96 protein-coding genes and 6 tRNA genes (1 of these 102 running past the window's edge) are annotated in these 92,972 nt (G+C 66.1%); 15 read left to right on the top strand and 87 right to left on the bottom strand.

Features of this window, described 5'->3' with window-relative positions; genetic code table 11:
* Positions 1-513 (top strand): transposase (locus tag AC07OZ_RS12225; RefSeq protein ID WP_495467348.1); only part of this gene is annotated, 513 nt, incomplete at its 5' end.
* Between the two features lie 112 nt (positions 514-625).
* Here the strand turns inward: AC07OZ_RS12225 and AC07OZ_RS12220 are convergent.
* On the bottom strand, positions 626-2,947 hold the full coding sequence (locus tag AC07OZ_RS12220) for an NADP-dependent malic enzyme (RefSeq protein ID WP_495467347.1): 2,322 nt from the start codon (positions 2,945-2,947) through the stop codon (positions 626-628).
* A gap of 336 nt (positions 2,948-3,283) precedes the next feature.
* Between AC07OZ_RS12220 and pstS the strand changes: the two genes are divergently transcribed.
* On the top strand, positions 3,284-4,384 hold the full coding sequence (pstS, locus tag AC07OZ_RS12215; protein ID WP_495467346.1) for a phosphate ABC transporter substrate-binding protein PstS: 1,101 nt from the start codon (positions 3,284-3,286) through the stop codon (positions 4,382-4,384).
* 91 nt (positions 4,385-4,475) lie between these two features.
* On the opposite strand, the gene AC07OZ_RS12210 is transcribed toward pstS, so the two are convergent.
* The 9 genes from AC07OZ_RS12210 to def all read right to left on the bottom strand — a co-directional run bounded on the left by AC07OZ_RS12210 (position 4,476) and on the right by def (position 12,873).
* Entirely contained in the window at positions 4,476-6,035 is a 1,560-nt protein-coding gene (locus AC07OZ_RS12210) for a M48 family metallopeptidase (RefSeq protein ID WP_495467345.1), read from the bottom strand.
* A 141-nt stretch (positions 6,036-6,176) separates the two neighbouring features.
* Entirely contained in the window at positions 6,177-7,370 is a 1,194-nt protein-coding gene (locus tag AC07OZ_RS12205) for a phosphoglycerate kinase (RefSeq protein ID WP_495467344.1), read from the bottom strand.
* Positions 7,371-7,579: 209 nt separating this feature from the next.
* Positions 7,580-7,909, bottom strand: a complete 330-nt coding sequence (locus tag AC07OZ_RS12200; protein WP_431101433.1) for an AzlD domain-containing protein — start codon at positions 7,907-7,909, stop codon at positions 7,580-7,582.
* Entirely contained in the window at positions 7,906-8,673 is a 768-nt protein-coding gene (locus AC07OZ_RS12195) for an AzlC family ABC transporter permease (protein ID WP_495467343.1), read from the bottom strand. The genes AC07OZ_RS12200 and AC07OZ_RS12195 overlap by 4 nt, the downstream gene beginning before the upstream one ends.
* 159 nt (positions 8,674-8,832) lie before the next feature.
* Positions 8,833-9,612 (bottom strand): head GIN domain-containing protein, encoded by a 780-nt coding sequence (locus AC07OZ_RS12190; RefSeq protein WP_495467342.1) that lies wholly within the window; start codon positions 9,610-9,612, stop codon positions 8,833-8,835.
* A 177-nt stretch (positions 9,613-9,789) separates the two neighbouring features.
* Entirely contained in the window at positions 9,790-10,224 is a 435-nt protein-coding gene (locus AC07OZ_RS12185) for a hypothetical protein (protein ID WP_495467341.1), read from the bottom strand.
* 181 nt (positions 10,225-10,405) lie between these two features.
* A complete protein-coding gene (htpX, locus tag AC07OZ_RS12180; protein WP_495467340.1) occupies positions 10,406-11,251 on the bottom strand; it encodes a zinc metalloprotease HtpX in 846 nt (281 codons plus the stop codon).
* A gap of 141 nt (positions 11,252-11,392) precedes the next feature.
* Positions 11,393-12,349: a methionyl-tRNA formyltransferase gene (gene fmt, locus AC07OZ_RS12175; protein ID WP_495467379.1), complete on the bottom strand. Its 957-nt coding sequence runs from the start codon at positions 12,347-12,349 to the stop codon at positions 11,393-11,395.
* Between the two features lie 11 nt (positions 12,350-12,360).
* Entirely contained in the window at positions 12,361-12,873 is a 513-nt protein-coding gene (gene def / locus AC07OZ_RS12170; protein WP_495137177.1) for a peptide deformylase, read from the bottom strand.
* Positions 12,874-13,100: 227 nt separating this feature from the next.
* On the opposite strand from def, the gene AC07OZ_RS12165 reads away from it, so the two are divergent.
* The 3 genes from AC07OZ_RS12165 (at position 13,101) to AC07OZ_RS12155 (ending at position 15,999) form a co-directional block, all read left to right on the top strand.
* On the top strand, positions 13,101-14,261 hold the full coding sequence (locus tag AC07OZ_RS12165; RefSeq protein ID WP_495467339.1) for a LysM peptidoglycan-binding domain-containing protein: 1,161 nt from the start codon (positions 13,101-13,103) through the stop codon (positions 14,259-14,261).
* Positions 14,262-14,304: 43 nt separating this feature from the next.
* On the top strand, positions 14,305-15,435 hold the full coding sequence (gene dprA, locus AC07OZ_RS12160; protein ID WP_495467338.1) for a DNA-processing protein DprA: 1,131 nt from the start codon (positions 14,305-14,307) through the stop codon (positions 15,433-15,435).
* 111 nt (positions 15,436-15,546) lie between these two features.
* Complete coding sequence (locus AC07OZ_RS12155) at positions 15,547-15,999, top strand: Smg family protein (protein ID WP_067278738.1); 453 nt, start codon at positions 15,547-15,549, stop codon at positions 15,997-15,999.
* A gap of 90 nt (positions 16,000-16,089) precedes the next feature.
* On the opposite strand, the gene AC07OZ_RS12150 is transcribed toward AC07OZ_RS12155, so the two are convergent.
* From AC07OZ_RS12150 to yajC, 4 genes are all read right to left on the bottom strand, one after another.
* Positions 16,090-18,477: a DUF1631 family protein gene (locus AC07OZ_RS12150; protein ID WP_495467337.1), complete on the bottom strand. Its 2,388-nt coding sequence runs from the start codon at positions 18,475-18,477 to the stop codon at positions 16,090-16,092.
* 33 nt (positions 18,478-18,510) lie between these two features.
* The gene (gene secF / locus AC07OZ_RS12145; protein ID WP_495467336.1) at positions 18,511-19,545 is read right to left on the bottom strand and encodes a protein translocase subunit SecF; all 1,035 of its coding nucleotides are present in this window, start codon (positions 19,543-19,545) and stop codon (positions 18,511-18,513) included.
* 36 nt (positions 19,546-19,581) lie between these two features.
* Positions 19,582-21,489, bottom strand: a complete 1,908-nt coding sequence (gene secD / locus AC07OZ_RS12140) for a protein translocase subunit SecD (RefSeq protein ID WP_495467335.1) — start codon at positions 21,487-21,489, stop codon at positions 19,582-19,584.
* Positions 21,490-21,643: 154 nt separating this feature from the next.
* On the bottom strand, positions 21,644-21,973 hold the full coding sequence (yajC, locus tag AC07OZ_RS12135) for a preprotein translocase subunit YajC (protein ID WP_067278751.1): 330 nt from the start codon (positions 21,971-21,973) through the stop codon (positions 21,644-21,646).
* A 216-nt stretch (positions 21,974-22,189) separates the two neighbouring features.
* On the opposite strand from yajC, the gene AC07OZ_RS12130 reads away from it, so the two are divergent.
* Entirely contained in the window at positions 22,190-22,855 is a 666-nt protein-coding gene (locus AC07OZ_RS12130; RefSeq protein WP_495467334.1) for a GntR family transcriptional regulator, read from the top strand.
* Between the two features lie 168 nt (positions 22,856-23,023).
* On the opposite strand, the gene AC07OZ_RS12125 is transcribed toward AC07OZ_RS12130, so the two are convergent.
* Positions 23,024-23,626 carry a hypothetical protein gene (locus tag AC07OZ_RS12125; RefSeq protein ID WP_495467333.1) on the bottom strand — a complete coding sequence of 201 codons (603 nt, stop codon included), beginning with the start codon at positions 23,624-23,626 and terminating at the stop codon, positions 23,024-23,026.
* 122 nt (positions 23,627-23,748) lie between these two features.
* Positions 23,749-24,612 carry a DMT family transporter gene (locus tag AC07OZ_RS12120; protein WP_495467332.1) on the bottom strand — a complete coding sequence of 288 codons (864 nt, stop codon included), beginning with the start codon at positions 24,610-24,612 and terminating at the stop codon, positions 23,749-23,751.
* Between the two features lie 246 nt (positions 24,613-24,858).
* On the opposite strand from AC07OZ_RS12120, the gene AC07OZ_RS12115 reads away from it, so the two are divergent.
* Entirely contained in the window at positions 24,859-25,755 is an 897-nt protein-coding gene (locus tag AC07OZ_RS12115) for a LysR family transcriptional regulator (RefSeq protein WP_495467331.1), read from the top strand.
* Positions 25,752-27,293, top strand: a complete 1,542-nt coding sequence (locus AC07OZ_RS12110) for an ABC transporter permease/substrate-binding protein (RefSeq protein WP_495467330.1) — start codon at positions 25,752-25,754, stop codon at positions 27,291-27,293. Before AC07OZ_RS12115 ends, AC07OZ_RS12110 begins: the two co-directional genes overlap by 4 nt.
* A 32-nt stretch (positions 27,294-27,325) precedes the next feature.
* On the opposite strand, the gene AC07OZ_RS12105 is transcribed toward AC07OZ_RS12110, so the two are convergent.
* The 5 genes from AC07OZ_RS12105 to AC07OZ_RS12085 all read right to left on the bottom strand — a co-directional run bounded on the left by AC07OZ_RS12105 (position 27,326) and on the right by AC07OZ_RS12085 (position 33,001).
* Positions 27,326-28,444: an HDOD domain-containing protein gene (locus AC07OZ_RS12105; protein ID WP_495467329.1), complete on the bottom strand. Its 1,119-nt coding sequence runs from the start codon at positions 28,442-28,444 to the stop codon at positions 27,326-27,328.
* A 123-nt stretch (positions 28,445-28,567) separates the two neighbouring features.
* Positions 28,568-29,299 carry an ABC transporter ATP-binding protein gene (locus AC07OZ_RS12100; RefSeq protein ID WP_495467328.1) on the bottom strand — a complete coding sequence of 244 codons (732 nt, stop codon included), beginning with the start codon at positions 29,297-29,299 and terminating at the stop codon, positions 28,568-28,570.
* 1 nt (position 29,300) lies between these two features.
* The gene (locus AC07OZ_RS12095) at positions 29,301-31,136 is read right to left on the bottom strand and encodes a branched-chain amino acid ABC transporter ATP-binding protein/permease (protein WP_495467327.1); all 1,836 of its coding nucleotides are present in this window, start codon (positions 31,134-31,136) and stop codon (positions 29,301-29,303) included.
* A 25-nt stretch (positions 31,137-31,161) separates the two neighbouring features.
* Positions 31,162-32,196, bottom strand: a complete 1,035-nt coding sequence (locus AC07OZ_RS12090) for a branched-chain amino acid ABC transporter permease (RefSeq protein ID WP_495467326.1) — start codon at positions 32,194-32,196, stop codon at positions 31,162-31,164.
* Positions 32,197-32,443: 247 nt separating this feature from the next.
* A complete protein-coding gene (locus tag AC07OZ_RS12085; protein WP_495467325.1) occupies positions 32,444-33,001 on the bottom strand; it encodes a GAF domain-containing protein in 558 nt (185 codons plus the stop codon).
* Between the two features lie 315 nt (positions 33,002-33,316).
* Between AC07OZ_RS12085 and AC07OZ_RS12080 the strand changes: the two genes are divergently transcribed.
* Positions 33,317-33,553 (top strand): hypothetical protein, encoded by a 237-nt coding sequence (locus AC07OZ_RS12080; RefSeq protein ID WP_067278790.1) that lies wholly within the window; start codon positions 33,317-33,319, stop codon positions 33,551-33,553.
* Positions 33,554-33,590: 37 nt separating this feature from the next.
* Here the strand turns inward: AC07OZ_RS12080 and AC07OZ_RS12075 are convergent, their stop codons facing one another.
* A complete protein-coding gene (locus tag AC07OZ_RS12075) occupies positions 33,591-34,151 on the bottom strand; it encodes a thymidine kinase (protein ID WP_067278796.1) in 561 nt (186 codons plus the stop codon).
* A 201-nt stretch (positions 34,152-34,352) separates the two neighbouring features.
* On the opposite strand from AC07OZ_RS12075, the gene AC07OZ_RS12070 reads away from it, so the two are divergent.
* The 4 genes from AC07OZ_RS12070 (at position 34,353) to selD (ending at position 37,273) form a co-directional block, all read left to right on the top strand.
* Positions 34,353-34,556 (top strand): hypothetical protein, encoded by a 204-nt coding sequence (locus AC07OZ_RS12070; RefSeq protein ID WP_082938792.1) that lies wholly within the window; start codon positions 34,353-34,355, stop codon positions 34,554-34,556.
* A gap of 128 nt (positions 34,557-34,684) precedes the next feature.
* A complete protein-coding gene (locus tag AC07OZ_RS12065; protein ID WP_495467324.1) occupies positions 34,685-35,560 on the top strand; it encodes a ProQ/FINO family protein in 876 nt (291 codons plus the stop codon).
* A gap of 8 nt (positions 35,561-35,568) precedes the next feature.
* On the top strand, positions 35,569-36,171 hold the full coding sequence (locus tag AC07OZ_RS12060; RefSeq protein ID WP_495467323.1) for a tRNA-uridine aminocarboxypropyltransferase: 603 nt from the start codon (positions 35,569-35,571) through the stop codon (positions 36,169-36,171).
* 25 nt (positions 36,172-36,196) lie between these two features.
* Positions 36,197-37,273 (top strand): selenide, water dikinase SelD, encoded by a 1,077-nt coding sequence (gene selD, locus AC07OZ_RS12055; protein ID WP_495467322.1) that lies wholly within the window; start codon positions 36,197-36,199, stop codon positions 37,271-37,273.
* A 56-nt stretch (positions 37,274-37,329) separates the two neighbouring features.
* Here the strand turns inward: selD and AC07OZ_RS12050 are convergent.
* From AC07OZ_RS12050 to rpsL, 37 genes are all read right to left on the bottom strand, one after another.
* A tRNA-Met gene (locus tag AC07OZ_RS12050) sits at positions 37,330-37,406 on the bottom strand.
* 119 nt (positions 37,407-37,525) lie between these two features.
* Positions 37,526-37,602 (bottom strand) — tRNA-Met (locus tag AC07OZ_RS12045).
* A 67-nt stretch (positions 37,603-37,669) separates the two neighbouring features.
* The gene (gene dsbD / locus AC07OZ_RS12040) at positions 37,670-39,571 is read right to left on the bottom strand and encodes a protein-disulfide reductase DsbD (RefSeq protein WP_495467321.1); all 1,902 of its coding nucleotides are present in this window, start codon (positions 39,569-39,571) and stop codon (positions 37,670-37,672) included.
* Between the two features lie 177 nt (positions 39,572-39,748).
* Positions 39,749-40,138 (bottom strand): 50S ribosomal protein L17, encoded by a 390-nt coding sequence (rplQ, locus tag AC07OZ_RS12035; protein ID WP_495467320.1) that lies wholly within the window; start codon positions 40,136-40,138, stop codon positions 39,749-39,751.
* Between the two features lie 92 nt (positions 40,139-40,230).
* Positions 40,231-41,223, bottom strand: coding sequence for a DNA-directed RNA polymerase subunit alpha (locus AC07OZ_RS12030; RefSeq protein ID WP_067278809.1), 993 nt, complete (start codon positions 41,221-41,223; stop codon positions 40,231-40,233).
* 141 nt (positions 41,224-41,364) lie between these two features.
* The gene (rpsD, locus tag AC07OZ_RS12025; protein WP_495050924.1) at positions 41,365-41,988 is read right to left on the bottom strand and encodes a 30S ribosomal protein S4; all 624 of its coding nucleotides are present in this window, start codon (positions 41,986-41,988) and stop codon (positions 41,365-41,367) included.
* Between the two features lie 262 nt (positions 41,989-42,250).
* The gene (rpsK, locus tag AC07OZ_RS12020; protein ID WP_088404621.1) at positions 42,251-42,655 is read right to left on the bottom strand and encodes a 30S ribosomal protein S11; all 405 of its coding nucleotides are present in this window, start codon (positions 42,653-42,655) and stop codon (positions 42,251-42,253) included.
* Positions 42,656-42,681: 26 nt separating this feature from the next.
* Complete coding sequence (rpsM, locus tag AC07OZ_RS12015) at positions 42,682-43,047, bottom strand: 30S ribosomal protein S13 (RefSeq protein WP_421035259.1); 366 nt, start codon at positions 43,045-43,047, stop codon at positions 42,682-42,684.
* Between the two features lie 37 nt (positions 43,048-43,084).
* The gene (gene rpmJ / locus AC07OZ_RS12010) at positions 43,085-43,198 is read right to left on the bottom strand and encodes a 50S ribosomal protein L36 (RefSeq protein WP_058933616.1); all 114 of its coding nucleotides are present in this window, start codon (positions 43,196-43,198) and stop codon (positions 43,085-43,087) included.
* A 62-nt stretch (positions 43,199-43,260) separates the two neighbouring features.
* A complete protein-coding gene (gene infA / locus AC07OZ_RS12005) occupies positions 43,261-43,479 on the bottom strand; it encodes a translation initiation factor IF-1 (RefSeq protein WP_088404619.1) in 219 nt (72 codons plus the stop codon).
* Between the two features lie 51 nt (positions 43,480-43,530).
* Positions 43,531-44,841 carry a preprotein translocase subunit SecY gene (gene secY / locus AC07OZ_RS12000; protein WP_067278819.1) on the bottom strand — a complete coding sequence of 437 codons (1,311 nt, stop codon included), beginning with the start codon at positions 44,839-44,841 and terminating at the stop codon, positions 43,531-43,533.
* A gap of 26 nt (positions 44,842-44,867) precedes the next feature.
* Positions 44,868-45,299 carry a 50S ribosomal protein L15 gene (gene rplO / locus AC07OZ_RS11995; protein WP_431264845.1) on the bottom strand — a complete coding sequence of 144 codons (432 nt, stop codon included), beginning with the start codon at positions 45,297-45,299 and terminating at the stop codon, positions 44,868-44,870.
* A 25-nt stretch (positions 45,300-45,324) separates the two neighbouring features.
* Complete coding sequence (gene rpmD, locus AC07OZ_RS11990) at positions 45,325-45,507, bottom strand: 50S ribosomal protein L30 (protein ID WP_067278823.1); 183 nt, start codon at positions 45,505-45,507, stop codon at positions 45,325-45,327.
* Between the two features lie 16 nt (positions 45,508-45,523).
* On the bottom strand, positions 45,524-46,042 hold the full coding sequence (gene rpsE, locus AC07OZ_RS11985; protein ID WP_067278825.1) for a 30S ribosomal protein S5: 519 nt from the start codon (positions 46,040-46,042) through the stop codon (positions 45,524-45,526).
* An 18-nt stretch (positions 46,043-46,060) separates the two neighbouring features.
* On the bottom strand, positions 46,061-46,420 hold the full coding sequence (gene rplR / locus AC07OZ_RS11980; protein WP_067278827.1) for a 50S ribosomal protein L18: 360 nt from the start codon (positions 46,418-46,420) through the stop codon (positions 46,061-46,063).
* Between the two features lie 11 nt (positions 46,421-46,431).
* A complete protein-coding gene (gene rplF / locus AC07OZ_RS11975) occupies positions 46,432-46,965 on the bottom strand; it encodes a 50S ribosomal protein L6 (RefSeq protein WP_495467319.1) in 534 nt (177 codons plus the stop codon).
* Between the two features lie 18 nt (positions 46,966-46,983).
* A complete protein-coding gene (rpsH, locus tag AC07OZ_RS11970) occupies positions 46,984-47,379 on the bottom strand; it encodes a 30S ribosomal protein S8 (protein ID WP_058933609.1) in 396 nt (131 codons plus the stop codon).
* Positions 47,380-47,402: 23 nt separating this feature from the next.
* Positions 47,403-47,708 carry a 30S ribosomal protein S14 gene (gene rpsN, locus AC07OZ_RS11965; RefSeq protein WP_067065192.1) on the bottom strand — a complete coding sequence of 102 codons (306 nt, stop codon included), beginning with the start codon at positions 47,706-47,708 and terminating at the stop codon, positions 47,403-47,405.
* Between the two features lie 8 nt (positions 47,709-47,716).
* Positions 47,717-48,256, bottom strand: coding sequence for a 50S ribosomal protein L5 (gene rplE, locus AC07OZ_RS11960; RefSeq protein WP_495467318.1), 540 nt, complete (start codon positions 48,254-48,256; stop codon positions 47,717-47,719).
* A gap of 10 nt (positions 48,257-48,266) precedes the next feature.
* Positions 48,267-48,584, bottom strand: coding sequence for a 50S ribosomal protein L24 (rplX, locus tag AC07OZ_RS11955; protein WP_067278835.1), 318 nt, complete (start codon positions 48,582-48,584; stop codon positions 48,267-48,269).
* A 25-nt stretch (positions 48,585-48,609) separates the two neighbouring features.
* Entirely contained in the window at positions 48,610-48,978 is a 369-nt protein-coding gene (gene rplN / locus AC07OZ_RS11950; protein ID WP_058933605.1) for a 50S ribosomal protein L14, read from the bottom strand.
* 259 nt (positions 48,979-49,237) lie between these two features.
* Entirely contained in the window at positions 49,238-49,747 is a 510-nt protein-coding gene (locus tag AC07OZ_RS11945) for a peroxiredoxin (RefSeq protein ID WP_495467317.1), read from the bottom strand.
* Between the two features lie 160 nt (positions 49,748-49,907).
* Positions 49,908-50,177, bottom strand: coding sequence for a 30S ribosomal protein S17 (rpsQ, locus tag AC07OZ_RS11940; protein ID WP_067278841.1), 270 nt, complete (start codon positions 50,175-50,177; stop codon positions 49,908-49,910).
* The gene (rpmC, locus tag AC07OZ_RS11935) at positions 50,174-50,371 is read right to left on the bottom strand and encodes a 50S ribosomal protein L29 (protein WP_088404614.1); all 198 of its coding nucleotides are present in this window, start codon (positions 50,369-50,371) and stop codon (positions 50,174-50,176) included. Before rpmC ends, rpsQ begins: the two co-directional genes overlap by 4 nt.
* Positions 50,372-50,385: 14 nt before the next feature.
* Positions 50,386-50,802, bottom strand: coding sequence for a 50S ribosomal protein L16 (gene rplP / locus AC07OZ_RS11930; protein WP_297524278.1), 417 nt, complete (start codon positions 50,800-50,802; stop codon positions 50,386-50,388).
* 12 nt (positions 50,803-50,814) lie between these two features.
* Complete coding sequence (gene rpsC / locus AC07OZ_RS11925; RefSeq protein WP_067278851.1) at positions 50,815-51,624, bottom strand: 30S ribosomal protein S3; 810 nt, start codon at positions 51,622-51,624, stop codon at positions 50,815-50,817.
* A 15-nt stretch (positions 51,625-51,639) separates the two neighbouring features.
* The gene (gene rplV, locus AC07OZ_RS11920) at positions 51,640-51,969 is read right to left on the bottom strand and encodes a 50S ribosomal protein L22 (protein ID WP_067283213.1); all 330 of its coding nucleotides are present in this window, start codon (positions 51,967-51,969) and stop codon (positions 51,640-51,642) included.
* A gap of 11 nt (positions 51,970-51,980) precedes the next feature.
* A complete protein-coding gene (rpsS, locus tag AC07OZ_RS11915) occupies positions 51,981-52,259 on the bottom strand; it encodes a 30S ribosomal protein S19 (RefSeq protein ID WP_058933599.1) in 279 nt (92 codons plus the stop codon).
* A gap of 13 nt (positions 52,260-52,272) precedes the next feature.
* Positions 52,273-53,097: a 50S ribosomal protein L2 gene (rplB, locus tag AC07OZ_RS11910; RefSeq protein WP_067278854.1), complete on the bottom strand. Its 825-nt coding sequence runs from the start codon at positions 53,095-53,097 to the stop codon at positions 52,273-52,275.
* Complete coding sequence (gene rplW / locus AC07OZ_RS11905) at positions 53,097-53,411, bottom strand: 50S ribosomal protein L23 (RefSeq protein ID WP_495467316.1); 315 nt, start codon at positions 53,409-53,411, stop codon at positions 53,097-53,099. The genes rplB and rplW overlap by 1 nt, the downstream gene beginning before the upstream one ends.
* On the bottom strand, positions 53,408-54,028 hold the full coding sequence (rplD, locus tag AC07OZ_RS11900) for a 50S ribosomal protein L4 (RefSeq protein ID WP_431259526.1): 621 nt from the start codon (positions 54,026-54,028) through the stop codon (positions 53,408-53,410). Before rplD ends, rplW begins: the two co-directional genes overlap by 4 nt.
* Positions 54,028-54,699 (bottom strand): 50S ribosomal protein L3, encoded by a 672-nt coding sequence (gene rplC / locus AC07OZ_RS11895; protein ID WP_495467378.1) that lies wholly within the window; start codon positions 54,697-54,699, stop codon positions 54,028-54,030. The genes rplD and rplC overlap by 1 nt, the downstream gene beginning before the upstream one ends.
* Positions 54,700-55,007: 308 nt before the next feature.
* On the bottom strand, positions 55,008-55,322 hold the full coding sequence (rpsJ, locus tag AC07OZ_RS11890) for a 30S ribosomal protein S10 (protein WP_067278868.1): 315 nt from the start codon (positions 55,320-55,322) through the stop codon (positions 55,008-55,010).
* Between the two features lie 134 nt (positions 55,323-55,456).
* Entirely contained in the window at positions 55,457-56,647 is a 1,191-nt protein-coding gene (gene tuf / locus AC07OZ_RS11885; RefSeq protein WP_377158110.1) for an elongation factor Tu, read from the bottom strand.
* Between the two features lie 159 nt (positions 56,648-56,806).
* Positions 56,807-58,909 (bottom strand): elongation factor G, encoded by a 2,103-nt coding sequence (fusA, locus tag AC07OZ_RS11880; protein WP_495467315.1) that lies wholly within the window; start codon positions 58,907-58,909, stop codon positions 56,807-56,809.
* 69 nt (positions 58,910-58,978) lie between these two features.
* On the bottom strand, positions 58,979-59,449 hold the full coding sequence (gene rpsG / locus AC07OZ_RS11875; protein WP_067070490.1) for a 30S ribosomal protein S7: 471 nt from the start codon (positions 59,447-59,449) through the stop codon (positions 58,979-58,981).
* 160 nt (positions 59,450-59,609) lie between these two features.
* Positions 59,610-59,984: a 30S ribosomal protein S12 gene (gene rpsL / locus AC07OZ_RS11870; protein ID WP_067278874.1), complete on the bottom strand. Its 375-nt coding sequence runs from the start codon at positions 59,982-59,984 to the stop codon at positions 59,610-59,612.
* 234 nt (positions 59,985-60,218) lie between these two features.
* Here rpsL and AC07OZ_RS11865 point away from each other — a divergent pair, with 234 nt between their 5' ends.
* Complete coding sequence (locus tag AC07OZ_RS11865) at positions 60,219-60,722, top strand: PIN domain-containing protein (RefSeq protein ID WP_495467314.1); 504 nt, start codon at positions 60,219-60,221, stop codon at positions 60,720-60,722.
* An 87-nt stretch (positions 60,723-60,809) separates the two neighbouring features.
* Here AC07OZ_RS11865 and rpoC read toward each other — a convergent pair whose 3' ends face one another.
* The 13 genes from rpoC to AC07OZ_RS11800 form a co-directional block, all read right to left on the bottom strand.
* Complete coding sequence (gene rpoC, locus AC07OZ_RS11860) at positions 60,810-65,027, bottom strand: DNA-directed RNA polymerase subunit beta' (RefSeq protein WP_495467313.1); 4,218 nt, start codon at positions 65,025-65,027, stop codon at positions 60,810-60,812.
* Positions 65,028-65,045: 18 nt separating this feature from the next.
* The gene (gene rpoB / locus AC07OZ_RS11855; RefSeq protein ID WP_495467312.1) at positions 65,046-69,167 is read right to left on the bottom strand and encodes a DNA-directed RNA polymerase subunit beta; all 4,122 of its coding nucleotides are present in this window, start codon (positions 69,165-69,167) and stop codon (positions 65,046-65,048) included.
* 380 nt (positions 69,168-69,547) lie between these two features.
* Positions 69,548-69,928, bottom strand: coding sequence for a 50S ribosomal protein L7/L12 (gene rplL, locus AC07OZ_RS11850; protein WP_067278882.1), 381 nt, complete (start codon positions 69,926-69,928; stop codon positions 69,548-69,550).
* 49 nt (positions 69,929-69,977) lie between these two features.
* A complete protein-coding gene (gene rplJ, locus AC07OZ_RS11845) occupies positions 69,978-70,505 on the bottom strand; it encodes a 50S ribosomal protein L10 (RefSeq protein ID WP_088409119.1) in 528 nt (175 codons plus the stop codon).
* A gap of 289 nt (positions 70,506-70,794) precedes the next feature.
* Positions 70,795-71,502 carry a 50S ribosomal protein L1 gene (rplA, locus tag AC07OZ_RS11840; RefSeq protein ID WP_495467311.1) on the bottom strand — a complete coding sequence of 236 codons (708 nt, stop codon included), beginning with the start codon at positions 71,500-71,502 and terminating at the stop codon, positions 70,795-70,797.
* A 1-nt stretch (position 71,503) separates the two neighbouring features.
* Positions 71,504-71,935, bottom strand: coding sequence for a 50S ribosomal protein L11 (gene rplK / locus AC07OZ_RS11835; RefSeq protein ID WP_067278896.1), 432 nt, complete (start codon positions 71,933-71,935; stop codon positions 71,504-71,506).
* A 211-nt stretch (positions 71,936-72,146) separates the two neighbouring features.
* The gene (gene nusG / locus AC07OZ_RS11830; RefSeq protein ID WP_067278900.1) at positions 72,147-72,731 is read right to left on the bottom strand and encodes a transcription termination/antitermination protein NusG; all 585 of its coding nucleotides are present in this window, start codon (positions 72,729-72,731) and stop codon (positions 72,147-72,149) included.
* Between the two features lie 22 nt (positions 72,732-72,753).
* Complete coding sequence (secE, locus tag AC07OZ_RS11825) at positions 72,754-73,137, bottom strand: preprotein translocase subunit SecE (RefSeq protein ID WP_067278903.1); 384 nt, start codon at positions 73,135-73,137, stop codon at positions 72,754-72,756.
* Positions 73,138-73,283: 146 nt separating this feature from the next.
* Positions 73,284-73,359, bottom strand: a tRNA-Trp gene (locus AC07OZ_RS11820).
* Between the two features lie 17 nt (positions 73,360-73,376).
* Entirely contained in the window at positions 73,377-74,567 is a 1,191-nt protein-coding gene (gene tuf, locus AC07OZ_RS11815) for an elongation factor Tu (protein ID WP_067278870.1), read from the bottom strand.
* Positions 74,568-74,616: 49 nt separating this feature from the next.
* A tRNA-Thr gene (locus AC07OZ_RS11810) sits at positions 74,617-74,691 on the bottom strand.
* A 71-nt stretch (positions 74,692-74,762) separates the two neighbouring features.
* Positions 74,763-74,836 (bottom strand) — tRNA-Gly (locus AC07OZ_RS11805).
* Between the two features lie 82 nt (positions 74,837-74,918).
* Positions 74,919-75,004 (bottom strand) — tRNA-Tyr (locus tag AC07OZ_RS11800).
* Positions 75,005-75,491: 487 nt separating this feature from the next.
* On the opposite strand from AC07OZ_RS11800, the gene AC07OZ_RS11795 reads away from it, so the two are divergent.
* Positions 75,492-78,131 (top strand): TonB-dependent receptor, encoded by a 2,640-nt coding sequence (locus AC07OZ_RS11795; RefSeq protein WP_495467310.1) that lies wholly within the window; start codon positions 75,492-75,494, stop codon positions 78,129-78,131.
* A gap of 125 nt (positions 78,132-78,256) precedes the next feature.
* Here AC07OZ_RS11795 and AC07OZ_RS11790 read toward each other — a convergent pair whose 3' ends face one another.
* From AC07OZ_RS11790 to trpE, 15 genes are all read right to left on the bottom strand, one after another.
* Entirely contained in the window at positions 78,257-78,967 is a 711-nt protein-coding gene (locus tag AC07OZ_RS11790) for a DUF6445 family protein (RefSeq protein ID WP_495467309.1), read from the bottom strand.
* Positions 78,968-78,995: 28 nt separating this feature from the next.
* Complete coding sequence (locus tag AC07OZ_RS11785) at positions 78,996-80,069, bottom strand: acyltransferase family protein (protein WP_495467308.1); 1,074 nt, start codon at positions 80,067-80,069, stop codon at positions 78,996-78,998.
* A 19-nt stretch (positions 80,070-80,088) separates the two neighbouring features.
* Positions 80,089-80,991, bottom strand: a complete 903-nt coding sequence (locus AC07OZ_RS11780) for a glycoside hydrolase family 16 protein (protein WP_495467307.1) — start codon at positions 80,989-80,991, stop codon at positions 80,089-80,091.
* On the bottom strand, positions 80,988-82,328 hold the full coding sequence (locus tag AC07OZ_RS11775; protein ID WP_495467306.1) for an MFS transporter: 1,341 nt from the start codon (positions 82,326-82,328) through the stop codon (positions 80,988-80,990). Before AC07OZ_RS11775 ends, AC07OZ_RS11780 begins: the two co-directional genes overlap by 4 nt.
* Before the next feature lie 52 nt (positions 82,329-82,380).
* Positions 82,381-83,862, bottom strand: coding sequence for a beta-N-acetylhexosaminidase (nagZ, locus tag AC07OZ_RS11770; protein ID WP_495467305.1), 1,482 nt, complete (start codon positions 83,860-83,862; stop codon positions 82,381-82,383).
* Positions 83,863-83,929: 67 nt separating this feature from the next.
* A complete protein-coding gene (locus tag AC07OZ_RS11765) occupies positions 83,930-84,940 on the bottom strand; it encodes an SIS domain-containing protein (protein ID WP_495467377.1) in 1,011 nt (336 codons plus the stop codon).
* A complete protein-coding gene (gene nagA / locus AC07OZ_RS11760) occupies positions 84,930-86,069 on the bottom strand; it encodes an N-acetylglucosamine-6-phosphate deacetylase (RefSeq protein ID WP_495467304.1) in 1,140 nt (379 codons plus the stop codon). The genes AC07OZ_RS11765 and nagA overlap by 11 nt, the downstream gene beginning before the upstream one ends.
* On the bottom strand, positions 86,066-86,809 hold the full coding sequence (locus AC07OZ_RS11755; protein ID WP_495467303.1) for a GntR family transcriptional regulator: 744 nt from the start codon (positions 86,807-86,809) through the stop codon (positions 86,066-86,068). The genes nagA and AC07OZ_RS11755 overlap by 4 nt, the downstream gene beginning before the upstream one ends.
* Positions 86,810-86,823: 14 nt before the next feature.
* Positions 86,824-87,768, bottom strand: coding sequence for a glucosamine kinase nucleotide-binding domain-containing protein (locus tag AC07OZ_RS11750; RefSeq protein WP_495467302.1), 945 nt, complete (start codon positions 87,766-87,768; stop codon positions 86,824-86,826).
* Between the two features lie 216 nt (positions 87,769-87,984).
* The gene (locus AC07OZ_RS11745) at positions 87,985-88,686 is read right to left on the bottom strand and encodes a uracil-DNA glycosylase (protein WP_495467301.1); all 702 of its coding nucleotides are present in this window, start codon (positions 88,684-88,686) and stop codon (positions 87,985-87,987) included.
* Positions 88,686-89,477, bottom strand: coding sequence for an indole-3-glycerol phosphate synthase TrpC (gene trpC / locus AC07OZ_RS11740; RefSeq protein WP_495467300.1), 792 nt, complete (start codon positions 89,475-89,477; stop codon positions 88,686-88,688). Before trpC ends, AC07OZ_RS11745 begins: the two co-directional genes overlap by 1 nt.
* Before the next feature lie 81 nt (positions 89,478-89,558).
* Positions 89,559-90,599 carry an anthranilate phosphoribosyltransferase gene (gene trpD, locus AC07OZ_RS11735; protein WP_495467299.1) on the bottom strand — a complete coding sequence of 347 codons (1,041 nt, stop codon included), beginning with the start codon at positions 90,597-90,599 and terminating at the stop codon, positions 89,559-89,561.
* A 13-nt stretch (positions 90,600-90,612) separates the two neighbouring features.
* Positions 90,613-91,680, bottom strand: coding sequence for a low-specificity L-threonine aldolase (gene ltaE, locus AC07OZ_RS11730; RefSeq protein WP_495467298.1), 1,068 nt, complete (start codon positions 91,678-91,680; stop codon positions 90,613-90,615).
* Positions 91,677-92,261, bottom strand: coding sequence for an anthranilate synthase component II (locus AC07OZ_RS11725; protein WP_495467297.1), 585 nt, complete (start codon positions 92,259-92,261; stop codon positions 91,677-91,679). The genes ltaE and AC07OZ_RS11725 overlap by 4 nt, the downstream gene beginning before the upstream one ends.
* 27 nt (positions 92,262-92,288) lie before the next feature.
* Positions 92,289-92,972 carry the final stretch of an anthranilate synthase component I gene (gene trpE / locus AC07OZ_RS11720; RefSeq protein WP_495467296.1) on the bottom strand. It continues 801 nt past the right edge of the window, so the window shows 684 of its 1,485 coding nt (coding positions 802-1,485); its start codon lies off the right edge, out of view — the gene reads right to left on this strand; the stop codon is at positions 92,289-92,291.

Here is a 92,972-nt window from a genome sequence, read left to right as displayed (position 1 = left end):
CGGCATGTCGCATCGTTGGTCAGCGATGCGCAACTGATCGACCGGCAACTTGACGAGTTGCTGGGCAGCATCGATGCACGCATCAGCGCGGTCATCGCCAACGACGAGAACCTCAGCTGCAAGTGCGCCAACCTGCGGACCATCACCGGCATTGGCCTGCAAGGCGCGGCCATGTTGGCCGCGCTGTTCACCCGCATCACATTCCGAAACGCTGGCGCTGTCGTGGCCTACAGCGGTCTGGACCCACGCCCGTGCGACTCCGGCTCGATGACCGGGAGGCGACGTCTGTCCAAGCGAGGAGACCCGCTCCTGCGTCGTCAGATGTACTTGGCCGCCTTCGCGGCCACACGAAGCAAGGCGCTCGGGCCTGTCTACCGGGCACTCAAAACCAAGGGCTTCAAGCCGACTCAGGCCATGGTCATCCTGGCTCGCAAGCTGCTGCGCATCGCGTGGTCCCTCTGGAACAGTGGGCAACGATTCAATCCAGCGATGCTCTCGTCCCTTGGAGCTTGAAAGGAACCATAGAACCTCAGACAGTCTGCGCCCAGTCAGTCATGGAAGCGCGCTCCGCGCGCCTCGCTCCATCCTCCTCGCCGGGGGTGGCCATGCCACCTTCCCGCAAGGTTCACACCTTCGCCGCCGCCTTCACGTCCGCCACGGCCAGCGCCGTCATGTTGACGATGCGGCGCACCGTCGCCGACGGGGTGAGGATGTGCACCGGGCGCTTGGCACCCAGCAGGATCGGGCCCACGGTGACACCTTGACCGCCAACCACCTTCAGCACGTTGAACAGGATGTTCGCGGCATCCAGCGTTGGGAGCACCAGCAGATTGGCCGATCCGGACAAGGTCGATTCCGGCAGGAAGTTGTTGCGGACGTCTTCCGACAACGCCGCGTCGCCGTGCATCTCGCCGTCGCATTCGATGGTCGGATACGCAGCGGCGAAGAGGTCGCGGGCGCGGCGCATCTTGACCGCCGACGCGCGCTTGCTGCTGCCGAACATCGAGTGCGACAGGAAGGCCACCTTCGGCGGCAGGCCGAAGCGCTGCAGTTCCTCGGCGGCCTGCCAGGCGATGTCGGCGAGCTGCTCGGCGGTCGGGTCCTCGTTGACGAAGGTGTCGGCGATGAAGAGCGTGCGCTGCTCCAGCATCAGCGCGTTCATCGTCGCGAAGTTGGAGACCTCCGGCTTCAGGCCGATCAGGTTCTGGATGTGCTCCAGGTGCGAGTCGAAGCGGCCGACCGTGCCGCAGATCATCGCGTCGGCGTCGCCGAGCTGGATCGCGAGCGCGCCGATCGTCGTGTTGGAGCGGCGCACCGCCGACTTGGCCATCTCCGGCGTGAAGCCGTTGCGACCCATGACCTGGTGGTAGGCCTCCCAGTACTGGCGGAAGCGGTGGTCGTTCTCCGGGTCGATGACGAGGGCGTCCTCGCCCAGCTTGATCCGCAGACCGGCGCGCTTCAGGCGCATCGCGATGACTTCGGGGCGACCGATCAGCGTGGGCTTGGCCAGGCCTTCGTCGAGCGCCACCTGCACCGCGCGCAGCACGCGTTCATCCTCGCCCTCGGCGTAGATGACGCGGGCCGGATGGGCCTTCGCCTCGGCGAAGACCGGGCGCATGAACATGCCGGTCTGGTAGACGAAGCGCGAGAGTTGCTCGCGGTAAGCGGCCATGTCCTTGATCGGACGCGTGGCGACGCCGGACTCCTCGGCGGCCTTGGCCACCGCCGGCGCGATGCGCAGGATCAGCCGGCTGTCGAAGGGCTTGGGGATGATGTAGTCGGGACCGAAAGCCAGGTCTTGCCCCGCGTAGGCGGCGGCGACTTCCGGCGGGGTCTCGGCCTTGGCCAGCTCGGCGATCTCGCGCACGCAGGCGAGCTTCATCGCTTCGGTGATCTTGGTCGCGCCGCAGTCCAGCGCGCCGCGGAAGATGTAGGGGAAGCACAGGACGTTGTTGACCTGGTTCGGATAGTCCGAGCGGCCCGTGGCCACGATGCAGTCGGGGCGCGCTTCCTTCGCGAGCTCGGGGCGGATCTCCGGCTCCGGATTGGCCAGCGCCAGGATGATGGGTTGGCGCGCCATCGTCTTGACCATCTCGGCGGTCAGCACGCCGGCGGCCGAGCAGCCCAGGAACACGTCAGCGTCCTTGACGACGTCGGCCAGCGTGCGCGCCGAGGTGATCTGGCAGTAGCGCTGCTTGGACTCGTCGAGCTTGGCGGCGTCGGCGCGCTCGCTCTGGATCACGCCCTTGGAGTCGACGGCGAAGACGTTCTCACGCTTCACGCCCAGGCCGACCATCACGTCCAGGCAGGCGATGGCGGCGGCACCGGCACCCGACACCGCGACCTTCACCGCGCCGATGTCCTTGCCCACGAGCTCCAGGCCGTTCAGCAGCGCCGCGCTCGAGATGATCGCGGTGCCGTGCTGGTCGTCGTGGAAGACGGGGATGTTCATGCGCGCGCTCAACTGCTTCTCGATGTAGAAGCACTCGGGCGCCTTGATGTCCTCGAGGTTGACGCCGCCCAGGGTGGGCTCCATCGCCGCGATGATCTCGACGAGCTTGTCGGGATCGCGCTCGGCCAGCTCGATGTCGAAGACGTCGATGCCGGCGAATTTCTTGAACAGGCAGCCCTTGCCTTCCATCACCGGCTTGGCGGCCAGCGGGCCGATGTCGCCCAGGCCCAGCACCGCGGTGCCGTTGGTGATGACGCCGACCAGGTTGCCCCGCGAGGTGAAGTCCGCGGCCAGCGACGGGTCGCGCTCGATGTCCAGGCAGGGATAGGCGACGCCCGGCGAGTAGGCCAGCGACAGGTCGCGCTGGTTGGCGAGCGGCTTGGTCGGCGTGACGGCGATCTTGCCGCGCGTCGGGAAGCGGTGGTAGTCCCGCGCCGCCTCGCGCAGTGCGGCCTCGGTCGGGCTCAGGTCGAGGTCGTCGTTCTTGTCGGTCATGCAAATCTCCGTCGCGATGAATGAGGCCCGGCGCCCTGTCGGCAGCGGTTTTCGTGGCGCGACAGCGCGCCTTCGTAACCGCCCGGTAATGAGGCCTGGGGGGCGCAAAGCTTAATCCTCCGGCTCCGGCGGCGCGATGAATTCAGCTTTAACTCCCATGCAAAGATGGCAATCGCCGATGCGCGCGGTGCGACCCGCATCGGGATTTGCCCGCAAGTTGGAGCAACCTCACTAGATCCGCCCGCAAGTGCCGCCACCCGGGCGTCCATCACAGCGTGCGAAGAACGTGCTCACTAGAATGCGCCCCGCTGTCGTCTACCTCTTCCGAGTCCCGCCGTGCCCGCCTCCTTTCCCGTCTCGTTCCCCGCCTTGCCCCGTCGCGCGCTGCTGCGCCTGACCGCCGCCCTCCCCGTCACCCTCGCCTTCGGTGCACCGCAGGCCCTGTTGGCACAGACCACAGCGCTGGCGGGCGCCGGCGCTTCGTTCCCCTCGCTGGTTTATGGCCGCTGGGCCACGGCCTATGAGAAGACCAAGGGTCAGGCCGTGCGCTACAAGCCGACCGGCTCCGGAGACGGCGTCAAGCAGATCACCGCGCGCGACGTGGCCTTCGGTGGCAGCGACTCGCCGCTGGCCGCGGAGGAACTGGCCAAGCGCAAGCTCGTCCAGATCCCGATGCTGGTGGGCGGCATCGTGCCGGTGGTCAATCTGCCGGGCGTGCCGGAGGGTCGTCTGCAGCTCACCGGCGACCTGCTCGCCGAGCTGATGATGGGCCACGTCGCGAAATGGAACGATGGGCGCATCGCCGCGTTGAATCCGGGCGTCGCGCTGCCGGCGCTGCCGGTCAAGCGCATCGTGCGGGCCGACAAGTCGGGCACGACCGAGGGCTACACGCGCTACCTGGCCGCGGTGTCGCCAGCCTTCGCGAAAGACATCGGCGTGAACGCGCAGCCGAAGTGGCCTGGCGAAGTCGAGGCCGCCGAAGGCAACGACGGCATGGCCAAGGCGCTGAAGGCGGCGCCCGGCACCATCGCGTATGTGAGCTACGACCGTGTGCAGCGCGACAAGCTCAACGGCGTGCGCCTGCGCAATGCCGCCGGCCAGTGGGTGGCGGCGGGCGAGACCGGCTTCAAGTCCGCGATCGCCAACAGCGACCTCTCGCGCAAAGGCGACGACCTGGCCTCGCTGATGGACCGCGACGGCGCGGAGAGCTGGCCCATCACGATGACCAGCTTCATCCTGATCGACGCGACACCCGCGACCGGCAGCGGCGCGGCGCCGGTGATGAGTTTCCTGTACTGGTGCTTCATGCACGGCGACGACCTGACGCGCGGCACCGGCTTCGCGCCGCTGCCCGTCGCGCTGCAATCCAAGCTGGCCGCCCGCTTCGCCGCCGTCAAGCCGGCCGACGGGAAGCTGCCCGCCTACCTGGGGATCTGAAGGCGCCCAACCAGCTCGGTGCATTCTCTCTCCCTCTCCCGCTTGCGGGAGAGGGCGGGGGTGAGGGCCAGCGGCCGATGCCGTACGCCATTCATCCCTTCAAACGCGGCGTCGCATCGACCCGCGCCTGCAGGTCGGGCGGCAGGCCTTCGGTCATGTAGCTGAGCCGTGCGCTCCATTCACGACCGGCGGGCCACAGCAGGTCCGCCGTGGCCTGCACCTGATCGAGAACGTCGTCTTCGGTGAGGGACCGGGCACGCAGGCCTTCCGGGTCGATGCGCATCACCAGGCACAGCATCGTGCCGCCTTCCGTCTCCGGCAGCGGCGCCTCGAACGCCCAGGCCTGGCCGATGAGCGGGTTCGCTGCCAACGCGTGCGTCAACGCATCTTGTTGCCACGGGGTCAGGGCATGCGGCTGCACCCGCCCCTTCTGAAGCGCCTCGCCCGCTTCCCACAGCCGGCGCTGGCGTAGGCGGCGCGCTGCCGCGTCGCGACGCGGCGCCTCGACCGACAAGGTCGGCCACTGCGTACGGTCGGTGCCCGCCAAGGCCGCATGGCCCATCGCCCATCGCAGGCGCTGCGACTCGCCCGCCCAGGGCGAATGCTCGCGGCACTGCGCCTCCCAGGACGACCCCAGCCAGCGCGCGCCGGCGCTCTCCTCGCCGCCGGCAGGCGTCAGGCCCAGGCCCGAAGGATCGCAACCCAGCGCTGCCAGCCGCGCCGCATGGGTCGGATGACTGCCGCGCGGCTGCCGGTGTTGCAGCAGCTCCGCGACTTCGGCCGTCGTCGCGGGCTCGCGTGTCAGCGCGCGAGGCGCCCATTCCACCCAATCGACCGGCGGCTCGACATCGAGCGCCAGGCGCTCGCGGACCATGTCCTCGAAGGTCCGGGCCTGACGGGCGGAAGCGCGCTCGATCAACAGCAACGCCCGGCCCAGCGCCTGCGGTGAGGCGAGACGCGCCGCGAGCGCATCGGCCTCGAATTCGCAGCGACGGGCATGCGCCTCGCTGGCGCGGCGGAACCAGGGCAGGAACATCGCCGCGAAGTTGCGGCCGGCGCGCTCCCAAGGACTGGACGACTCGACGTCGTCGTCCGTCGTCAGGCCTTCGACCCGGGCCCAGCTCGACCACGCCGCTCGCGTGCGGTAGACCCAATGGCCGAGCCGGCCGTGGCGGCGCGAGAAGTGTCCGAGTTCATGGGCGATCACGGCTTCCGCGGCCGCCTCGTCCAACAGGCGCAGCAGTGGCAGCCCGAGCACCAGCACGCGGCGGGTCGGTCGCAGCGACAGGCCGCGGTGGCGTTCCAGCGCGCCGGCATTGATCGACGCATCGAGCGCGATCTCATGGACCCGGGGCGCCTGCAGCGCATCGGTCAGGGCATCGACCTTGGCGTACAGCGCGGGGGCCTGCTCCCGGCGCAGCGTCTTCACCGACAGCCGCCAGTCGGGCTGCACCAGCCAGGCCAGCAGCACGAAGCCCAGCCCACCCCAGACCAGGACGGTGTTGCTGGCCCCGTAGAACATGATCGGGATCGCCATCGCCACGGCGCACGGCAGCAGCAACAGCAACTGGAAAAAGGCGGACGCGGCCACGGCGGCCCCGGCCACGACCCAGGTCGGCGGCGCCCGGTCCGCCGCGATGTGTTCGTTCATCAGTTCCTCCCTGATCCGCGGCGCGTCACGCGCTCCGGCGAGCCCTCGTCATGGTCGACCGCTCCACAGGCGATCGCTCTCATGAAAAGCGAAAGGGCGCCGCAGCGCCCTTTCCCTGTCGTCGGGCCGCGGCCCGTCGCATCAACCCTTCGCGCGCTTGGCCAGGATCTCGAACGCCGGCAGCGTCTTGCCTTCCAGCACTTCGAGGAAGGCGCCGCCGCCAGTGGAGATGTAGCCCACCTGGTCTTCGATGCCGTACTTGGCGATCGCTGCCAGCGTGTCGCCGCCGCCGGCGATCGAGAACGCGTCCGACGCCGCGATGGCGCGCGCGATGGTCTCGGTGCCGTGGGCGAAGGCGTCGAACTCGAACACGCCGACTGGGCCGTTCCACACGATCGTGCCGGCCGCCTTGAGCTGCTCGGCCAGTTGCGCCGCCGTCTTCGGGCCGATGTCCAGGATCAGGTCGTCGTCGGCGACGTCGGTCGCGGCCTTCACCGTGGCCGGCGCATCGGCGGCGAAGGTCTTGGCCGTCACCACGTCCACCGGGATCGGCACCGCGGCGCCGCGCGCCTTCATGGCCTCGATCACGGCCTTGGCCTCGCCGACCAGGTCGGGCTCGGCCAGCGACTTGCCGATCTTCAGGCCGGCCGCCAGCAGGAAGGTGTTGGCGATGCCGCCGCCGACGATCAGGCCGTCGACGTTCGCCGACAGCGACTTCAGGATGGTCAGCTTGGTCGACACCTTGGAGCCGGCCACGATCGCCACCAGCGGACGCTTCGGATTGGCCAGGGCCTTGGTGATGGCGTCGATCTCGGCGGCCAGCAGCGGGCCGGCGCAGGCGATCTTCGCGAACTGCGCGATGCCGTAGGTCGAGGCCTCCGCGCGGTGCGCGGTGCCGAAGGCGTCGTGGACGAAGATGTCGCACAGCGCGGCCATCTTCTTCGACAGTTCCTCGCTGTTCTTCTTCTCGCCCTTGTTGACGCGGCAGTTCTCGAGCAGCACGACCTGGCCCGGCTTCACGTCGACGCCGTCGACCCAGTGAGCGACCAGCGGCACGTCACGGCCGAGCAGCTCGCCCATCCGCTTCGCCACCGGCGCCAGCGAATCCTCGGGCTTGAACTCGCCTTCGGTCGGACGGCCCAGGTGCGAGGTGACCATCACCGCGGCACCGGCCTTCAGCGCCATCTCGATCGCGGGGATCGAGGCGCGGACGCGGGTGTCTTCGGTGATCTCGCCCGCATCATTGAGCGGCACGTTCAGGTCGGCGCGGATGAACACGCGCTGGTCGGCCACCTTGCCGGCGGCGATCAGATCGGCAAAACGCAGGACGTTCATGGGATGAGCTTCGAGTAGTTGGAAAGCGGTGCGCCGGGAGTCCCGCGCGCGGCAGAAACGCAGCGCGCGAAGCCCGGCAAATCGGGCCGCAGCTTAACAGCCGCGTGACGGCGACCTGTGTCCGAGCGGGTTACGGAACGCCGCTGAAACCGGCGACCGCGGGCCCCGCCCGCCTTGGCCGCCCATGAGCCGGCAAATCGCCGGCCCGCTCACCAGCCCAGGCCGATCCTCAGTGTCAGCATCACCGCGGTGCCGCTGACGATGGTCCCGAGGATGCCGCGCTTCCAGAAGAAGTAGGCCGTGCCGACCGCGGCCGCATAGAGCCGCGCGTCCTTCCAGGTGTGGATCAGCTCGCCTTGCGTCATGACGATCTCCGGCACGATCACCGCCGCGAGCGCCGCCAGCGGCGCGTAGCGCAGACCGTCGCGGACCCACTGCGGCAGCGGGATCTCGCGGTCCGGGATCATGAAGAAACTGCGCGTGACCATCGTGATCACCGCCATGCCGAGGATGCCGAGCACCGCCTCCCACACGCTCATGCGGACCTCCCGGAAGACGAACCCGACGGGCCGGATGACCCCGACGTCGGCGACGCCGGCGGCAGCCACTTCTCCATCAACAGTCCGACGGCGACCGCCGCGGCGATCGCCACCAGGATGTTGAGCCGCAGCGGCAGCGCATACGCCGCCACCGCCGCGCAGCCGGCGACCACGCCCGAGATCCAGGTGTTGCGGTCCTTCAGCAGCGAGTAGCTCAAGCCCAGCAGTGCCAGCACGCCGGCGAAGCCCAGGCCCCAGTTCGTCGGGATGCGGTCGGCGAGCAGGATGCCGGCGATGGCCGGGATCTGCCACGCGAACCAGTTGGTCGCCACGCCGCCCCAGAAGTAGGGGAGCTGCTGATCCGGATCCGGCTTGAGGTCGGGGAAGCGCTTGAGGAAGGCGACGTAGTTGAGGTCGGCCGCGAAATAGCCGATGACCAGCCGCTGCGCGCGCGGCAGCGGCTCGAAGTACAGGCGCCACTGGGCGCTGAAGATGACAAAGCGCAGGTTGACGCAGAAGGCCGTGGCCCACAGCACCCACAGCGGGGCGCCGCTGGCGAGCAGCGGCAGCGCGGCCAGCTGCGAGCTGCCGGCGAAGACCGTCAGGCTCATCAGCAGCGACAGGCCGACGCCGAGGCCGCTCTTGACCATGGCCACGCCGGTCACCAGCCCCCAGGCCGAGATGCCCAGCGTGATGCCGAGCATTTCCTTCGCGCCACGCTTGAATTCGGGGTGGCGCACCAGCGCCGAGAGTCCTTCCGCCATGGGCGCGATTGTCGTCTGCGCGGTGCGGAAACGAATCGCCCCTCGCCCGCTCGCGCGGTGAGGGGCGTCCACACAGCGCCCGGCGTGCCTCCTTCAGGCGACCCCGGGAACGCGCGCGCCGGATCGGGCCAACGCCGTCCGGCGGCCCGCGTCAGGCACTCACTTCAGCTTGCGCACCGAGCCGGAGCCGGCGTTGGACATGCTGATCTCCGGGCTGCCGACGTAACCGACATCGCCCGAACCGGCGATGCGCACGTCCAGCTTGCGGGTCGGCGCCACGGTGACATCGCCGCTGCCGGAGATGCTGACCTTGGCCTCGTCGACGACCAGTTCGCGCGTCTTGACGTCGCCGCTGCCGGCCACCGTCACCGACAGCGCATTGGCCTTGCCGTTGAACAGCATGTCGCCGCTGCCCGCGACGCGCAGCGTCACGTGGTCGGCCTCCAGGCCCTGCACGCGCAGGTCGCCGCTGCCGGCGATGCTGGCGTCCAGGTTGCCGGTCTTCATCGCCTCGACGCGGATGTCGCCCGACCCCGAGATCGACAGGCCGCGCAGCTGGCGCATGTCCAGCGTGATGGTCGGCGTGCCCCGGGCGTTCAGGCTGAAGCCGCGCTTGGGCGAGATCTCCAGCGTGCGGCCCTTGCTGCCGTCGACGATCTTGGTCTCGATGTAGCTGAACAGGTTGCGGTCGGTCTTAACCTCGACCTTGTCTACCGAGCCCTGGCGCACGAAGACCTTGAAGTCGCCCGACAGCGCCACCGCGTCGAACGCCCCGACATCGCGGGCGTCGGTGGCGACCTCGCCGTTGCCCTCGATGCGCTGCGAGCTGCCGAAGCTCAGCGACCAGGCATGCGCGGTACCGACGGCGCCCACGGACGCCAGGCTCAGCGCGGTGATGGCAAACAGGCGGCGGGTGGCGCGGAAGGACGTTGTGGTCATGGACGATCTCCTGATCTTTCGGATGATCGTATCTTCGTCGTGTCGACCCGGTCCCGCGACCGGGCGATGACGAACTGCACCATCCAGGGGATCAACTGCGTGATCGACCGATGTTCCGATGCCGTGAAACGCCGGCGGCGTCGGGCGTCGGGCGTCAGACGGCCGGCGCGCGATCGCTCAGTGGCCGCCCTTGTCGGCGGACTTGCCCGCCGGCTTGTCGGAGGTCTTGTCCGCGGCCTTCTCGCCGACCTGCCCCTTGGCGGAGCGCGGCGAGTCCTCCTCGTCGTCGGAGGCGGCGGCGCCCGGGCGGCTCGCCTGCGGATTCGCGACCAGCGGGCGGGTGCCCTCGAGCTTGTTCTCGCGCATGTACTCGTCCATCTCCCGCCAGCCATCGTAGACCGCGGCCTTCTGGGCCTTGGGATTCAGGGCGTAGCAGTCCTCGATGGCGCGCAGCGCGTTGCGGCAGGCGCCGCCGATGGCCTTGCCCTCGGCCTGCTTGGCCGCCGCGACCTTGGCGGGATCCTCGATGCCGAGCTGATCGCAGCCGGCCAGCAGCGCGGCGGCGCCGAGCAGCGCCGCCATGACGGTCAGGGAACGGAAAGAGGCCTTCATGCTGTCCTTTTCGGCCGCCGGGGACGGGCGCCTGAATGAGGCGTACCAGCGGTATCGGGCCATTGTGCCGTCGCCGCCACCCCTGCCGATCCAATGAAAAACACCGCCCGGAGGCGGTGTTTCGAGCTTCCAGCGCCCAGGATCGCCGCGGGCGGCCTGGCGTCTAGAGGGGCGCTGACGCTCAGCGGCGGGCCATCGCCATCAGGCGCTCGATGCGTTCCTCGGTCGACGGGTGGGTGCTGAACAGACCGCGGATGCCGCCGCCCGACAGCGGATTCATGATCATCATCTGCGCCGTTTCCGGATGACGCTCGGTGGTCTCCAGCGGGATGCCCTGGGCGTAGCGATGGATCTTGTCCAGCGCCGAGGCCAAGGCCTGCGGGTCGCCGGAGATCTCGGCGCCACCGCGGTCCGCCTCGAACTCGCGGGCGCGGCTGATCGCCATCTGGATCAGCGAGGCCGCGATCGGCGCCAGGATCGCCACCAGCAGGCCGACGATCGGGTTGGCCGGGCGGCCTTCGCTGTCGCGCGGGCTGAAGAACATGGCGAAGTTCGCCAGCATCGAGATCGCGCCGGCCATCGTCGCGCTGACCGTCGAGATCAGGATGTCGCGGTGCTTCACGTGCGCCAGCTCGTGCGCCATCACGCCGCGCAGTTCGCGCTCGGACAGCACGCGCAGGATACCGGTGGTCGCCGCGACGGCGGCGTGCTCCGGATTGCGGCCGGTGGCGAACGCATTGGGGGCGTTCTCCTCGATCAGGTAGACCTTGGGCATCGGCAGCTGCGCGCGCGCGGCCAGCTCCTTGACCATGTTGTAGAACTGCGGCGCGCTGCGTTCATCGACCTCCTGGGCGTTGTACATCTTCAGCACCAGCTTGTCGGAGAACCAGTAGCTGAAGAAATTCATGCCCACCGCGACGACCAGCGCGATCAGCATGCCCGTCTGGCCACCCAGCAGGGAGCCGATCGCCATGAACAGCGCGGTGATGGCGGCCATCAGGATGGCGGTCTTCATCAGGTTGAACATGCAATCACTCCTCGAAAACTGCGGCCGTGGCCGCGAACGGAAACTCACCCGGACGGTACACCGTCCCGATGTCCCACGTGACGCCAAGGCGGCCAGCTTCAAGCCGGCACCGGTCCGGTTTGTCCGACGGTTCAGTCAGGGTTAAGCGAAGCGGGCGCCGGCCGCGAGCGGCCGCGCCTGAAGGAAGGCGGCCGCCGGCAGGCGCTTGCCGCCGGCGCGCTGGAGTTCAGTCAGCCGGACGCTGCCGGCGCCGCAGGCGACGATCGGACCTTCGGGCGAGACCGCCAGCACCTGCCCCGGCTCGCCGAGCGCGCCTTGCGCCTCGACGACCTCGGCGCGCCAGACCTTCACCGCCTCGCCATCGAGTTGCGCGACGCCGCCCGGAAACGGATCGAACGCGCGCAGCCGGCGCGCGATCTGCGCGGCATCGTCGGTCCAGAGGATCTGGCTCTCGGCCTTCTCGATCTTGTGGGCGTAGGTGACGCCCGCCTCGGGCTGCTTCACCGGATGGAAGCCGCCGCAGGCGGCGAGCTCCAAGGCCTCGACGATCAACCGGCCGCCGAGCGTCGCCAGCTTGTCGTGCAGCGTCGCGGTCGTGTCCGCCGCGGCGATCGGCAGGCGCTCGAGCAGCAGCATGTCGCCGGTGTCCAGGCCCTCGTCCATCTGCATGATGGTGATGCCGGTCTCGGCGTCGCCGGCCTCGATGGCGCGGTGGATCGGCGCGGCGCCGCGCCAGCGCGGCAGGATCGAGCCGTGGATGTTCAGGCAGCCCAGCCGCGGCAGTTCCAGCACCCACTTCGGCAGGATCAGGCCGTAGGCAGCAACGATGAGCACGTCGGGGCGTGCGTCGAGCAGCGCCTGCCGCCCGGCCTCGGCCTCGTCGGGGAACTTGCCGTCCAGCCGCAGGCTGCGCGGCTGCGCCACGGCGATGCCGCGCGCCACCGCCAGCTGCTTCACCGGCGACGCCTGCAGCTTCATGCCGCGCCCGGCGGGACGGTCCGGCTGGCTCAGCACCAGCGGCACCTCGAACCCCGCGTCCAGCAGCGCCTGCAGCGCCACGGCGGCGAATTCGGGAGTGCCCGCGAAGGCGACGCGCAGTGCCGTTGCCATCAGTGCTTCGCGTCCTCGCGGGCCTTCTTCACCAGCTTGGTCTTGATGCGCTCGCGCTTGAGCGGGCTCAGGTACTCGACGAACACCTTGCCGGCGAGATGGTCCATCTCATGCTGCACGCAGACGGCCAGCAGGCCTTCGGCATCGAACTGGAAGGTGTGGCCGTCGCGGTCCAGCGCCTGCACGGTGACCTTCTTGTGGCGCATCACCTTGTCGTAGATGGTGGGCACGGAGAGGCAGCCCTCCTCGCCTTCGATCATCTCCTCGCTGCGCGCGACGAGCTCCGGATTGATCAGCACCAGCGGCTGGTTGCGCTCCTCGGAGACGTCCATCACCAGCAGGCGCTCGTGCACGTCCACCTGGGTCGCGGCCAGGCCCACGCCGTCGGCGTCGTACATCGTCTCCAGCATGTCGTCGGCCAGCGCGCGCAGGCGGTCGTCGACCGCGGCGATGGGCTTGGCCACCGTGTGCAGACGCGGATCGGGGTATCGAAGAATGGAAAGTTTCGCCATGATGAGGACGCGGGGCGCGGTGCGCGGCTGTGGACAGCGCACAACGCCGGTTTGTAAGGGCTTGCAAGGGAGGGCGGGCCGGTTCATTGCCGGACCCCCTGAACCGGGGCAGAATCGCCGCCAGCGAGACGGTTGATTTTCGCCGATTTGGCGGTCAGTCTGGCCCTCGTCACAAAAGCGCCACTGGCCACGAGGGGCCTTCGATCTCGGCGCGCGGAGAACAAGTAATGACGCAAAGGCGGCCGCTGGGCTTGACGATGATTTCTGCAGCCCTGCTGGCGGGCACCTTTGCCGCCGCGCCGTCGTTCGCGGCGGGGGACTTCCCCATCACCCAAGGACAACGCCAGACCGCGCAGCAGGTCGCACAGGCCGGCGTGCCCCTGTCGGAACTGGCGCCCAACGCGCCCGACACGTACACCGTCAAGGCGGGCGACACGCTCTGGGCCATCTCGGGCATCTTCCTGAAGAGCCCGTGGCGCTGGCCCGAGCTCTGGGGCATGAACACCGAGCAGATCCGCAACCCCCACCTGATCTACCCGGGTCAGGTCTTGATGCTGATCAAGGCCGACGGCCGCGCCCGCCTCCAGCTGGGCCGGGACGTGGGCGCCGGCGGCCCTGGCGGCACGGTGAAGCTGTCGCCGCGCGTGCGGTCCGAATCGCTGTACGACGGCTCCATCGCCGCCATCCCGCAACACCTGATCGAGCCCTTCCTCAACGAGGCGGTGGTGCTCAACAGCAATGATCTGGAAGCCGCGCCGCGGATCGTCTCGGCGCAGGAGAACCGCGTCTGGATGAGCAAGGGCGACCTGGCCTATGCCCGCGGCAACCTGCCCCCTGACGTGAACGCCTTCCGCGTCTTCCGCGAGCCGCGCGCGCTACGCGACCCGGTCACCAAGGAAGTGCTGGGCTACGAAGCCGTCTACGTCGGCACCGCCGACCTGACCCGCGCCGGCAGCGGCGGCGGCACGAAGAACGAAGTCCCGTCGACGCTGACCCTGACGCTGAACCGCATCGAGGCGCAGCCGGGCGACCGCCTGGCCCCGGTGCCGGAACGCGGCTACACGAGCTACGTCCCCCACGCGCCGCAGGGCCCCGTCGACGGCTCCATCATCTCGGTCTATGGCGACGCCATCACCGCCGGGCAGAACCAGATCGTGGCGCTGAACAAGGGCCGGCAGGACGGGCTCGAGCGCGGTCATGTGCTGGCGCTGTGGCACACGGGTCGCGTCGTGCGCGACCCGACCACGCCGCGCCGCGAAGAGATCCGGCTGCCCGACGAACGTCACGGCCAGCTCTTCGTCTTCCAGGTGTTCGACCGCGTGTCGTACGCGCTGATCCTGTCGGTCCAGGAACCGGTCGTCGCGGGCGACCGCTTCACCCAGCCGTAAACACGGCGGCTCTCCGGACCGGGTCGCCCTCTGAACCGCACGGATGAGCCCTGACGAACTGCGCGACTGGCTGCACCTGCTCTCCTGCGTCTCACGCGGGGGCGCTCGGCGGCTGCTGGCCCGCCACGGCTCACCGGGCGCGGTGCTGAAGTCCGGCCGCGCTGGCTGGGGGGCCGCTGTCTCTCCCGAGGAAGCCACGCTGCTGGCCAAGGGGCCCGACCACCTCGACCGGCTGGTCCGACGCACCGAAGACTGGCTGTCCAGCGGCGAACGCCGCGCTATCCTGCTGCTCGGCGCGCCCGACTACCCCCTCCCTCTCCTGCACACGGCGGATCCGCCGCTGATGCTCTATCTGGACGGCCGGCGCGAACTGCTCGGCGAGCGCTGCGTCGCCGTCGTCGGCAGCCGTCGTCCGAGCCCCCAAGGCGACGAGAACGCACGGTACTTCGCCGCCGGGCTGGGCGAAGCGGGGTTCTGCGTCGTCTCCGGCCTGGCCCAGGGCATCGACGGTGCCGCCCACGAGGCCGCGCTGAACACACGCGGCAGCACGATCGCGGTCCTCGGCACCGGGCCGGACCAGGTGTATCCGCTGGATCATGCGGACCTCTCCCGCCATGTCGCGCGGCGCGGGCTGCTGGTGAGCGAGTACTTTGTCGGCACGCCCCCGATGGCGCCGAATTTCCCTCAGCGCAACCGCATCATCGCGGGACTGTCGGAGGGCTGCCTGGTGGTCGAGGCGGCCATGAAGTCCGGGTCCCTGATCACCGCGCGGCAGGCATCCGAGGCCGGCCGGGAAGTCTTCGCCGTCCCGGGCCCCATCCATGCGCCGCAATCCAAGGGCTGCCACCATCTGCTCAAGCAGGGCGCCTGCCTGGTGCAGGAGCTGGATGACCTGCTCAACGAATTGCCCGCTGGCGGCCTGCCCCGGACCGCGCCGCTCGATCTTGAGCCCGAGTCCGACAGCGGACCGGAACCCGCGCCCGTGGAGGCGGAGGCCAACGACGACCATCCGCTCCTGCGCGCGATCGGGCGCGACACGGTCTCGCTCGAACAGCTGTCGCAGCGCAGCGGCTGGGCGCAGGACGAACTCAATGCAACCCTGCTGGACCTGGAGTTGGACGGGCGCGTCGCGCGCCTGCCTGGCGCCCTCTTCCGGCGACGTCGGACGGTGTGAATCCCGATTCCGTCAAGGACGTGTTCCAGCGCCCTGGAAAGGGAAATTCGACGTTCTGGACCGTTCATTTCGGCGGGAAGGGCTTTCGGAGCGTCGGTTATAGTCCTCGCCATGTTTGACGTCCTCGTCTACCTGTACGAAACCTATTGGCGGCCCGACGCCTGCCCGGATCACGCACAACTGACCCGGAAACTGTCGGCGGTCGGGTTCGAGGACGACGAGATCCGCGACGCCCTGTCGTGGCTGGACGGCTTGGCCGGCGCTGCCGAATCCCATCACGGCGAGCCCGGCGAACGCAGCATGCGCGTCTACACGCGCGATGAGCAGGAACATCTGGGCGAGAGCTCGATGGGCTTCATCAGCTTCCTGGCGTCGGCCGGTGTGCTGCCGACCGCCATGCGCGAGATGGTGATCGATCGCGCCATGGCCATCCCTGGCGGCCCGCTCGACCTCGAAGACCTGAAGATCATCGTGCTGATGGTGTTCTGGAGCCTGGGCGAAGAGCCCGATGCGTTGATCCTCGACGAACTGTTCGTCGCGCCGGAAGAGCGCCTGATCCACTGATCCGCCGGCTTCCCAGGCGGCGCACAAGGCAGAACCGGCCCCGCATCGCGGCGCCGGTTTTTTCATGGGCGAGTGGAATGCCGGCCGGCCTCAGGCGAGCAGGCGGGTGGGATCGACTTCGAGCTTCGCGAGCGCGTTGCGCGTCGCCTTCACGGTGAGCGACTCGTCCTGCGCCGGCAGCATCAGGCCTGCCTGCAGGAACGCGGCCAGCCGGCTCACCTGGAACAGCACGCCCCGCCCTTGCGGCGAGACGAACAGGATCAGGTGGTGCCGCAGCCCGCGCCAGACCAGTTGGACCGGCTCGACGCGGCCGCGGTAGTCGAGCATGTACCAGCTGCCGACCTGCAGTTCGCGCGCCCACGCCAGCATCGCCGTCGACGGGGCCGCGCCGCCCTCGGCGACCACTTCCAGCCCTTCGCACTCGTGGCTGGACAAGTCGCGCACCAGCGTCTCGTTGATCTCGCCGGCCTCGGGCGACGGGAGCATCGCTTCCAGCGTCTCGAGCTGGCTCATCAGGTCGTCCAGGCGCTCGCGCGGGATCGCCGCGGTCTTGGCGGTGAACGCGGCGGCCAGCGCGTTGTTCAGCGACCGGATGTGTTCGTCCTGGCGCTCATGCGTCAGGCCCGCATGGCCCATGCCGTCGCGCAAGGTCTTCAACAGCGGCGGCAGGCGGCGGATCACCTCGGCCCGGTCCTCGCGCGAGACCTTCGCGCTCGCCGACCAGATCAGGTCGGCCGCCGCGCGCTTCATCGCCTTGGTCTGCTCGGCCTGGGGCCCGTAGCGGACGCCGGTCACCGCCAGCACGTCCGCCCAGACCTGGAAGAGGAAGTCGCGCACGCCGTCCTGCACCGGGACCTCGGAGAGCATCTTGCGCAGCTCGATCGTGTACTGGATCGCCAGCGTCTCGCGCTGCTCGACCTGCTGCGCGAGCGACACACCCTTCTTCGAGACCTCGTTCTCCTGCTCGAAGTAGTGATCGAGGAACTTTTCGAACTCGGTCAGCACCGTCTGGAAGACGCGTCTGCCCGTGTCCGGGTAAGCCTCGACGACCTGCACCACGCGCTTGATCTCGCGCTCGAGCGCGTCGCCGATCTCGGCGGTCGACGTGCTGAAGCCCATCACGCACGAGCCCATCCGGTCGATCAGGCGGCGTGCGGGATGGTCGTCGGTGGCGAAGAAGTCAGGCTCGCCGACCGCCACGCGCAACACCGGCATCTGCAGCCGCGCGAACCAGACGCGGATCGCCGGCGGGATGCGCTCTTCCTGGAGGATGGCCTGGAACAGCAGCGCGACCAGCTCGATCGTGGCGCGCTCGGCCGGCGTGTCGGCGGCGTTCTTCAGGACCTGCTTCAGCGCCTGGTTGCGATGGCGGATCTCGTCGAGCGCCTGTGGCGCCGTCAGTTGCTGATCGACCGTCGCGACCTTGTCCGCGCGACGCTGCACGGCTTCCTGCGCATGATTGATCGCGGCGCTCAGTCGTGGCGAGCCGGTGCGCGTCGGGGGGCCGCCGGCATACCCGGACATCGTGCCCGGACCGGCCGGCGCGGCGGGCAGACCGCTGCGCGTCGCCGGACCCGCCGCCGGCATGCCTGAACGTGTCGATGTCGACCCCTGGGCTTGCGGCTGCGCCAGCTCCGGCACATGCCGTGCGAGCACGCGCTGCAACTGCGCCATCACCTGCTGCGCCGACTGGCTGGCCGGCGTCGCCGCCGGACCCGCCGGCTGAACGCCGACCTGACCGGCTTGCGGCGCGATGCCGCCGTGCGCATGACCCGGCCCCTGGGCCGGTCCCAGCGGCGCGGCCTGCGTCATCCCCCCCGCCGGCGCGTTGCGGCGGATGAAGGGGCGCAGGTCCACCTCGGGCATGACGCCCTGCTGGATCAGCCAGTGGTTGGCCTCGTGGTAGGCCTCGTTCAGCAGTTGGGAGAACTCATGGTGCAGCCAGCGCTGCAGCATCTGCCAGACGGAGCTGCTCAGTCCGGCCTCGAACCAGGCGTCGAGCACCAGCCGCGCCAGCACCTGCGCGCGCAGCAGGTCCTGCTGCGGGAGGTCCTCAACGCGCTCCAGCGACTGCATCCGGTTGCGCAGGTCGCTGAATTCCCAGCTGGCCTTGTCCATCATCGCCAGCGCCAGGCGCGAGGCGATGATCTCGCGCTCGATCGTGTCGTCGCTGACGAGGGTCAGGTTCTGCGGGCGCGACGACAGCGAGGCCGACCGCGAATCGCCCGCGCCGTGGTGGTACGCGTGCCGCAGCGACTTGCCCAGCCGCGCATGCCACGGCGTGGACGCGCGCTGCCACGCCTCGAAGGCGTCGCGGCGGGCCATCTGCAGCGAGTGCTCGGCCGGCTGCGCGAGCTGGTCCTGCACCGCCGTGGTCAGGATCGCCACCATGGCGGGCAGCCCTCGCAGCAGCACCTCCGTGTGGACGCGCCGCGCTTGCGAAGCCAGGGCCTGGGATCTTGCGTCGGCGGCGGTCATCGAGCTCGAGTTTGAGGAGTGCGGATGACTCTACTACACCACCGCGCCCGCGTTGGGGTCATCCGGGTCGCCGGCCTTGGCGGGACCCGCCTTGACCAGGTCCTCGCGCTTCACGCCCAGCCACATCGCGATCGCCGCGGCCACGAAGACCGACGAGTAGATGCCGAACAGGATGCCGATCGTCAGCGCCACCGCGAAGTAGTGCAGCGTCGGGCCGCCGAACAGCAGCATCGACAGCACCATCATCTGCGTCGAACCGTGCGTGATGATGGTCCGGCTGATCGTGGACGTGATCGCGTGGTCGATGACCTCGTGCGTGTTGAGCTTGCGGTACTTCCGGAAGGCCTCGCGGATCCGGTCGAAGATGACCACCGACTCGTTCACCGAGTAGCCCAGCACCGCCAGGATCGCCGCCAGCACCGCCAGCGAGAACTCCCACTGGAAGTAGGCGAAGAAGCCCAGGATGATCACCACGTCGTGCAGGTTGGCGATGATGCCGGCCACGGCGAACTTCCACTCGAAGCGGAACGCCAGGTACAGCATGATGCCGATCACGGTGAAGCCCAGCGCGTAGGCGGCGTCGTGCGCCAGCTCGGCCCCGACCGACGGGCCGACCACCTCGCTGCGGGTCAGCTTCAGCGGCTCGGCGGTGCCGACCGCGCAGGCCTGACGCGTCACGGCCTCGCCCTGCGGCGTGACCTCCTGGTGCGAGACGACGTTGCCGTTCTCCGACTTGCAGAGTTCGGTGAACACGCGGCTGACCAGCACGTCCTGCTTGACGTCGGGCTTGACCGGCAGCCGGATCATCACGTCGCGAGAGGTGCCGAAGTTGGTCACCTGGATCTCGCCGAAGCCCATCTGCTCGACGGTGTGACGCGTCTTGTTGATGTCGGCGGCCTGGGCGTACTGCACCTCGACCACCGTGCCGCCGGTGAACTCGATCGAGAAGTGCAGGCCCTTCGTGAGCAGGAAGAAGACCGCGGCGACGAAGGTGAGGAAGGACACGGCGTTGAGGATCAACGCGTGTTTCATGAACGGGATGTCCCGTTTGATTCGGAAGAATTCCATGGCGTTGTGCGCTCGCTGAGGGGGCCGCAGCCGTTGTTACTTGGCCTCGACGGCGTCGGCCGTCGATTCGGTCGGGGCCGTGGTCGCGCCAGGCTTCCAGACGGTGCCGATGGACACGGACTTCAGCCGCTTGCGGCCGCCGTACCAGAGGTTGACCAGCGCGCGCGAGAACATCACCGACGAGATCATCGAGGTGATGATGCCCAGGCAGTGCACCACGGCGAAGCCCTTGATCGGCCCCGAGCCGAAGGCCAGCAGTGCCAGGCCCGCGATCAGCGTCGTCACGTTGGAGTCCAGGATGGTCGCCCAGGCGCGTTCGTAGCCGGCGTGGATCGCCTGCTGCGGCGCGAGCCCGGCGCGCAGTTCCTCGCGCACCCGCTCGTTGATCAGCACGTTGGCGTCGATGGCCATGCCCAGCACCAGCGCGATCGCCGCGATGCCCGGCAGGCTCAGCGTGGCCTGCAGCATCGACAGCACCGCCAGCAGCAGCAGCAGGTTGAAACCCAGCGCCACCGCGGAGAACACGCCGAACATCATGTAGTACAGGCACATGAAGATCGCCACCGCGACGAAGCCCCAGGTCACCGACGCGATGCCCTTGTCGATGTTGTCCTTGCCCAGCGACGGGCCGATGGTGCGTTCCTCGATGATCTCCATCGGCGCGGCCAGCGAGCCGGCGCGCAGCAGCAGCGCGGTGTCGCTGGCTTCCTGCGTGGTCATGGCGCCGCCGGTGATCGAGAAGCTGTTGCCCAGCTCGCCGCGGATGACCGGCGCGGTCACGACCTGACCCTTGCCCTTCTCGAACAGCAGGATCGCCAGGCGCTTGCCGATGTTCTCGCGCGAGACGTCCTTGATGACGCGGGCGCCCTTGGCGTCCATCTTCAGCGTCACGGAGGGCTGGTGGTTCTCGTCGAAGCTCGGCTGCGCGTCGTTCAGGTTGTCGCCGGTGACGACGACCTGGCGCTTCACGATGATCGGCGTGACGCCGTCCTTCTCGGTGAAGCGCTCCGTGCCGAAGGGCACGGGTCCGGTGCCCGCCAGCGCGGCCGTGGCCTCGGCGCTGTCGTCCACCATGCGCATCTCCAGCGTCGCGGTGCGGCCGATGATGTCCTTGGCCTTGGCCGTGTCCTGCACGCCCGGCAGCTGGACGACGACGCGGTCGCGGCCCTGCTGCAGGATCACCGGCTCGGCGACGCCCAGCTCGTTGACGCGGTTGTGCAGCGTGGTGATGTTCTGCTTGATCGCGGCGTCCTGGACGGCGATCACCGCCTTGGGCGTCAGCGAGCCGGTCAGGCGCAGCTCGGTGCCGGCGCCGGACGGCGTCCACGCGAAGTCGGGCACCTGGTCGCGCAGCAGGTTCTGCGCCTGGGTGCGCGTGGCCTCGTCGCGGAAGTTGATGGCGACGTCGTTGCCCTCGCGGGTGACGCCGGCATGGCGGATCGTCTTGTCGCGCAGCATCGTGCGGACGTCGGAGGCCATGGATTCGGCCTTCTTCGTCAGCGCCGACTTCATGTCGACCTGCATCAGGAAGTGCACGCCGCCGCGCAGGTCCAGGCCCAGGTACATCGGGAACGCGTGCAGCGCGGTCAACCAGGCCGGCGAGCGCGACACCAGGTTCAACGCGACGATGTAGGTCGGATCGTTCGTCTCGCTGCCGTTCAGGGCCTTGGCGATCGCGTCCTTGGCCTTGATCTGGGCGTCGGTGTCATGGAAGCGCGCGCGGATGGAGCCGCCTTCCAGATGCACGAAGTCGGGCGTGACGCCGACCTGCGTGATCGCCTGCTCGACGCGCTGGCGGACCGCGTCGTCGATCTTGACGACGACCTTGGCGCTGGACACCTGCACCGCCGGCGCTTCGCCGAACAGGTTGGGCAGCGTGTAGATCAGGCCGACCAGCAGTGCCACGACGAGCAGCACGTACTTCCACAGCGGATAACGGTTCATGAGGAGATCCTCTGCAAACCAGGCGCCGCGTCGGCCGATGCGGGCATCGGCCCGGCGGGCGCCTCTGAAAACCGACCCGGCGCGTGCGTCGCACGGGCCGGGTCGTCAGGGAGCGGTCACGCGAAGCGCGGCCGCCCCGGGTCGGGGTTTCGAATTATTTCGAGACGGTGCCCTTGGGCAGGACCTGCACGACGGACGTGCGCTGGACCTGGATCTCGACGCCGGAGGCGATCTCGACGGTCAGGTACTGCTCGCCGATCTTGACGACCTTGCCGAGCATGCCGCCGCCGGTGATGACCTCGTCGCCCTTGGCCAGGGCCTCGACCATCGTCTTGTGCTCCTTCTGGCGCTTCATCTGGGGACGGATCATCACGAAGTACATGACGACGAAGACGGCCACCAGGGGCAGCATCTGCAGGAAGCCGCCCGTGGGGTCGGACGAGGCAGCAGGCGCGGCCTGGGCGAAAGCGTTGGAGATAAACACGTCGATATCCTCAGGAATTGCGTTGGCGCCGGCGCGGGGCCGGAGCGCCGCCGGACACGAGGTCCTGGCGTACGGAAGAACCGGTGATTGTATGCGGCCCATCCGGCCGGCCCGGCACCCGCCGGACGCGGATTTAACTGGGGTTGACCTGCGCAAACTCAATCGCGTCCGGACCAGGGATTCCCCGCATGTCAGACCCTGCGATGATCCGCGCCCATGACTTCAGACACCGTGGAGCTGCAGGACGTCGACAAGCGCCGCCAGGCGGACCAGGCCTACGACGCGATCGAGACGCTGATCGCGACCTTGCAGCTGCGCCCGGGCGCGCCGGTGGTGGAGTCGGAGTTGATCGCCAGGATCGGTCTGGGCCGGACGCCGACGCGCGAAGCGCTGATGCGGCTGGTCGCCAGCGGGCTGATCGCGCAGCAGCCGCGGCGCGGCCTGCTGGTCAGCGACATGCCGCTGGCGGAACACCTGGACCTGCTGGAAGCGCGCCGGCCGCTGGAGCGGCTGATCGCGTGCTGCTCCGCCCGCCGGGCGTCACCGGCGCAACGCTCGGAGCTGCTCGCCTGCGCGGCCCTCATGGCGGAGGCCGCGGAGCGGCACGACCTCGAGGCCTACATGCGGGTGGACCAGGCGCTGGACCGGGTCAACCACACGGCCTGCCGCAACCGCTACGCGGTGGCGGCGGTGCTGCCCATGATCATCCAGTGCCGGCGCTTCTGGTACGCATACCGCCACCTGGGCGATGTCGCCCTCGGCGCGCGCGCGCATCAGCGCCTCGCGGAGGCGATCGCGGGCGGGAACGGAGACGCGGCCGCGGCCGCCTCGGACGTCTTGATGGACCACCTGCGCGCCTTCACGCAGCAGGTGATCGCTTGAAGTTCCGGAGCCTCACCGGCTCGCTGATCGAGGCGTCCGTCGAAGACGCGAGGGGTGGAGGCTCGCCGGAATCCGCTGCCGCGGTCGGCGGCAATGGAGCCGGAGACCGCCTCGCCCGCTTGCTGAGCTGACCAGGACCGCGGCGCACGGCAGTTCTGCCCGGAGCGCTCATCGGAAACGCACCCGCGCGACGCTGATCTGCGTCGTGCCGTCCGGCAGCGGCTTCACCGAGACGACGCGGAAGTTCTTCGGCAGGCCGACCTTGTAGAGCTGACCGCCCGCATCGGGCTTGTCGTCGTCGCAGGTCAATGCGCCGCCGTCCTTCGGCTTGCCGCGCGGCGCGTCGGCGGCACCGCAATCCAGCAGGGTGCCGTATCGCGGCAACGCGCGCCGGTAGAACCTGCCGATGCGATCGACATCGTCCCGGCTCTGGAACTTCCCCGCCGCCAATTGCATGCCGAACAGACCGCCCCACAGGCTCATCTGCACGCTCGACTTGTCCTCGTCACGGTCCTTGTAAGGCACGGCGCCGGGATAGAGCGGCGTGTCGAGTTCGGCGCCGTCGGTCTTCGCATCGACGGTGATGCCGGCGCTGAAGCCCTCTGATGCAGGCGGTGGCGGGGCCGGCTGTGCGCAGGCGCCCAGCGCCAGCGTGATGGCCCCGACCAGCAGGGCCGCACGAGACGTTCGCGCGGACGGGCAAGAAGCAACGGACGAGGTCGGCGGAGAAGACAGCGGAGAAGGCTGTGAAGAGATCGGCGACTGGATCACGGGACGCTCCCTGGTTCGACGTGCGAGGCACTGTACGAACCGGTACAGCGGGCGGCGCCCGCGCGGCGACCAGCTGCATCTCCAGAGGGACAGGCCGCAGGGATCGCGGAGCAGCCGCGTCCTCAGGCACGGCGACGCAAGGTCCACAGCGCAGCGGCGATCAGGCCGACGCCGACCATCTGGGAGGGACTCAGCGCCCGGCCGTAGACCGCCCAGTCGACGAGCACGGCCGTGCCGGGATAGACGAACTGCAACACCGCGATGCGTCCGGTGCCGAGCCGCGCCATGCCGGCGTACAGCACGACATAGGCCAGCCCGGTGTGCAGCACGCCGAGTCCCGCCAGCCAGCCCCAGGCGGCGCCGAACGCCGGCAGCCCCTGCATCAACGGCCACGGCAGCAGCACGACTGCGCCCACGACGCACTGCCCCGCCGACAGCGCGAACGAACCGGCACGTTCCGCCTCGCGCTTGGCGATGAAGCTCGCCGCCGCATAACTCAACGACCCGAACAGGCACATCCCCACGCCGAGCGCATAGCCCGGCAGTTGCAGGGCGCCGCCGGCCGCGCCGGCGGGCGCGAACACTTCATCCGCGATGCCGGTGGCCAGCGCGAGACCACACAACGCGATGGCGGCGGCCGACCATTGCGCGCGGGTCACGCGCTCCCGCAGCCAGAACGCCCCCATCGCCATCAACCAGAAGGGCTGCACATGGAAGACGACCGTCGACACGGCGATCGAGCACCGCGGGATCGCCGCGAAGAACAGCCCCCAGTTCACGACGGTGAGCAGCCCCACGGCGAGCACCGCGCCCAGCGCACGGCCGCGCAGCCGGACGAGCTCGCCGAGCTGGCCGCGCGCGGCGCCCCACACGAGCAACGCGGCGAGCCCGAACACGCAACGGAACCACACCGTCGTGGCGGGGTCCTGGGCCGCTTCCTCGACGAACACGCCGATCGTGCCCAGCAGCAGCCCGCCGCCGATCATGAGCGCCTGGCCTTCGCGCAGGCGCCTGTCCTGCGCCCCGGAATCGATCGGGGAGGACTCAAAGGAAGGCCCGGAAGCAGGCACGGAGGACGGCGTGGCAGAGGCCTCGGGGGAAGACCTGGCAGAAGAGACAAGCGATGGGGACATGCGACGAGTCTGGGCCGCCCTCCGCATCCTGCAAAGCGGATCCTCTTCACGCTTAGCATCACGGAATCGAATGGATGCCCGCGATGGGCGGAGGACCCGATGCCCTCGACCGACCTTCAACTGGACTGGCTGCGCGCCTTCGTCGCGGCGGTGGATGCCGGCTCGCTGACGGCCGCGGGGGCCCTGGTGCATCGCTCACAGTCGGCGCTGAGCATGCAGATCGCCAAGCTGGAACAGGCGGTGGGCCAGCCCGTGCTGGTACGCACGCCGCGACGGCTGGATCTGACGCCGGCCGGGCGCGAACTGCTCGGCCACGCGCGCCGGCTGATCGCGCAGCACGACGAGGCGGTCCAGGCCCTCAAGCGCGAGACGCTGCATGGCCGCCTCACGATCGGCGTCCCCGAGGACTACGCCCTGCCCTACCTCACGCCCGTGCTGCGCGACTTCGCGGGCCGGCACACGGCAGTGGAACTGACCCTGGTCTGCCAGCAGTCGACGGTGCTGATCCCGCGGGTGTCGCGCGGCGAGGTCGACGTGGCCGTGGTGACGCGTGATCGCGCCGGTCGCGGACAGCCGCTGTTCGACGAACCGCTGGCCTGGTTCGGCGCGCCGCGTTTCGAGGCGTGGCGGCAGACGCCCTTGCCCGTCGCGGTCTACGAATCGGGCAGCCTTGCGCGCAAGGCGGCGCTGTCCGCGCTGGCGGCGTTGAAGCGGCCCCACCGCATCGTCTGCGACAGCGCCAGTCCGGCAGGCATGCTGGCGGCCGTCGAGAGCGGCCTGGCCATCGCGCTGTTCACGCGCTGCAGCGTGCCGGAGGGCATGGAACTGCTCGACGAACGGCATGGCATGCCCCCGGCGACCTCGCTGCCGGCGATGTCGGTGGTGCTGATGCGCAGCAAGGCGTCGGCAGGCTCGGCGGCGGCCGACGCCTTCGCGGGCCAGGTCTTGCGCACGTTGGCACGTACGCGGACGGGCTCGACTATGCTGCGCCGATGATGCTGCTCCGCCGGCTGCGGCCCCTCCTTCTCCTGCTGGTCTGCGCGCTGCTCACGGGCGCGCCGCACGCCTGGGCCGCGGAGCCGCTGCGCATCGGTTCGAAGCGGTTCACGGAGAGCTACATCCTCGCCGAGGTCCTCGCGCAGACGGTGCGCGCCGACGATCCCTCGGCCGATGTCGAGATCCGCCAGGGCCTGGGCAATACCGCCATCGTCCACGCGGCGCTGAAGGCCGGCAGCATCGACGTCTACCCCGAATACCTCGGCACGATCGAGCGCGAGATCCTCGGCCATGCGACCACCGGCGCGCCGCTAGATCAGTTGCAGGCCGAACTGCGCCCGCTGGGTCTGGCGATCGGCGTACCGCTCGGCTTCAACAACGGCTACGCCCTGGCGATGCGGTCGGCGCAGGCGCGCGAACTCGGTCTCACCGCGCTGTCGCAGCTGAAGGGGCAGCCGGGACTGAAGCTCGGCCTCAGCAACGAGTTCCTGGGCCGCGCGGACGGGTGGCCGGGCCTGTCGAAGCGCTACGAGCTGCCGCAAGCGCCGACGGGGCTCGATCACGGCCTGGCCTATCGCGCGCTCGCCGATGCCCAGATCGACGTCACCGACGTGTACACGACCGACGCACAGATCGCGGCGCTGGACCTCACGGTGCTGGCCGACGACGGGCATTTCTTCCCGCGCTACGACGCGGTGCTGCTGTATCGCGCCGATCTGCCGCAACGGCATCCGCGCGCGTGGGCGGCGCTGCAGACGCTGCGCGGTCGCATCGACGAGACCGCGATGATCGCGATGAATGCGCAGGCCGAGGTCAAGCGACAACCGTTCGATGCGATCGCCCGCGAATTCCTGGCAAATCACGTCCGGGCCTCGGGCACTTCCTCTGCGGCCGCGGCGCCGGTCAAGTCCGGCTTGTGGACGAGATTGACAGGGCCGGATCTCGGACGCCTCACGGGGCAACACTTGGCGCTGGTGCTGGGCGCCGTCGCGCTGGCCACGCTGGTCGGCGTGCCGCTGGCGGTCGCGCTGCACCCCTGGCCGCGCTGGCGCGAGGCGCTGCTGGCCGTGTGCGCGCTGCTGCAGACCGTGCCATCGCTGGCGATGCTGGCGCTGCTGATCTGGGCGATGAACCGCATCGGGCCGGTGCCGGCCCTGGTCGCGCTCACGCTGTACGCGCTGCTGCCGGTGCTGCGCAACTGCACCGTCGGTCTGAGCGAAGTCCCCGAGGGATTGACCACCGCCGCGAAGGCGCTGGGCCTCACGCGGGGTCAGGTGCTGCGTTCAGTGCAATTGCCGCTGGCCTTGCCGGTGATGCTCGCGGGCCTGCGCACTGCCACCAGCCTGTCCGTGGGGACCGCCACGATGGCGGCGTTCATCGGTGCCGGAGGCTATGGGGAACGCATCGTCACCGGGCTCGCGTTGAACGATCAGACCCTGCTGCTCGCGGGCGCATTGCCGGCCGCCGCGCTGGCCTTGCTCTTCGAAGGCGTGTTCGGCCTGATGGCTTGGCGACTGGCCAGAAGCCGCGGCGCCTGAAGGTTCGCGCGAACGCCGTGATGTCCTGGGGTTCAGGACTCGGCGGCGGCGAATTCGCGTTCCAGGTCCGCATAGCAGCGCTGCTGCGCGGCGGACCAGTCGCCCAATTGCGCGGGCTGCAAGCCCGGCTGCATCAGTTGGCGCAACGCGACCGCCTGCGCCTGGCGCACCAGGTGCGCGAGCACGACGGACTCGGCGCCACGCCCCGGGCGCGGCGCCAGCGCTTCGGCCACCTGCGGCGGGAAGCCCCAGTGCTCGACGATCTGCGCCGACCACGCGGCCGTCAGCGGCAGCAGCTGGCGATGCAGGCCTTCGCGGTCCAGCGGCGGCACCGACGGCGCGGACATGCCGTCCAGCGCGCGCAGCAGCGCCATCAGCCCGAGCTGTGAACTGAGGCCGGCTAGATAGGCGGAGAACTCGTCGTCGCCCGCATTGGCCAGGCGCGCCGTGGCGAACGCGGTGCGCTCGCTGAGGTCCCACAGCAGCGTGCCGGAGCGGCTGCCGTAGCGGCCCTTGCCCTGATGGAAGATGGGCCGCATCGCGACGCTCATCACCAGTTGGTCCAGGCCCTGCTGGCCGAGGACCATCACCGCGCCGGCGAGATCGGTGATCTCGCGCTCGGTGCGATAACGCGGCGAATTGGCCAGCCGCATCAGTTCACCGACGAGGCTGGGGTCGCGCGACATCAGCTGCACCAGCTCCGTCGAGGACACGTTGCTGCGTCGCACGAGGCGCATCAGTTGCGGCAGTACGGCGGGCAGGCGGGGCAGCAGGTCGGCCCACTGCGAGCCGCGCTGCGCCTGCAGGCGTTGCATCAGCCCCTGCTCGCCGGCCGACGGCGGCACGTCCTTCAGTCGCGACAGGCCGAACAGCCGGGTGCTGAAGTGCAGCCACTCCGGCGAGGCATCGAGGGTGGGGAAGACGATGTCGCCGCCGCTGTAGACCGCGGTCTGGGTCGAGACCATGCCAGGTCCTTGCGAGTGCGCGGAGGCCGACGACAGCGTGGGCGGGATCGGGATGTCGACCGGCCGTACCGGCGACGGCGCGGATGGCGTCCCTTTCGATGTCCCGCCCGTGGCGGAGGCTCCGCCAGTCGACTTGGTGTCGGCGGAACCGGTGAGCAGTTTGCGGAGGGAGGACAGCAGAGCCATGGCGCGTGTTCGGCGAATTATGGTCGGCCGATCCCGCGCGGGTGTTTCACGGGCGTCACGCTTTTCCCCCCGATTCGGGGTGTGAGGAGCGGCTTGCGGCGCTTCCTCACGCCGCGGCGGGCCTCACTGCGGCTGGCGACTCGCCCCGAGGTAGGTCTCGATCACGCGCGGGTCCTTCGCCAGATCGGCCGCCAGGCCTTCGAGCGCGATTTCGCCGGTCTCGAGCACGTAGCCGTAGTCGGCGACTTCCAGCGCGGCGCGGGCGTTCTGCTCGATCAGCAGGATGGAGACGCCCGCCTCGCGCAACTGCGCGACGATACGGAACACCTCCTTCACGATCAGCGGCGCCAGGCCAAGACTGGGCTCGTCGAGCATCAGCAGCTTGGGGCGTGCCATCAGCGCGCGCCCGACGGCGAGCATCTGGCGTTCGCCGCCGGACAGCGTCCCGGCGAGTTGCGCGCGGCGTTCCTTCAGGCGTGGGAACAGCGCATAGACGCGCTCCAGCTCGTCACGCCACCCTTTCACGCCCAGACGCATCGGCCGGAAACCACCGAGCACAAGGTTGTCCTCGACGGACATCGTGGTGAACAGCTCGCGCTTCTCGGGCACCAGCGCGAGGCCCTTCATCACCCGCTCCTCGAGGCTCAGGCCCTGGATGTCCTCGCCGTCGAAGAGGACCTGCCCGCGCGCCGGCAGCACGCCCATCAGCGCGTTCAGCGTCGTGCTCTTCCCGGCGCCGTTGGGACCGATGACGGTGACGACCTCGCCCTCCCGCAGGCGCAGGTCCAGGCCCGTCAGCACCTCGGCGCGGCCGTAGCCGGCATGCAATCCGCTGACCTTCAGCAACTCGCTCATGTCAGTGTTCCGTTCCCAGGTAGGCCGCGCGCACCTCGGGACTGGCCTGCACTTCGGCGGGCGTGCCCTCGATCAGCTTGGTGCCGAACTCCATCACGACGATGCGGTCCGTCAGTCCCATCACGAAGTCCATGTCGTGCTCGACGAGCAGGATGCTCATGCCTTCGGCGCGCAGCTGGCGCAGCACCGCCGCCAGCGCCTGCTTCTCCTTGTGGCGCAGGCCCGCGGCGGGCTCGTCGAGCAGCAGCAGCGTCGGGTCGCTGCACAGCGCCCGCGCGATCTCCATCAGACGCTGCGGTCCGAGCGCCAGGTTGCCCGCGAGCTCGTGCACATGGTCCTGCATGCCGATGCGGCGCAGCTGGGTCTCGGCCTCGGCGAAGAGGCGCTTCTCTTCCGCGCGGTCAAGGCGCAGCATCGCCCGCGTCGTGCCGCTGTGCGAGCGGAGGTAACCGCCGAGCGCCACGTTCTCCAGCACCGTCATGTCCGCGATCATCTTCACGTGCTGGAAGGTCCTCGACATGCCACGACGCGCGATCTGCCGGGCAGGCAGGCCGGTGATCGGCTCGCCGGCGAAGCGCAGTTCGCCGGCAGTCGCGGAGAGCACGCCCGAGACCAGGTTGAAGGTCGTCGACTTGCCGGCGCCGTTAGGGCCGATCAGGCCCATGATCTCGCCCGCGCGCAGCTCGAAGCTGACATCGTTCACCGCGACCAGTCCGCCGAACTGCTTGCGCAGCTTCTCGACCTTCAGCAGCACCGAACCGGCCTGCGGCTTCGCGCGCGATTCGAGCGCGGGCGCGCCCTCCCAGTTCCGCTCGCGCGGCCGCGCTGGCCACCAGCGCGACAACGCCGCCTGCAGCGACGGCCACAGGCCCTTGGGCGCGTACTTCAGCATCAGGACCAGCACGACGCCGAGCACGATGATCTCGAAGTTGCCGTTGCTGCCGAGCAGCGCCGGCAGCAGCTCCTTGAGCTGGTCCTCGATGATCTTGAACACGCCTGCGCCGACGAAGGCGCCCCACACACTGGCCACGCCGCCGACGACGGCCATGAAGAGGTATTCGATGCCCATCTTCAAGCCGAAGGGGCTGGGGTTCACGGTGCGCTGGACGTGCGCGAAGAGCCAGCCCGAGATCGATGCCAGCAGCGCGGCAATCAGGAAGACGACGACCTTGTAGCGGAAGGTCGAGACCCCCATGGACTCGGCCATCACCGTGGCGCCGCCGAGCGCGCGGATCGCGCGCCCAGGGCGGGAGTCCAGCAGGTTGCGCACGGCGATCGCACCGAGGATCGCGAACAGCCAGATCAGGTAGTAGATCGCCCGGCCGTCGGCGAGGCTGACCCCGAACAGCTCGATCGCCGGCACGCCGAGCAGGCCGTCGTACTTGCCCAGTGACTCCATGTTGGCGATGGTGAAGTTCAGGCTGAGTGCCCAGGCGATGGTCGCCAGCGGCAGGTAGTGCCCCGACATCCGCAGCGTGATCAGGGCCAGCACCAGCGCGATGGCCAGCGTGATCGCGATCCCGGCGGCGAGGCCGATCCACGGCGACAGTCCGTAGCGCGCGCTCAGCAATGCCGTCGTGTAGGCGCCGACACCGACGAAGGCGGCCTGGCCGAACGAGGTCAATCCGCCGACGCCGGTCAGCAGCACCAGGCCCAACGCGACAAGCGCGAACATGCCGATGTAGTTCAGCTGGGTGATCCAGTACTCGGGCACCGGCAGCAGTGGCAAGACCGCGAGTGCGCCAAGCAGCAGCGCGGGCACGATGCGCCGCTTCCAAGGGCTGGACACGGCGGTCGAGCTCGCGGCGGAAACAGGAGCGGAGGCAGAGGCCTTCATGGCGGCGGATCGATCGGAGGCCACGTCAATGCTCCTCATGGTGCGGATCTCGCCAGCTGCGCCACAGCAGCACCGGCAGGATGGAGGTGAAGACGATGACCTCCTTGAAGGCGCTGGCCCAGAAGGAGCTGAACGACTCGATCAGGCCGACCAGCAGCGCGCCGAGCGCGGCGCCCGGGTAGCTCGACAGACCCGCGAAGACGGCGGCGACGAAGCCCTTCAGGCCGATGAGGAAGCCGCTGTCGTAGAAGATCGTCGTGGTGGGGCTGATCAGGATGCCCGACAGTGCGCCGATGAAGGCCGCGAGCGTGAACGACAGCCGGCCCGCGGAGATGCTCGAGATGCCCATCAGCCGGGCACCGAGGCGGTTCACCGCGGTCGCGCGCAGCGCCTTGCCGTACAGGCTCTTCTCGAAGAACAACCACAGCGCCACGATCAGGGCCGCCGAGGCCATCACGATGATGAGTGTCTGACCCGAGAACATCAGCGGCCCGGCCGAGTAGCTCGCGTCCCAGAAGCTCGGATTGCGCGAGCCCTCGGCGCCGAAGAACACCAGGCCCAGCCCCGTCAGCGCGAAGTGCACGCCGACCGAGACGATCAGCAGCACCAGCACCGACGCGTCGGCCAGCGACTGATAGGCAAGCCTGTAGAGCAGCCCGCCCATCGGCGTCACGACCGCCAGCGTCAGCAGGGCCTGCGCCACCAGCGGCAGCTTCATCGGAGCGAGCCACAGCGCGCAGAGCCCGATCGCGACACCGGGCAGTGCCCGCAGCGCGATCGGCGCCCACTCCGCCTTGATTCGTCCGGCCCGTGCAGCCGCGATCAGGTCCAGCACCGCTGCCAACAGCGCCATCGCGATCAGGAAGTGGATCGTCAGCGGCGTGTGACCGAGCTGCAATCCCGCCAGCGTCAACGCGCCGAAGGCGACGAACTCCCCCTGAGGGATGAAGATCACCCGCGTGACCGCGAAGATCAGGACGAGGGCCAGTGCCAGCAGCGCGTAGATCGCGCCATTGGTCACCCCGTCCAGCACCAGGATGCTTGCAATCGCCCCGTCCACCTTGTCTCCTCGTGGTGCCGGGCAAGGCCGTTGATCGCGCGTCGCCGATGCGTGCCGGCGCCGTCACGACCGCTCCGAAGGCCATCGCCCGGGGGTTGGTCGTCCATGGGACGTATGGCGACCGACTCTAGCGGCAAGCCTTCAGCCGTCCGTCAGTGGATGCCGCATTGACATTTCGCAAGAAATTAATCCGACCGGTCGGTCGAAGTTGATTCATGTTCGCCGGCGGGCCTCACGGCCTGCGCGGTCACACGGTCTCGGGTTCGTTCCGCAATGCGTGCAGGTGAAGGCATGCCTTTGCTGTGGCGCGGCGCAGGTCCAGTTCCTCGCGCTTCGTCCAGACACGGGCCGTGTCGCGCTGCCCCAGCGCGACCACGCCAAAGGTCTTGCCGTTGATCTGGCCCGACACATCCAGCATCGCGCGCCAGGTCGGCGGCGGTTGCAGCGCGCTCAGTCGCGGATCGGCCTGGGCGTCAGCGCAGTTGTAGACACCCTCGGTCAGCAACGCGTCGAAGTAGCCTGGATAGGCGCGCTGCTCGCAGAGACCGCGCTGACGGCTCGCCCCGTCGATCGCGTGCGCACCGAGGCATCGCAGGCGATGTTCTCCGGGCTCGCCGTCCAGCAGCCAGAGGCTGGCGTGCGAGCTGCGAAAGTAGCCGCACAGGGCTTCGCTGACGACCTGCGCATAACGTTCGGCCAGTTCGCCGGCCGTTTCCAGGCGGCTGTCGCCGGCCTCGGTCGCCGGCCATTCCATGTCCTGACTGGCCGCCCGCATGGCGGCAAACAGCCCTTCGATCCTTTCCATCGTCGCGCTCGCTCCCTGTGTGTCCTTGTTGTTGACGCCACGGTGAAACGGCGCGGCGGCATTCTAGGTGTTTTCCCTAGAACGCGCCAAGCACCTTCCGGCAGACGTTCCGCCTGAGAGGGAACGCGGTCGCCGCCGACGGTGACGAATGTCTCTTGGAACCGATTCGGGCGACCTTCGCGCGAGGTCATTAGCGATGCCCCGGTACGGAGAGGCTCCGGCTTATAGGAAAATACGGGTTTCGCCGTCTGTCCCTGGGGGGAACTTGGGACGATCGGCGCCGCATTTCAAACTTTCATCAGGATCAGGAACAGCGTGGCCAAGGATACGACCAAGACGACCATCGAAGCCGATGGTCTGCGCTATCGCTCTAAAGCACCAGGGTCGCCGTTCGCGGCAACCTCCTCGTTCGGCGCGGCAACCATGTCGTGCTTCCTCTGCGGCAAGCATCGCCCCCGTGCGCTGCTGAAGTCCCGCAAGCTGCTGGGCAAGTCCCAGCCAGTCTGCGCCCCTTCCTGCAAGGAACTGGAAGAGCAGCTGACGAAGAAGTAAGCCCAGGCTTACCTGGCGACCTCAGGACGCCATGTCCTCAGGACGCCCTGAAGCAGCGTCCACAGACCGCGCGGTAACGGGAGTTGCCGCCGATCTCGACCTGCGCGCCTTCGGTCTGCTTGCGGCCGGTGGCGTCGACACGCATGTTCATCGTCGCCTTGCGGCCACAGTCGCAGATGGTCTTCATCTCGTCCATCTCGTCGGCAAGCGCCAGCAGGGCGGCGGAGCCGGTGAACAGTTCGCCGCGGAAGTCCGTCCGCAGGCCGTAGCAGATGACAGGCACGTGGCGCATGTGCGCAACCTCGTGCAGCGACCAGACTTGGTCCTTCGACAGGAACTGCGCCTCGTCGACGAGGATGCAGGCAATGCCCGGTGACTGCGTGATCAACGCGCGGAAATCCGTCTCGCCGTTGAACACCTCCGCGACCCGCTGCGGCCCCAGCCGCGACGTGACCATCCCCTTGCCGTAGCGGTCGTCGACCCCGGCAGTGAACAGGCGCACGGCATGGCCACGCTCTTCGTAGTTGTGCGCCACCTGCAGCAGGGCGGTGGATTTGCCGGCATTCATCGCGGCATAGCGGAAAAACAGTTTGGCCATGGTTCTCGAACGCCCGGGCCGCCGGGCAAGCGGGCGATTGTCGGCGTAAAAGCCGCCGTTCGTCGGACGGCGCTTTCACCCCCGGGCAAGCGATGTAGCGGGGCGTCACACGCCCCACCTACTATTGAACGCGAGGGAATCGATGCGCCGACGGGACACGAACCCGCCGGCGCGAACAAGAGCGCCAAGCGAAGCGAGACCATGAGCAAAGACACCTGCACCGCCGTTCGGGATGACGGCCTGCGCTATGCCTCCAAGCTGGGGGGGTCGCCGTTCCAGGGTAGCGGTCAAACCCGCTCCTGCTTCAAATGCGGTCGCCATCGGCCGCCGAGCAGTCTCCAGTCCAAGCGGATCCTGGGCCGGACCGAGTTGGTCTGCAAGCCCGCCTGCGAACCGAAGACCTGATTCCCCCTCCGGAAGGCGTCCTCAGGCAGGACGGGCGACTTCCGTCGATCGGCGCGAATTGCCACGCCCGCGCGGCTATGGGCACAATCCCCCCTTTTCCCGAAGGCCGGCCCCGCGCCGCTTGATGCATGTCCTCCAGCACCCCGCCGCAAGGCGAAGTGACCTCCTCCGAGTTCCCCGATCAGAAGGCCCCTGCCACCGAGACGACTGAGGCCGAGCTGTCGGCATCGACGTCGGAGGCGGCAGCGCCCGTGCCGGAAGTGGACGAATCCTCCAACGAAGCGACCGCGGACGCCGAAACGGGCGATGCCGCCACGGGCGACGCCACGCCTGGTCAGGCGAAGGCTGCCGAAGGCGGTCGCGTCGATGTCCAGGCCGTCGCGGCCAAGCTCAAGGCGCTGTTCCCCGCACTGTTCGCTGGCGGCGCCAAGCCGCTGAAGTTGCGTGTGCAGTCCGACATCCAGCAGCGCGCACCAGGCCAGTTCACCAAGGCGCAGCTGTCTGCATTCCTGCGGCGCTACACGGGCGGCACCGGCTATCTGATCGCGCTGACCCGTGCCAAGACACGCTTCGATCTGGACGGTCAGCCGGCAGGCGATCTGAGCGATGAACACAGAGTGGCCGCACAGGAAGAACTGGTCCGTCGCCGCGGCATCTCCGATGCGCGTCGCGCTGAGGAAGACCGCGGCCGCCAGGAGCGTGCACAACTGCTGCGCGACTTTTCGCGTACGACGCTGACACCGGCGAACTTCTGTGCGCTCAAAGGCTTGACGCAGGAACAGCTGGACGCCCAGCTGAAGCTGGCGCGTGAGGAAGAAGCGCAACAGCCGCCGCGCCCGGAACGCAACGACCGCCCACCTCGTGGCGGTGAGCATCGCCGTGGCGGTCCTCGAGGTGAAGGCCATCCCGGGGGGCCTGGCCAAGGTCCGCGCGGCGATCGCCCGCGCCGGGACGGGCCAGCCCGTCCGAACGACGCCCGCAAGCCCCCGCGCCAACCGCGCTGACCCGTTCCATGTCCGCCACCGAGGGTGGCCAGAGCGGCCGACGCCCCCTTTGCGAGGGATGCGGACGGCCGCTCGTTGCTTGCTGGTGCGCGTGCGTACGCCAAGTCGACAATCGCGCGGCGCTGCTCATCCTCCAGGATGCCGATGAGGCCGGGCACGCGAAGGGGACCGGTGCGCTGCTGGCGCGCTGCCTGTCGCATGTCGAGTTGCGCGTCGGTGAGCGCTTCGAACCACCGCACTCCCTCGACGGACTTGTCCTGCTCTATCCACGGCCACGCGGCGAGGCACCGACCCGTTCGATGACCATGGAGGCTGCAACGACAACACTGGTGGCACTCGACGGCACCTGGCGCGGAAGTCGTCGACTGCTCGCCCTGAACCCTTGGCTTCAAGCGCTGCCGCGACTCGCCCTCGATGCGCCGCCGCCTTCGCGCTACGCCATCCGTCGCGCCCATGCAGACGCGCAGCGCAGCACGCTGGAGGCCTGCGCCCTGGCGCTGGCAATGCTCGACGGCGACGAGTCCCGCTATCTGCCGCTGTGGCAGGCCATGGAGGCCTTTGTCGCCCTGCAGCGCCGTCTGGCGGGTCACCCCACACCCTCGCTGGTTTGAAGCGCCAGGGGTAAGCTGCGGCGCCATGACGCTCCTTGCCACCTCCCCCGCCCCGGCCTCCGAGCCGCGACTGACCTCGCTCTCCCACGGTGGAGGGTGCGGATGCAAGATTGCGCCAGGCGTACTCTCGGAAATCCTCAAGAGCACGAACGCCCTGCCGGTGCCCAAGGAGTTGCTGGTCGGCATCGAGACCTCGGACGACGCAGCGGTCTATCGGCTCAACGATGAGCAGGCCCTGGTGGCGACCACCGACTTCTTCATGCCGATCGTCGACGACCCGTACGACTTCGGCCGCATCGCCGCGACCAATGCGATCAGCGACGTCTACGCGATGGGAGGACGCCCCATCATGGCGTTGGCACTCGTGGGCATGCCGATCGCGGTGCTGAGCGCAACGACGATCGGGCGCATCCTTGAAGGCGGCGCTTCCGTCTGCCGTCAGGCCGGCATCCCGATCGCCGGCGGGCACACCATCGATTCCGTCGAGCCGATCTATGGTCTGGTCGCGCTGGGACTCGTCCATCCTTCGCGCGTGAAGCGCAACGCGGACGCCCAGGTCGGCGACGTGCTCGTGCTGGGCAAGGCGCTCGGTGTGGGCGTGATGTCGGCGGCGCTCAAGAAGGGCAGACTCGACGACGCGTCGTACCAGCGGATGCTGGAGACAACCACCCTGTTGAACACGCCAGGGCCCGAACTGGCGGCACTCGACGGCGTTCACGCGCTGACCGACGTGACCGGCTTCGGCCTGGCGGGGCATGCGCTCGAGATCGCACGTGGCTCGCGCTGCGGGATCGAGATCGATTGGGCGGCGGTGCCCTTGCTCGAGGGCGTCCGATCACTGGCCTCCGAGGGTCTGATCACCGGGGCCTCCGGGCGCAACTGGGCCGCCTATGGCGCCGAGATCGCGCTCTCCGTTTCGCTGCCGACGGAGACGCAAGCACTGCTCAGCGATCCACAGACCAGTGGCGGCCTGCTCGTGTCGTGCTCACCAGAGTCGGTCGACAGCGTGCTGGACGTCTTCGCGCGACACGGCTTCGGCGCGGCCGCCGTCATTGGGCGACTGGTCGCACCGGAGGACGGTGGGCGACTGAGAGTCAGTTGACGTCCGAAAGACGTCGGAAAAAACAAAGGGCCCTCGCATGAGGGCCCTTGTTTGATTGGTTGCGGGGGCAGGATTTGAACCTACGACCTTTGGGTTATGAGCCCAACGAGCTACCAGACTGCTCCACCCCGCGGCTGTACCGCGCGGCGATCAGCGATGACGCTGATCTGCCGATTCGTTGAACGACCCTCAAACGCCTGATTGGCCTTCGTTTCGTTCAACCACGCTGTCCTGTGACAACGTTCAATATTCTGGTTGCGGGGGCAGGATTTGAACCTACGACCTTTGGGTTATGAGCCCAACGAGCTACCAGACTGCTCCACCCCGCGACTGAAGAATGAGAGTGTAGCACGGAAAGGACCACCGCCCCAACTTTCGGCGACAGTCTTTCCCGAGTTAGAGCCCTGCCGCCTGCAGAGATTGAAGGAAGCGATCGGCGTCCTGGAATCCGATCACTCGCACGCCGGTCAGCTCCTGGCCCTTCGCATCGAAGAAGATCGTGCCGGGAGGGCCGAAGAGCTTGAAACGCTTCAGCAGCTCGCGATCCCCGGCATTGTTCGCGGTGACATCGGCCTTCAACAGCAGTGCGCCGGTCAATTTGGCCTGCACGCGTGCGTCGGTGAAGGTGAAGCGCTCCATCTCCTTGCACGACACGCACCAGTCCGCGTAGAAGTCGAGCATCACCGGCTTGCCGGCACTGCGCAGCGCTTCGTCGAGTTCGGCGACCGTCGCGATCTTTCGGAAGCTGACTGCGGATGACTCCGCAGACACTGTGGCGCCTGCGGTCTTGCCCGCACCGCCGATGCCGGCGAGCGGCTTCAGCGCATCGGTCCCGCCCGCGGCGACGCCGATGAACTGCGCAACACCGAAGACCATCGCCGCCACCGCCGCACTCTTTCGCAGCCACACACGAGGCGTATTGGCCTCGGTACGCTGGAAGAGTCCCAGCAAGGCCGACACGGCAATCAGCAACGCCCCCCACAGAAGCTGCGCGATCACCGGCGACAGCACCGGCTGGACGATCCACAGCGCCACTGCAAGCAGCAGCAGGCCAAAGAAGTATTTGACCGTCTCCATCCATGCGCCAGCTCGCGGCAGCAGCGTACCGGCCGACAGTCCCAGGAGCAGCAGAGGAACGCTCATCCCCCAGGCAAGCGCAAACAGGGCAAGACCGCCGATGGCGACGTTGCCGGTCTGGCTGATGTAGAGCAGAGCGCCGGCCAGGGGGGCTGCGACGCAGGGGCTGACGATCAACGCGGAGAGCGCGCCCATGACGAACACACTGACGAACTTGCCGGCGGGCAGACGTTGCGTGGCGTCGGACACGCCGCCGGTGAAGCGGCTGGGCAGCTGAATCTCGTAGACGCCGAACATGGACAGTGAGAAGCCGACCAGCAGCAAGGCGAAGAGGGTCAGCACCCAGGGCTTCTGGAGGTAGGCGGCCAAGCCCCCGCCGGCCAGGCCCGCCGCAACGCCGAGCGCCGTGTAGAGCAGCGCCATTCCCAACGAGTAGCTGAAGGCCAGGAAGAAGCCGCGCGCTCGCGAGGGCGCCTCACCCTGGCCAACGATGATGGACGACAGGATCGGCAACATCGGCAGGACGCACGGCGTGAGCGATAGCAGGACGCCGGCGGCGAAGAAGGCGCCGATGATCAACCACAGTCGACCGGACGCGAGGGCATCATCGAGCGGCGATCCCGCCGATGACTTCACGGAGGACGCCTCCTCCCCTTCGGTCGTCTTTGCCAGCGAAGCTTCGGCAGATGTAGCCGCCACTGCATTCGATACGCCGAACCCGCTCAGCGCATCCGGCGCAGCACCGATCTTCACCGCCCCATCGCCGCCGAAGCCCTTCAGCCCCAAGGTCAGTTGACTCTTCATCGGCGGGTAGCACAGGCCCTTGTCGGCGCAGCCTTGCCCCGTCAGCACCAACTTCAAAGGACCTGCGGACAGGGCCTCCACCGGCACCTTGATGCTCAAGTGGTCGCGATAGGTCTCGACCTCCTTCTGAAAGGTCTCGTCAAACTTGCGCTTTGGCGCCGGCCAAACGATGTCACCGAACTTCGCCTCCGCCGCATCCAGCTTGAACTGGTCGCGATACATGTAATAACCGGGTGCGATCGTGAAATTCACCTGGAACTCGCGGTCACCGGTAAGTTGCACGTCGATCTTGAAGGCCTGCTCGGGATCGAGGAAGTCGTCCGCGCGGGCCGGACCGGAGAGCAGTGTGAACAGCAGGAACAGCGCCGGAAGCAGGCGTCGCATCAGGGCAATGGAAGTCATGAACGCGGGGCGCATGCGGTCTCGGGTGAGCCGCCTCGCCGTGAGGTCGGAAAGGCGCGAAGCTTAGCGCCTAGTGGGCTGGCATGACGTTGGACAGGCGTCATGCCCTGCCCGCGATGCGCGTATCGCGGACACACAAGAAAAAAGGCCAGCATTGCTGCTGGCCTTTGATGCGCGGAGGCGGGTCGCTGCTTATTCAGCGGCGCCTTCGCCTTCCACTGCGTCAGGACGATCGACCAGCTCGACGTATGCCATCGGGGCGTTGTCGCCGACACGGAAGCCCATCTTCAGGATGCGCGTGTAGCCGCCCGGACGGGTCGCGAAACGGGGGCCCAGTTCGTTGAACAGTTTCACGACGATGTCGCGGTCGCGCAGGCGGTCGAACGCCAGACGGCGGTTCGCGACAGTCGCTTCCTTGGCCAGGGTGATCAGCGGCTCGACGATGCGACGCAGTTCCTTCGCCTTGGGCAGCGTGGTCTTGATCGCTTCGTGCTTCAGCAGCGAGACCGCCATGTTGCGGAACATCGCGGCGCGGTGTTCGCTGGTGCGGTTGAGTTTACGGAGGCCGTTACGGTGGCGCATGGTGCTTTCCTTCCTTCAGTTATTGCCAGCAGCCGGATCAGGTACTGCCGGGGGCACCGGACGGATCGTCAGACCCGTCCTCTTTCAAAAAATCAACGCTTGTCGAGACCTTGGGGCGGCCAGTTCTCGAGACGCGAACCCAGGGTCAGGCCGCGCGAGGCGAGCACTTCCTTGATTTCGTTGAGCGACTTGCGACCCAGGTTCGGGGTCTTCAGCAGCTCAGTCTCGGTACGCTGGATCAGGTCACCGATGTAATAGATGTTCTCAGCCTTCAGGCAATTGGCCGAGCGCACAGTCAGCTCAAGCTCGTCGACCGGACGCAGCAGGATCGGATCGAAGCTGCTGGAACGGGCGGCCGGGGCCTGGTCGAACACGTCGACCAGATCGGTCCCCTGCAGCTGCGCGAAGACGGCCATCTGCTCGACCAGGATCTTGGCCGAGGCACGGATCGCTTCCTCGGGCGAGATCGCGCCGTTGGTCTCGATCTCCATGACCAGCTTGTCCAGATCGGTACGCTGCTCGACACGGGCGTTCTCGACGGCGTAGCTGACGCGCTTCACCGGGCTGAACGATGCATCCAGCACGATGCGGCCGATGGCCTTGGTCGGCTCGTCGCCGTAGCGGCGCATGTTGCCGGGCACGTAGCCGCGGCCCTTTTCGACCTTGATCTGCATGTCCAGCTTGCCGCCTTGCGACAGGTGGGCGATGACGTGATCCGGATTGATGATCTCGACATCGTGCGGGGTCTGGATGTCGGCGGCCGTGACCGGGCCTTCGCCTTCCTTGCGCAGGACCAGGGTCACTTCCTCACGGTTGTGCAGACGGAACACCACGCCCTTCAGGTTCAGCATGATGTGGACCACATCTTCCTGAACGCCGTCGATGGCGGAGTACTCGTGCAGCACGCCGGCAATCGTCACTTCCGTCGGCGCATAACCCACCATCGAGGACAGCAGCACGCGACGCAGGGCGTTGCCCAGCGTGTGGCCATAGCCGCGTTCGAACGGCTCCAGGATCACCTTGGCGCGATGACCGCCCAGGGGCTCCACAGTGATGGATTTGGGTTTGAGCAAATTCGTTTGCATGAGGTCTTTCTTTCAATACCCTCGGTTCGTTACACCGATAAGGCTGAGGGACCAACCAGGCTCGCCCTCAACAGCTGGCGACACCCGGACGAGGAAAAGCCGAGCAGGCCCTTGCAGGGCCGCTCGGCAGGCACGAAAGAATTAACGCGAGTACAGCTCAACGATCAGCGACTCGTTGATCTCGGCGCCGAACTCGTCGCGATCCGGCGTCTTCTTGAAGATGCCTTCCAGCTTCGTCGCGTCGACGGCCACCCAGGCCGGCAGACCGATCGACTCGGCCAGCTTCAGGCTGTCGACGATGCGCAGCTGCTTCTTGGCCTTCTCACGCACGGCGACCACGTCGCCGGCCTTCACCAGGTAGGAAGCGATGTTCACGACCTCACCGTTCACGGTGATGCTCTTGTGCGAGACCAGCTGGCGGGCTTCCGCGCGGGTCGAGCCGAAGCCCATGCGATAGACGACGTTGTCCAGGCGCGATTCCAGCAGCACCAGCAGGTTGACGCCGGTCGAACCCTTGCGACGCTCGGCTTCAGCGAAGTAGCGGCGGAACTGACGCTCCAGCACGCCATACATCCGCTTGACCTTCTGCTTTTCGCGCAGTTGCAGACCAAAGTCGGACGTGCGCTGACCCGAGGTACGGCCATGCTGACCAGGCTTGGTGTCGAACTTGGCCTTGTCGCTGATGGCGCGGCGTGCGCTCTTCAGGAACAGGTCGGTGCCTTCACGGCGGGAAAGTTTGGCCTTCGGGCCGAGGTAACGTGCCACTTTGCGTGTCCTTCATCAATCTGACGCGAGCTCGGAGACATTCCGGGCAACGCGCGAGTCCGGCCAGTGTTTTTGTAGGCTCGGACGGTGGGCTTCAAGAAGTCTTCGACTTCTACCGGGTCGACGCTTCCATCGACACCTGTTGAGGAGGCATTTCAGCCCACCTCAGCAAAACGGCCGGCTGGCGCGAAAGCGCCAGCCGGCATGTTCTGAACGAACCGGAGATTATCGCACTAATTGCGATCGCTCAGCACAGCCGCTTTTAGATGCGACGGCGCTTCTGCGGACGGCAACCGTTGTGCGGCACCGGCGTCACGTCAGAGATCGAATTGATGCGGATGCCGAGAGCGGCCAACGCGCGCACCGACGACTCGCGACCCGGGCCGGGGCCCTTGATCTTGACGTCCAGATTCTTGATGCCTTGTTCCTGAGCAGCACGGCCGGCCACTTCGGCAGCCACCTGAGCTGCGAAGGGGGTCGACTTGCGCGAGCCCTTGAAACCTTGGCCACCAGAGGAAGCCCAAGACAACGCGCCACCTTGACGATCGGTGATCGTGATGATGGTGTTGTTGAACGAAGCGTGAACGTGGGCGATACCGTCGGCAACGTTCTTGCGAACCTTCTTGCGAACGCGCTGGGCAGCCTGGTTATTGGGTGCTTTTGCCATGGTTAGCTTTCTTCAGATGCCGCAGATTACTTCTTGCCGGTCGCCGCCGACTTGCGCGGACCCTTACGGGTACGGGCATTCGTGCGGGTGCGCTGACCGCGTACCGGCAAGCCACGACGATGGCGGAAGCCGCGATAGCAACCCAGGTCCATCAGGCGCTTGATGTTGATGGACATCTCGCGACGCAGGTCGCCCTCGATGGTCAGACGACCGACTTCCTCGCGGATCTTTTCCAGATCGGAGTCGTTCAGGTCCTTGACCTTCTTGTCCAGCGGGATGCCGCAGTTGTTGCAGATCTTCTGCGCGGTCGTACGGCCAATGCCGTAGATCGAAGTCAGACCGATCTCCGTGTGCTTATGCGGCGGAATGTTGATACCAGCAATACGTGCCATGTGCGTCCTCTAATTCGCTTGCAGTCGTTAGGCCAGATCAGCCTTGGCGCTGCTTGTGCCGCGGATCGGTACAGATCACACGCACCACGCCATTACGACGGATGATCTTGCAATTGCGGCACATCTTCTTGACAGATGCCGAAACTTTCATGGTCTGCTCCTTGACCTACTCTGTTCGCTCAATCAGCGTTGATCCGGGGGTTGCTAAAAAGCTCACTTCGCCCGGAACACGATGCGAGCACGACTCAAATCGTACGGCGTCAATTCAACGGTCACCTTGTCACCGGGAAGGATGCGGATGTAGTGCATCCGCATTTTTCCGGAAATGTGACCGAGAACGACGTGACTGTTTTCCAGTTTGACTCGGAAGGTTGCGTTGGGGAGGTTCTCCAGAATCTCCCCTTGCATTTGAATGACGTCATCTTTCGCCATACCTTCGCACTTGCCAAATTGGATCCAATATTCTCTGTTTGCCTGGCGCCCTCAGTTGGCCTTGAAACTGGCCTTCTTCAACAGCGACTCGTACTGTTGGCTCATCACATAGGACTGGACCTGGGCCCAGAAGTCCATCGTGACAACCACGATGATCAACAGCGAGGTGCCACCAAAGTAGAACGGCACGTTGTACTTCAGCGTCAGGAACTCAGGCAACAGGCAGACGCCGGTGATATACACCGCACCCGCCAGCGTCAGCCGGGACAGGATCTTGTCGATGTGGCGAGCCGTCTGGTCACCAGGACGAATCCCGGGGATGAACGCGCCACTCTTCTTCAGATTGTCTGCAGTCTCACGGCTGTTGAACACCAGAGCCGTATAGAAGAAGCAGAAGAAGACGATCGCGGCCGAGTAAAGCAATACGTAGATCGGTTGTCCCGGACGCAGTGCATCCGAGATGTCCTTCAGCCAGCGCATGCTGTCACCCGTCGCAAACCAACTCACCAGAGTGGTCGGCAGCAAGATGATCGACGACGCGAAGATCGGCGGAATCACCCCCGACATGTTTAGCTTCAGCGGCAGATGCGAGCTTTGACCGCCATACACCTTGTTCCCGACCTGTCTCTTGGCGTAGTTCACCAAGATCTTGCGCTGACCACGTTCAACGAACACAACCAGGTAGGTCACGCCGATGATGATGGCGATCACGAGCAGGCAAGAGATCACGCTCATCGCGCCGGTACGAACCAGCTCAAGCAGACCACCAATGGCTCCCGGCAGACCGGCGGCGATACCGCCGAAGATCAGGATCGAGATACCGTTGCCCAGACCACGCTCCGTGATCTGCTCACCCAGCCACATCAGGAACATCGTGCCTGCGACCAAACTCGTCACCGCAGTGATGCGGAAACCGAAGCCAGGGCTCAACACCAATCCCGGCGAGCTCTCCAGCGCGAAAGCGATGCTCAAGCTCTGGAAGATCGCCAGGCCCAGCGTGCCATAACGCGTGTACTGCGTGATCTTGCGACGCCCAGCCTCGCCTTCCTTCTTCAGCGCTTCCAGACTCGGCACCACGTAAGTCATGAGTTGCATGACGATCGAGGCCGAGATGTAGGGCATGATGCCCAGCGCGAAGACGGTGAAGCGCGACAGCGCCCCGCCCGAGAACATGTTGAACAGGCTCAGGATGCCGCCCTGCTGACCCTTGAACAGCTGCTGGAGCTGCGTCGGATCAATGCCGGGCACGGGGATATGAGCCCCGACACGGTAGACGACCAGTGCGAGAACCAGGAACACAAGGCGGCGACGCAGGTCGCCGAACTTGCCGCTCTTGGCCAACTGTGATGCGTTGCTTGCCACTGCTGCCTAGTCCTGTGCTTGGCTGATCAAGCGACGGAGCCGCCAGCGGCTTCGATCGCCGCCTTCGCGCCGGCCGTAACGCCCAGACCCTTGATGCTCACCTTGCGGGTGATTTCGCCGGACTTGATGACCTTGACAGCCTTGGCCAGCTCGGAAACCAGGCCAACGGCCTTCAGCGTCAGCAGGTCGATCTCTTCGCTGGTCAGCAGGTTCAGTTCCGACAGCGTCACTTCCGCGTTGAACGGGCGAGCCAGCGACTTGAAACCACGCTTGGGCAGGCGACGTTGCAGCGGCATCTGGCCGCCTTCGAAGCCGACCTTATGGAAGCCACCGGCACGCGACTTCTGGCCCTTGTGCCCACGGCCTGCGGTCTTACCCAGACCGGAGCCAATGCCACGGCCCACGCGACGCTTGGCGTGCTTGGAACCGGAAGCCGGCTTGATGGTATTGAGTTGCATCTTGTGTTCCTCGTCGATGCCGTGCTTACAGCACCTGCACCAGGTAGGCGATCTTGTTGATCATGCCGCGGACCGCCGGGGTGTCTTCCAGCGTCTTCGTGCTATTGAGCTTGCGAAGTCCCAGGCCGACCACCGTCGCGCGGTGATCTTCGCGGCAGCCGATCGGGCTGCGGACCAGCTTGACCGTGAGCGTTTTCTTTTCAGACATCTCGATCTCCTGGCGCTCAGTTGAAGATTTCTTCAACCGTCTTGCCGCGCTTCGCTGCCACTTGGGCAGGCGTGGAGCAGCGCTTGAGCGCGTCCAGCGTGGCACGAACCATGTTGTAAGGGTTGGTCGAACCGTGGCTCTTGGTCACGATGTCGGTCACGCCCATCACTTCGAAGACAGCGCGCATCGGGCCGCCGGCGATCACGCCGGTACCAGCCGGAGCCGGCGCCATGATCACGTGCGCAGCGCCGTGCTCACCCACCACGTTGTGCTGGATGGTGCCGTTGCGCAGCTGGACCTTGACCATGTTGCGGCGGGCCGATTCCATCGCCTTTTGCACGGCGACCGGAACTTCCTTGGCCTTGCCCTTGCCCATGCCGATGCGGCCATCGCCGTCACCGACCACGGTCAGCGCAGCGAAGGACAGCGTGCGGCCGCCCTTCACAACCTTCGTGACGCGGTTGACCGCAATCATCTTTTCCTTCAGGCCGTCGTCGTTGCCTTCGGTCTGAGCGCGGGGTTGAAACTTTGCCATTTCCTAATCCTTTGAGCGTCAGAACTGCAGGCCGGCTTCGCGAGCGGCTTCAGCCAGGGCCTTGACACGGCCGTGGTAAGCGAAGCCCGAACGGTCGAAAGCCACCTTCTCGACGCCAGCGGCCTTCGCCTTCTCGGCGATGCGCTTGCCGATCAGGCTTGCGGCGGCCACGTTGCCACCCTTGCCGGACAGCTGCGTGCGCACTTCTTTCTCGGCCGTCGAAGCGGAGGCCAGCACGCGCTGACCGTCTTCGGAGATGACCGAGGCGTAGATATGCAGGTTCGAGCGGAAGACCGTCAGACGGGCCACGCGCTGCAGGGCGATGCGAGCACGCGTTTGACGCGAACGACGCAGGCGTTGTTCCTTCTTGTTCAGCATGGCGCGGCTCCTTACTTCTTCTTGGTCTCTTTGAGGGAGACCTTTTCGTCGGCGTAGCGGATGCCCTTGCCCTTGTAGGGCTCCGGCGGACGGATCGCGCGCACTTCAGCGGCAATCTGACCAACGACCTGGCGATCGGCACCCTTGATCAGGATTTCCGTCTGGGTCGGGCATTCGACCTTGATGCCAGCCGGCATGTCCTTGACGACCGGGTGCGAGAACCCGATCTGCAGGTTCAGCTTCTGGCCCTGGGCTTGGGCGCGGAAACCCACGCCAACCAGGTTCAGCTTCTTTTCGAAGCCCTTGCTGACACCGTTGGCCATGTTGGCCAGCAGGGCGCGCATCGTGCCGCTCATCGCATCGGCTTCTGCCGATTCGTTGACGGGAACGAACGTCAGCTTGCCGCCTTCGAGCTTGACCGTAACCAGCGGGTTCACGGCCACGAACAGGGTACCTTGGGCACCCTTGACGCTGATCTTCTCAGCGCTGATCGTCACTTCCACGCCTTGCGGGAGGACGACCGGCATTTTTCCAACGCGGGACATTGTCTGTCTCTCCTTGGCTTATGCGACGTAGCAGAGCACTTCGCCGCCGACACCGGCTTGACGTGCTTTGCGGTCGGTCATCACGCCCTTCGGGGTGGTGACGATCGCCACACCCAGGCCATTCATGACCTGGGGAATATCGTGGCGGCCCTTGTAGATGCGCAGGCCGGGACGGCTCACGCGCTCGATGCGCTCGATCACCGGACGGCCGGCGTAGTACTTCAGCGCGATCTCGAGCTCGGGACGGGCGGCATCGCCACGCACCGCGAAATCATCGATATAGCCTTCATCCTTCAGGACCTTGGCGATCGCGACCTTCAGCTTCGACGAAGGCATCACGACGCTGGCCTTCTCAACGCTCTGGGCGTTGCGAATGCGGGTCAGCATATCGGCGATAGGATCACTCATGCTCATACGAAATCTCCTAAACCTGCCGATTACCAGCTGGCCTTGACGACACCGGGGATGTCGCCCTTGAAGGCCAGCTCACGAATCTTGTTACGTGCCAGGCCGAACTTGCGGAACGTGCCACGGGGGCGGCCGGTCAGCTCGCAGCGGTTGCGCTGGCGGGTCGGGTTGGCGTTGCGGGGCAGCTTCTGCAGCTCCAGGCGGGCCAGATAGCGCTCTTCATCCGACTTCTTGCTGTCGTCGATGATGGCCTTCAGTTCCGCGTACTTCTTCGCGTACTTGGCGACCAGTTGGGCGCGCTTCAGCTCACGTTGCTTGATCGAGAGTTTTGCCACGGGTCACCTCAGTTCTTGAACGGGAACTTGAACGCAGCCAGGAGTGCCTTGGCTTCGTCGTCCGTCTTGGCCGTCGTCGTGATGCTGATGTTCAGACCACGCAGAGCATCCACCTTGTCGTATTCGATTTCGGGGAAGATGATCTGTTCCTTGACGCCGATGTTGTAGTTGCCGCGACCGTCGAACGAGCGACCCGAGATACCGCGGAAGTCACGCACGCGCGGCAAGGCCACGGTCACGAAGCGGTCCAGGAATTCGTACATCGTGGCGCCACGCAGGGTCACCATGCAGCCGATAGGCACGCCGTCACGAATCTTGAAGCCGGCGATCGCCTTCTTCGACTTCGTCACCACGGGCTTCTGGCCAGCGATCTTGGTCAGGTCACCCAAAGCGTGGTCCATGACCTTCTTGTCGGCGACCGCCTCGCTCACGCCCATGTTCAGCGTGATCTTGGTGATGCGCGGCACTTCCATCACGGACTTGTAGCCGAACTTCTCGGTCAGACCAGGGACGACCTTCTCGCGATAGAACTCTTGCAAACGAGCCATGTCTTACCCCTTAGGCCTTGATCTCTTCGCCGGTCGACTTGAACACGCGCACCCGCTTGCCATCGGCGCCGAGCTTGATGCCCACGCGATCGGCCTTGCCGGAAGCGGCGTTGAAGATCGCCACGTTGGATTGATGGATGGGCATGGACTTGTCGACGATGCCGCCGGTCGTACCCTTCAGCGGGTTCGGCTTGACGTGCTTCTTGACGACGTTGATGCCGTCAATGACGACATGGTCGGCGTCCACACGCAGCGTCACGGTGCCGCGCTTACCCTTGTCGCGGCCGGTCAGGACGATGATCTCGTCGCCTGTGCGAATCTTGTTCATGGCAATACCTTTGTCTGAGCGGGGCTTAGAGCACCTCAGGCGCCAGCGACACGATCTTCATGAAGCGCTCGGTACGCAGTTCGCGCGTGACCGGGCCGAAGATGCGGGTGCCGATGGGCTCCAGCTTGGCGTTCAGCAGCACGGCGGCATTGCCGTCGAACTTGACCAGGGAACCGTCTTGGCGGCGCACACCCTTGGCAGTGCGCACGACCACCGCGTTGTAAACCTCGCCTTTTTTGACGCGGCCACGCGGCGCAGCTTCCTTGATGCTGACCTTGATGATGTCGCCAATATGCGCATAACGACGCTTGGAACCACCAAGCACCTTGATGCACATGACGGACTTGGCGCCAGTGTTGTCCGCGACATCGAGTCGCGATTGCATTTGGATCATGTCTGTCCCCAACTTTTCCCGCTCAGGCAACTGCGACCATCGCAGCCATCCAGAGAGCGGTCAGTCTTGGGCCCGTAAGCCAAATCACCTGTCACCTTGCGGCGACCCGCGTCTGGCCTAAATGGGCAAGAAACCTAGAACCGAAGGCCGCTGCCCTGTGCGCTGGTCACAGGGCCCGTCGAGCGACGGAGCCACCATTCGGCGAAGCAGCGGATTATGCGACAAGCACAATCCGCCTGTCAACTGATGTTGTTGCGCGTCAGAGCGACTGGGCCTGCTTCAGCAACGTCCCGGCGTCGCTGACTTCGAACTTGCCCGGCGCTTCGATATTGAGGCTCTTGACCACGCCGTCCTTGACGAGCATCGAATACCGCTGCGAGCGCAGGCCCATACCCCGCGCGACAAGGTCCAACGTCAGACCAGTGGCCTGGGTGAAGGTGGCGCTACCGTCAGCCATCATCCGGACCTTGCCAGCCGTCTTCTGTTCACGACCCCAGGCACCCATCACAAACGCGTCGTTGACGGACACGCACCAGATCTCGTCCACACCGACCGCCTTGAGCGCATCGGCCAGCGCAACATAGCCAGGAACATGCTGAGCGGAGCAGGTCGGCGTAAACGCACCAGGCAGCGCAAAGATCGCCACGGTCTTCCCCGCAGTCAGCTTCTCGATGTCGAAGCTGTTCGGACCGAGCGAGCAACCTTCGCCCTCAACCTCGATGAATTCCTGCAGATTGCCGGCCGGCAGTCGATCGCCCACTTTCAGCATGTCGCGCTCCTGATTCTGTTGTCGGTGAATGAAAACGGCAGAGTGTGCCGCGAAAAATGAAAAATGGCTGGACACCGGGAATTCCGATGTTCCAGCCATTGACAGCCATGGGTGGTCGCCCACCCCAGGCCACGTCGCGCTTAACGCGCGACATCGGCGATCAGACCAGCTGAGCCTTCTGGACCAGGCGGGTCACGACCCAGCTCTTGGTCTTCGAGAGCGGACGGCCTTCGGCGATCTCGACCACGTCGCCCATCTTGTACTCGCCATTTTCATCATGGGCGTGGTACTTGCGGGAACGGGCCACGATCTTGCCGTAGAGCTCGTGCTTCGCACGGCGCTCAACCAGCACGGTGATCGTCTTGGCGCGCTTGTCGCTGACGACACGACCGATCAGGGTGCGGGTGTTCTTCTCTTGAGCTTGCGTCATTTCGCGGCTCCCTTCTTCTCGGCCAGGATGGTCTTGGCGCGGGCGATGTCACGACGCGTATTGCCCAGCACCGAAGTGTTGGTCAGTTGTTGCGTCGCCTTTTGCATGCGCAGACCAAAGTGGGCCTTCAGCAGATCAGTGACTTCCTTCTTCAAGGCAGCCACGTCTTTCGCGCGCAGTTCAGATGCTTTCATGGGGTGTTCTCCAATCAGGCGCCGAGCTGGCGGGCCACGAAGGTGCAGCGCAGGGGCAGCTTGGCAGCGGCCAGCGTGAACGCCTCGCGCGCCAGAGCCTCAGGCACGCCGTTGATCTCGTAGAGCACCTTGCCGGGCTGGATCTCAGCCACGTAGTACTCCGGGTTGCCCTTGCCGTTGCCCATACGGACTTCGGCAGGCTTTTGCGAGATCGGCTTGTCCGGGAAGATGCGGATGAAGATCCGGCCACCGCGCTTGATATGGCGCGAGATGGCACGGCGAGCCGCTTCGATTTGACGAGCCGTGATACGGCCGCGCTCGGTGGCCTTCAGGCCGAAGTCACCGAAAGCGACGGTCGCGCCGCGGGTAGCAACACCAGTGTTGCGGCCCTTTTGCTCCTTGCGGTATTTGCGACGAGCGGGTTGCAGCATGTTGAGTTCTCCTTACGCCTGACCGCCGTCAGCGGCGGGCTTGCGCACCACACGCTTCGCAGCAGGCTTGTCGCCGCCTTCGGCAGGCTTGTCGCCACGACCACGGCCACCCGGCGCGCCCGGACGGGCATTGCGACGGGGACGACGATCATCTTCGGCACCCGGGGGCGTGTTGATCACGGGGGCCTCGCCATTGGCCAGACGGTCACCGCGATACACCCACACCTTGACGCCGATCACGCCGTAGGTGGTCTTGGCTTCGGAGAAGCCGTAATCGATGTCAGCCTTCAGGGTGTGCAGAGGCACACGGCCTTCGCGATACCACTCGGTACGAGCGATTTCGATGCCGTTCAGACGGCCAGCGGACATGATCTTGATGCCCTGCGCGCCCAGACGCATCGCGTTCTGCATCGCGCGCTTCATGGCGCGGCGGAACATGATGCGCTTTTCGAGCTGCTGGGTGATCGAGTCAGCGATCAGTTGAGCATCGATTTCGGGCTTGCGCACTTCCTCGATGTTGACTGCCACCGGCACGCCCAGACGCTTGGTCAGTTCGGCCTTCAGATTCTCGATGTCCTCGCCCTTCTTGCCGATCACCACGCCCGGACGGGCCGAGAAGATCGTGATGCGGGCATTCTTTGCAGGACGCTCGATCAGGATGCGCGAAACGGCGGCGTTCTTCAGCTTGGCCTTCAGGAACTCGCGAACTTGCAGATCTTCGGCCAGCATCGTGGCGAAGTTCTGGTTGTTCGCGTACCAGCGCGACGCCCAGTTACGGGTGACGGGCAGGCGGAAGCCAGTCGGATGAATTTTCTGTCCCATAGTCTTCCTTCAGGCTCAGTGGCCGACGGTCACGTAGATATGGCAGGTCGGCTTGCTGATGCGATTGCCGCGGCCCTTGGCGCGCGCGGAGAACCGCTTCAGCGTGGTGCCCTGCTCCACGTAGATCGAAGTGACCTTCAGTTCGTCAATGTCGGCACCGTCGTTGTGCTCGGCATTGGCGATCGCCGATTCCAGCGCCTTCTTGATGATCAGCGCGGCCTTCTTCTGGGTGAACTCGAGGATGTTCAGCGCTTGATCCACCTTCTTGCCGCGAATCAGGTCCGCCACCAGGCGGCCCTTATCAAACGACAGGCGGACGCCACGAACGATTGCTTTGGTTTCCATCGTCGTCATCCTTACTTCTTGCCGGCCTTCTTGTCGGCCGGGTGGCCTTTGAAGGTACGGGTCAGAGCAAACTCACCCAGCTTGTGACCGACCATCTGGTCCGACACATAGACCGGCACGTGCTGCTTGCCGTTGTGCACAGCGATCGTCAGACCGATGAACTCGGGCAGGATCGTCGAGCGACGCGACCAGGTCTTGATGGGCTTCTTGTCCTTGATGGCAACGGCCTTGTCGACCTTGGCCATCAGGTGATGGTCCACAAAGGGACCCTTCTTGAGGGAACGAGCCATGTTGGTCTACCCCTTACTTCTTGCGACGCGAGACGATGAAAGTCTGCGTGCGCTTGTTGTTGCGAGTGCGGTAGCCCTTCGTCAGGGTGTTCCACGGCGACACAGGGGCCTGACCTTCACCCGTACGACCCTCACCACCACCGTGCGGGTGGTCGACCGGGTTCATGGCGGTACCACGCACGGTCGGGCGGATGCCCTTCCAGCGGATGGCACCGGCCTTGCCGTACTGGCGCAGGCTATGCTCTTCGTTGCTCACTTCACCGATGGTGGCGCGGCAGTCGATGTGCACGCGGCGGACTTCGCCGGAGCGCAGACGGATCTGAGCGTACGAACCATCACGCGCCATCAGTACCACGGAGGTGCCGGCAGAGCGAGCGATCTGGGCACCCTTGCTCGGCAGCAGTTCCACGCAATGGATCGTCGAACCCACGGGAATGTTGCGGATGGGCAGCGTGTTCCCGACCTTGATCGGGGCCTCGGCGCCGCTCAGGATCGTCGAACCGACTTCCAGGTTGCGCGGAGCAATGATGTAACGCCGCTCGCCGTCGGCGTAGCACACCAGCGCGATGTGGGCCGTACGGTTCGGGTCGTACTCGATGCGCTCGACCTTCGCCGGGATGCCATCCTTGTTGCGACGGAAGTCCACCACGCGGTAGTGGTGCTTGTGACCACCGCCCTTGTGGCGCATCGTGATGTGACCGTTATTGTTACGGCCGGAATTCTGCTTCTGGGGCTCCAGCAGCGAAGCCTCGGGAGCGCCCTTGTGCAGGTGCTTGTGCACCACCTTCACCACGCCACGACGGCCAGGCGAAGTCGGCTTGACTTTAACGACGGCCATTACGCAGCCTCCCCGGAGAAGTTGAGCTCCTGGCCAGCCTTCAGCGACACGTACGCCTTCTTGACGTGGTCGCGACGGCCTTGACGGCCACCGAAGCGCTTGGTCTTACCCTTGACGTTGACGACGTTGACCGCATCGACCTCGACCTTGAACATCAGTTCAACGGCGGCCTTGATCTCGGGCTTCGTCGCGTCGCGCAAGACCTTGAACAGGACTTGGTTGTGCTTTTCGCCAGCCATCGTGGCCTTCTCGGACACGATCGGAGCGAGCAGCACCTTGGCCAGACGGCCATCAGCAAACTTGAGCGCGCTCATGCCAGCATCTCCTTCAGTTGCTCGATCGCAGCCTTCGTCACCAGGACCTTCTTGTAGAAGACCAGCGACAGCGGATCGACATAACGCGGCTCGACGACCAGCACGTTCGGCAGATTGCGCGAAGCGAGCAGCAGGTTGTCGTCCACCGAGTCGGAGATCACCATGACGTGATTCAGACCCATGCCCTTGAGCTTGGCAGCCAGCAGCTTGGTCTTCGGGGCTTCAATCGAGATCGAGTCCACGACGGCCAGACGACCTTCACGGGCCAGCTGCGACAGGATCGCGGCCATGCCAGCGCGGTACATCTTCTTGTTCAGCTTGTGCGAGAAGTTCTCGTCAGGCTTGTTCGGGAAGATGCGACCGCCCCCACGCCACAGCGGCGAGGAGGTCATACCAGCACGCGCGTTGCCGGTGCCCTTTTGACGGAACGGCTTCTTCGTCGAGTGACGGACTTCAGCGCGGGTCAGTTGGGCGCGAGTGCCTTGACGGGCGTTGGCCTGATAAGCCACGACCACCTGGTGCACCAGGGCTTCGTTGTAATCACGAGCGAAAAGGGTGTCGGGAGCGTCGACCTTCGACGTCGCCTGACCCTGCTCATTCAGGAGCTCGAGTTGCATCAGTTGGCTCCCTTCTTGGTCTTGACCTTGACGGCCGGACGGATCACGACGAATCCTTCCTTCGCGCCAGGAACGGCACCACGGACCAGCACCAGCTGGCGGGCTTCGTCGATGCGGACGACATCCAGGTTCTGGACGGTCACGGTGACGTCGCCGAGGTGGCCGGACATCTTCTTGCCCGGGAACACGCGACCCGGATCCTGCGCCATCGAGATGGAGCCAGGGACGTTGTGCGAGCGGCTGTTACCGTGCGAAGCGCGCTGCGAACCGAAGTTGTGGCGCTTGATGGTGCCTGCGAAGCCCTTACCGATCGAGGTGCCTTGCACGTCGACCAGTTGGCCGGCGGCGAGCAGCGTCACGGGGACTTGAGCGCCAGCCTTGTATTCGGCGGCGACCGCGGCATCCACGCGGAATTCTTTGATGATTTCACCGGCTTCAACACCAGCCTTGGCGAGGTGACCCGCTTGCGGCTTGGTAACGCGGGACGCCTTGCGAGCGCCGTACGTCACTTGGATGGCGCTGTAGCCGTCGGTTTCTTCGGTCTTGACCTGGGTCACGCGGTTGTTGGACACGTCCAGCACGGTCACGGGGACGGTATCACCGTCGACCGTGAACACACGCATCATGCCCACCTTGCGGCCCAGCAATCCGAGACGATTGCTAAGACTCATGGTTTTCTCCTGACCCCGAACGCTTCGACGGAGACACCGCCGCGCGCCTGAAGTCATTTCACACACCCGACATCGATTGGCCGGGCCGACAAGCATCGCTCCTTCGATGAGGACAGGGGTAAAGGCCCCAAACCTCTTCAACGGCGATGCGACGAAGCCGCGCAAGGAAATCCCGGCGCGGAAAAGCTGCGGAGTATAGCGTCAACCCTGACTACACCGCAAGCTGGGTGACACTGCCGCCCAAAGAAAAAGGCGACCCGAAGGTCGCCTCCCAGAGAGCCGCCGGACCGCTCCGGCGCCCGACTGAATTACTGCAGCTTGATTTCGACGTCCACGCCGGCCGGCAGGTCCAGCTTCATCAGCGCGTCGACCGTCTTGTCGGTCGGATCGACGATGTCCATCAGACGCTGGTGGGTGCGGATTTCAAACTGATCGCGCGACGTCTTGTTGACGTGCGGCGAACGCAGGATGTCGAAACGCTCCTTGCGTGTCGGCAGGGGCACGGGACCCTTGACGATCGCGCCGGTGCGCTTGGCGGTTTCCACGATTTCCAGAGCCGATTGGTCGATCAGCTTGTAATCGAAGGCCTTCAGCCGGATGCGGATCTTTTGCTTGGTAGACATGACTTTTCCTTCAAAGAGCGACGCGATGCGCGAGGCATCGCGGAGGCAGCGATGGCGCCGCCGAGTTGGGGACGCGTCACCCACCGAGATGGGTGGTGCGCCTCACCGGTACCCGACGGGTACCAGCAAAAGATTTACTCGATGATGGTGGCCACGACGCCCGAGCCGACGGTACGACCGCCTTCACGGATGGCGAAGCGCAGACCCTGCTCCATGGCGATCGGAGCGATCAGCTTCACGGTGATGCTGACGTTGTCGCCAGGCATGACCATTTCCTTGTCCTTCGGCAGCTCCACGGCACCGGTCACGTCCGTCGTGCGGAAGTAGAACTGGGGACGGTAGTTGTTGAAGAACGGGGTGTGGCGGCCGCCCTCTTCCTTGCTCAGAACGTAGATCTCAGCGGTGAAGTGGGTGTGCGGCTTGATCGAGCCGGGCTTGGCCAGCACTTGGCCGCGCTCGACGTCTTCACGCTTGGTGCCGCGCAGCAGGATACCGACGTTGTCGCCAGCTTGACCCTGGTCCAGCAGCTTGCGGAACATTTCCACGCCGGTCACGGTCGTCTTCTGGACTTCGCGGATACCGACGATCTCGATTTCCTCGCCGACCTTGATGATCCCGCGCTCGACACGACCCGTCACCACGGTGCCACGGCCCGAGATCGAGAACACGTCTTCCACCGGCAGCAGGAATGCGCCGTCAACGGCACGGTCCGGCTGGGGGATGTAGGTGTCCAGCGCGTCCGCCAGGCGCATGATGGCCTGCTCGCCCAGGTCGCCCGTGTCGCCTTCCAGCGCCAGCTTGGCCGAACCCTTGATGATCGGCGTGTCGTCGCCCGGGAAGTCGTACTTGCTCAGCAGCTCGCGGACTTCCATCTCCACCAGCTCCAGCAGCTCGGCGTCGTCCACCATGTCGCACTTGTTCAGGAAGACGATGATGAACTTCACACCAACCTGACGTGCCAGCAGGATGTGCTCGCGGGTCTGGGGCATCGGGCCGTCAGCGGCCGAGCACACCAGGATCGCGCCGTCCATCTGCGCCGCACCCGTGATCATGTTCTTCACATAGTCAGCGTGCCCCGGGCAGTCCACGTGCGCGTAGTGGCGGTTGGCCGTCTCGTACTCGACGTGCGCGGTGTTGATCGTGATGCCACGCGCCTTTTCTTCCGGCGCCGCGTCGATCTGGTCGTACGCCTTGGCTTCGCCGCCGAACTTCTTCGACAGCACCGTCGCGATCGCCGCCGTCAGCGTCGTCTTGCCATGGTCAACGTGGCCAATCGTGCCCACGTTCACGTGCGGCTTGGTACGTTCAAACTTGCCTTTTGCCATTTCAATTCTCCAAAAAGAGCATCTGCCCGGTCTGTTGGTTTAGCGTTTCCGCAGTGTCCTGACACCCCGACGACCGGCAACCGGGAGGAATCACTGCGAAGACGATTCGATGATCGAAAAACGAAACGAGCCGGTACTCGAAAGCACCGGCTCATGCCATCACTTCGCGCGAGCGGTGATGATCGCGTCGGCGACGTTCTTCGGAGCTTCGCTGTAGTGCTTGAACTCCATCGTGTACGTCGCGCGGCCTTGCGTGGCCGAACGCAGCGAGGTCGAGTAGCCGAACATCTCGGACAGAGGAACTTCCGCCTTGATGATCTTGCCACCGCCGATCATGTCGTCCATGCCTTGCACCATGCCGCGGCGGCTGGACAGATCGCCCATCACCGTACCAGCATAGTCTTCCGGCGTTTCGACTTCCACGGCCATCATCGGCTCGAGGATGACCGGGCTGGCGCGACGGCAAGCTTCCTTGAAGCCCATCGAGGCAGCCATCTTGAACGCGTTTTCGTTCGAGTCCACGTCATGGTACGAACCGAAGGTCAGCGTGACCTTCACGTCCACGACCGGGTAGCCGGCCAGCACGCCGTTCGGCAGGCTGTCGATGACGCCCTTCTCGACGGCGGGGATGAACTCGCGAGGCACCACGCCGCCCTTGATGGCGTCGACGAACTCGAAGCCCTTGCCGGCTTCTTGCGGCTCCAGCGAGAACACGACGTGACCGTACTGGCCCTTGCCGCCAGACTGACGCACGAACTTGCCTTCAACGTCGGTCACCGACTTGCGAACCGTCTCGCGGTAGGCCACCTGCGGCTTGCCCACGTTGGCTTCGACGCCGAATTCGCGCTTCATGCGGTCGACGATGATTTCCAGATGGAGCTCGCCCATGCCGGAAATGATGGTCTGACCAGACTCCTCGTCAGTGCGCAGACGGAAGGACGGATCTTCGGCAGCCAGACGACCCAGCGCGATACCCATCTTTTCCTGGTCGGCCTTGGTCTTCGGCTCGACGGCCTGCGAGATCACGGGCTCCGGGAAGACCATGCGCTCGAGCGTGATGATGCTGTCGGGGTCGCACAGGGTTTCGCCCGTGGTGACGTCCTTCAGACCCACGCAGGCAGCGATGTCGCCCGCCAGAATTTCCTTGATTTCCTCACGCTGGTTGGCGTGCATCTGCAGGATCCGGCCGATGCGCTCCTTCTTGCCGCGGACCGGGTTGTAGACGGTCGCGCCAGACTGCAGCACGCCCGAATAGACGCGCACAAAGGTCAGTTGGCCGACGTACGGGTCGGTCATCAGCTTGAAGGCCAGCGCCGAGAACTTCTCTTCGTCGGTACGCTGACGCGAGATCGGCTGGTCATCTTCGTCCGTGCCCGAAACCGGCGGGATGTCCAGCGGCGACGGCAGGAAGTCGATGACGGCGTCCAGCATGCGCTGCACACCCTTGTTCTTGAACGCGGTGCCGCACAGCATCGGCTGGATCTCGGTCGCGATGGTGCGCTTGCGGATTGCGAGCTTGATTTCTTCCTCGGTCAGGTCACCCGTCTCGAGGTACTTGTTCATCAGCTCTTCAGTGGCTTCCGCGGCGGCCTCGACCATCTTCTCGCGCCATTCGTTGGCGGTGTCGACGAGGTTGGCCGGGATGTCCTGGTACTCAAACTTCATGCCCTGGGACGCTTCGTCCCAGATGATGGCCTTCATCTTGAGCAGGTCCACCACGCCGGTGAAGTTCTCTTCAGCGCCGATGGGGATCACGATCGGGACCGGGTTCGCCTTCAGGCGAGTCTTCATCTGGTCCACGACCTTGAAGAAGTTGGCACCGGTACGGTCCATCTTGTTCACGAACGCCAGACGCGGCACACGATACTTGTTGGCCTGGCGCCAGACGGTTTCCGACTGGGGCTGCACACCGCCGACGGCGCAATACACCATGCAGGCGCCGTCCAGCACGCGCATCGAACGCTCGACTTCAATCGTGAAGTCCACGTGTCCGGGGGTGTCGATGATGTTGAAGCGGTGCTCAGGGTAGGACATGTCCATGCCCTTCCAGAAGCAGGTCGTCGCGGCCGACGTGATCGTGATGCCGCGCTCTTGTTCCTGCTCCATCCAGTCCATCGTGGCAGCGCCGTCGTGCACTTCACCGATCTTGTGGTTCACACCGGTGTAGTACAGGATGCGTTCCGTCGTGGTGGTCTTGCCGGCATCGATGTGCGCCGAGATACCGATGTTGCGGTAGCGCTCGATGGGGGTCTTGCGGGACATGGTGTCACTCCAAATGCATGGAGCCGCCATCGGGTCAGTAGTAACCCGAGGCGGCCAGAGAGGTCTTGATTAGAAGCGGAAGTGCGAGAACGCCTTGTTGGCGTCTGCCATGCGGTGGACTTCATCGCGCTTCTTCATCGCGCCACCACGGCCTTCGGAGGCCTCCAGCAGTTCGTTGGCCAGACGTTGGGCCATCGACTTCTCACCGCGCTTGCGCGCGGATTCCTTCAACCAGCGCATGGCGAGGGCCAGACGGCGGACGGGGCGAACTTCCACGGGAACTTGGTAGTTCGCACCGCCAACGCGGCGGGACTTCACTTCGACCATGGGCTTCACGTTGTTGATCGCGATCATGAAGATCTCGAGCGGGTCCTTGCCGGACTTTTGCTCGACTTGCTCCAGCGCGCCATAAATGATGCGCTCGGCAACAGCCTTCTTGCCCGATTCCATGATGACGTTCATGAACTTGGACAGATCAACGCTACCGAACTTCGGGTCCGGCAGGATCTCGCGCTTGGGTACTTCGCGACGACGTGGCATGGGATTCTTCCTTCAATGCTTCAGTTGGTCAGGGCTCTCGCCCCGCCGGGGATCTCCACCGACATCTGGGGGGATCCACTTACTCGGCTGCCGGTGCACAGGCACTCGGGCCGCAAATATTCGATGACCTCTCGGCCACCAAGACCTTGGCTGTAGAGCCTTACTTCTTCGGGCGCTTCGCGCCGTACTTGGAACGCGACTGCTTGCGATCCTTGACGCCTTGCAGGTCGAGCGAACCGCGCACGATGTGGTAACGCACACCCGGCAAGTCCTTGACCCGGCCGCCGCGCACGAGCACGACGCTGTGCTCTTGCAGGTTGTGGCCTTCACCGCCGATGTACGAGATGACCTCGAAACCGTTGGTCAGGCGCACCTTGGCGACCTTACGAAGCGCCGAGTTCGGCTTCTTCGGGGTGGTGGTGTACACGCGGGTGCAGACGCCACGACGTTGCGGGCACGACTGCATGGCCGGCGACTTGGATTTCGTCACCTCGGTCTCACGACCGTGGCGAACGAGCTGATTGATGGTTGGCATAAGTAACTTGTTCCCGTTTGAAGTCACAACCCCAGCCGGCCCTGGCCTTCCGGACGCCCGCGAGATCGAGGGCCTTCCACAAGCGACAAAAGCGCAGCGCCTTGCGGCACCACGCTCGAATCAACCCCGGATCGGTTCGAAACCTGGACTCGGGACGCATCAAGACATGCTGGAGAGCCGGCGATTGTAGGCGAGTTCAACCGAAACACACAAGGCGCTATGCTCCCGGACCCTATGAACGACGCCAACGCCACCGCTTTTCCGCTGCATCCGGACAACGCCGACACCCCCGTGCCGCTGGTCGTCCTGGACACGCAAATCGTGATGGATTGGCTGGTCTTCGACGAAGCCACCCTGGCGCCCCTGATCGCAGCCATTGTAAGCCGGCGCTTACTTTGGGCCGCAACGCTGGCCATGAAGGGGGAGCTTCTCCATGTGATCGGCCGCGGCGTAGCCGCGCGCTATGCACCGGATCTCGCCCACATCGATAAAGCCTTCGAACAGCACTGCCGCTTCGTTGACGAGCCGCAACTCGGCATCGCGCGCCCGCGCTGCAGTGACACCGACGACCAGAAGTTCATCGATCTCGGCCTGGCTTTGGCCGCCTCGCGGCCGACGAGCTTGATCTCCCGAGACCGGGCCGTGCTCAAGGTGGCCAAACGTGCCGCGAAGCTCGGACTGCCCATCCTGTCTCCTGCGGCCTGGCTGAAGTTGAACGCGGCACCCTCTCCACCCTGATTTCTTCGCCCAATGAAAAAGGCTGCCGCCCTTGCGGGACGGCAGCCTTCGGATCGAGCCGCAAGCGGCTCGATGCTGTCGGTGCGTTTACTCGTTGGCGCCGGCGTCGCTAGCCGCGTCAAGCGCGGACAGCTGGACGGCCGCCATCTCCTCGGCTTCCTGGATGGCGATGGAACGGCGCTCGGCGTCGTCCATTTCTTCCTTGGCGCGACGCGCCTGATGGAAGGCCATACCCGTGCCGGCAGGAATCAGGCGACCCACGATGACGTTCTCCTTCAGACCACGGAGTTCGTCGCGCTTGCCCATGATCGCGGCTTCGGTCAGCACGCGGGTCGTTTCCTGGAACGACGCCGCGGAGATGAACGAGTCCGTCGACAGAGAAGCCTTCGTGATGCCCAGCAGCACGTCGGCGTGCGTGACCGTCATCTTGCCCTCGCCACGAAGGCGGTCGTTGGTGTCCAGCAGTTCCGAACGCTCGACCTGCTCGCCGGCGATGTAAGCCGAATCGCCCGGGTTGACGATCTGCACGCGGCGCAGCATCTGGCGAACGATCACCTCGATGTGCTTGTCGTTGATCTTCACGCCCTGCAGACGGTACACGTCCTGCACTTCGTCGACGATGTAGCGCGCCAGCTCTTCGATACCCAGCAGACGCAGGATGTCCTGCGGATCTGCCGGACCGTCGACCACCAGTTCGCCACGGTTCACCACTTGGCCTTCGTGCACCAGGATGTTCTTTTCCTTGGGCACCAGCAGCTCGTGCTTGCGACCTTCCGGATCGGTGATCTCGAGGCGGACCTTGCCCTTGGTCTCCTTGCCGAACGAAACCGTACCGGTCTGTTCCGCCAGGAAGCCGGCGTCCTTCGGCGAACGGGCTTCGAAGAGCTCGGCAACACGCGGCAGACCGCCGGTAATGTCGCGGGTCTTCTGACCTTCCACCGGGATACGCGCCAGCACTTCACCAGGAGCCAGCTCCTGACCGTCGCGGATCTGAACCAGCGAGCCGACCTGGAAGCCGATCGTCACCGAGTGATCGGTACCGGGGATCTTCACTTCCTGGCCATTGGCGTCCAGCAGCTTGACCTGCGGGCGGATGACCTTGGCAGCGCCGCGGCGCTTCGGGTCGATCACGACCAGGGTGGACAGACCCGTCACTTCGTCGACCTGCTTGGCCACGGTGACGCCTTCCTCGACGTTCTCGAACTTCGCCTGACCGGCGAATTCCGTGATGATCGGGCGGGTCAGCGGGTCCCAGGTCGCCAGGATGGTGCCGGCCTTGATGGTCTGGTCAGCCTTGATGTTCAGCAGGGCGCCGTACGGCACCTTGTGACGCTCGCGCTCACGGCCGTGCGGATCGGAGATGATGATTTCGCCGGAACGCGAGATCACCACCAGTTCGCCCTTGCCGTTCGTGACGTAGCGCATCGTGGCGTTGAACCCGATGATGCCGTCCGACTTCGCTTCCACGCTCGAGGCCACCGCCGCACGCGACGCCGCGCCACCGATGTGGAAGGTCCGCATCGTCAGCTGGGTGCCGGGTTCACCGATCGACTGAGCAGCAATGACGCCGACCGCTTCGCCGGTGTTCACCATGCCGCCACGACCCAGGTCGCGGCCATAGCACTTCGCGCACAGGCCGAAACGGGTGCCACAGGTCAGCGGAGTACGGACCTTGACCTCGTCCACGCCGGCAGCTTCCAGCATGTCCAGGATGTCTTCATCCAGCATGTTGCCGGCGGTCAGCAGAACGCCTTGCGTTTCCGGATGCACGACGTCGATCGCAGCCACGCGTCCCAGGATGCGGTCACGCAGAGACTCGATCACCTCACCGCCTTCCACCAGGGCGCGCATGTTGATGCCGTTGTCGGTGCCGCAATCGGATTCGGTCACGACCAGATCCTGCGTCACGTCGACCAGACGGCGGGTCAGGTAACCCGAGTTCGCGGTCTTCAGCGCCGTGTCCGCCAGGCCCTTACGAGCACCGTGGGTGGAGATGAAGTACTGCAGAACGTTCAGGCCTTCGCGGAAGTTCGCCGTGATCGGCGTCTCGATGATGGAGCCGTCCGGCTTCGCCATCAGGCCGCGCATGCCGGCCAGCTGACGGATCTGCGCCGCGGAACCCCGCGCGCCCGAGTCGGCCATCATGTAGATCGAGTTGAAGGACTCCTGCTCGACTTCCTTGCCGTGGCGGTCCAGGATCTTCTCCTTGGACAGCTGCGACATCATCACCTTGCCGACCTCGTCACCGGTCTTGCCCCAGATGTCGACGACCTTGTTGTAGCGCTCGCCGGCGGTCACGAGACCCGAGACGTACTGCTGCTCGATCTCCTTGACTTCCTTCTCGGCGCGGTCGATCAGCTCGACCTTCTGCTTGGGCACGAGCATGTCATCGATGGCGATCGAGATGCCCGCGCGCGTGGCCAGCTTGAAACCGGCCTGCAGCAGCTTGTCTGCCAGCACCACGGTTTCCTTCAGGCCGCACTTGCGGAAGGACGTGTTGATCAGCTTCGAGATTTCCTTCTTCTTCAACGCCTTGTTGATGTTGGAGAAAGGAAGGCCCTTGGGCAGGATCTCGGACAGCAGCGCGCGACCGACGGTGGTATCCGTCAGCTTGGTCTGGGCGACCCACTCGTCGCCTTCCTTGACGTACTCGGTCAGACGCACGCCGATCTTGGCGGTGATCTCCACCGCGCCGTTTTCCAGCGCGCGGATCATCTCGGGGATGTCCGAGAAGATCATGCCCTCGCCCTTGCCGTTGGTGCGTTCGCGGGTCGCGTAATACAGACCCAGCACCACGTCTTGCGACGGCACGATCGACGGTTCACCCGAGGCCGGGAACAGCACGTTGTTCGAAGCCAGCATCAGCACGCGGGCTTCCATCTGCGCTTCGATCGACAACGGCACGTGGACGGCCATCTGGTCACCGTCGAAGTCGGCGTTGAACGCCGCGCAGACCAGCGGGTGCAGCTGGATCGCCTTGCCTTCGATCAGCACCGGCTCGAACGCCTGGATGCCCAGGCGGTGCAGCGTCGGCGCGCGGTTCAGCAGGACCGGATGCTCCTTGATGACCTCTTCCAGGATGTCCCAGACGACGGGGGTGCCGCTCTCGACTTCCTTCTTCGCGGCCTTGATCGTGGTCGCGATGCCCATCGCTTCCAGGCGCGAGAAGATGAAGGGCTTGAACAGCTCCAGCGCCATCAGCTTCGGCAGGCCGCACTGGTGCAGCTTGAGCGTCGGGCCCACGGTGATGACCGAACGACCCGAGTAGTCGACGCGCTTGCCCAGCAAGTTCTGACGGAAACGACCGCTCTTGCCCTTGATCATGTCGGCCAGCGACTTGAGGGCACGCTTGTTCGCGCCGGTCATCGCCTTGCCGCGGCGACCGTTGTCCAGCAGCGAGTCGACGGCTTCCTGCAGCATGCGCTTTTCGTTGCGCACGATGATCTCAGGGGCCTTCAGCTCGAGCAGACGGGCCAGGCGGTTGTTGCGGTTGATGACGCGGCGGTACAGGTCGTTCAGGTCCGACGTCGCGAAGCGGCCACCGTCCAGCGGCACCAGCGGACGCAGGTCCGGCGGCAGCACCGGCAGCACTTCCAGCACCATCCAGTTCGGCTTGATGCCCGAGCGCTTGAAGGCTTCCATCACCTTGAGGCGCTTGGAGTTCTTCTTGATCTTCAGCTCGGAGCCGGTCATGTCGTTGCGCAGGCGGTCGATCTCGACGTCGAGATCCATTTCCGCCAGCAGCTTCTGGATGCCTTCGGCGCCCATCAGCGCGATGAACTCGTCACCGAACTCGATGCGCTTCGCGTCGTAGTCGTCCTCGGACATGATGCTGAACTTCTTCAGCGGGGTCATGCCCGGGTCCACCACCACGTACGCTTCAAAGTACAGCACGCGTTCGATGTCGCGCAGCGTCATGTCGAGCACCAGGCCCAGACGCGACGGCAGCGACTTCAGGAACCAGATGTGCGCGCACGGCGCGGCCAGCTCGATGTGACCCATGCGCTCACGGCGCACCTTCGTCTGGGTGACTTCGACGCCGCACTTCTCGCAGATCACGCCACGGTGCTTCAGGCGCTTGTACTTGCCGCACAGGCACTCGTAGTCCTTGATCGGGCCGAAGATCTTGGCGCAGAACAGGCCATCACGCTCCGGCTTGAACGTCCGGTAGTTGATGGTCTCGGGCTTCTTCACTTCACCGAACGACCACGAGCGGATCTTCTCGGGCGAGGCCAGCCCGATCTTGATCGCGTCGAAATGTTCGTCCGGCGTGAATTGCTTGAACAGGTCCAACAAACCCTTCATACGATTCTCCTGTTCTCTTTAGTTGCGCTCGAGCTCGATGTCGATGCCCAGCGAACGGATTTCCTTCACCAGCACATTGAACGACTCGGGCATGCCGGCTTCGATCGAGTGCTCGCCCTTGACGATGGACTCGTAAACCTTCGTACGGCCGTTCACGTCGTCGGACTTGACCGTCAGCATTTCCTGCAGGATGTACGAAGCGCCATAGGCTTCCAGCGCCCACACTTCCATCTCGCCGAAACGCTGTCCGCCGAACTGCGCCTTGCCGCCCAGCGGCTGCTGCGTGACCAGCGAGTACGGACCAGTCGAACGGGCATGCATCTTGTCGTCGACCAGGTGATGCAGCTTCAGCACGTGCATGTAGCCGATCGTCGTCGGACGCTCGAACTGCTCGCCAGTGCGGCCGTCATACAGGAAGGCCTGCGTGCGAGTGGGCGTGAGACCCTTCTTCGCCGCGATGTCGTCCGGATAGGCCAGCTTCAGCATCGCGCGGATTTCGCTTTCCTTCGCGCCGTCGAAGACGGGGGTCGCGAAGGTGGCGCCGTGCTGCAGGTTCTGGGCCATGCCGAGGATCTCGTCATCGCTCAGTTGCGCCAGCTCCTCGGACTTGCCGCCGTTCTGGTTGAACAGCTGGTCCATGAAGTCGCGCAGCTCGGCCACGCGGGCCTCGCGTTGCAGCATGTCGCCGATGCGTTGACCGATGCCCTTGCCGGCCCAGCCCAGATGGACTTCCAGCACCTGGCCCACGTTCATCCGCGACGGGACGCCCAGCGGGTTCAGCACGATGTCGGCAGGCGTGCCGTCGGCCATGTAGGGCATGTCTTCGATCGGGGTGATCTTGGACACGACGCCCTTGTTGCCGTGACGGCCGGCCATCTTGTCGCCAGGCTGAAGGCGACGCTTGACGGCCAGGTACACCTTGACCATCTTCAGCACGCCGGCCGGCAGCTCGTCGCCTTGCGTCAGCTTCTTGCGCTTCTCGTCATAGGCGAGGTCGAAACTGTGACGGGTCTGCTCCAGCGAGTTCTTGATCGATTCCAGCTGGTTGGCGATGTCGTCCTCGGCGGGACGGACGTCGAACCAGTGGAACTTCTCGACCTCGGCCAGGTAGTCCTTCGAGATGACGGTGCCCTTGGTGATCTTCTTCGGACCGCCGTTGGCGATCTTGTTCACCAGGAGCTTCTCGACGCGGTCGAACGCGTCAGCTTCCACGATGCGCAGCTGGTCGTTCAGGTCCAGGCGGAAGCGCTTCAGCTCGTCGTCGATGATCTGCTGGGCGCGTTTGTCGCGCTGGATGCCTTCGCGGGTGAACACCTGCACGTCGATGACCGTGCCGTTGGTGCCCTGGTCCACGCGCAACGACGTGTCCTTCACGTCCGAAGCCTTCTCGCCGAAGATCGCGCGCAGCAGCTTCTCTTCCGGCGTCAGCGTGGTCTCGCCCTTCGGCGTGACCTTGCCGACCAGCACGTCGCCCGGGTTCACCTCGGCACCGATGTACACGATGCCGGATTCGTCCAGACGAGCCAGTTGCTGTTCGCTCAGGTTCGGGATGTCGCGGGTGATTTCCTCGCTGCCCAACTTCGTGTCACGCGCCATGACCACCAGTTCCTCGATGTGGATCGAGGTGTAGCGGTCTTCGGCCACCACGCGTTCGGAGATCAGGATCGAGTCTTCGAAGTTGTAGCCGTTCCACGGCATGAACGCAACCAGCATGTTCTGGCCCAGGGCCAGTTCACCCAGGTCGGTCGACGCGCCGTCGGCGATGATGTCTTCCGCGCCGACCTTGTCGCCACGCTTGACGATCGGACGCTGGTGGATGTTGGTGTTCTGGTTGCTACGCTGATACTTGATCAGGTTGTAGATGTCGACACCGACTTCACCGGCCACGGTCTCGTCGTCGTTCACGCGGATCACGATACGGTTCGTGTCCACGTAGTCGACCACGCCGCCGCGGCGAGCCGCAACCACCGTGCCCGAGTCCTTCGCGGCCACGCGCTCGACGCCCGTGCCCACGAACGCCTTTTCAGGACGCAGGGTCGGAACGGCCTGACGCTGCATGTTCGCGCCCATCAGTGCGCGGTTCGCATCGTCGTGCTCCAGGAACGGCACCAGCGACGCCGCCACCGACACGATCTGCGTCGGCGCCACGTCCATGTACTGGATGCGTTCCGGCGAGGTCAGCACCGATTCGCCGTTCTCACGCGCGGAGACCAGTTCGTCGACCAGTTGGCCTTGATCGTTCAGCGACGCGTTCGCCTGGGCGATCACGTACTTGCCTTCTTCGATGGCCGACAGGTAGTCGATCTGGTTGGTGACCTTCGAGTCCACCACGCGGCGGTACGGGGTCTCCAGGAAGCCGTACTCGTTCAGGCGCGCATACAGCGCCAGCGAGTTGATCAGACCGATGTTCGGGCCTTCCGGCGTTTCGATCGGGCAGACGCGGCCATAGTGGGTCGGGTGCACGTCGCGGACTTCAAAGCCGGCGCGCTCGCGGGTCAGACCGCCCGGGCCCAGGGCCGAGACGCGACGCTTGTGCGTGATCTCGGACAGCGGGTTGGTCTGGTCCATGAACTGCGACAGCTGCGACGCACCGAAGAACTCCTTCAGCGCCGCGGAAATCGGCTTGGAGTTGATCAGGTCGTGCGGCATCAGGGCTTCGGTCTCGGCTTGGCCCAGACGTTCCTTGACGGCCTTCTCGATACGGGCCAGACCCGAGCGGTACTGGTTCTCGGCCAGTTCGCCGACGCAACGGACGCGACGATTGCCCAGGTGGTCGATGTCATCAACTTCGCCGCGGCCATTGCGCAGCTCGACCAGGATCTTGACGACGTCGAGGATGTCCTCGTTCGACAGCGTCATCGCACCGGTGGGGATGTCGCGGCCCACGCGGGCGTTGAACTTCATCCGGCCGACGCGCGACAGGTCGTACGTGTCTTCGCTGTAGAACAGGCGGTTGAACAGCGCTTCGACCGCATCTTCGGTCGGCGGCTCGCCGGGGCGCATCATGCGATAGATCGCGACGCGGGCAGCCAACTGATCGGCGGTCTCGTCCGAGGCCAGCGTCTGGCTGATGTACGCGCCTTCGTCCAGCTCGTTGGTGAACAGCGCCTGGATGTCCTTGATGCCGGCGCCGCGCAGCTTCTTCAGCAGCGAGTCGGTCAGCTCATCGTTGGCCTTCGCGATGATCTCGCCGGTGTCCGGGTCGACCATGTTCTTGGCCAGGACGCGGCCCAGCAGGAAGTCTTCCGGCACGGTCACATGCTGCGTGCCGGATTGCTCCAGCTGACGCACGTGACGGGCGGTGATGCGCTTGTCCTTCTCGACCAGCACATTGCCGCTCTTGTCGGTGATGTCGAAGCGCGCGACTTCACCCTTCAGGCGTTCGGCCACGAACTCCATCTGGGCGCCCGAGTCCATCAGGCGGAAATTGTCGAAGACGAAGAAGTGCGCCAGGATCTGCTCGGGATTCAGGCCGATGGCCTTGAGCAGGATCGTGACCGGCATCTTGCGGCGGCGGTCGACGCGGAAGTACAGGATGTCCTTCGGGTCGAACTCGAAGTCCAGCCACGAGCCGCGATACGGAATGATGCGGGCCGAGAACAGCAGCTTGCCGGACGAGTGGGTCTTGCCCTTGTCGTGCTCGAAGAACACGCCGGGCGAGCGGTGCAGCTGCGAGACGATGACGCGCTCGGTGCCGTTGATGATGAACGAGCCGTAGTCGGTCATGAGCGGCACTTCGCCCATGTAGACCTCTTGCTCCTTGATCTCCTTGACCGTCTTCGGCTGCGGGCTTTCCCGGTCGTAGATGATCATCTGCAGCTTCGCGCGCACGGCGGCGGCGAAGGTCAGACCACGCTGCTGGCATTCGCGGACGTCGAACGGCGGCTTGGCGATGTTGAATTCGAGGAACTTCATTTCCACGAACCCGTTGTGCGACGTGATCGGGAACGTGGAGAGGAACGCCGCTTGCAGGCCTTCCGGTTTGCGCTTCAGGGGAGCGACATCCTTTTGCAGGAAGTCGACATACGACTCCTTCTGCATCGTCAGCAGGTACGGAACGTTGAGCACGCTCACGCGCTTGCCGAAGCTCTTGCGGATTCGCTTGCGCTCGGTGTAGCTGTAGGGGGTTGCTTGCGCCATAAAGACTCCGTGTCGAGCGCGCCCCTGGCCTGGAGGCGTGCTGCGTCGGCGACTGGCTGTTCGGGCGTTGCACCACGAAGCTTGGTGGTTGGCCACTACCAACCGCTGGCGGACAACCCCGATCACCGGGCGGCACGGAGGGCGTTGCACCCCACGCGTGACGCACGGCTTGACCGCGGTCCGACCAAACCGTTCTCTGCAGTCGGATCAGAGAACACTCGAAAGAACCGTGCATGATACAGCACGATGCTTTCGATTGCTCTTTGTCAACCGAAACCGCCCCAGGACAAACCCTGAAACGAGGAAAGGGGAGGCCCCATGGGACCACCCCTCTCGCGGTGCGGAACCCGGTGAACGCGTCACCGGATCCCGACAAGGTCTTACTTGAGTTCGACCTTGGCGCCGGCTTCTTCCAGCTTCTTCTTGGCGGCTTCGGCGTCGGCCTTGGCGATGCCTTCCTTGACGGGCTTCGGAGCGCCGTCGACCAGGTCCTTGGCTTCCTTCAGGCCCAGGCCGGTGATTTCGCGAACGGCCTTGATGACCGAGACCTTCTGAGCGCCGGCGTCGGTCAGGACGACGGTGAACTCGGTCTTTTCTTCGGCGGCGGCAGCGCCACCGGCGGCAGCGCCACCAGCAGCCGGAGCGGCCATCGAAGCGGCGGACACGCCGAACTTCTCTTCAATCGCCTTGACCAGGTCGTTCAGTTCCAGAACGGTCATGCTGTCCAGGGCAGCCAGGAAAGCGTCTTTGTCGAATGCCATGATAGGTTCCTAAATACAGAGAGATTTGAATGCGCGAATGCAGCGTCGATCAGGCCGCGGCGGGAGCTTCTTCGGCGACGGCTTCGGCGCCGCCACCCTTCTGCTGAGCCAGGGCAGCCAGCACGGCCGCGGTGCGTTGCACCGGCGACTTGAGCAGGCCGGCGATCTGCGACAGCAGGACTTCCTTGCTCGGAACAGCCGCCAGCGCCTTCACGCCGTTGACGTCCAGAGCCTTGCCGCCGTAGGCACCACCCTTGATGACGAGCTTGTCGTTGGTCTTGGCAAAGTCAGCGATGACTTTGGCAGCCGCGACAGCGTCTTCCGAAAAGCCGTAGATCAGCGGGCCGACCATGGCATCCGTTGCAGCCTCGAACGAGGTGCCGGCGACAGCACGGCGCGCCAGGGTGTTCTTCAGGACATGAAGGTACACGCCTTGGGCACGCGCGGTGACGCGCAGCTTGTTCAGGGCTTCAACGGTGAGGCCACGATACTCAGCCAACGCCAGCGTCTGGGACTTGGCGGCTTGCGCTGCCACGTCGGACACGACGGCTGCTTTCTCGTTGCGATTGAGACTCAAGGTCTACTCCTCACATTTCGCCCTCGATGCGATGTTTGACCATCGCGTCTCGGGCACCGGAATCAGCGACCTCCTGTCAGGAACCCATCGCGACGCATCGCGATTCGAATCCTTTCAGCGGGACCGCCATCTGCGCTGGCTGGAGGCAGGAACCTCCGATTAAGCGATCTCCCCAGAACTGCGGGATCTCTCGCCAGCGGTCTTGGATGACCTGGCCGGATCACTCCGGCCAGCCCACCAATTCATCAGCTTCGCGCCAGACTCGCGCGATGCCTCAATTGAATGCAGCTTAGGCGGCCGCTGCGGCGTTGATCGTGCCGACGTCCACGCGGGCACCAACGCCCATCGTCGACGAGACAGCGACCTTGCGCAGGTAGATGCCCTTGCTCGAGGCCGGCTTGGCCTTGTTCAGGGCTTCGATCAGCGCGCGCAGGTTGCCTTCCAGCTTGTCGGTGTCGAACGAGCGACGGCCGATCGTGCCGTGGATGATGCCGGCCTTGTCGACGCGGAACTGGACTTGACCAGCCTTGGCGTTCTTGACGGCGGTGGCGACGTCCGGGGTCACGGTGCCGACCTTCGGGTTCGGCATCAGGCCGCGCGGGCCCAGGATCTGACCCAGGGTACCGACGACACGCATGGTGTCCGGCGAGGCGATCACGACGTCGAAGGGCATGTCGCCCGCCTTGACGCGTTCGGCCAGGTCTTCCATGCCGACGACGTCGGCGCCGGCGGCCTTGGCTTCTTCAGCCTTGGCGCCTTGGGCGAACACGGCGACGCGCGTGGTCTTGCCGATGCCGTTGGGCATCACGACGGCGCCACGGACCACCTGGTCCGACTTCTTCGCGTCGACACCCAACTGGATCGACACGTCGATGGCTTCATCGAACTTGGCGGTGGCGCATTCCTTGACCAGGTTGAGCGCGTCGGACAACGCGTACAGCTTGGTCGATTCCACCTTGCCCTGCAGGGCTTGTTGACGCTTGGTCAGCTTGGCCATGTCAGACACCTTCCACGATGATGCCCATCGAGCGGGCGGAGCCGGCGATGGTACGGACAGCGGCATCCATGTCGGCGGCCGTCAGGTCCTTCTGCTTGGTCTTGGCGATCTCTTCCAGCTGGGCGCGGGTCAGCTTGCCGACCTTGTCCAGATGGGGGCGCTGCGAGCCCTTCTCGATCTTGGCAGCCTTCTTGATCAGCACGGTCGCCGGGGGCGACTTGATGATGAAGGTGAAGCTCTTGTCCGCGAAGGCGGTGATCACGACGGGCAGCTTGAGGCCCGGCTCATAGCTCTGCGTCTGGGCGTTGAACGCCTTGCAGAATTCCATGATGTTCAGACCACGCTGACCCAGCGCGGGACCGACCGGAGGCGACGGGTTCGCCTTGCCAGCCGGGATTTGCAGCTTGATGTAGCCGACAATCTTCTTGGCCATGTTTTCTCCTGATGGCAACGCGACGGCCACGCCGCATCGCCTGAGTGCTAACGCAAGGGGCTGGTCAGAGACTTACCCTTGCTCCTCTTGTCCGCCTCTCGTTGCGGACTGGTCACGGAAGGTTGTGCCGGCTTGCGCCGTCTAGCACCTTCAAGCTCTCAACTTTGAAACGGCGAATGGCGGCCGAGGCCGCCACGCTGTTCTTGCGCGCTCAGACCTTTTCGATCTGCGCGAAATCCAGTTCGACAGGCGTCGCACGACCGAAGATCGTGACCGAGACGCGCAGCTTCGACTTGTCGTAGTTGACTTCCTCGATGCTGCCGTTGAAGTCGGTGAACGGGCCTTCCTTGACGCGGACGATCTCGCCGACGATCCACTCCACCTTCGGACGCGGCTTGTCGACGCCTTCCTGCATCTGGTTGACGATCTTCATGACCTCGGCTTCCGAGATCGGCGCCGGGCGGTTCTTCGCGCCACCGACGAAACCGGTGACCTTCGACGTGTGCTTGACCAGATGCCAGCTGTCGTCATCCATGAACATCTCGACCAGCACGTAACCCGGGAAGAAGCGGCGCTCGGTCACGGCCTTCTTGCCGTTCTTCAGCTCGACGACTTCTTCGGTCGGTACCAGGATGCGGCCGAACTTGTCCTGCATGCCGGCGCGGTCGATGCGTTCACGCAGATTGCGCTCGACAGCCTTTTCCATGCCCGAATAGGCGTGGACGACATACCAGCGCTTGGCCGGGCCAGCGGGCGCGGTCGACTCGGTCGCAACGACGTTTTGATCTTCGCTCATCTTGGTCCCTATCCGTTCCGACTCAGCGCTTCCAACCCAGGATCAGGTCGTAGAACACCCACTCCAGCGTCTTGTCGGTGAGCCACAGGAACAGCGCCATCACGACGACGAACGCGAACACGTACAAGGTCATCTGGCGGGCCTCCTTATGGGTCGGCCAGACCACCTTGCCCACTTCCTTGATCGAATCCTGACCATAGGCGATCAGCGACTTGCCGGACTCCGACGTGAAGAACGCAGCCACGGCGGCCGCCAGCAGGACCAGCAGGGCGCCCCATTGCACCCACGGACCTTGCTTGCTCAACACATAGAACGCCACGATGGCCGCGACCAGCAGCACCACGGCGCCAGCCAGCTTGACCTTGTCGGCGCCCGTCGTGACGGTTTCGACTTGAGGATTGGACATTGAACTCACTTCCGTGCCACGACGCGATGTCGCAGCCTTTGTCCGTCCAAACATTTGGACGAACCCACCAGCAGCAAAGCCCGCCGAGATAACTCCCGCGGGCTTGCCTTGACCACTAGGACCAACGTTCGCTTATCGCTGATCGTTGGCAGGGGCAGAGGGTCTCGAACCCCCAACCTTCGGTTTTGGAGACCGACGCTCTGCCAATTGAGCTATGCCCCTGTGGCCTCAAACTTGAATTACTCGATGATCGTTGCCACGACGCCCGAGCCGACGGTACGACCGCCTTCACGGATGGCGAAGCGCAGACCCTGCTCCATGGCGATCGGAGCGATCAGCTTCACGGTGATGCTGACGTTGTCGCCAGGCATGACCATTTCCTTGTCCTTCGGCAGCTCCACGGCGCCAGTCACGTCCGTCGTGCGGAAATAGAACTGGGGACGGTAGTTGTTGAAGAACGGGGTGTGGCGGCCGCCCTCTTCCTTGCTCAGAACATAGATCTCAGCGGTGAAGTGGGTGTGCGGCTTGATCGAGCCGGGCTTGGCCAGCACTTGACCGCGCTCGACGTCTTCACGCTTGGTGCCGCGCAGCAGGATACCGACGTTGTCACCAGCTTGGCCCTGGTCCAGCAGCTTGCGGAACATTTCCACGCCGGTCACGGTCGTCTTCTGGACTTCGCGGATACCGATGATCTCGATTTCCTCGCCGACCTTGATGATGCCGCGCTCGACACGACCCGTCACCACGGTGCCACGGCCCGAGATCGAGAACACGTCTTCCACCGGCAGCAGGAACGCGCCGTCAATGGCACGGTCCGGCTGGGGGATGTAGGTGTCCAGCGCGTCAGCCAGGCGCATGATGGCCTGCTCGCCCAGATCGCCCGTGTCGCCTTCCAGCGCCAGCTTGGCCGAACCCTTGATGATCGGCGTGTCGTCGCCGGGGAAGTCGTACTTGCTCAGCAGCTCGCGGACTTCCATCTCCACCAGCTCCAGCAGCTCGGCGTCGTCCACCATGTCGCACTTGTTCAGGAAGACAATGATGAACTTCACACCGACCTGACGCGCCAGCAGGATGTGCTCGCGGGTCTGGGGCATCGGGCCGTCAGCGGCCGAGCACACCAGGATCGCACCATCCATCTGTGCCGCGCCCGTGATCATGTTCTTCACATAGTCGGCGTGCCCCGGGCAGTCAACGTGCGCGTAGTGGCGGTTGGCCGTCTCGTACTCGACGTGCGCGGTGTTGATCGTGATGCCACGAGCCTTTTCTTCCGGCGCCGCGTCGATCTGGTCGTACGCCTTCGCTTCGCCGCCGAACTTCTTCGACAGCACGGTCGCGATCGCGGCCGTCAGCGTGGTCTTGCCGTGGTCAACGTGACCAATCGTGCCCACGTTCACGTGCGGCTTGGTACGTTCAAACTTGCCTTTTGCCATCATGCGCTCCTGGCGATCAGATCAATCAAGAAACGGGATAGAAGAGTTGTGGTGCCCATGGCGCGGATCGAACGCGCGACCTCTCCCTTACCAAGGGAGTGCTCTACCACTGAGCCACATGGGCATCGACACAGGATTGATGACCTTATCAGCAAACCTGTGTCGATATCTCGACACGATACCTAGAACTTCCGATGGAGCGGGAAACGGGAATCGAACCCGTGTCATTAGCTTGGAAGGCTAAGGTTCTACCATTGAACTACTCCCGCCCGGGAGTTTTCCAATCCCAACCGCTTGAACCGCGAAGCGGGTGACGATCACCCGCTTCGTTGCTCTTGCATTGGTCTGCCTTGGTGGAGGAGGCTGGATTCGAACCAGCGTACGCGTTAGCGGGCAGATTTACAGTCTGCTGCCTTTAACCACTCGGCCACCCCTCCAAGGCAAGCCCATGACTATAGCACCGTTATTTGTTGGCGCAAACAAAAAATCCACCGAAGACCGCTCGCGTGCGATTGCCGCTCTCTAGCGATTAAGCCGGGCAGCCAATGCTGCTGAGTGCGCCACCCCACCCTGAACGCGCCCCAGCGCACACTTCCCCACGCCGCGATACGGACCACTCTTAATACCAATTTGCGACCAAGTGGTCTCCATTGCCGGCCACCTCACGGAGCGACCAGACCCCTGACCTCAGGCACCCGGACACCGCTGTCCATGCGGGTCGCGGCGATGCCACAGCAGGGAAAACACCGGCCTGAAACTGGTAGCAAAGTGGCTTTACCGCTCGTTATAGTGGCATGGCATTGGTTGCATTGAGGTGTATCGGGGGCGCCAGCTGCATGCCACTCCGCCGAAGGGTGTCGTGATTTCAGGTGCCAAGTCTTCATCACGGCCACAACTCCCTGGCCACTCGAGGAGCAGTTCATCATGAAGGTCAACAAGACCCCAATCGCGGCAGCGGTGACGCTGACGTTGCTGAGCGCGGCGTTCGCCGTGCAGGCCCAGGAACAGAAAAAGGACAACAACACGCAGCTGGACCAGGTGGTGGTTACCGGCATCCGCGCGTCGCTGGAATCGGCGGCCAACATCAAGAAGAACGCCAGCGCCGTCGTGGACGCTGTGACCGCCGAGGACGTGGGCAAGCTTCCCGACTCCGACGTCGGCCAGGCCCTCGGCCGCATCCCCGGCATTTCGGTGGGTCGGGCGTTCGGCCAAGGCGCTTCGGTGTCGATCCGCGGCACCGACCCGCAGATGACATACACCACGCTGAACGGCCAGACCGTCGCGTCCACCGGCTGGTATGACCAGATGGACATCGACCGGTCGTTCAACTATTCGCTGCTGCCCTCCGAAATGATCGGCGGCATGGAGGTCTACAAGTCCTCGCAGGCCAACCTGACCGAAGGCGGCATCGGCGGCACGGTGATCGTCAAGACCCGCAAGCCCCTGGACCTGAAGGCCAACACGGTCTTCGGCAGCGTGCGCTATGGCGACGGCACCATCAGCGACTCGGAGAAGGAAGTCTCCGGTCTGTACAGCTGGCGCAACGAGGGCCGCACCCTGGGCGTGCTGGTCGCCGCCGGCCTGTCCAAGGGCGACTACATCCGCCGCGGTGTCGAGGCCGACAGCCGCTGGAACAGCGACGTGGCCCCCACCGCCTTCGTGGCGGAGCGCAAGCGCACCTCGTTCAACGTCGCCCTGCAGGCGCGCCCGGTCGAGGGCTTCGAAGTCGGCCTGAACCTGCTGAAGCTGAAGCTGGATTCCGACAGCTCCAACGCCAGCGACTACCTGATGCATGACGCGAATTGCGACAAGCGCAATACCGAGGTCAAGTCAGACTTCAACCCGAACGGCATGTGCCTGCACAGCACGACCACGGCCGCCAACCCGCTGCCGCACAAGTTCTTCCAGGTCTGGGCGCGCGGCGCCAGCATGGACTCGGAAAGCGCTGTGGCCGACGCCCACTACACCCTCGGCAGCGCCAAGTTCGACCTCGTCGTCGGCACGACCAAGGCGGACGGCGGCACTTCGGCCACCACCAACTACCAGACCGCCGCCTTCGATGGCGCCGCCGGCCCCTTCACGCGGCCGAACTGGCAGGGCACGATCGACGCCACCGGCAAGCAGATCAGCATCAACCCGAGCAACAACCAGTCCTGGGGCATCGGCGCCCTGCCGGCGCAGATGTCGCCGGAGACCTGGGCCACCTCCGCCGGCCCCAACAAGGACAAGGAAAAGTTCGGCCAGCTCGACGCCACCTTCGACCTGGACTGGGGCATCATCAACGCCTTCAAGACCGGCGTGCGCTTTGCCGACCACACCTTCGAAAAGCGCAGCTACCGCCCGATCTGGAACGCGACGATCACCCCGGTCGCCACCTCCAGCCTGTTCGACGGCTCGGTGAACGTCGGCGGCTGGACGGTGCCGCGCGCCAACATCGGCGCGATGCTGGACAACACCAACCGGAACATCGCCGGCTGGGTCGAGGACCGCTCCGGCTATGGCGAGCTGAACGAGAAGAACCGTTCGGCTTACGGCATGTTCGAGTTCGAGACCAAGGGCCTGCGCGGCAATTTCGGCGTGCGCTACGTCTCCACCAAGGCCACCAGCACCGGCTACAAGTTCGACGGCGTGACCCCGGCCGACCAGTACGCCGGCAACCAGAACTGGGCGACGACCACCGCGTCGACCAAGTCGTCCTACAACGACGTGCTGCCGAGCATCAACCTGGCCTTCGACCTGAAGAGCAACCTGGTGCTGCGGGCCACCGCCTCGCAGGCCATCACCCGCCCGAACTTCGCCAACATGTTCGGCGTGACGGTGTCCGGCTACAACGACGACCGCAACGGCAACGAGACCTGGACCATCGGCAACATCGGCCTCAAGCCGATGAAGTCGAGCCAAGCCGACATCGGCCTGGAGTACTACTACGGCCGCGGCAACATGATGTCGGCCACCTACTTCGTCAAGGACATCTCCAACTTCGTCGTCGCCAACGCCACGCCGAACCAGAAGGTCGGCCTGGTCGACCCCAAGACCGGCGTCGACAACTGGACGGTGCAGAGCTTCCAGAACGCCGGCGGCGGCAGGATCCGCGGGCTGGAACTGCAGGCCAACCACGCCTTCGGCAACGGCTTCGGCGCGCAGGGCAACTACACCTTCACCGAAGGCACGGCGCCGGCCAGCAGCTACCTGGACCAGCTGGGCGTGTTCACCCAGTCCTCCAAGCACAACGTGAACCTGGTCGGCTACTACGAGAACGAGCAGTACTACGCCCGCCTGGCCTACAACTGGCGCTCGAAGTACATGATCCGCGAAGGCGCGTACTGGTACGGCAACCGCATGCACGATGACTACGGCACGCTGGACGCCAGCGTGGGTTGGAACATCACCAAGAACCTGCGGCTGTCGTTCGAGGCGATCAACCTGACCAAGGAAGACGACGTCCAATACGGCGCCGCCGCGGCCTCCAACACCGCCATCAAGGACCCGTTGCGCGCCGGCTACCCGGCCTGGAGCTTCAAGGGCGAGACCACCTACAAGGTGGGCCTGAGCGCGAAGTTCTGACCGACGCCGCTGCGTCACCTCGAAAGCCCGGCAGCTGCCGGGCTTTTTTCATTGCGCCGCGGCTGAGCAGCCGAGCAGCCGCGCAAGCAAGGGGGCCTTGTCCGCCGACCGGCAGCGCTCGTGCGCTAGAAGTCGTAGAAGGTGGTGATGGTCAGCCGGCCCAGGCGCGGGTCGCTGCTGAGCCCCGTCGCGGGGTTGACGATGGCCGAATGCAGCAGGCTGCCCCGGTAGGCCACCAGGCGGTTGAATCGCGCCGGCAGCATGCCCAGCAGCTCGAAGCAGTCGTCCGAGTCGCTGAAATAGCGCGGCGGTGCCGGGTTGCGCGCCATCTCCGCATAGATCAGGTCGCCGTAGCGTTCGCGCTGATCGGCGGTGATCTGCTGCAGGCCACTGGCCTTGTGGCGATAGAAGGCGGTGCCGCCATGGCGCTCGTCGCAGAGGTAGAGCATCACGGCCATGAAGTGCGGCGTGCTGGCATCGAAATGCGGCACCCGCTGCAGGGGTCCCAGGTCCTCGGGTGCCACCGTCGTCAGCGAGAAGGCGCACGGCGACTTGCGCAGCGGCAATTCATCGGGAACGCCGAAGTTCAGCCGGATCAGCGGGTCGAGCAGCTCGGTCAGGCGTTCGGTATAGGCCGCAGGCACCGGCGCTCGCAGCCCTGGATAGCCTTTGCGCTCGTCCGCGCCCGGGCAGCGCTCGAAGCGGGCTTGGCAGGCCGCCTCGACCAGGGCCTGCGGATGCGCCATGAAATCGTCGATGACAACGACCGGGTGCTCGCCGACCCGCACCGCGCGGATGTCGGGCGGCATGCGAATGGCGAAGGTCTCCGGGCTCATGGATCGGTATTGTGAGGTCGCGGCCCGCTCAGATCTTCCAGTACCAGCGGCGCCGGTCGAGCACGCGCACGATCGCCCACCACACGGCGACGAACACCAGCGCGAAGGCGAGCGAGCGCCCGTACGGTCCGACGATCGGCTCCAGCCAGCCGAAGCCGTGCGCATAGACCGGGTCCATCCAGCCGAAGCCCACGAGCGCGACGGTGCAGCACCACGCGCCGGCGTAAGCGGCGATCGCGTTGACGCCGAAGCTGCGGAACAGCGGCGGCCAGCCGCGGCGATCGATCAGCCCATGCGCGCCGAGCAGCGCCAGCGCGGCCAGCCCGCCGGTGAAGAGCACGAACGACGGCGTCCACAGGTTCTTGTTGATCGGCATCAGGCCGATCGCGTCGAGCGCGAAGCCCGCCGCCGCCGCGGTGAGCCCGATGGTCGCGAGCTGCTTCAGCGCGCCGGTGCGCAGCGCCTCGCCGCAACGCCAGCCGAGCAGCGTCGTCGCGAGCGCGCCCAGCGTGGCGACGATGCCTTCGGGATCATGGCCGAGCCCGGTGACCGGATCCCACTCGTAGCCATGCGGTCCCAGCAGCCATGCATCGATCCGGCTGGCGATGTTGCCGGCCTTGTCGAGCGGACCACCCCACAGCAGCAGCGCGCCGTAGCCGAAAAGCAGCGCCGCGATCCAGAGGCGCTGCCCCGTCGCCCGCCACTGTATGGCGATCAACCCGGTGAAGGCGAAGCACAGGCCGATGCGTTGCAGCACGCCGGGAATGCGCAAGGCCGGCTTGCCCATCAGCCACCACGCCAGCGCGTGCAGCAACAGTCCGAGCACCACGATGCGCAGCCCGCGCTTGATCACGGTGCCACGCAGCGCATCGCCGTCGCCGGCCTCGATGCGCGCGCCCATCGCGAGCGACAACGACACGCCCACGATGAACAGGAAGAACGGGAACACCAGGTCCGTCGGCGTCCAGCCGTTCCAGGCCGCGTGTTCCAGCGGTGCGTAGACGTAGCCCCAGTCGCCGGGGTTGTTGACCAGCAGCATCGCGGCCACGGCCAGGCCGCGCAGCGCGTCGACGGACGCGATGCGTTTCGAGGGAGCGTTCATGGGAATGAGGTCGGAAGGATCAGAAATCGCAGCGGCTCTCGAGCGCGGGCTCGGCGGCCGGGACCTGGTCGAGTCGCGCGACGCCGCCGGCACGCCAGCGCTTCACCTGCGCCTCGACCTGGGCCGGACTCAGCACGGTGTCCTTCACGTGGAAGACCCAGTCGACGTCCTCTTCGTACACACGCGGCGGGCCGCCCGCGGGACCCTGCGGCAGCGGCCCCTCCGGCGAAAACCACAGGTTGAAGTTGATCGACATCGGCACCACCGGATAGTTCCGCCCGCCGTGCTCGTCGACCTTGCGGCCGTCGATGAACCAGTGCGTGCGGCCGTTCGCGACCTGCATCACCAGCGTGTGCCAATCCTTGCCCGGCGCGCCCAGTGCGCCGAACTCCTCGTGCTGCTGGTTGAAGGCCAGCCAGGGGTCCAGCCGTACCGTGTGCCAGGTGATGCCGTAGATCCGCGTCTTCTCGCTGCCCCAGCCGCCGTTAGGCAGGTACTCCCAGTCGAGCTCGCTGAACTCGGGATCGAAGTCGTGCTTCAGCGGGCTGACCACGTAGAAGGTCTGGATCACCGGATCGCCGTCGGCGCCGCTCACCGGCGAATCGCTGAAGCGCACCCGCGCGGCGTAGGTGCCGGCGAGGTACTTGCGCTGGTGGCAGACCTGCACCTGTGTCGTGCCCGCGCCGGTGCCGTCCGTCGTGCCGCGCAGACGCAGCTTGCCGTCGACGAGGCTCAACGCCTCGGGCGCCCAGCGCGCGCCGGGCAGCCCCGGATGGCCAGCCGCGCTGCGCGCCGTCCAGCCCTGCCGGAACATCGCCGCCGTGTCGGCGTAGTTGAAATCGTCGAAGAAGAACGCCGGCTCCCGGCCGGCATGCGCGGAGAAGGTCGCGACGGCCAGCGTCGCGGCGAGCCAGGTCTTCATACGACGCGCTCCACGGGTTCGGCGGACTCCACCGCGCTCGCCGGCGGCTTCTCCGACTTGCCGGGCATGCGGATGAACATCAGCAGGATCAACGCCGGCACGCCGCAGCCGATCGTCCACAGGAAGAAGTGCTCGTAGCCCATCGCGATCTGGATGTCGCCACTGATGGTCTTGGACAGGATGAAGCCCAGCTGCATCACGCCCGAACCCAGCGCGTAGTGCGCCGTCTGGTACTTGCCAGGCGCCACGGCCTGCATGATGTACAGGATCATCCCGACGAAGCCGAAGCCGTACCCCAGCATCTCGACCGCCACGGCGAAGCCGACATGCCACAGGTCCGCCGGCATCGTCACGGCCAGGTAGTAGAAGGTCGCGTTCGGCACCGCCATCGCCACGATCAGGAACGGCATCGCGCGGCGCAGGCTCAACCAGCTCGTGAAATAGCCGCCGACGATGCTGCCGACCAGGAACGCCGCCGTGCCCACGGTGCCGTAGATCCCGCCGACCTGTTCCGTCGTCAGACCCAGTCCACCCTTCTCGCGCGGCTCGATCAGGAACAGGGGCCCGATCGTCTGCACCTGTCCTTCCGCGAAGCGGAACATCACGATGAACAGGATCATCAGCCAGATGCCGGGCTTGCTGAGGAAATCGCGGATCACCTCTTCCAGGGTCTCCCAGACGCCCTCGACGGTGAGATCGCCGTGATCGGTATTGAGCGTGCCGGGCAAGGCATAGGCGTTGTAGCTGGCCAGCACGAACAGCAGCACCGCCAGCATCGCGAAGATCACGGACCACGCGTTCATCACGCCGATGCCGCGCTCCAGATGCCCGGCCAGCACCAGCAGTCCGCCGAGCGTCAGGAACTTCGACGCATTGAAGAACGCGCCCTGCCAGCCGGCGTAGGCCGCCTGCTGCTTGTCGTCGAGCGAGGCCATGTAGAGCCCGTCGCAGGCGATGTCATGCGTCGCCGACGCATAGGCCAGGAGGAACAGCACCGCGATGCTGGCCGCGAACCACATGGGCAGCTGCAGCGCCACCGCCATCAGGCCCAGACCTGCGGCTCCCGTGTACTGCCCCGCGACGACGATCAGCTTCTTGCTGCGCGCCAGTTCCAGGAACGGGCTCCACAGCGGCTTGAACGCCCAGGCCAGGCCCAGCAGGCCGGTCCATCGCGCGATCTGGTCGTTGGCGACGCCCATGTTCTTGAACATCAGGCCGGCGATCAGCATGACGACGAAGAACTGCATGCCCTGCACGAAGTACAGGCTGGACACCCAGCGGATGGGGCTGCGCTCGCTCGGTGCTCCGGCGGCGGGGGGAAGCTTCGAAGAGCTCATGGGGAGGACCTCGGTGCGATGCGGGTGCTGTGCGGGGCGGCGTGCGCCGGCTTCAATCCAGCGTGACCGGCGACTGGCCGCCGGCTTCGCCGCGGCCTTGCAGCCAGGCGCCGAGCGCACCCAGCGCGCCGTCGGCGTAGCCCCAGCTGATCACCGTGGGGGCCGAGACATCCAGCGCCTGGAACGGATTCCACAGCACCAGGTGCAGATCGGGCTGCCACGCGGCAGCATTGGCACCGTAGCGCGCGCGATGCGTCGAGGCCACGATCGTGAAGCGGCCGTCGGCCGGCACGATGGACCAGTCGAGCGACGCGATGTCGCCGAGCGAGACGAACTCGACATCGCCGTAGCCCTCAAACAGCGCACGCACCTGGGCACCGGTCGGGCCGGCCTCGGACACGCCGTCGGTCGGCACCTCGTCCTGCACCAGCACGCGGATCGGCCGGTCGACGGCCGGCGGCTTCGCGCCGCGCAGCGCGCTCAGGCCTGCGGCCCACGCGCGACGCATCAGCACGTCGTCGGCCTCGCGCTGCGCCCCCCGGTAGTCGTCGAACCGGATGGGGAAGTCGCGCGCGAGCTTGTCCAGTCGCGACTCCGCCTGGCGACCGCGCTCGACGCTCAAGGCGCCGCGCGTCAGCGCGTCCTGCAGCGCATGGATCGCCTGCGCCTGCTCATCCAGCGTGCCCTGCGCGAGGATCATGTCGGCGCCGGCATTGATCGCCAGCACCGCCGCCTTCGCATAACCGTAGCGCTCGGCGATGGCCTTCATCATCAGCGCGTCGGTGATGACGACGCCGTCGTAGCCGTACTCGTCGCGCAGGATGCCGCCCAGGATCGTCTTCGACAGCGTCGCCGGGTACTGCGGATCGATCTTCGGATAGACGATGTGCGCCGTCATGATCGACGGCGCGACATCGCGCAGCGCCTGGAAAGGCTTCAGTTCGAGCGCATCCAGCTCAGCGCGGGACTTCTCGACCGTCGGCAGGTCCAGGTGCGAATCGACGTGCGTATCGCCGTGCCCCGGGAAGTGCTTGATGCAGCACGCGACGCCCGCCGCCATCGAGCCTTTCATCCACGCGCCGGCCAGGCGCGTGACGGTGTCCGCAGTCTCACCGAAGCTGCGCTCGGCGATCACCGGATTGGCCGGGTTGTTGTTGATGTCGGTGACCGGCGCGAAGTTCCAGTTGATGCCGATGCCGCGCAGCCCGCGCGCCACCGCGGCACCGACCTGTTCGGCCAACTGCTCGTCACCCGCCGCGCCCAGCGCCATCGCCGACGGCGGCTGCGGCAGGAAGGTCGCGCGCACCACGGAACCGCCCTCCTGGTCGAGTCCGATCAGCGCGTCCGCGCCCATCGCGTCGCGCAGGTCCTGCGTGAGTTTCCGGACCTCCGCCTCGGTGCCCAGGTTCTTGCGGAACAGGCACACCGCGCGGATCCTGTTGTCGCGCAGGAAGGCCGCGGTCGCCGCATCCAGCGTCTTGCCCTGGATGTCCACCATCACCAGCCGGCCCGGATGGAATGCTGTCTCGCTCATGTCGCTCTCTTCTGCCTGGCCCGCGGGTCGACGGCTGGGGATGGGGAATGGATTCGCGGATACGCGATCAATGCGTCTTGGTGACCTTGGCCAGATGCCGCGGCTGGTCGGGGTTCAGGCCCCGCGCCTGCGCCAGCGCCTCGACCATCGGATAGAAGCTCTGCACCGCCGTGATCGGATCGAGGTCCTCGTTGCCGGTGCAGGTCAGCGGCAGCTCGGCGCCCGGCGTGCCTTCCGGCGCCGCCAGCAGCACGCGCGCGCCGCGGCCTCGCATCTCTTCGGCCAGCGCCAGCAGCCCCGCCTGCGCGGGACCGCGCGGCGCGAAGACCAGTAGCGGATAACCCTCTTCCACCAGCGCCATCGGACCGTGCTTCACTTCCGCGCCTGAGAAGGCCTCGGCCTGGATGCCGCAGGTCTCCTTGAACTTCAGCGCCGCTTCCAGCGCGATCGGCAGCGAGGTGCCGCGACCGATGACGAACAGCTTGTCCGCACTCTTGAGCACGTCGACCGCCACGTCCCAGCGTTGCTTCGCGGCCTGCTCCATCGCCTGCGGCAGCGTCTGCAGCGCGGCCGACAGATCCTCGTCGCCCTGCCAGGCCGCGACGACGCGCGCGCCCGCCACCAGCTGCGCGATGTAGCTCTTGGTCGCGGCGACGCTCTGCTCGACGCCGGCATGCAGGCGGAACACGTGTTCCGCGGCGGCCTCCAGCGGCGAGCCGTCCGCGTTCACGAAGGCCACCGTGCGCGCGCCGTTGGCGCGGAAGTATTGCGTCGGCGAGACCAGGTCCGGGCTCTGGCCCGATTGCGAGAACGCGAAGGACACCAGGCCCTGGCTCTCGATCTTGCTCTGGTAGAGCGTGATCAGCGACATCGGCAGCGAGGTCACCAGCCGGCCCAGCCGCGCCATCACCAGGTAGGCGAGGTAGTGCGACGCATGGTCCGAGCTGCCGCGCGCGATCGTCAGCAGCGAGGTCGGCGGCTGCTCGCGCAGCGCGTCGCCCAGGGCGGCGTAGGCGTTCTGATCGGCGGCCAGCTGACGGGCCACCACCTGCGGCGCGCTCAGCGCTTCATCCAGCATTCGCGAGGTCAATTGCTTCTCCTTCAACGACCACGCACTGCAACTGCAAGCCACGGTCCATCACCACGAAATCCGCCCAGGCGCCCGGTGCCAGTCGGCCCCGATCGTCCAGACCCAAATAGTCGGCCGCGTTGGTCGAGACACGTCTGGACGCGTCCTCGATCGGCAGGCCCAGTTTCAGCACCAGGTTGCGCAGCGCCTGGTCCATCGTCAGCGTCGATCCGGCCAGCGTGCCGTCGGGCAGACGCACGCCGCCGAGACACTTGGTGACGCGGTGGCGGCCGAGGCGGTACTCGCCATCGGGCATGCCGGCCGCGGCCGTCGAATCGGTGACGCAGAACAGGTGCGGGATGCTGCGCAGCGCGACGCGGATCGCGCCCGGATGCACGTGCAACAGGTCCGGGATGATCTCGGCGTACTGCGCGTGCGCCAGCGCGGCGCCGACCATGCCGGGCTCGCGGTGGTGCAGGCCCGTCATCGCGTTGAACAGGTGGGTGAAGCCGCCGGCGCCGCGGCCGAGCGCGGCCACGCCGTCTTCGTAGGTGCCCAGCGTGTGGCCGATCTGGACCTGGAAGCCCGCCACGCGCAACTGCGCGACGAGGTCGAGGTTGCCGGGCAGTTCGGGCGCCAGCGTGATCAGCCGGATCGGTGCGATCGCGTGCAGGTCGCGGATCTCGGCGATCGACGCGGCCTTCGCGAAGTCCGGCTGTGCGCCGAGCTTGCCGGGATTGATGTACGGGCCTTCGAGGTGCACGCCCAGCACGCGGGCACCGCCTTCGGGACGCACGACGCAGAGCTCGGCCAGACCCCGCATCGCCTGCCGGATCTCGTCCAGCGGCGCGGTCATCGTCGTCGCGAGCAGCGACGTGGTGCCGTGTTTCGCATGCAGCTTCGCCAGCTGCGCGGCGGCGTCGCCGCCTTCCATCGTGTCCCGACCCGCGCCGCCATGGACGTGCGTATCGATGAAGCCCGGCAGCACGATCGGCAGATCCTGCGCGCCGTGGCGCACGTCGTACTCCGGCGCGGACGTCCCGTCGATCCGGACGACGCGTCCCTTGTCATGTTCCAGCACACCGCGGATGAACCCGCCAGGTGTCAATATGAATCCGTCGATGTGCTGGGTCGTCATCCGTCTCGCCTCATCTCCGCGACGAAGTCGTAGTAGTCGCTGCGGCAGTAGGAATGGGTGAGCTCCACGGCCTGACCCTGGTCGAGGTAGCCCACGCGGGTGATGAACAGCACCGCCTGTCCCACCGGCACCTGCAACAGGCCGGCCAGGCGCGAGTCCGCATTGATGGCGCGGATGTGCTGCAGCGCGCGCACCGGCGCGCCGCCGTGGCGGGCCAGGTGCTCGTACAGCGAGGACTCGACCTTCTGCGGATCCGGCAGCACGGCCTCGGGCAGGATCGAGAGCTCATAGGCCATGACCACGGCGTCCGCCAGGCGCAGGCGTTCCAGGCGCGCGACGCGCTGGCCGGTCGTCAGGCCGAGCGAGAGCTGCTCGTCCGGCGCCGCCATGGCGAAGCCGCGCGTCAGCCAGCGGCTGCTGGGCTTGAAGCCGCGCTGGTGGAGTTCTTCCGAGAAGCTGGTCAGGCGCGACAGCGGCTGTTCCAGCTTGGGAGCGATGTAGTTGCCCGAGCCGCGCTTGCGCACGATCAGGCCCTGCTCGACGAGGCGGTCGATCGCCTTGCGCGCGGTGACGCGGGAGAGGTCGAGCGACTCGGAGAGCACACGTTCCGACGGCAGGGCCTCGTCGGCCTGGTACTGGCCTTCGCGGATCGCTTGCGCCAGCTTGTGGGCCAGCTGCATGTACAGCGGCGACGCGGCGGCGGAATCGGGCTTGAACTGGAAGGGCAGCTTGGTGCTCATCGGGCTTCTCGTCTTCAACGGGGGTCGGAGAGAGCGCCGCGGACCAGCCGCAGCGCGCCGTCGGCCGAGTCGCCCTGGGGCGACACGCAACGGGCCCGAATGTTGCCTGAGAAAAGCGCGGCGAGCCGTTGCGCCACGCTGCCCGCGAGCGACAGCGGCAACTGCCGCGTCGGATCGAGTGCGAGCGCGAGCTGCTCCAGTTCCGCGACCGCCTGCGCAACGAGCGCGGCGGCGGCCGGATCGGCCTCTGACTGCTCGAACACCAGCGGCGCCAACTGCGCGTACGCATGCTGTCCGGCCTGGGCGACCCAGGCGTTGACGGCATCGCGGTCCTGATCGTTCTTGCAGCCGGCAGCGGCCCACACGGCGCGGGCCAGCGGACCGGCCTCGACGCGGCCGTCCATGGCCTTCTGCGCGATGCGCATCGCCTGGATGCCGAGCCACGCGCCGCTGCCCTCATCGCCGCCGATCCAGCCCCAGCCGCTGACGCAGACCAGCGAGCCGTCGGCGCGCAGCGCCTCGCCCACGGTGCCGGTACCGGCCGCGACCACGCCACCGGGCCGGCCCGCATGCGCGCCGATCACGGTGGTGGTGCCGTCGTTCACGAGTTCGATGTGGAGATAGCCGGGCTGCTGCGCGACGAAAGCCTGCGCCTGAGCCGCGACGCCAGCACCGGAGAGACCGAGTCCGATGGCGGTCTCGCCGAGCGGCAGACGCTCGATGCCGGCCTTGGCCGCCGCTTCCTGCACGGCCATCTGGATGTGGCGCCAGGCCTGGGCGATGCCCTGCCCCAGCGCCGACGGCCCCGCCCATCCCTGGCCGAGCAACTGTCCGTGGACATCGCTCAGCCGGACCCGCGTGCCGGTGCCTCCGCCATCCACTCCCACCAGGAAGCGGACGCCCGCGAAGCGGGGTTGCAGAGGAGCGGACCAGGCGTCCGCCAGGGGGTGGCTTGTCATGATTAATACCAGTTTAGTACCAAAAAACGCAGAGCGTCAATTGGTAGCGCACTGGACTTAACCCTGATGTCGAAGCCCCTTTCAGAGGGGTTGCGTGGTTATGACCACCAACGTACCAGTTATAGCTCTGCGAGGAAAGAATCGAGTGCCCGTTTTACCCCCTCTCCCGCTTTCGGGAGAGGGTGGGGGTGAGGGCCGGCAGCCGCCGCAGGACGGTCAATCCAAAGACCAGCCGAGCTCGACGCCCTGCCCCTTCAGCCACTGGCTGGCGGCCGAGAAATGGCCGCAGCCGATGAAAGGCGCGGGCCCGCGCGTGGCCGAGAGTGGCGACGGATGGTTGGCCTGCAGCACCAGATGCTTGTGACCTGCGGCTTCGATCAACGGCGCCTTCGCCTGCGCATGGGCACCCCAGAGGAGGTAGACCTTGGGGGCCGGGTCTTGCGCGGTGGCCGCGATGAGCGCGTCCGTCAGCGACTCCCAGCCCTTCTTCGCATGCGAGGCGGCGGCGCCGTCCTCGACCGTGAGGCTGGTGTTGAGCAGCAGCACGCCACGCCGCGCCCATTCGCCGAGGTGGCCCGACATCGCCGGCTGCTGCCCCAGGTCGCGCTGCAGTTCCTTGAAGATGTTGCGCAGCGACGGCGGCAGCTTCTCTCCCACCGGCACGGAGAACGAGAGCCCCTCCGCCTGCCCCGGCCCGTGGTACGGGTCCTGGCCGACGATGACGACCTTGACGTTCGTGAGCGGCGTGAGTCGCAGCGCGCGCAGCGGATCGGGCGGATAGATCACCGCGCCCTCGGCGAGACGCGCCTTCAGCAGCGCCTCGATGCGCTGCCCGTCGGCGCTCGCGCGCCAGGCGTCGATGAGGGGCTGCCAGCCGTCCCCGGCCGACCAGTCGAGGGTCTTGAGCGTCGCAGCCATCAGCGGAACAGCGCCGACAACGCAGCGCCCGGATCGGGCGCACGCATGAAGGCCTCGCCGACGAGGAAGGCGTTGACCTGCGCGTCGCGCATGCGCTGCACGTCGGCGGGGACTAGGATGCCGGACTCGGTCACCAGCAGGCGATCCGCCGGCACCTGCTTCAGCAGCCCGAGCGTGGTGTCCAGAGTGACCTCGAAGGTCTTCAGGTTGCGGTTGTTGATGCCGACCATCGGTGTCTTCAGCCGCAACGCACGCTCGAGTTCCTCTCCATCGTGCACCTCGACCAGCACATCCAGGCCGAGGCCCAGCGCGCAGTCCTCGAGCTCGGCCATCAAGCCGTCGTCCAGGCTCGCCGCGATCAGCAGGATGCAGTCGGCGCCCATCGTGCGCGCTTCGTAGACCTGGTACGGATCGATCATGAAGTCCTTGCGCAGCACCGGCAGCGCGCAGGCCGCGCGGGCCTGCTTCAGGAACTCGACCGAGCCCTGGAAATGCGGCGCGTCGGTCAGCACGCTCAGGCAGGCCGCGCCGTGCTGCTCGTAGCTGCGGGCGATGTCGGCCGGACGGAAGTCCTCGCGCAACACGCCCTTGCTCGGGCTGGCCTTCTTCACCTCGGCGATGACGCCGCTGCGGCCGTCGGCGATCTTGGCGCGCAGCGCATTCACGAAACCGCGCGTCGGCTCGGCGCGCGATTCGGCTTCGGCACGGAGCGCCGCAAGCGGCACACGCGCCGACGCGGCGGCGACTTCCTCGCGCTTGACGGCGTTGATGCGATCCAGGATGTCAGACATACCACTCTCACTTCATGCCCGGCACCAGGGCCGGGCGCTACCGGAGCGGGGCCAGCTCGGCCTCGCTGCGTTTCATCCGCTTCAGGCGTGCGTGGCGGCCTGCGCCTGCGTCTCGGCGACGAACTGATCCAGCTTCGCGCGGGCCGCGCCGGACTCGATCGCGACACGCGCCTTCGCGATGCCGTCGGCGATCGACTCGACGACGTTGGCCGCGTACAGCGTCGCGCCCGCGTTCAGCAGCACGATGTCGCGCGCCGCGCCGGGCTCGTTGCCGAGCACGCCCAGCAGCACCTGCCGGCTCTCCTCCGGACCGCTGACGCGCAGATTGCGGCTCGCGACCATCGGCATGCCGAAGTCCTCGGGATGGATCTCGTACTCGCGGATCTCGCCGTTCTTCAGCTCGCCGACCAGCGTCGCCGCGCCCAGCGAAATCTCGTCCATGTTGTCCTTGCCGTAGACGACCACCGCGTGCTGCGCGCCCAGGCGCTGCATCACGCGGACCTGGATGCCGACGAGGTCCGGATGGAACACGCCCATCAGGATGTTGGGCGCATCGGCCGGGTTGGTCAGCGGCCCCAGGATGTTGAAGATCGTGCGCACGCCCAGCTCCTTGCGGACGGGCGCGATGTTCTTCATCGCCGGGTGGTGGTTGGGCGCGAACATGAAACCGATGCCGGTCTTGCGCACGCACTCGGCCACCGCCTGCGGCGGCAGCGACAGCGTCACGCCGAGCGCCTCCAGCACGTCGGCGCTGCCGGTCTTGGACGACACGCTGCGGTTGCCGTGCTTGGCGACCTGCGCGCCCGCCGCGGCCGCGACGAACATCGAGCAGGTCGAGATGTTGAAGGTGTGCGCGCCGTCGCCGCCAGTGCCGACGACGTCGACCAGATGCGGGCCCGCCTCGATCGGCACCTTGACGGAGAACTCGCGCATCACCTGCGCGGCGGCGGTGATCTCGCCGATGGTCTCCTTCTTGACGCGCAGGCCGATCAGGATCGCCGCGGCGGTGACCGGCGAGATGTCGCCGCTCATGATGCGGCGCATCAGCGCCAGCATCTCGTCATGGAAGATCTCGCGGTGCTCGATGACGCGGGTCAGCGCCTCGTTGTCGGTGATGGGCATGGCGATCTCCCGCTCAGGCGTTGAAGAACCGGCGCGTCGCCGCGACCGCGCGGTCGACGCCTTCGGCGTCCACGTCGAGGTGGGTCACGAAACGCAGCTTGTACAGCCCGGTCGTGAGCACGCCTTCCGACTTCAGATGCTCGACCAGCTTCGCCGCGATGCCCTTGTCGACGTCGCAGAAGACGATGTTGGTCTGCGGCGCTTCGACCGTCAGGCCCGGCAGGCCTTGCAGCCCTTCGGCGAGGCGCTTGGCCAGCGCGTGGTCCTCGACCAGGCGCTTCACCTGGTGATCGAGCGCGTAGTGCGCCGCCGATGCGAGCAGCCCGGCCTGGCGCATGCCGCCGCCGAGCATCTTGCGCCAGCGGTGCGCGCTCTTGATGAGCTCGCGCGACCCGCACAGCACCGAGCCGACCGGCGCGCCCAGGCCCTTGGAGAAGCAGACCGACACGCTGTCGAAGTGCGAGCAGATGCGCCTGGCCGCGTCGTACGGATCGCTTCCATCCTCCGCGGCGACCGCGACCGCGGCGTTGAACATCCGGGCGCCGTCGAGGTGGTGCGACAGGCCGTGGCGCTTCGCCAGTTCGGACGCGCCAGCGAGGTAGTCCATCGGCAGCACCTTGCCGCCGATCGTGTTCTCGAGCGCCAGCAGCCGCGTGCGCGCGAAGTGCGCGTCGTCGGGCTTGATGTTGGCTTCGATGTCGGCCAGCGGCAGCGAGCCGTCCGGCGCGTGGTTCAGCGGCTGCGGCTGGATCGAACCCAGCACCGCGGCGCCGCCGCCTTCCCAGCGGTAGGTGTGGGCGAACTGGCCGACGATGTATTCGTCGCCGCGCTGGCAGTGCGCCATCAACGCACACAGGTTGCTCTGCGTGCCAGTGGGCATGAAGAGCGCGGCCTCGAAGCCAAGCCGCTCCGCCAGCGCCGCCTGCAGCGCGTTGACGCTCGGGTCGTCGCCGAAGACGTCGTCGCCCAGCGGCGCGGACGCCATGGCGGCGCGCATGCCGGCGGTGGGCTGGGTGACGGTATCGCTGCGCAGATCGACGATCGCGCGGTGATGACCTGCTGCCTTGCTGCCTTCGTTCATCGTGCCAACTCCAGGAAGTTCTTGAGCATCGCGTGACCGTGCTCCGAGAGAATGGATTCGGGATGGAACTGGACGCCCTCCAGCGGCGTCGCGGTGCCGGCCAGCGCGCGGTGACGCACGCCCATGATCTCGCCGTCCTCGCTGCGGGCGCTGATCTCCAGCTCGGCGGGGATCGTCGATTCCTCGATCGCCAGCGAGTGGTAGCGGATCACGTCGAAGCGATCGGGCAGTCCGCTGAAGACGCCCTGCGTGTCGGTCGTGATCGTCGAGGACTTGCCGTGCATCTGCACCTTGGCGCGGATGATGTTGCCGCCCAGCGCGGCGCCGATGCTCTGGTGGCCGAGGCACACGCCCAGGATCGGCATCTTGCCGATGAAACGCTGGATCGCCGGCACGCAGACACCGGCTTCCTTGGGCGTGCACGGGCCAGGCGACAGCACCAGGTGCGTCGGATTGAGGGCGGCGATCTCGTCGAGCGTGATCTGGTCGTTGCGGACCGTCTTCACCTCGGCGCCGAGTTCGGCGAAGTACTGCACCAGGTTGAAGGTGAAGCTGTCGTAGTTGTCGATCATCAGCAGCATGTTCTTGCTCCTTCGTTCACTTCAGCTTCAGAAACCTTCTTCGACCAGTTCCGCGGCGCGCAGCAGCGCGCGCGCCTTGGCCTCGGTCTCCTTCCATTCGAGCTCGGGGACCGAGTCCGCCACGATGCCCGCCGCCGCCTGCACGTAAAGCACCTGGTCCATCACGATGCCGGTGCGGATCGCGATGGCCAGGTCCATGTCGCCGCCGAAGCTCAGGTAGCCGCAAGCGCCGCCGTAGATGCCGCGCTTGACGGGCTCGAGCTCGTCGATGATCTCCATCGCGCGGATCTTGGGCGCGCCCGACAGGGTGCCCGCCGGGAAGCTGGCGCGGAACACGTCCATGTTGCCCACGCCAGGTTTCAGGATGCCCTCGACGTTGCTGACGATGTGCATCACGTGCGAGTAGCGTTCGACGGCGAAGGCGTCCGTCACCTTGACGCTGCCGGTCTTCGCGATCCGGCCGATGTCGTTGCGGGCCAGGTCGATCAGCATCAGGTGCTCGGCGCGTTCCTTCGGATCGGCCTTGAGCTCGACCTCCAGCGCCTGGTCCTGCTCCGGCGTGCCGCCGCGCGGACGCGTGCCGGCCAGCGGGCGGATCGTGACCTTGCGGCCGTCGGGCGTCTGCTCCTGGCGCACCAGGATCTCCGGCGAGGCGCCGACGATCTGGAAGTCCCCCATGTCGTAGAAGTACATGTAGGGGCTGGGGTTCAG

The sequence above is a fragment of the Roseateles sp. GW821-FHT09G03 genome (genome assembly GCF_059416045.1).
This window is presented reverse-complemented; position numbering and strand designations above follow the sequence as displayed.

What these genes read in the sequence shown, in the direction of transcription:
- AC07OZ_RS12220 (WP_495467347.1), bottom strand. Translation starts at nt 2,947, where the DNA reads ATGACCGACAAGAACGACGACCTCGACCTGAGCCCGACCGAGGCCGCA.
- AC07OZ_RS12210 (WP_495467345.1), bottom strand. Translation starts at nt 6,035, where the DNA reads ATGAACGAACACATCGCGGCGGACCGGGCGCCGCCGACCTGGGTCGTG.
- AC07OZ_RS12205 (WP_495467344.1), bottom strand. Translation starts at nt 7,370, where the DNA reads ATGAACGTCCTGCGTTTTGCCGATCTGATCGCCGCCGGCAAGGTGGCC.
- AC07OZ_RS12200 (WP_431101433.1), bottom strand. Translation starts at nt 7,909, where the DNA reads ATGAGCGTGTGGGAGGCGGTGCTCGGCATCCTCGGCATGGCGGTGATC.
- AC07OZ_RS12195 (WP_495467343.1), bottom strand. Translation starts at nt 8,673, where the DNA reads ATGGCGGAAGGACTCTCGGCGCTGGTGCGCCACCCCGAATTCAAGCGT.
- AC07OZ_RS12190 (WP_495467342.1), bottom strand. Translation starts at nt 9,612, where the DNA reads ATGACCACAACGTCCTTCCGCGCCACCCGCCGCCTGTTTGCCATCACC.
- AC07OZ_RS12185 (WP_495467341.1), bottom strand. Translation starts at nt 10,224, where the DNA reads ATGAAGGCCTCTTTCCGTTCCCTGACCGTCATGGCGGCGCTGCTCGGC.
- htpX (WP_495467340.1), bottom strand. Translation starts at nt 11,251, where the DNA reads ATGTTCAACCTGATGAAGACCGCCATCCTGATGGCCGCCATCACCGCG.
- def (WP_495137177.1), bottom strand. Translation starts at nt 12,873, where the DNA reads ATGGCGAAACTTTCCATTCTTCGATACCCCGATCCGCGTCTGCACACG.
- AC07OZ_RS12165 (WP_495467339.1), top strand. Translation starts at nt 13,101, where the DNA reads ATGACGCAAAGGCGGCCGCTGGGCTTGACGATGATTTCTGCAGCCCTG.
- dprA (WP_495467338.1), top strand. Translation starts at nt 14,305, where the DNA reads ATGAGCCCTGACGAACTGCGCGACTGGCTGCACCTGCTCTCCTGCGTC.
- AC07OZ_RS12155 (WP_067278738.1), top strand. Translation starts at nt 15,547, where the DNA reads ATGTTTGACGTCCTCGTCTACCTGTACGAAACCTATTGGCGGCCCGAC.
- AC07OZ_RS12150 (WP_495467337.1), bottom strand. Translation starts at nt 18,477, where the DNA reads ATGACCGCCGCCGACGCAAGATCCCAGGCCCTGGCTTCGCAAGCGCGG.
- secF (WP_495467336.1), bottom strand. Translation starts at nt 19,545, where the DNA reads ATGGAATTCTTCCGAATCAAACGGGACATCCCGTTCATGAAACACGCG.
- secD (WP_495467335.1), bottom strand. Translation starts at nt 21,489, where the DNA reads ATGAACCGTTATCCGCTGTGGAAGTACGTGCTGCTCGTCGTGGCACTG.
- AC07OZ_RS12130 (WP_495467334.1), top strand. Translation starts at nt 22,190, where the DNA reads ATGACTTCAGACACCGTGGAGCTGCAGGACGTCGACAAGCGCCGCCAG.
- AC07OZ_RS12120 (WP_495467332.1), bottom strand. Translation starts at nt 24,612, where the DNA reads ATGATCGGCGGCGGGCTGCTGCTGGGCACGATCGGCGTGTTCGTCGAG.
- AC07OZ_RS12115 (WP_495467331.1), top strand. Translation starts at nt 24,859, where the DNA reads ATGCCCTCGACCGACCTTCAACTGGACTGGCTGCGCGCCTTCGTCGCG.
- AC07OZ_RS12110 (WP_495467330.1), top strand. Translation starts at nt 25,752, where the DNA reads ATGATGCTGCTCCGCCGGCTGCGGCCCCTCCTTCTCCTGCTGGTCTGC.
- AC07OZ_RS12105 (WP_495467329.1), bottom strand. Translation starts at nt 28,444, where the DNA reads ATGGCTCTGCTGTCCTCCCTCCGCAAACTGCTCACCGGTTCCGCCGAC.
- AC07OZ_RS12100 (WP_495467328.1), bottom strand. Translation starts at nt 29,299, where the DNA reads ATGAGCGAGTTGCTGAAGGTCAGCGGATTGCATGCCGGCTACGGCCGC.
- AC07OZ_RS12095 (WP_495467327.1), bottom strand. Translation starts at nt 31,136, where the DNA reads ATGAAGGCCTCTGCCTCCGCTCCTGTTTCCGCCGCGAGCTCGACCGCC.
- AC07OZ_RS12085 (WP_495467325.1), bottom strand. Translation starts at nt 33,001, where the DNA reads ATGGAAAGGATCGAAGGGCTGTTTGCCGCCATGCGGGCGGCCAGTCAG.
- AC07OZ_RS12075 (WP_067278796.1), bottom strand. Translation starts at nt 34,151, where the DNA reads ATGGCCAAACTGTTTTTCCGCTATGCCGCGATGAATGCCGGCAAATCC.
- AC07OZ_RS12070 (WP_082938792.1), top strand. Translation starts at nt 34,353, where the DNA reads ATGAGCAAAGACACCTGCACCGCCGTTCGGGATGACGGCCTGCGCTAT.
- AC07OZ_RS12065 (WP_495467324.1), top strand. Translation starts at nt 34,685, where the DNA reads ATGTCCTCCAGCACCCCGCCGCAAGGCGAAGTGACCTCCTCCGAGTTC.
- AC07OZ_RS12060 (WP_495467323.1), top strand. Translation starts at nt 35,569, where the DNA reads ATGTCCGCCACCGAGGGTGGCCAGAGCGGCCGACGCCCCCTTTGCGAG.
- selD (WP_495467322.1), top strand. Translation starts at nt 36,197, where the DNA reads ATGACGCTCCTTGCCACCTCCCCCGCCCCGGCCTCCGAGCCGCGACTG.
- dsbD (WP_495467321.1), bottom strand. Translation starts at nt 39,571, where the DNA reads ATGCGCCCCGCGTTCATGACTTCCATTGCCCTGATGCGACGCCTGCTT.
- rplQ (WP_495467320.1), bottom strand. Translation starts at nt 40,138, where the DNA reads ATGCGCCACCGTAACGGCCTCCGTAAACTCAACCGCACCAGCGAACAC.
- AC07OZ_RS12030 (WP_067278809.1), bottom strand. Translation starts at nt 41,223, where the DNA reads ATGCAAACGAATTTGCTCAAACCCAAATCCATCACTGTGGAGCCCCTG.
- rpsK (WP_088404621.1), bottom strand. Translation starts at nt 42,655, where the DNA reads ATGGCAAAAGCACCCAATAACCAGGCTGCCCAGCGCGTTCGCAAGAAG.
- rpsM (WP_421035259.1), bottom strand. Translation starts at nt 43,047, where the DNA reads ATGGCACGTATTGCTGGTATCAACATTCCGCCGCATAAGCACACGGAG.
- rpmJ (WP_058933616.1), bottom strand. Translation starts at nt 43,198, where the DNA reads ATGAAAGTTTCGGCATCTGTCAAGAAGATGTGCCGCAATTGCAAGATC.
- infA (WP_088404619.1), bottom strand. Translation starts at nt 43,479, where the DNA reads ATGGCGAAAGATGACGTCATTCAAATGCAAGGGGAGATTCTGGAGAAC.
- rplO (WP_431264845.1), bottom strand. Translation starts at nt 45,299, where the DNA reads ATGCAACTCAATACCATCAAGCCGGCTTCCGGTTCCAAGCACGCCAAG.
- rpmD (WP_067278823.1), bottom strand. Translation starts at nt 45,507, where the DNA reads ATGTCTGAAAAGAAAACGCTCACGGTCAAGCTGGTCCGCAGCCCGATC.
- rpsE (WP_067278825.1), bottom strand. Translation starts at nt 46,042, where the DNA reads ATGGCAAAGTTTCAACCCCGCGCTCAGACCGAAGGCAACGACGACGGC.
- rplR (WP_067278827.1), bottom strand. Translation starts at nt 46,420, where the DNA reads ATGCTGAACAAGAAGGAACAACGCCTGCGTCGTTCGCGTCAAACGCGT.
- rplF (WP_495467319.1), bottom strand. Translation starts at nt 46,965, where the DNA reads ATGTCCCGCGTTGGAAAAATGCCGGTCGTCCTCCCGCAAGGCGTGGAA.
- rpsH (WP_058933609.1), bottom strand. Translation starts at nt 47,379, where the DNA reads ATGAGCATGAGTGATCCTATCGCCGATATGCTGACCCGCATTCGCAAC.
- rplE (WP_495467318.1), bottom strand. Translation starts at nt 48,256, where the DNA reads ATGGCTCGTTTGCAAGAGTTCTATCGCGAGAAGGTCGTCCCTGGTCTG.
- rplX (WP_067278835.1), bottom strand. Translation starts at nt 48,584, where the DNA reads ATGAACAAGATTCGCACAGGCGACGAGATCATCGTCCTGACCGGCCGC.
- rplN (WP_058933605.1), bottom strand. Translation starts at nt 48,978, where the DNA reads ATGATCCAAATGCAATCGCGACTCGATGTCGCGGACAACACTGGCGCC.
- AC07OZ_RS11945 (WP_495467317.1), bottom strand. Translation starts at nt 49,747, where the DNA reads ATGCTGAAAGTGGGCGATCGACTGCCGGCCGGCAATCTGCAGGAATTC.
- rpsQ (WP_067278841.1), bottom strand. Translation starts at nt 50,177, where the DNA reads ATGACGCAAGCTCAAGAGAAGAACACCCGCACCCTGATCGGTCGTGTC.
- rpmC (WP_088404614.1), bottom strand. Translation starts at nt 50,371, where the DNA reads ATGAAAGCATCTGAACTGCGCGCGAAAGACGTGGCTGCCTTGAAGAAG.
- rplP (WP_297524278.1), bottom strand. Translation starts at nt 50,802, where the DNA reads ATGCTGCAACCCGCTCGTCGCAAATACCGCAAGGAGCAAAAGGGCCGC.
- rpsC (WP_067278851.1), bottom strand. Translation starts at nt 51,624, where the DNA reads ATGGGACAGAAAATTCATCCGACTGGCTTCCGCCTGCCCGTCACCCGT.
- rplV (WP_067283213.1), bottom strand. Translation starts at nt 51,969, where the DNA reads ATGGAAACCAAAGCAATCGTTCGTGGCGTCCGCCTGTCGTTTGATAAG.
- rpsS (WP_058933599.1), bottom strand. Translation starts at nt 52,259, where the DNA reads ATGGCTCGTTCCCTCAAGAAGGGTCCCTTTGTGGACCATCACCTGATG.
- rplB (WP_067278854.1), bottom strand. Translation starts at nt 53,097, where the DNA reads ATGGCCGTCGTTAAAGTCAAGCCGACTTCGCCTGGCCGTCGTGGCGTG.
- rplW (WP_495467316.1), bottom strand. Translation starts at nt 53,411, where the DNA reads ATGAGCGCGCTCAAGTTTGCTGATGGCCGTCTGGCCAAGGTGCTGCTC.
- rplD (WP_431259526.1), bottom strand. Translation starts at nt 54,028, where the DNA reads ATGCAACTCGAGCTCCTGAATGAGCAGGGTCAGGCGACGTCGAAGGTC.
- rplC (WP_495467378.1), bottom strand. Translation starts at nt 54,699, where the DNA reads ATGAGTCTTAGCAATCGTCTCGGATTGCTGGGCCGCAAGGTGGGCATG.
- rpsJ (WP_067278868.1), bottom strand. Translation starts at nt 55,322, where the DNA reads ATGTCTACCAAGCAAAAGATCCGCATCCGGCTGAAGGCCTTCGATTAC.
- tuf (WP_377158110.1), bottom strand. Translation starts at nt 56,647, where the DNA reads ATGGCAAAAGGCAAGTTTGAACGTACCAAGCCGCACGTGAACGTGGGC.
- fusA (WP_495467315.1), bottom strand. Translation starts at nt 58,909, where the DNA reads ATGTCCCGCAAGACCCCCATCGAGCGCTACCGCAACATCGGTATCTCG.
- rpsG (WP_067070490.1), bottom strand. Translation starts at nt 59,449, where the DNA reads ATGCCACGTCGTCGCGAAGTACCCAAGCGCGAGATCCTGCCGGACCCG.
- rpsL (WP_067278874.1), bottom strand. Translation starts at nt 59,984, where the DNA reads ATGCCAACCATCAATCAGCTCGTTCGCCACGGTCGTGAGACCGAGGTG.
- AC07OZ_RS11865 (WP_495467314.1), top strand. Translation starts at nt 60,219, where the DNA reads ATGAACGACGCCAACGCCACCGCTTTTCCGCTGCATCCGGACAACGCC.
- rpoC (WP_495467313.1), bottom strand. Translation starts at nt 65,027, where the DNA reads ATGAAGGGTTTGTTGGACCTGTTCAAGCAATTCACGCCGGACGAACAT.
- rpoB (WP_495467312.1), bottom strand. Translation starts at nt 69,167, where the DNA reads ATGGCGCAAGCAACCCCCTACAGCTACACCGAGCGCAAGCGAATCCGC.
- rplL (WP_067278882.1), bottom strand. Translation starts at nt 69,928, where the DNA reads ATGGCATTCGACAAAGACGCTTTCCTGGCTGCCCTGGACAGCATGACC.
- rplA (WP_495467311.1), bottom strand. Translation starts at nt 71,502, where the DNA reads ATGGCCAAGCTGACCAAGCGTCAACAAGCCCTGCAGGGCAAGGTGGAA.
- rplK (WP_067278896.1), bottom strand. Translation starts at nt 71,935, where the DNA reads ATGGCCAAGAAGATTGTCGGCTACATCAAGCTGCAAATCCCGGCTGGC.
- nusG (WP_067278900.1), bottom strand. Translation starts at nt 72,731, where the DNA reads ATGAGCGAAGATCAAAACGTCGTTGCGACCGAGTCGACCGCGCCCGCT.
- secE (WP_067278903.1), bottom strand. Translation starts at nt 73,137, where the DNA reads ATGTCCAATCCTCAAGTCGAAACCGTCACGACGGGCGCCGACAAGGTC.
- tuf (WP_067278870.1), bottom strand. Translation starts at nt 74,567, where the DNA reads ATGGCAAAAGGCAAGTTTGAACGTACCAAGCCGCACGTGAACGTGGGC.
- AC07OZ_RS11795 (WP_495467310.1), top strand. Translation starts at nt 75,492, where the DNA reads ATGAAGGTCAACAAGACCCCAATCGCGGCAGCGGTGACGCTGACGTTG.
- AC07OZ_RS11790 (WP_495467309.1), bottom strand. Translation starts at nt 78,967, where the DNA reads ATGAGCCCGGAGACCTTCGCCATTCGCATGCCGCCCGACATCCGCGCG.
- AC07OZ_RS11785 (WP_495467308.1), bottom strand. Translation starts at nt 80,069, where the DNA reads ATGAACGCTCCCTCGAAACGCATCGCGTCCGTCGACGCGCTGCGCGGC.
- AC07OZ_RS11780 (WP_495467307.1), bottom strand. Translation starts at nt 80,991, where the DNA reads ATGAAGACCTGGCTCGCCGCGACGCTGGCCGTCGCGACCTTCTCCGCG.
- AC07OZ_RS11775 (WP_495467306.1), bottom strand. Translation starts at nt 82,328, where the DNA reads ATGAGCTCTTCGAAGCTTCCCCCCGCCGCCGGAGCACCGAGCGAGCGC.
- nagZ (WP_495467305.1), bottom strand. Translation starts at nt 83,862, where the DNA reads ATGAGCGAGACAGCATTCCATCCGGGCCGGCTGGTGATGGTGGACATC.
- AC07OZ_RS11765 (WP_495467377.1), bottom strand. Translation starts at nt 84,940, where the DNA reads ATGCTGGATGAAGCGCTGAGCGCGCCGCAGGTGGTGGCCCGTCAGCTG.
- nagA (WP_495467304.1), bottom strand. Translation starts at nt 86,069, where the DNA reads ATGACGACCCAGCACATCGACGGATTCATATTGACACCTGGCGGGTTC.
- AC07OZ_RS11755 (WP_495467303.1), bottom strand. Translation starts at nt 86,809, where the DNA reads ATGAGCACCAAGCTGCCCTTCCAGTTCAAGCCCGATTCCGCCGCCGCG.
- AC07OZ_RS11750 (WP_495467302.1), bottom strand. Translation starts at nt 87,768, where the DNA reads ATGACAAGCCACCCCCTGGCGGACGCCTGGTCCGCTCCTCTGCAACCC.
- AC07OZ_RS11745 (WP_495467301.1), bottom strand. Translation starts at nt 88,686, where the DNA reads ATGGCTGCGACGCTCAAGACCCTCGACTGGTCGGCCGGGGACGGCTGG.
- trpC (WP_495467300.1), bottom strand. Translation starts at nt 89,477, where the DNA reads ATGTCTGACATCCTGGATCGCATCAACGCCGTCAAGCGCGAGGAAGTC.
- trpD (WP_495467299.1), bottom strand. Translation starts at nt 90,599, where the DNA reads ATGCCCATCACCGACAACGAGGCGCTGACCCGCGTCATCGAGCACCGC.
- ltaE (WP_495467298.1), bottom strand. Translation starts at nt 91,680, where the DNA reads ATGAACGAAGGCAGCAAGGCAGCAGGTCATCACCGCGCGATCGTCGAT.
- AC07OZ_RS11725 (WP_495467297.1), bottom strand. Translation starts at nt 92,261, where the DNA reads ATGCTGCTGATGATCGACAACTACGACAGCTTCACCTTCAACCTGGTG.